The sequence below is a fragment of the Pseudomonas sp. Pse1 genome, assembly GCF_024519635.1.
Classification (GTDB): domain Bacteria; phylum Pseudomonadota; class Gammaproteobacteria; order Pseudomonadales; family Pseudomonadaceae; genus Aquipseudomonas.
Map to the genome: position 1 here is coordinate 1 of NZ_JALJRO010000015.1, position 115,343 is coordinate 115,343.

Sequence of the window (115,343 nt, forward strand, 5' to 3'; positions counted from 1 at the left end):
GTCAAGATTAAATTCCGAAACCCCTATCTGCGAATGCAGGTAGGGGTTTTGTTTTTGCGCGCGGGAAAGTTGCCGACTTCCTGCGCTACCACAACCACCTGATAATGCTAAGGTTCGGCCTTGGTTTTGGCATTTCATCAAGGAAGCATTCATGGCGGACGCCTCGCGACTCAGTACTGGTTTCATGGTGGTTCACGGCAATCGCCTGGACGAGCTGCGCAGCCTGGTGGTCAGTTGGATGCGGCGCTACCCGCTGGCTCCCCTGGAAAATGAAATTGCCCTGGTGCAGAGCAACGGCATTGCCCAATGGCTGAAGCTGGCCTTGGCTGAAGACCCAGAGGCCGACGACATGGGCGGCTGCGGCATTGCAGCAGCCATTGATGTGCAGTTGCCCGGCAGCTTCATGTGGCAACTGTATCGGCAAGTCCTGGGCCGCGATGAAATTCCTGCCAAGTCCCTGCTCGACAAGGCGCCGCTGACCTGGCGGCTGATGCGCCTGTTGCCGGAGTTGATCGATCAGCCGCACTTTGAGCCTTTGCAGCGCTTTCTGACCCACGACAGCGACCTGCGCAAGCGCTATCAACTGGCCGAGCGCCTGGCCGACCTGTTTGACCAATACCAGGTGTATCGCGCCGACTGGCTCGAAGACTGGGCCGCGGGCCGACATCAGTTGCGCAACGCCAGGGGCGAAAGTCATCCCCTGACCCCGGCCAACTGCTGGCAAGCCGAATTGTGGCGCGCACTGCTGCTGGATGTCGGCGAGCAGGGCATGGCGCAAAGTCGCGCTGGCGTGCATCAACGCTTCATGGAAACCATCACTCGTCTCGCTGTCGCGCCCGCTGGCTTGCCGTCCCGAGTGATCGTTTTCGGGATTTCCTCGCTACCGGCCCAAGCTCTCGAAGCCCTCGCCGGACTGGCGCGATTCAGTCAGGTGCTGCTCTGTGTACACAACCCTTGCCGTCACCATTGGGCGGACATCGTCGCCGATAAAGACCTGTTAAGGCACCAATACAAGCGGCAAGCGCGCAAGAACGGAATGCCGGTGGTGCTTGATCCGAACACCCTGCACCAACACGCCCACCCACTGCTCGCGGCGTGGGGTAAGCAGGGGCGCGATTACATCAACCTCCTCGACAGCTATGACGATCCCAACAGCTACCGCTCGGCGTTTCGCGATGGGCGCATCGACCTGTTCAGCGACAGTCAGCCATGGTCGATGCTCAACCAATTGCAGGACGACATCCTCGAACTGCGCCCCCTGAACGAAACCCGCGAGACCTGGCCTGCGGTCGACCTCGACAAGGACCCGTCGATCCGTTTTCACATTGCCCACAGTGCCCAGCGTGAAGTGGAAATCCTCCATGACCAGTTGCTCGCACGCTTCAGCGCCGATCCCCAGTTGCGCCCGCGTGATGTGATCGTCATGGTCCCGGATGTCGACAGCTATGCGCCGCACATTCGCGCCGTGTTCGGGCAACTGACCCGTGACGACCCGCGCTTTATCCCCTTTACCCTGACTGACCAGGGCCAGCGTGGCCGGGATCCTTTGCTGATTGCTGTCGAACACTTGCTCAAGCTGCCGGACAGCCGTTTCCCGGTCAGCGAGATTCTCGACCTGCTCGACGTCCCGGCATTGCGTGCGCGCTTCGGCATCGAAGAGCGGGACCTGCCGACCCTGCATCGCTGGATCGAAGGCGCCGGCATTCGTTGGGGCATGGATGCCGAGCAGCGTGCCGGCCTCGGTTTGCCGCAAGCGCTGGAACAGAACAGCTGGCGTTTCGGCTTGCGGCGCATGCTGCTCGGCTATGCGGTCGGCAGCGGACAGGCGTGCGACGGCATCGAACCCTACGACGAAATCGGCGGTCTCGATGCGGCGCTGATTGGCCCGCTTGTGGCGCTGCTCGATGCCCTGCAGATCGCCCACGATGAACTCACTCAAGCGGCCTCGCCTGAGCAGTGGGGCCTGCGCCTGCAAGCGTTGATGCAGGTGTTTTTCCTGGCGAGCAACGAGCACGATGATTATGTCCTGGCGCAGCTCGAACTATTGCGCGAAACCTGGCTGGAGACGTGCGAGGCGGTCGGGCTGTATGACGCACTGCCGCTGACCGTGGTCCGTGAAGCCTGGCTGGCCGGACTCGATCAGGGCCGTCTGTCTCAGCGGTTCCTCGCCGGGGCAGTGAACTTCTGCACCTTGATGCCGATGCGCGCGATCCCGTTCAAGCTAGTGTGTCTGCTGGGCATGAACGACGGCGATTACCCGCGTGCGCAACCGCCGCTGGACTTCGACCTGATGGGCAGCGACTACCGCCCCGGCGACCGTTCGCGCCGCGAAGACGACCGCTACCTGTTGCTCGAAGCCCTGCTCTCGGCGCGCGACCAGCTCTACATCAGTTGGGTCGGGCGCAGCATTCGCGACAACAGTGAGCGTCCGGCATCGGTGCTGATCGGGCAATTGCGCGACCACCTGGCCAATGGCTGGAAGCTGGCATATGAGACAGAAGGGCTGCTCGAGGCGATGACCCAGGAGCACCCGCTGCAACCCTTCAGCGCGCGCTATTTTCATCAAGGCGATCCGCTGTTCAGCTATGCCCGCGAGTGGCAGTTGCTGCATGAGCAACAGGATCACCCAGCCCCCTCGACCTTGCTCGACCCTTACGTTCAGGAAGAACCCCTGAGCCTTGGGCAACTGCAGGATTTCCTGCGCCACCCGGTCCGGCATTTTTTTAGCCAACGGCTCAAGGTGTTCTTCGAAGCCGCCCAAGCGCCCCTGGCTGACGAGGAACCCTTCGTCCTTGATGCGTTGCAACGCTACAGCCTGAGCGACAACCTGCTGGCGGCAGCCCTCAGCGATCTCGACCAGGTCGAGCCGGTGTTGCAGGCGCAGGCGCGACGTCTGCAAGACAGCGGTTTGCTGCCCATGGCCGGTTTCGGTGAGTGCCTGCAACGCGAGTTGATTGAGCCGCTGCCGGACCTGTTGCAGCGCTATCAGCAACTGCTGGTGCTGTGGCCGACCCCGCAAACCAGCGCATTGCCGGTCTCCCTGCAACTGCATGGCGTGAGCCTTGAAGGCTGGATCGGTGGACTGCATCAGCGCAGCGACGGTGGACTGCTGTCGGTGACTACCATTCCCAACAGCATCGGCTCGATCAAAAGCCGCAAGTGGCATCGCCTGATCCGTCCGTGGGTCAATCATTTGGTGGCCTGTGCCAGCGGCTTGTCACTGACCACCGGGCTGGTTGCCAGTGACGACACGCTATTGCTCGATCCGCTGGAGCAAGATGTCGCCGCGCAGATCCTCGGCGACCTGATGCAGGCTTGGCAGGCCGGCATGCGCCAACCCTTGCCGATCGCGGTCAAGACCGCCTTCGCCTGGCTCGGTCAGAGCGATCCGAACAAGGCCGAGGCTGCCGCGCGCAAGGCCTACGACGGCGACGGTCAGAACAGCGAAGGCGAGCGCCGCGAAAGCCCGGCATTGGCTCGCCAGTTCAGCGATTACAACGCGCTGATCGCCGATGAGACGTTCACCCTCTGGTGCGATGCCCTTTACCGCCCATTGCACGCAGCGCCCTGGCGCTCACTGACCGGCGAGGAATCGCACTGATGACCGCGACTCTACCCCTGGCCCTGGCGTTTCCGCTGCGTGGCAGCCAACTGATCGAAGCCAGTGCCGGCACCGGCAAAACCTTCACTATCTCTGCGCTGTACCTGCGTTTGGTGCTGGGTCATGGGGACGCCAGCAGCGGCTTTGGCCGTGAATTGCTGCCGCCACAGATCCTGGTGGTGACCTTCACTGACGCCGCCACCAAGGAACTGCGCGAGCGGATTCGCACCCGGCTGGCGGAGGCGGCGCGCTATTTCCGTGACGAGACGCCCGCCCCCGATAGCCTGATTGCCGACCTGCGCGACGAGTACGAAGCGCAGCACTGGCCTGGCTGCGCCAACCGGCTGGACATCGCCGCACAGTGGATGGATGAAGCCGCCGTTTCGACGATTCACAGTTGGTGCCAGCGTATGCTGCGCGAACATGCTTTCGACAGCGGCAGTCTGTTCACTCAATCGCTGGAGACCGATCACAGCGATTTGCTCGGCGAAGTGGTGCGTGATTACTGGCGCCTGTATTGCTACCCGATGCAGGGCGATGCGCTGAACTGGGTGCGCAGCCATTGGGGCGGCCCGGCTGCCTTATTGAGTCGCGTGCGCGGTTTGTTCGACAGTGAGCGCGACGGCGTCGCAGGACGCGACCCTGCGGAATTGATCGACGAATGCCTGCAGCAGCGCCGCGAGGCCCTGGTCTCCTTGAAGGCGCCCTGGACCGACTGGGCCCAGGAGTTGCGCGCGATCTGCCTGCAAGGCATCGCTGACAAGGCCGTCGACGGACGCAAGATGCAAGCGCGCTACTGCGAGCCCTGGTTCGAGAAAATTAGCGCCTGGGCCGCAGATGAAAGCCTCGAAGAATTGGACATCGGGACGGGTTTCACCCGTCTGACCCCTGACGGCATGGCCGAGGCCTGGAAAGGTCAAGCCCCGGACCATCCGGGGCTGGAAGCGATGGTCGGACTCAAGGCGCGCCTCGATGCGCTGCCGACCCCCGACGCGGCGGTGCTCAAGCATGCCGCGCAGTGGATCGGCGCGCGCTTCGAGGAAGAGAAACGCCGGCGTGCGGAAATGGGCTTTGACGACATGCTGCTGCGCCTGCGTGCGGCGTTGCAGGCCGAAGGCGGAGAGCGTCTGGCGAGCCTGATCCGCGAGCAGTTTCCGGTGGCGCTGATCGACGAGTTCCAGGACACCGACCCGGTGCAGTACCGAATCTTCGAGAGCATTTACCGTATCGAGGACAACAACCCCGAATGCGGGCTGTTCCTGATCGGCGATCCGAAGCAGGCGATCTACGCCTTTCGCGGTGCCGATATCTACACTTACCTGCGCGCCCGCCAGGCCACCAGCGGTCGACTGCACACCCTGGGAACCAACTTCCGTTCCAGCCACGGCATGGTCGAGGCGGTGAACCACGTGTTCCATAGCGCCGAAGTGCGTGAGCAGGGGCGTGGTGCGTTCCTGTTCCGCGAACCGGATGGCGTCAACCCGGTGCCCTTTGCCCCGGTGCAATCCCAGGGTCGCAAGGAGGTTCTGCAGATCAATGGCGCGGTCACACCGGCGCTGAACATCTGGCATCTGGCAAGTGAGCAAGCGCTGTCCGGCGCGGTCTATCGTCAACAACTGGCCGCGGCCTGTGCCAGTGAAATCACCGCGTTGCTCAACGCTGGTCAGCAGGGCCAAGCCGGTTTTGTCCGTGACACGCAAGCGCTCAAGGGCTTGCTGCCGGCAGACATCGCGATCCTGGTGCGCGACGGCAAGGAAGCTCAGGCGGTGCGCAGCGAGTTGTCGGCGCGTGGGGTGCGTAGTGTCTATCTGTCGGACAAGGATTCGGTGTTCGCCGCCCAGGAGGCCCATGACCTGCTGAGTTGGCTCAAGGCGTGCGCGGAGCCCGATGTCGAGCGACCATTACGCGCGGCCCTGGCGAGCATCACCTTGAACCTGTCGCTGGTTGAACTGGAACGCTTGAATCAGGACGAACTGGCCTGGGAATCCCGGGTCATGCAATTCCGTGAATATCGCAGCCTGTGGCGCAGCCAGGGTGTGCTGCCGATGTTGCGCCGCCTGCTGCATGACTTCCGCTTGCCCCAGACACTGATCGCGCGCAGCGATGGCGAGCGGGTGCTGACCAACCTGTTGCACCTCTCGGAGCTGCTGCAACAGGCCGCCGCCGAACTGGATGGCGAACAGGCGCTGATCCGTCATTTGTCCGAGCACCTGGCGTTGTCCGGGCAAGCCGGTGAAGAGCAGATCCTGCGTCTGGAAAGTGACGAGCAACTGGTCAAGGTGGTGACTATCCACAAGTCCAAGGGCCTCGAATACCCACTGGTATTCCTGCCGTTCATTTGTTCGGCCAAGCCGGTGGATGGCAGTCGCCTGCCGCTGCATTACCACGACGAACAGGGCAAGGCTCAGGTCAGCCTGAACCCGACGCCTGAGCTGATTGCCCTGGCCGACCATGAGCGCCTCGCCGAAGACCTGCGCCTGCTCTACGTGGCCTTGACCCGCGCCCAGCATGCCTGCTGGCTGGGTGTCGCCGACCTCAAGCGCGGCAACAGCAACAGCTCGGTGCTGCACCTGTCGGCGTTGGGCTATGTGCTCGGCGGCGGCCAGGTGTTGGCCGAGTCGGCGCAGTTGCAGCGCTGGCTGCTGGACCTGCAGCAAGGCTGCGCCGCCGTGCACCAGGAGCCGCTGCCCATCGCCACGGCCGAGCGCTACCAGCCGCCGCGCAACACCGCGCAGTTGCTGGCGCCTTTGCTGCCGACGCGGCGTGCTGCGGAAAACTGGTGGATTGCCTCCTATAGCGCACTGCGCATCAGCGACAGCCTGGCCCCGGGCAGTGACGAAGCACCGGAAAGCCCGCAGGCGCAGAAACTCTTCGATGACGAGCGACTCGACCCCGATGCGCCCCGTGAAATGCTTGCCAGCGGCGGCGATATCCACCGCTTTCCCCGGGGGCCGAACCCGGGGACCTTTCTTCACGGGCTACTGGAATGGGCAGGTGAGGAGCGCTTCAGTGCCGAGCCGAAGCTGATCGAGGATGCGATTGCCCGGCGCTGCAACCGTCGCGGCTGGCAGGGCTGGATCACCACCCTGAGCGACTGGCTGCAGCACCTGGTCCAGCTACCGCTGCCGGTGGGTTACGAGCAACCGCCAGTGGTGCTGGGGCAGTTGCGCGAGTACCGGGTCGAGATGGAATTCTGGTTCGCCAGCCACAAGGTCGATGTGCTCAAGCTCGATGAACTGGTGCGCCAGTACACCCACGCCGGCGTTGCCCGGGCGGGGGCCGAGTCGGTGCTACTCAATGGCATGTTCAAGGGGTTTATCGACTTGACCTTCGAGCACGCCGGTCGCTATTACGTGGCCGACTACAAATCAAACTGGCTGGGCGCCGATGATTCGGCGTACAGCGAGCAGGCCATGGAGCAGTCGATCCTCGACCATCGCTACGACCTGCAGTACGTCTTGTACCTGCTGGCCCTGCATCGTCAACTCAAGGCGCGGCTGGCCGACTACGACTACGACCGCCACGTCGGCGGTGCCCTGTACCTGTTCCTGCGCGGCACGCGCGCGGCGAGCCAGGGCGCCTATTTCGCTCGTCCGCCACGTGAGCTGATCGAACGCCTGGACCGGATGTTCCAGGGCCAACCAGAGCCCCGGGCCGAAGCCGCCTGGGTGCAGGGTGAACTGCTATGAAACGCTCCTTCGCTGACCTGTTACCCACGCCTTTGACCGACGACAGCCTGGCGCAGTTGGCACCGCTGAGCAGCGCCCGGGATTTGTTGCTGCTGCTCGAACGCTGGGTCGAGCGCGGCTGGCTGCGGGCGCTGGACAAGGCCTTCGTCGGCTTCCTCCACGAGCGTGCCCCCGACGGCGATCCGCTGGTGCTGCTGGCGGCGGCGTTGACCAGTCACCAACTGGGCCACGGTCACGTCTGTCTTGATCTGTTCGAAACCCTCAAGGAACCGGATTTCGCCCTGTCTCTGCCGCCGGAAGGCGATGCCCAGGCCGGCGCTCAGTTGCTGCCTTCGCAATTGCTCGAGGCGCTGGAAGGCGCGCACTGGTGCAAAGTCCTGGCGAGCAGCCCGCTGGTGGCGCTGGCCGTCGATGCCAGCGCCGAAGCCGCGCAACGGCCGCTGATCCTTTCCGGCAAGCGCCTGTACTTGCGGCGCTACTGGGCCTACGAACGACGCATCGATGATGCCTTGCGCCAGCGTCTCTCGGCCGCTGAGCCGACACCGCCTGACTTGGCCGAACGCCTCACCGGGCTGTTCGGCGCGGCGCGTGCCGGTGCGGCGATCGACTGGCAAAAGCTCGCCTGCGCCTTGGCCACCCGTGGTGCGTTCAGCATCATTACCGGCGGTCCGGGCACCGGCAAAACCACCACCGTAGTGCGTCTGCTGGCATTGCTCCAGGGGCCTGCCGTGGAAGCTGGCACACCGTTGCGCATTCGCCTCGCCGCACCCACGGGCAAGGCTGCCGCACGCCTGACTGAGTCCATCAGCCAACAAGTGCGCACCCTTCAGGTCGCCGCCGAAGTCAAAGACAAGATCCCCAGCGACGTGACCACGGTTCACCGACTGTTGGGCAGCCGTCCCGGCACCCGGCATTTCCGCCATCACGCCGGCAATCGCCTGCCGCTGGATGTGCTGGTGGTCGACGAAGCGTCGATGATCGACCTGGAAATGATGGCCAATCTGCTCGACGCCTTGCCCACCCATGCGCGGCTGGTGCTGTTGGGCGATAAGGACCAGTTGGCCTCGGTGGAAGCCGGTGCCGTGCTTGGCGATCTGTGCCGCGATGCCGAAGCCGGCTGGTACAGCCCGCAGACCCGTGCCTGGCTGGAGGCAGTCAGCCAGGAGTCATTGGCCGACAGCGGCTTGCAGCAAGACCAGGACGGCAGTCACCCACTGGCCCAGCAAGTGGTGATGCTGCGTCACTCTCGGCGGTTTGGCGAAGGCAGCGGCATCGGCCAACTGGCGCGCTGGGTCAATCAGCAGCAGGCCGACGAAGCGCGCAAGTTGCTCGCCGCGCGCAGCCACGCCGATCTGTATTCGCTGGCGCTCAAGGGAGAACAGGACCGAGCGCTGGAGCGCCTGCTGTTGGACGGTCATGGCGAGGGGCCGCAAGGTTACCGGCATTACCTCAGTCGCCTGCGCAGCCAACGGCCATCGCCCCAGGCAGCGGCCGATGATCCGTGCTGGGTCGACTGGGCGCGGGATGTGCTGCAGGCCTTCGACGCATTCCAGTTGTTATGCGCGGTGCGCAAGGGCCCCTGGGGCGTCGAGGGGCTCAACCAGCGGATTACCGCAGCGCTGCTCAAAGCCCGGCTGATCGACAGCGATCAGCAATGGTACGAAGGCCGCCCGGTACTGATGACCCGCAACGACTACGGCCTGGGCCTGATGAATGGCGACATCGGCATCGCCCTCAAATTGCCCGAACGTGACGCTGAGCAAGCGGGGCGGCAGGTGCTGCGGGTGGCCTTCGCGCGCAACGATGGCCAGGGCGGCGTGCGCTTCGTCCTGCCAAGCCGGCTCAACGATGTGGAAACCGTGTACGCGATGACGGTGCACAAGTCCCAGGGTTCGGAATTTACTCACACCGCATTGATCCTCCCGGATGCGCTGAACCCGGTGCTGACCAAGGAGTTGATCTACACCGGCATCACCCGGGCCAAGGACTGGTTCAGCTTGATCGAGCCCCGTGGCGGCGTGTTCGAGGAGGCGGTCAAGCGCAAGGTCAAGCGTTTGAGCGGGCTGATGCTGGAGCTTCACTAGGCAGCGGCGCCCGTGGGCTGGCCTCGCCGCTGTTTTGGCGCTGTGCTATCGTTGCGGCATCATTTCGCAACGATCAACGAGAATGCCTGAATGAAGCTGACTGTCTTGATGACAGCGTGCATGGTCAGCTGCAAGCGATGGCTGCTGGCAGGCATTCTCTGTTTGTTCAGCGTGGCGGCCTGCGCCGCCTCGTCCGCTCCAGTGAGCATGGCCGAGCAGCGCGCGCTGGCGGTCACCCAAGTGGTACTCGGTATCCTCAGCTACGCCCGCTGGCCGGTAGAGCCTGCGCAACTGCGCCTGTGCGTGATCGGCCCCACCGAATACACCGACGACCTGGTCAAGGGCACGATTCAGGCCACCGGGCGTCCGGTGGTGGTGCGGCGTTTTCTCACCAGCCATCCGGCAATCGCCACCGACTGCGAGGCGGTGTACATCGGCAAACTTTCCCAGCCAGAGCGCGAAACGTTGTTCGCCTCCCTGAGCGGGCGTCCGGTGTTGAGCATCAGTGAAGCGGACGACGCCTGTACGGTCGGCAGCCTGTTCTGCCTACGGGTCAGCGACGCCCATGTGGCGTTCGACGTCAATCTCGACTCGGTAGCGCGCAGCGGCGTGCGGATTCACCCGAGTGTCCTGCAACTCTCGCGTCGCAAAACGGCGGCGCCATGAGGCTATTCGACAAAGACGGGCGAGCTACCCTGCGTTCGGTCATTGGCCGCGGCAACCTGATGATTGCCTTGGTGGGCGTGACCATGACCAGCTTGAGCCTGACCCTGCTCGGCGTCCTGGCCTTGCGCGCCTACGCCGATCACAACCTGGAACTGATTGCCCGCTCGATCAATTACACCGTGGAAGCGGCGGTGGTGTTCAACGACAACGTGGCGGCGACCGAAGCGCTGGCGTTGATCGCTTCGACTGAAGAGGTGGCGGACGCCCAGGTGTTCGACAGACGAGGGCAGTTGCTGGCGCGCTGGCAGCGACCGGAAAACGGCTGGGTGTCACAGCTGGAAATGCAGTTGGCGCGAGCGGTGTTGGAAAAGCCCATGCGCTTGCCGATTGTCCACGAGGGCCATGAGGTCGGCAGCATTCTGGTGGTGGGCCACGGTGCCAGTCTGCTGCGCTTTCTGCTCAGCGGACTTGCCGGGATCATCGCCTGCGCCGCCCTCAGTGCCTGGGTTGCGCTGTACCTGGCGCGCCACCAGCTCAAGGGCATCACCGGTTCGTTGCGCCGACTCGCGCAGGTGGCGCATGCGGTGCGCAGCGAGCGGGCCTTCGACCAGCGTGTGCCGCCGGCGCGGATAGCCGAGCTGGACAGCCTGGGCAACGACTTCAATGCCCTGCTCGATGAGCTCGAATCGTGGCAGACCCACCTGCAAAGTGAAAACGAATCCCTCGCCCACCAGGCCAGCCACGACAGCCTGACCGGCCTGCCGAACCGGGCATTTTTCGAGGGCCGCTTGATGCGCTCGCTGCGCACCGCGAAGAAGTACGACGAGCGGCTGGCGGTGTTGTTTCTCGACAGCGATCGCTTCAAGGACATCAACGATCAATACGGTCATGCCGCTGGCGACGCGGTGCTGACAGCGGTCGCCACCCGAGTGCGCGCGCAATTGCGCGAAGAGGACCTGGTGGGTCGCCTCGGCGGAGACGAGTTTGCGGTGTTGCTGACGCCGCTGCACAAGGTCGAAGATGCCGAACGCATCGCCGACAAAATCATCGCCAGCATGCAGGCACCGGTGCAATTGGCCGACGGCCAGACGGTGCAGACCTCGCTGAGTGTGGGAATCGCGATCTTTCCGGATCACGGTGCCACACCCGGCTCCCTGTTGCATGCCGCCGATGCGGCGATGTACCAGGCCAAACGCCTCTCCCGAGGCGGGCAATACACGGCAACGTCGGAGCACCTTGCCGCACCTTTGAAAAACAGGAGCTAACCCCCCGTGTCCCCAGTTTCCCAGCGTTCCCTTCGATTGTTCATGTTCTCGCTGTTCATGGCGATGCTCGCCCTGAGCGGCTGCCAGACCGCCCCGCAAAAAGGCCTCAGCCCCGCACAGATCGCGGTGCTCAAGCAGCAGGGGTTCGAATTGACCGATGAAGGCTGGGAGTTTGGCTTGTCCGGCAAGGTGCTATTTGGCAGCGACGTCGACAGCCTGAATGCGCAGAGCAGCGCCATCGTCCAGCGCATCGGCAAAGCCCTGCTGGACGTCGGCATCGACCGAGTGCGGGTCGACGGCCACACCGACGCTTCGGGCAAGGAAGCCTACAACCAGCAACTCTCGGTGCGCCGCGCCAAGAGCGTGAGCACCGTCCTGCAGCAGGTCGGCATGCGTGAAGAAAACATCCAGCTGCGCGGATTCGGCAGCAGCGTCCCGGTCGCCACCAACAAAACTGCCACCGGCCGCAATGAAAACCGTCGAGTGGCGATCGTCGTCAGCAACGACTAATCGGCGAAGTGCATTTCCCGCGTCTGCCCCATCAACAGCGCCTGGTTCTGCTCGGTGACGCTGCGGATGTAATCCCAGAGCAGGGTGATGCGCTTGAGCTTCCTCAAGTCTTCCCGGCAGTACATCCAGAACTGCCGTGTGATGTTGATCTCCTCCGGCAGCACCGGTAGCAGGCGTGGGTCCTGAGCCGCGAGGAAGCAGGGCAGGATCGCCAGCGAGCGGCCTTGCTGGGCGGCAACGAACTGGGCGATGACGCTGGTGCTGCGCAGGTTGGCGCTGGCGCCGGGCAGGACGTTGGCCAGATAAAGCAGCTCAGAGCTGAAGGCCAGGTCGTCGACGTAGCTGATGAATTGATGCCGGGCCAGGTCGGCCGGGCGGCGGATCGGCGGGTGTTGGTCGAGGTAGTCCTGGGTCGCGTACAGCTGCAGGCGATAGTCGCAGAGTTTGCAGCACACGTACGGGCCGTGTTCCGGGCGTTCGAGGGCGATGACGATGTCGGCTTCGCGCTTGGACAGGCTGATGAAGTGCGGCAGCGGCAGGATGTCCACCGAGATCGCCGGGTAGGCGTCGACGAAGTGACTCAACTGCGGAGTGATAAAGAAGCTGCCGAAGCCTTCGGTGCAGCCCATGCGCACGTGCCCGGACAACGCCACGCCGGACCCCGAAACCTGCTCGCAGGCCATGTGCAGGGTACTTTCTATTGACTCGGCATAACCCAGCAGGCGCTGGCCCTCGGCGGTCAGCACGAAGCCGTTGGTCCGCGATTTCTCGAACAACAAGGTGCCCAAAGCGCCTTCCAGCGAACTGATGCGTCGCGACACCGTGGTGTAGTCCACCGCAAGGCGCTTGGCCGCGGTGCTGGCCTTGCGGGTGCGGGCCACTTCGAGGAAAAACTTCAGGTCGTCCCAGTTCAGGGAGCCCAGGGATGTGATGTTTTTTTGCATGTTGGACCGGCTTTTATGTGCGTTCTTATTAGAAGTTTGCACATCTATACTCCAAAAACAGTCCGCTCACCACTTGCGGTACACGCCTCATCTCAAGGCGACCTCTGCGCCTTGGCTCCCAGCATAAATATAAGTACCGGAGACCCACATGAACGCATCGCTCACGCCCAACGAAACCACCGTGCAAACGGCCAAATTGCTGATCGACGGTCAGTGGGTCGAGTCTCAAACCAGCGAATGGCACGACATCGTCAACCCGGCCACGCAGGAAGTGCTGGCCAAGGTTCCGTTCGCTACCGCCGATGAAGTCGACGCTGCAATCAACGCTGCCCAGCGCGCCTTCCAGACCTGGAAACTGACTCCGATTGGCGCACGGATGCGCATCATGCTCAAACTTCAGGCGCTGATTCGCGAGCACTCCAAGCGCATCGCCGTGGTCCTCAGTGCCGAGCAGGGCAAGACTATTGCCGACGCTGAAGGCGACATTTTCCGTGGCCTGGAAGTGGTTGAACACGCCTGCTCTATCGGCACCCTGCAAATGGGCGAATTCGCCGAAAACGTCGCCGGCGGCGTCGATACCTACACCCTGCGCCAGCCGATCGGCGTCTGCGCCGGCATCACCCCTTTCAACTTCCCGGCGATGATTCCGCTGTGGATGTTCCCGATGGCCATCGCTTGCGGCAACACCTTCGTGCTCAAACCGTCCGAGCAGGATCCGCTGTCGACCTTGCTGCTGGTGGAACTGGCGATTGAAGCCGGGGTTCCGGCCGGTGTGCTCAACGTGGTCCACGGCGGCAAGGACGTGGTGGATGCGCTGTGCACCCACAAGGACATCAAGGCGGTGTCGTTCGTTGGTTCGACCGCAGTCGGTACTCATGTCTACGATCTCGCTGGCAAACATGGCAAGCGCGTGCAGTCGATGATGGGCGCGAAGAACCACGCCGTGGTGCTGCCCGACGCCAACCGCGAGCAGGCGCTGAATGCCCTGGTCGGTGCCGGTTTTGGTGCGGCCGGCCAGCGTTGCATGGCGACCTCGGTGGTGGTGCTGGTGGGCGCGGCCAAGCAGTGGCTGCCCGACCTCAAGGCGCTGGCGCAGAAACTCACGGTCAATGCCGGCAGCGAGCCGGGGACCGATGTCGGCCCGGTGATTTCCAAGCGCGCCAAGGCGCGGATTCTCGAGCTGATCGAAAGCGGCATCAAGGAAGGCGCCAAGCTCGAACTCGACGGTCGCGACATCAGCGTGCCGGGCTACGAGCAAGGCAACTTTGTCGGCCCGACCCTGTTCTCCGGGGTGACCACCGACATGCAGATCTACACCCAGGAAATCTTCGGCCCGGTGCTGGTGGTGCTGGAAGTCGACACCCTCGATCAGGCGATTGCCCTGGTCAACGCCAACCCGTTTGGCAACGGCACCGGCCTGTTCACCCAGAGTGGTGCGGCGGCGCGTAAATTCCAGAGTGAAATCGACATCGGCCAGGTGGGTATCAACATCCCGATTCCGGTGCCGGTCCCGTTCTTCAGCTTCACCGGTTCCCGGGGTTCCAAACTCGGCGACCTCGGCCCGTATGGCAAGCAAGTGGTGCAGTTCTACACTCAGACCAAGACCGTCACCGCCCGCTGGTTTGACGACAACAGCGTCAACGACGGTGTGAACACCACCATTAACCTGCGTTAAGGAAGCCGAGATGAAGATCGCGTTTATTGGTCTGGGCAACATGGGCGCGCCGATGGCGCGCAACCTGATCAAGGCCGGCCACGCGCTGAACCTGGTCGACCTGAACAAGGCGGTGCTGGCGGAACTGGAGCAATTGGGCGGGCACATCAGCGGCTCGGCCAAGGAAGCCGCGCAGGGCGCCGAATTGGTGATCACCATGCTGCCGGCTGCGGCGCATGTGCGCAGCGTCTGGCTGGGTGAGAACGGTGTGCTGGCGGGAATCGGCGAGGGTGTGCCGGCAGTGGATTGCAGCACCATCGATCCGCAGACCGCGCGGGATGTCGCTGCGGCGGCGGCCGCGCAGGGTGTGAGCCTGGCGGATGCGCCAGTGTCCGGTGGCACCGGTGGCGCCGCTGCGGGCACCCTGACCTTCATGGTCGGGGCCACCCCGGAGTTGTTTGCCACCCTGCAGCCCGTGCTGGCGCAGATGGGCCGCAACATTGTGCATTGCGGTGCCGTCGGCACTGGGCAGATCGCCAAGATCTGCAACAACCTGCTGCTGGGAATCTCCATGGTCGGCGTCAGCGAAGCCATGGCCCTGGGCGATGCGCTGGGGATCGACACCGGTGTTTTGGCCGGGATCATCAACAGCTCCACCGGGCGTTGCTGGAGTTCGGACACCTACAACCCGTGGCCTGGCGTGATCGAAACCGCACCGGCCTCACGTGGTTACACCGGCGGTTTTTGTGCCGAGCTGATGCTCAAGGATCTTGGGCTGGCGACTGAAGCGGCGCGTCAGGCGCATCAACCGGTGGTGCTCGGCGCGGTGGCCCAGCAGTTGTACCAGGCGATGAGCTTGCGCGGTGAGGGTGGGCAGGATTTCTCGGCGATCGTTAACAGCTATCGCAAGCCGAAGTAAGCGGATCCAGGGTGGGATTGCAGGAGCTGGCAAGCCAGCTCCTGCAGGTTTTTTGCCGGTTCCGGTATCAAGCAAACACGAAATACTTGCGCACCGTCTCCACCACTTCCCAAGTTCCCTTCATGCCTGGCTCGACGACGAAGATGTCGCCCGCGCGCAGGTGGATCGGCGCCATGCCGTCCGGGGTGATCACGCAGTAACCTTCCTGGAAATGGCAGTACTCCCACTTCACATAATCGACGCGCCACTTACCCGGCGTGCAGATCCAGGTGCCCATGATCTTGCTGCCATCTTCGCTGGTGTAGGCGTTGAGGTTGACGGTGTGCGGGTCGCCTTCGAGCTTTTCCCATTTGCAGGCATCGAGCACGGGCAGGGGATGGGTATCGCGAAGGACGGTAATCGGGGCGGTCATGCGGACTCCGGGCGTTGGGCAGGAATGAACCTGCACCCTATAGCGCCCGACCCCGGATCAGTTGTCTGGGGTCGACACTCAGCTGTCCAGAAACGCGCTTGCGCTCAGATCCGCTCCAGTGGGCAATCGCTCTGCACCTGTGCCAGGCTGGCCTGCAGTTCGCTCAGTTGGCGGACCTGACGGGTCATCTGCGCGATGCTCGCACTCAGCTGCTTCTTCTTCTCGCTGATCGCCTGCTGGGCCAGATTCCACGGCATGGCCTGGCCGTGGTAGTCCTGGAACATTGCCTGCATTTCCTTGAGCTTGAAGCCCAGTTGCTGGGCGCACTTGATGAAGCTCAGCAGCTCGACGCTCTGTTGGTCGTAGATGCGGTATTTGCCTTGGCGCTGGGCGGGCGGCAGCAGGCCGATGTCTTCGTAGTGACGAATGCTCTTGATGGTGGTGCCCGAAAGCTTCGCCGCTTTACCGATGTACATGAAAAGTCCCTTTTTCGTGGTTGACGCGGCGGATTATCTCCGAGACTTACCCCGCAGCGATAGCCTGGGCTTGCTTGAGCCAGATTTCCCGTTGCCGTTCGGTGGAGCCGAGTATGGGGCCGAAAGTCAGGGTCTTGCGTGGCCGGATGCCGCAGAAGGCCAGGGTGGTCTTGCGCATCTGATGCAGGCCGGGCATGCGGTACACCCAGCGGTAGTACCAGGGCGGTGTGTCCATGGTCACCAGCAGGTCAGCGCTGCGCCCTCGCAGCAGCTGTTCCGGGAAGGCCTTGCCGGGGCGATACTTGAAGGCAAACCCGGGCAGGAACACCCGATCGAAAAAGCCCTTGAGCAGCGCCGGGATCGCGCCCCACCAGATCGGGTAGACGAACGTCAGGTGTTCGGCCCAGGTGATGTCCGCCTGGGCCTGCAGCAGATCGGCTTCCAGCGGCTGCACCTGGCGGTAGCCTTCGCGCAGGATCGGGTCGAAATCCAGTGAACCCAGGCGCAGTTCGCGCACCTGGTGCCCGGCATCTTTCGCGGCCTGCACGTAACGCTCGGTGAGCGCGCCGCAAAAACTGTCGTGGGAGGGGTGACCGAGAATCACCAGGATGCGTTTGCTCATGGAAGTATCACTCAAGGACAAAAATGAGGTCCCTGTAGGCGCTGGCTTGTTAGCGATGAAGTTGATGCGGTGTAGCCGACGGCCTCATCGCGAGCAGGCTCGCTCCTACAAATAACCAAAACCGGAGGATAAAGTCGGCCCCATGGGGGAGAGTCAAGGGGCTCTTTCGGTGATTGAAATTTCCATCGCTCAAACTCGGTTTTTTTAGCAGTAAGTGCGAAACATTTGACCGGCGGCGGAGTTTTTCGCAAGAAAGTTCAGGGGTTTCGCTCGTATCATTCACGCGTGAGCAGGCCGAGATCAATACAATGAAAACAACACCCTCCTGGTGGGACATCAGCCCACCCTTGAGTACCGCCACCCCCACGTGGCCGGGCGATACACCGTTTCAGGAAGAGCGCGTCTGGACCTATGGGCCGGAGTGTCCGGTCAACGTCGGGCGCATCACCCTGTCGCCGCACACCGGCGCCCATGTCGACGCGCCGTTGCACTACAGCCCGGATGGCGCGCCCATCGGCGAAGTGTCGCTGGACACCTACATGGGCCCGTGCCGGGTCCTGCATTGCCTGGACAGCGGTGCGCTGGTCGAGCCCGAGCAGCTCGCCGGACGTCTCGGGCAGGTGCCCGAACGGGTGCTGTTGCGCACCTATCGCCGGGCCCCGCTGGCGACCTGGGACAGCGACTTCACCGCCGTGGCCAAGACCACTGTCGATTTGCTGGCGGGCCTCGGAGTGCGGCTGATCGGCATCGACACGCCGTCCCTCGACCCCCAGACCTCGAAAACCATGGATGCCCATAACGCGATCGCCCGGCACGGCATGGCGATCCTCGAAGGCATCGTCCTCGATGACGTGCCTGAAGGTGACTACGAGCTGATCGCCTTGCCGCTGCGCTTTGCCAACCTTGACGCCAGCCCGGTCCGGGCCATTTTGCGTCCCCTGAATAAATTGACACCTGAGGAGGCCGCCCAATGAGCCAATGTCCGTATTCCGCCGGTAACCAGAACGACGAATGGCATAACGCCGAGCTGAATTTTTCCGACTCCATGAGTTATGGCGATTACCTGGACCTGGGGCGCATCCTCAGCGCCCAGCACCCGCTGTCGCCCGACCATAACGAAATGCTGTTCATCATCCAGCACCAGACGTCCGAGCTGTGGATGAAACTGATGCTGCACGAACTCAAGGCTGCCCGCGAACACGTGCGCCTCGGCGAGCTGCCGCCAGCGTTCAAGATGCTGGCGCGGGTGTCGCGGATTTTCGACCAGTTGGTGCATGCCTGGACCGTGCTGGCGACCATGACCCCGACCGAATACCACGCGATCCGCCCGTTCCTCGGCCAATCGTCGGGCTTCCAGTCGTTCCAGTACCGCGAGATTGAATTCATCCTCGGCAACAAGAGCGCGACCCTGCTGCGTCCCCACGCTCATCGTCCGGAACTGCTGGCAGAACTGCAGAAGTCGATCGCCACGCCATCGCTGTACGACGAGGCAATCCGCCTGATGATCAGCGCCGGCCTGGACATCGATCCACAGCGCCTGAGCGTCGATCCAACCCTACCGACTGCTCACGATGCCTCGGTCGAAGCGGCCTGGCGCGTGGTCTACAAGAATCCGACGCAGTACTGGGACCTGTACCAGTTGGCCGAGAAGTTCATCGACCTCGAAGACTCGTTTCGCCAGTGGCGTTTCCGCCATGTGACCACGGTCGAGCGGATCATCGGCTTCCAGCCTGGCACCGGCGGTACCGAAGGCGTGGGCTACCTGCGCAAGATGCTCGACACCGTGCTGTTCCCGGAACTGTGGCGCGTACGCTCCACGCTCTGAGTCAACAGGCATAAAAAAACCCCGGCATTCACTGAATGCCGGGGTTTTTTATGGGCTGAAGCTTACTGCGCGACCGATACATTCCCGGCGCGCGCCACCCGCAAGCGGTAGGCAACGTACAGGATCGCGATCCACACCGGGATCGCATACACCGAGGCGCTGATGCCCGGGATCATCAACATCACGCAGATGATCATGAACATGAACGCCAGGCACAGGTAGTTGGTGAAGGGCGACCAGAAGGCCTTGAAGCCCGGCACCACGCCTTTGGCCTGCATGGCCTTGCGGAATTTCAGGTGAGTCAGGCTGATCATCGCCCAGTTGATCATCAACGAGGCAACCACCAGCGCCATCAACAGTTCCAGTGCGCTATGCGGCGCCACGTAGTTGACCACCACGCAGAGCAGAGTCACCAGCGCCGACACGCACAGGGCACGGAACGGCACGCCGTTTTTGGTCAGTTTCATCAACGACTTCGGCGCATCGCCCTGGTCCGCCAGGCCGTACAGCATGCGGCTGTTGCAGTAGACGCCGCTGTTGTAGACCGACAGTGCAGCGGTCAGCACCACGAAGTTGAGGATCTGCGCTGCGGTGTCACTGCCGATCAGGGCAAAGATCTGCACGAACGGGCTGCTGCTGTAGGCATCGCCCGAGGCGCCGAGGGTCTGCAGCAGTTGGTCCCATGGGTACAACGACAGCAGCACGGTCAGGGCGCCGACGTAAAAGATCAGCACCCGGTAGACCACCTGGTTGATCGCCTTGGGAATCACTTTGCGTGGCTCGCTGGCTTCGGCCGCGGTGATACCCACCAGCTCCAGGCCACCGAAGGAGAACATGATGAAGGCCATTGCCATCAGCAGGCCGGTGGTGCCATTGGGGAAGAAACCGCCGTGGTCCCACAGGTTGCTCACCGAGGCTTGCGGGCCGCCGGTGCCGCTGAACAGCATGTAGCAGCCGAGGACGATCATGCCGATGATGGCCACGACCTTGATGATCGCGAACCAGAACTCCGCTTCGCCGAACACCTTCACGTTCATGGTGTTGATCAGGTTGACCAGCACGAAGAACACCGCCGCGCTGACCCAGGTCGGCACCTCGGGCCACCAGAACTGGATGTACTTGCCGACTGCCGTCAGCTCCGCCATGCCCACCAGCACGTACAGCACCCAGTAGTTCCAGCCGGACAGGAAGCCGGCAAAACCACCCCAGTAGTTATGGGCAAAGTGACTGAAGGACCCGGCGACCGGCTCCTCGACAATCATTTCGCCGAGCTGGCGCATGATCAGGAAGGCGATGAACCCGGCAATCGCGTAGCCGAGAATCATCGAGGGGCCTGCTGACTTGAGTACGCCAGCGGAACCCAGGAACAAGCCTGTCCCGATCGCACCACCCAAGGCGATCAGCTGAATGTGTCGATTTTTCAGCCCCCGCTTGAGTTCGCCCTGTTGCTGTATTTGTTCCGCCATCTGCTTACCTTCTAGTTGTTTTGGTCCGGCTGTGTTGCACCCCGACAGCTTATTCAATTGGCGCCCGTTTGTGGCCGTCAGACGTTGCTTTCGGTGAATTTTTCGTAATAAAGCTGCACGTTTTGCAGATTTTGCGCGATCAGCCAGCTCTTGATCGATTCGACCATCGGCGGTGGTCCGCACACATACATGTCGGCGGCGGCATCGCGCAGTTCGCTGGCCTCGAAGTGCTCAGTGAGGTAGCCGCGCTTGCCGCTCCATTCTGGCGTCGGCTCGCTGACCACCTCGGTGTAGCGAAACCCGGGAATGCGCTGGGCGTAGGCAAGGATGCGCGCGCGCTCGCACAGGTCGGCGGCATCGCGTACGCCGTAGTACAGGTGCACCGGTTGCTCGCAGCCGCGCTCGGTCATTTCGTCGAGCATGCCGAGCATCGCCGACAGCCCGGTACCGCCGGCCACCAGCAGCAGTGGGCGAGTGATGTGGCGTAGGTAAAACGCCCCGAGCGGTGCTTCCAGCTCGATCCGGTCACCGACCTGGCAGCGCTCGCGGATGTAGTTGCTCATCACCCCGTCGGGCAGCAGGCGAATCAGGAATTGCAGTTGGTTCGCCGCGCTGGGGCGGTTGGCGAAGGAGTACGAACGCTTGCTCTCGGTGCCGGGAATCAGCAGCCGGGCGTACTGCCCCGGGAGGAAGTCCAGCGCCGGGGTGTCTGTGCCAAGGTCCAGGTGCAGGATCGCCGTGCTCGCCGAGACCTGGGTGACCTGGGTCACCGTGCCGCTGAGTTGCGCCGGCCCGGCGGCGTTGCACAGGCTGGAAGCGAAATCGAAATAGAACGCCGCGTCGGATTTGACCCGGGTCTGGCAGGTGAGCATTTTGCGCTGCTGCAGGTCGAGGCTGGAGAGGGCTTCCTCGTCCACATAGTCCTGGCTGTAGTCGCCGGATTCGCAGCGACCCTGGCAGGTGCCGCACACGCCTTCGCGGCAGTCGAGGGGGATCTTGATGCCATTGCGCAGGGCGGCATCGAGCAGTATTTCGTTGGCCTGCACCGGAAAGAACAGCGTCTTGCCGTCGGCAAAGCTGAACGCAACCTTGTGGTTCATGCGCCGGTCTCCTCAGAGGTGGTAGAAATCGAGCACCGAGTTGATGGTGTCGTTGAGCAGCAGCACGTGCTTGCGGGCGATCAGCCAACTGCCGTCATGGGGCGTCAGGCGATAGGTGGCGGTGCCGTAGAACTGTTCGGAAGTGGCCAGGCGATAGAACAGCGTGTGCCAGTTCAAGCGCACTTCCAGCTCACCCTGGGGCAGTTCATTGATACGTACGTTGTTGATCAGGTGCAGGGTGCGCGGCAGCGGTGTGGCCGAGGCGGCCTTGCCGGTGCGCAGGCGGAACACCCGGTCTTCCAGGCCGGAACGGTTGGCGTAGTAGATCAGCGACATCTCGCGCTTGGGGTCCTGGGTATAGACGTGCTCCGAATCCCACTGCGGCAAGTGGAACTCGCTCTGCTCGGCGAACAGCTTGAGGTAGGCGTCCCAATCCTTGGCGTCGCACAGCTCGGATTTACGGTAGAAAAATTGCTCGATCTGGTACTGCAATTGCGCATTCATGGTTACACCTCACGGAGTTTCAGGGATTTCGCGTCCAGGCCGTCGAGCAGGAATTTCTGCCAGTTGGCGTGCTGGTTGACGTAAAGCCCCTCGTGGGTGAACTCGGTGCCGGTCATCGCCGGCTGAATGCCGATCGCCTCGCTGTTGGGCGTAGGGCCGGTTTCCCAGCGATGGCTGCCTCGGGAAATATCACTCCAGCGCTCCAGACGGGCCTGGAAACCGCGTTGGGCTTCGCGGAATTCCACCAGATCGTCCGGCGTGCCGAGCCCGGAGACGTTGAAGAAATCCTCGAACTGGCGGATGCGGTTTTCGCGGTCGGCGGCCGACTCGTTTTTCACCCCCAGGCACTGGCTGATGATTTCGGTCTTGTTCCACGCCACCGGGCGAATAATGCGCAGCTGCGAGCTGATCTGGTCGAGGAAGAACAGGCTCGGGTAGATGTTCAGGTTGCGCAGGCGATGCATCATCCACTCGGCTTTCTGCTGGCCGTATTCTTCGATCAGGCGCGGCATGATGGTCGCGTAGCCGGAGCGCACCGAGGGGTTGGGCATGTCGCTGAACAGCACACTGTGGCCGTTGTTGAAGGCGAACCAGCCGTCGTCGGTGTTGGCATCGCCGGCCCCCAGTTTGCTGTAGTCCAGGGTGCTGCCGTTGCTGGTGCCGTTGTCGCTGTTGACCTGCTGGCGGTGTTGCACGGTGGCCACGTAGTTATAGTGCACGGTGCTGACGTGGTAGCCATCGAGGCCGTTTTCGTTCTGCAGTTTCCAGTTGCCGTCGTAGGTGTAGGCCGACTTGCCGGGCAGCACTTCCAGTTCACCGGTGGGCGACTGGGCAACCATCATGTCGAAGAACACTTTCGAGTCGCCGAGGAAGTCTTCCAGGCTGTTGTCGCCATTGACGTCGAGGCTGATGAAGACGAAACCCTTGTAGCTCTCGATGCGAGCTTTTTTCAGGCCGCGAGTGGCCTTGTCGAAGCCTTCCGGGTATTCGCCCGGCGCCTTGACCTTGACCAGCCGGCCATCGCTTTTGTAGCACCAGGCGTGGAATGGGCAGGTGAAGGTCGACTGGTTGCCCTTGCCGACGCGGGTCAGGGTTGTGCCGCGATGCTGGCAGGCGTTGATCAGGGCGTTGAGCTGACCGTCACCGTCACGGGTGATGATCATCGGCTGGCGGCCGGCGCGCATGGTGATGAAGTCGTGGTTATTCGCCAGCTCGCTTTCGTGGCAGGCGTAGATCCAGTTCTTCTCGAAGATCAGTTCCATTTCCAGATCGAACAGCTGCGGTTCGGTGAAGATGTCCCGGGCAATGCGGAACACCCCTTCGGCCGGCCGAAAGTCCAGGCAGCCTTCGATAAATGATTTCCATTGCTCGACGTTTTTCTCGCCACTCATGGGTGTGTGCCCCTTGTTTTTGTTCAGGCTAATCGGTGCGCCCATTAGAGAGAGTGGGACGGGTGGGGGTCTATCCGCTTAGTCGGCGAAGGCAGTCCATAAAATTCACGGCTGCATTAGTGCGCATTTTTGGCGGGTAACAACGGGTGCATTTTCTGGGCGGCGAATACTCAATTTCCTGCGCCAGTTGATGAACGGGCGCACTGATGTCGCGCATTGATGTACTGTTTTGCCCAGTCTTGAATGCGCGGGTCGGCTTCTGGGCGTGGCGTTATCCACTTAGTCGGTGATTGCTATCCATCGGCTCAGCGCGCGCGTTCACTGGTCTGGAATTTGCTCTGTTCAAGCCAGAGGTGCGCCGTCAGAGCGCGCTGAAAAAATATTGCCGTGGGTGCGCCGTGATGAGTAGCAAAGCCGATCCGCAAAGTCGCGATATTCGTATCGATCACTATGACCTTGAAGGGGCCAGGACCTGGATGTCCGGTATCTGCGGCCCGCATCGCCTGGAAACCGCGACGCCAGAGCGGATTCGTTTTCACCACAGCGCAAACGTCTTCAAATCGATGGCCACCACCTTGGGCACCATCGAGTACGGCACCGACGTGACCGTCGATATCGAGGACGCCGAGCACTTCAGCAGCTACAGCCTCAGCCTGCCGTTGGTGGGGGAGCAGGAGCTGCGCAAGAACGGCGCCTTGCTCAGGTCCGATCGTGATCAGGGGGTAATCATTTCGCCCAACGAAAACCAGGTGCTGGCAATTTCCGGAGATTGCCGCAAGGTCCAGGTGGTGATCACCCGCGCGGCCATGAGCGAGTCACTCGAAGGCATTCTGCAACGCCCGCTGGACGCGCCGCTGCGCTTCGAGCCGTTGATGGATGCGGTGGACGGTGCCTCGGCGGCGTGGTGGCGGATGGCGCGCTATTTCATCGCCGAGCTGGAGCACAACAGCGCGCTGTTCGATCAGGTGACCTTCACCCGCGACATCGAAAGCTCGCTGATCAAGGGCCTGATCCTCGCCCAGCCGAACAACTACTCCGATGAGCTGCGCGAGGTGCTGGGGGTCAAGGTGCCGCACTACCTGGTGCGCGCCAAACAGTACATCCACGACAACGCCCGCGAAGCGCTGTGCCTGGAAGATATCGAAATGGCGGCGGGGGTTTCGCGCTTCAAACTGTTCGAGGCGTTCCGCAAATACTTCGCGCTGTCGCCAATGGCCTATCTGAAGAAACACCGCCTGAACGCGGTGCGCCAGGACCTGCTGGAACACGGCCAGGCGCGCAACATCTCGGAAATCGCGATGGCCTGGGGCTTCACCCACATGGGCCGGTTCTCTGCTGAATATCGCAAGTTGTTCGAAGAGTCGCCCAGCGCCACGGTGCAGCGCAACGAGTCAAGGCGGATGCGTTGAGTCCGATTCCAACTGAACCCGGGTTTGGGCCCCTGTAGGAGGGGGCTATTTGCGCACCACTAAATCCAGCAAATCATCACGCTCCTTGATCTTCTGCAGAACGATTTCCGAGCGGATATCGGTGACCCCCGCCGTGCGATTCAACTTGCCGACGATGAAGTCCGAGAAGTGCTTGAGGTTGCGCGCCTGGACCCGCAGCACATAGTTGCTGGCGCCCGTCACCACGTAGGCGGTGGCGACTTCCGGCCATGACTGGACCTTCTTGATAAAGGTCTCGTGCCAGTCATCCACATCCTGGCGCAGCGACACATGAACGATCGCCTCCAGCTCCACGCCGAGGCGCTCGGCGCTCAGTTCGGCGCGATAGCCAGTGATGATTCCCTCACTCTCCAGCAAGCGCAAACGGCGCAGGCAGGCCGAGGGCGACAGCGAAACCTTCTCCGCCAATTCCTGGTTACTGATGCGGCCGTCCTGCTGCAGAAAGTGCAGGATCCGCAGGTCTGTCGAGTCGAGTGTCATGGTTTGAATAAATCCGCGTTTTTGTCGGTGGAATTCGAATTTTCTTCGAGATAACTACTATACGGCCTCGCACTTTGCACGAAAATTCTCCAATGCTTCGTTCATTATTTGCTCATCGTGCTGATGCTTGAACGCCTGTGAATACGGCGTGCACCGGCCGCATGACATTTAAAGAACAGGACCGACAATGACCACAAGAAACGATTGCCTGGCGCTCGATGCACAGGACACCCTGGCTCCCCTGCGTGATCAGTTTGCGCTGCCCGAAGGCGTGATCTACCTCGACGGCAACTCCCTTGGCGCACGTCCGAAGGCGTCCCTTGAGCGCGCGCAGGCGGTGATCGCCGAGGAGTGGGGCAACGGTCTGATTCGCAGCTGGAACAGCGCTGGCTGGCGCGACCTGCCACAGCGTCTGGGCGATCGTCTGGCCAGCCTGATCGGTGCCGGTGACGACGAAGTGGTGGTCACCGACACCACCTCGATCAACCTGTTCAAGGTCCTCGGCGCGGCCCTGCGGGTACAGGCCGAGCGTGCGCCGCAGCGCAAGATCATCGTCAGCGAATCGAGTAACTTCCCCACCGACCTGTACATCGCCCAGGGTCTGATGGACCTGCTGCAGCAGGGCTACAGCCTGCGCCTGGTGGATGCGCCCGAAGAGCTGACCCAGGCCATCGACCAGGACGTCGCCGTGGTGATGCTGACCCACGTCAACTACAAGACCGGCTACATGCACGACATGCAGGCCATGACCCAATTGATCCACGAGTGCGGCGCGCTGACCATCTGGGACCTTGCCCACTCGGCCGGCGCGGTGCCGGTGGACCTGCGCGGGGCCGATGCCGACTACGCCATCGGCTGCACCTATAAGTACCTCAACGGTGGCCCAGGCTCGCAAGCATTCGCCTGGGTCTCGCCGAAGCTCTGCAATATGGTCGCGCAACCGTTGGCCGGCTGGTTTGGGCACACCCGTCAGTTCGCCATGGAGTCGGCCTACGAGCCAAGCCAGGGCATCGCTCGCTACCTGTGCGGCACCCAGCCGATCACCTCGCTGGCGATGGTCGAATGTGGCCTGGATATCTTCGCCCAGACCGACATGCAGAGCCTGCGTCGCAAGTCCCTGGCCCTGACCGATCTGTTCATCGAACTGGTCGAACAGCGCTGCGCCGCCCACGACCTGAAACTGGTGACCCCGCGTGAGCACGCCAAGCGTGGCAGCCATGTCAGCTTCGAGCATCCCGAAGGTTATGCGGTGATCCAGGCGCTGATCGCCCAGGGCGTGATCGGTGACTACCGCGAACCGCGGATCATGCGATTCGGCTTTACCCCGCTGTACACCAGCTTCACCGAGGTCTTCGATGCGGTGCAGATCCTCGGCGAAATCCTCGACCAGAAAACCTGGGCGCAGGCGCAATTCCAGGTTCGCCACAGCGTGACCTGACACCCCCGGGATGCCTCGATCCTGCTGCCGCTTTTGCCGGCAGCGGGATCTTGTCGTCTGAACAAAAGTTCTGTGCAAACACAATAATAAGGAGCACGCAGAATGAAATTGTCCCTTTGGCTCGCCTTGCCGCTCGCCATCAGCAGTAGCCTTGGTCAATGGGCGGTTGCCGCCGACAGCGGTTTCGTCGAAGACAGTAGCCTGACCCTGACCAACCGCAACTTCTATTTCTACCGCAACAACCTCAACAACCCCGGCGGCCAGAACTACCGGGAAGAGTGGGCCCACGGGATCATGCTCGACTACAGCTCCGGCTACACCCAGGGCAGCGTCGGGTTCGGCATCGACGCGTACGCGCAGTTGGGCCTCAAGCTCGACAGCGGCCGTGGGCGCACCGGCACCGGTTTGTTGCCGATCGACTCCGATGGCCGTCCCGAGGATGAGTACTCCGAGGCGGGCGGTGCAGTGAAAGCGCGTATCTCCCAGACCGAACTCAAGTACGGCAACCTGACCCCGCTCAACCCGGTGTTCGGCACCGGCAACGCGCGTCTGTTCACCCAGCATGCCAATGGCTTTCAACTGACCAGCCAGGAGCTGCAAGGGCTGCTGCTCGACAGCGGGCACTTCACCTCGGCCAGTGACAGCAACTCGAGCAACCACGACGGTGCGCTCAAGGCCCTGTACGCCGGAGTGGAAACCCGCAGCGTCGACTACCTCGGTGGTCGCTATGCACTGAGTGACCAGCTGAGCTTCAGCCTCTACGGTTCGGAGTTCAAGGACATCTGGCGGCAGTACTACGCCAACACCAACTACAGTTTCGCGCCCGGCGAAAACCAGTCGCTGAACGTTGATTTCAACCTGTACCGCACCGACGACACCGGGCAAAGCCTGGCCGGGAAAATCGATAACACCACCTGGTCGCTGGCCGCCGCCTACCAGCTTGGCGCCCAACGCCTGACCCTGGCCTACCAGCAGGTCGACGGTAATGAGCCGTTCGACTACCTGGGCTTCGATCGCCAGCCGGGTACGTCGATCTTCCTCGCCAACTCGATCCAGATTGTCGACTTCAACGCGCCCAACGAGCGTTCCTGGCAACTGCGTTATGACCTCGACATGGCCGCCTTCGGCGTGCCGGGGTTGAGCTTCATGTCGCGCTACGTCAACGGTGATCACATCGACGACAGCCACTACGATGGCGGGCCCAACGGCGCTTATGGGCGTTACGGCAGCGATGGCAAGCGCTGGGAGCGCGACATCGAGGCGCGTTATGTCGTGCAGTCCGGCAAGGCCAAGGACCTGTCAGTGCGGATCCGCCAGGCCAGCCTGCGCTCCAGCGCCCAGGTAGCCAGTGCCGACACCACCGACAACAACGAAGTACGGGTGATCATTGAATATCCATTGAATATTCTCTGACCCATGGCGGTATCGCCAGGGACTGGCTCTCTCCAAGAAAGACAAAATGCAGAGGCGTGAACGATGAGCGACAACCGCGGTTTCGAAACGATCTCCAACCGTGAGCAGGGCCTCAGGCGCCAGCTCACGTCGGGGCAGATGAGCATGATCGCCATTGGCGGGGCGATCGGTACCGGGCTGTTCATGGGCAGCGCCTACGCCATCGGCTATGCCGGGCCGAGCGTGCTGCTGAGCTATGCCATTGGCGCGATCATTACCCTATTGTTGATGGGCTGCCTGGCGGAAATGACCGTGGCCCATTCCACCTCCGGTTCGTTCGGTGCCTATGCCGAGTTTTACATCAGTCCGCTGGCCGGCTTCCTGGTGCGCTACGCCTATTGGGCGGCGATTGTGCTGGCGGTCGGCACTGAAGTGACGGCGGTGGCGATGTACATGAAGTACTGGTTCGCCAACGTGCCGGAATGGATCTGGATCGTCTCGTTCTCCAGCGTGCTGATCGTGCTCAACGCAATCAGCGTCAAGACCTTCGGCACCTTCGAATACTGGTTCTCGACCATCAAGATCGGCGCGATTGTCGGCTTCATCATTCTCGCGGTGTACGTGGTGTTCGGGTCCGGCAACCCGGAGTACGGGGTGCAGAATTACACCGCTCATGGAGGCTTTTTCCCCAACGGTCTGAGCGGCATGTGGGTGGCGGTGATCGTGTCGATCTTCAGCTACCTCAGCGTGGAAATGATCGCGGTCGCCGCCGGTGAGGCCGAGGATCCGGAGCGCGCGGTGAAGAAAGCCTTTCGCGCGACCATCGTGCGCCTGGTGGTGTTTTACCTGCTGACCCTGGCGCTGATGCTGGCGATCGTGCCGTGGATTCAGGCGGGCAAGGCGCAGAGTCCGTTCGTCACGGTGATGCAGACCATCGGTATTCCTGGGGCTACCGGGGTGATGAACTTCGTGATTTTGATCGCCGCCTTGTCGGCGATGAACAGCCAGCTCTACATCACCACACGCATGATGTTCAGCCTGTCACGCGGCGGTTACGCACCTAAGTCCATGGGCGTGCTGAGCAAGAGCGGCATCCCGCTCAACGCCTTGCTGCTGTCGAGTTCGGGGATCGCCCTGGCGACACTATTGAACCTGCTGTACCCGGAGAGCTCGTTCACCCTGATGATGGCGATCTCGATGTTCGGCGCGATCTTCACCTGGTTCATGATCTTCCTCACCCACTACTGCTTCCGCCGTTACCACCAGCGTCATGGCGAGAAAAAGCTGTCGTTCCGCATGCGCTTTTTTCCCTACACCACGTTGCTGGGCCTGGTGCTGATGGGGGCGGTGATGATCACCACCTACTTCACCGACGCGTTCAAGATGACCCTGGTGTTCGGCGTGCCGTTCCTGTTGATCCTGTCGCTGGTCTACGCGCTGTTTTTCCGTAAGGGCAAAGCCGGTGCAACGCTGGGGACGGTGCCTGACGAGGCGTGATCGGCTAACTCCCCTGCTGCGGCTGCAAGGCGTGCAGCAGGGCCTGGGCGTAGCGCGGCAGGGCGTCGAAGTCACGGGCGCACAGCAGTAAGGTGCGCTGGGCCCAGGGCTCCTGCAGGGCGAAAGATTTGAACGGCAGTGGCGCGGTGCAACGCTGCACCGCCGCCAGCGGCACAATTGCCAGCCCCGCGCCATGGGCGACCATGCGCAGCACCGCGTCGAAGCCTTCAGCGCGAATCCGTATCGGCATGCGCAACCCGGCATGCAACGCCTGCTCCTCCAGATAAATCGCCAGCGCGCTGTGGGCATTCAAGCCGACATAGTCGTGGCCCAGGCTCTGGCTGAAGGTCACGGATCGAGCCTCGGCCAGCGGGTGATCCTTGGCGCAGACCAGCACCAGCGGGTCGTCGCGAAACGCCCGGGTCTGCAAGCCCTGGGTATCCACCGCGTCAGAGACAACGCCCAGCTCGGCGGCCCCCTCGCGCAGGGCGTGGGTGATGCGTTGGCTTGGCAGCTCCTGCAGGTCGATGTCGAGGTTGGGGTGTGCGCGCAGGAAGTCGGCGAGCAGTTCCGGCAGGTATTCGCTGAGCGCCGTGGTGTTGCACAGCAGGCGCACCTGGCCTTTGACGCCCTTGGCGTACTCCGCCAGATCCTGCTGCAAGCGTTCGGCTTGCAACAGCATCAGTCGCGCATGCCGGGCCAGCGCCTTGCCGGCTGGGGTCGGGCTGACGCCACGGCGACCGCGTTCCAACAAAGTGATGCCCAGCGACGATTCCATCGCCCGAATCCGTGCACTGGCCGCAGCCAGCGAAAGATGGCTGCGTAGCGCACCGGCGGTGATATTGCCGGCTTCGAGGGTGTTCAGGTACAGCCGTAAATCTATCAAGTCGAAGTGCATGGAATGTTCCTGACTCTGTTAAAGCAAGAGGCAGGCTCAGTATATGGCGAATTTTCAGCGCACCAGCAACGTTCGACAATGGCGCTATGAATACTCTCCTGGCGTTTTATCAAGACCTCGGTCCAGCCCTGTCGTTGCTGGTGATTGGCACATTCCTGGTGGCGGGAATGATCAAAGGGGTGATCGGCCTCGGCCTGCCGACCATTGCCATGGGGTTGCTCGGCCTGGCTATGGCGCCGGTGCAGGCAGCAGCCTTGCTGATTATCCCGGCGACCCTGACCAACCTCTGGCAACTGGCATTCGGCGGCCACCTGCGGGCGCTGCTCGTAAGGCTGTGGCCAATGCTGCTGGCGATTTTTCTCGGCACCGGCGCCGGCACCCTGTGGCTGGGCATCGACGAAGGCCAATGGGTGGTGCGCGCATTGGGTGCGGCGCTGGTGTTGTATGCCGTGAGCGGGTTATTCCTGCCGACGTTGCGGGTCGGCAGTCGCAGCGAGCGCTGGCTGGGGCCGTTGTGCGGGATGCTGACGGGCGTCATCACCTCGGCCACCGGGGTTTTTGTGATCCCGGCGGTGCCGTACTTGCAGGCACTGGGATTGGGCAAGGATCAACTGGTGCAGGCGCTGGGCTTGTCGTTCACCGTGTCGACCCTGGCTCTCGCGGGCGGGCTGATGTGGCGCGGTGCCCTGAGCGGCGGTGAACTCGGCGCCTCGATGCTGGCGCTGATCCCCGCCGTGCTCGGCATGCTGCTGGGGCAATGGCTGCGTCAACGGATCAGCGCCGTGTTGTTCAAGCGGGTATTTTTCATCGGCCTTGGCCTGCTCGGCGGCCACTTGTTGATCAGCGGCTAGCGGACGACGGGCTGAGCATGTCGATGCGGCGGATCTCGAAGTCGCGCTCCAGGTAGTCCATGCGTTTGTCGAAGAACGCCTTCATGTGCGGCAGGTTCGAGTGCGTGTCGAGATGGGCCTGGGACTCCCAGATTTCATAGAAGATGAACAGGCTCGGGTCCTGCTGATCGCGCAGCATGTGGTACTCGATGCAGCCAGGCTCGGCGCGGCTGGGTTCGACGTAGGCGCGGAACAGTGCCTCGAACGCGTCGGATTGTTCCGGGCGGGTCTTGGCCTGCAGGATGAAGCCGTGTTGCTGAGTCATGGGATTTCCTCTGAAGGGGTGTGAGGAAATTCTACGGCAACAATAGGTGCGTCATTCGTGCGTATAGGTCAAATGTGATTTGCCGGTTCGTGGCTTTTTCAGCCGGACCGCCCTCGATATTCTGCTCGCCATCGAAACACACCTTCTTGATCCCGCGACTGATCCACAGCGCGGCGCATTCAATCCAGATGACGAGGCACTCCATGAAAAAAGTTCTGTTGCTCAACGGTGGCAAGAAATTCGCTCACTCCGACGGTCGCTACAACGCCACCCTGCACGACGCGGCGCTGGCGGTGCTGGATCGCGGCGGCATCGACGTCAAGGTCACTCATATCGACGAGGGTTACGACATCGCCGAAGAAGTGGCCAAGTTCCTCTGGGCCGATGTGATCATCTACCAGATGCCCGGCTGGTGGATGGGCGCGCCCTGGACCGTGAAAAAGTACATCGACGAAGTCTTCACCGAAGGCCACGGCAGCCTCTACGCCAGCGATGGCCGGACCCGTTCCGACGCCTCGCAGAAATACGGCAGTGGCGGCCTGATCCAGGGCAAGCAGTACCTGCTGTCGCTGACCTGGAACGCACCCCAGCAAGCCTTCGACGACCCAAGCGATTTCTTCGAAGCCCGTGGCGTCGACGCCGTGTACTTCCCGTTCCACAAAGCCAACCAGTTCCTCGGCATGACGGCCTTGCCGACCTTCCTCTGTGTCGACGTGATGAAACGTCCGAACATCGAAGGCGACGTGGCGCGTTACGAGCAACACCTCAAGACCGTGTTCAACCTGCCGGCCTGACCTGCGCCGCGCCGCGTATCGAGCTACTATCGACGCCTTGGCCCGGGCTTCAGTGCCGGGCGGGTTCGACAGCGAGGGCAGCGGTGAAAGCCAGATCCGATGAGTTGCAGATTTTCGTCTGCGTGATTGAGTGCGGTTCGATTTCTGCTGCCGCCGAGCAGGTCGGGCAAACGCCCTCGGCGGTCAGTCGCACGCTGTCGCGCCTGGAAGCCAAGCTCGACACCACCCTGATCAACCGCACCACGCGGCGCATGGACCTGACCGAGGAGGGCAAGTACTTCTTCGAACAGGCCAAGCGCATTCTCGATCAGATGGAAGAACTGGAAGAGCGTCTGACCTCGCGCCAGCAAACGCCTTCCGGACGGCTGCGGATCAACGCCGCGTCGCCGTTCATGCTGCACGCCATCGTGCCGCACATCGACGAATTCCGCCGGCTCTACCCGGACATCCAGCTCGAACTTAACAGCAACGACCTGATCATCGACCTGCTGGAACAAAGCACCGACATCGCCATTCGCATCGGCGCCCTGGCCGACTCGACCCTGCACGCCCGCCCGCTGGGCTGCAGTCCTTTGCACATCCTCGCCAGCTCGGCCTACCTGAAACAACACGGCACCCCGCACAGCGTCGCCGAACTGGCCGGGCACACGCTGCTCGGTTTCACCCAGACCGAAACCCTCAACCACTGGCCGCTGCGCCATGCGCACGGTGATCGCTGGGAAATCCAGCCGAGCCTCAGCGCTTCCAGCGGCGAAACCCTGCGCCAACTGGCACTGGAAGGCCAGGGCATCACCTGCCTGTCAGACTTCATGACCGCCGCCGACATCCAGTCCGGCCGCCTCATCCCACTGCTGGCCGAGGCCAACAGCGGCTACCGCCAGCCGATCAACGCGGTGTACTACCGCAACTCGCAATTGGCGCTGCGGATTCAGTGTTTTCTGGATTTTATTCAGGGGAAGTTGGTGGGGTATGCGGGTGGAGGGTGATGTTGAAAATTTTGTCCAAGTGAATTCAGACGAAGCCCCTTTGCCGCTGGGAGACTGACATGCAGTATCACACCCTGATCCGCAACGCCTCGATCATTGACGGCAGCAACCGCCCGGCGTACTCGGCTGACGTCGGCATTCTGAACGGGCGGATCGAGCGTATCGGCGACTTGTCGGCCGACCACGCCGATGAGGTGGTCGACGCTCGCGGCCGGGTGCTGGCGCCGGGTTTCATCGACGTGCACACCCATGACGACACGGTGGTGATCCGTCAGCCGCAGATGCTGCCCAAGCTCAGCCAAGGGGTGACCACAGTGATCGTCGGCAACTGCGGGATCAGCGCCTCGCCGGTGAAACTTCGCGGCGATCCGCCGGATCCGATGAACCTGCTCGGCACTTCGGCGGCGTTCGTCTATCCGCGCTTCAGCGACTACCGCGCGGCGGTCGAGGCGGCTCGGCCAACCCTGAATGTGGCGGCGTTGGTGGGGCACACGGCGCTGCGCAGCAATCATCTGGATGACCTGCAGCGCACCGCCAGCGCCGCTGAAATCAGTGCCATGCGCGAGCAGTTGCGCGAAAGCCTGGAAGCCGGTGCGCTGGGGCTGTCGACGGGGCTGGCCTATGCGAGTGCCTTTTCTGCATCCACAGATGAGGTGGTGCAACTGGCCACGGAGCTGGCGGCATTTGGTGCGGTCTACACCACCCATTTGCGCAGTGAGTTCGAGCCGGTGCTGGAGGCCATGGACGAGGCGTTTCATATCGGTCGCCAGGCCAAAAGCCCGGTAATTATTTCCCACCTCAAGTGTGCTGGCGCCGGCAACTGGGGGCGCAGTCCGCAGTTGTTAGCGGCGCTGGAGCAGGCGGCGCAGAGTCATCCGGTCGGCTGCGATTGCTATCCCTATGCCGCCAGTTCCTCGACCCTCGACCTCAAACAAGTCACCGATGCCCATCGCATCACCATCACCTGGTCCACACCCCATCCGCAGGTCAGCGGTCGCGACCTGATCGACATCGCTGCCGAGTGGGGCCTGTCCCTGGAGGATACGGCGCGGCGTCTGCAGCCGGCGGGCGCAGTGTATTACGGCATGGATGAGGCGGACGTGCGGCGGATCCTCGCGCACCCGCTGTCGATGGTTGGCTCCGATGGCCTGCCGGAGGACCCGTTCCCTCATCCACGGCTGTGGGGCGCCTTCCCCCGGGTGCTCGGGCACTTCAGTCGAGATCTCGGGTTGTTCCCGTTGCACACTGCGGTGCACAAGATGACCGGGTTGTCGGCGGCGCGTTTTGGCTTGAAGCAGCGCGGCGAAATTCGCCAGGGCTATTGGGCCGACCTGGTGCTGTTCAACCCGGCGACGGTGCGCGATGTCGCGGACTTCAGCGACCCGCAGCGTTCGGCCGACGGCATCGACGGGGTGTGGGTCAATGGGGTGCGCAGTTACGTCGACGGGCAGGCCAATGGTCAGCGACATGGGCGATTCCTGGCGCGAGAGGGCGACTTGCGCGCCGGCTTTAACGCCTGACACCTGATCGCACGGATTGTCTATGATGCTCTGCATTCAATCAGGGAGCATCACCATGGGTTTTGGAAAAATCACCCCGATCCTGCGGATCTTCGACGAGGCCAAGGCGCTGGAGTTCTACGTCGACTTTCTCGGCTTCAGTGTCGATTGGCAGCACCGATTCGAGGCCAATTACCCGCTTTATCTGCAGGTCTCGCGCGGCGGATGCGTGCTGCACCTCTCTGAGCACCACGGCGACGCCTCGCCGGGTGCGGCGCTGCGTATCGAGACCGATGCGCTGGACGCCTTTCACCAGGAACTGCTGGCGAAAAACTACCGCTACGCCCACCCCGGCATTGAAGACACGCCTTGGGATAGTCGGGAAATGAGCGTCAAGGATCCGTTTGGCAATCGGTTGGTGTTTGTCAGCACCTCGTAGGAGCGAGCCTGCTCGCGAAGACGGCATGTCAGGCGAACCCACTTTGGCAGTTTGAATACTTCCGCTGGCAAGCCCCAAGCGCGAATGGTCCGACGGCCTTTGTGGGTTGTGCTGGATCTCGGCCACGGATACTCTTTGTGGGTCGCTGCCAATTCAGCGACCGGTTTTGACAGACCGAACAGATCTTGGCATGCAAGTGCCGCTATTCGAACCGTAGGCACTTTTTTTGTGTCCGCTGTTCTGATTTATGGCGGCTGTGCGTGGGGCACATTCGTGTGCGCCGGGTTCCTTGATCCTCGGTCTGTCAACCCGCGCACAGCTGCCACCCATTCTTGTTTGACAGCAGGTAGTGGCAGCTCCATCTGATCAAGGAGCTTCGCCATGAAAAAGATCACCCCCGATCCACCTGAATCCCTCGTCACTTCTCCCTATGCCTCCGATGACGCCGGCAAACTCCACGCCGCTGCCGAACGCGCACTCGATCACTACCTGAAGCCGACAGCGATGCGGGGCTCGGTTGCGAACAAATGCCCATCGAGCATTTTTGCTGTCATGCCTGGGTTGGACCGAGAACGCCTGTTGGCCCATGCCTCGGAGACCTTGGCTTCAGTGAATGTGATGGCCACTGACTTGGCGTTCGAACTTGAAGGTTCGCGTCGACAGGTGGCGTTGGCGATAGCGCAGATGATTTCGTTGGGGCAGTTGCTGGTGAATCGAGTGCTGGATGATGTGGATCAGCCACGAAGCTAGATAGTGATAACGCGTTGTCGTTCTTTGCTGTGATGCGCCATCCGACAGGCCAGCATCTACAGGGATCTAAGGTGTCCGAGATATCTGCGACATGCCGCAGACCTGTGGGAGCGAGCCTGCTCGCGAAGGCGGGGTATCTGATGTAGCGCGGTGTTTGCATCGCTGGCAGGCCAGCTCCCACAGGGGGTTGCCATAAGTCTGTGGGAGCGCTCGCGATTACGTCAGCCACCCCACCACAATCTCAACCCTCATCCCCCTGCCGATGGGTCTGCCGAAACTCCCCCGGTGGCATGCCGCGGCGGCTTTTGAAGGTGCGGTGGAAGGAGCGGGGTTCGGTGAAGCCCAGGTATTGGGCGATGTCCTGGATCGGCAGGGTGCTGTTGAGCAGGTAGTGCTCGGCCAGTTCCTGGCGCAGGTCGTCGAGGATTTGCTGGTAGGTGGTGCCGGCCTGGTGCAGTTGGCGTTGCAGGGTGCGCACCGAGACGGCGAATTGTTCGGCGACCTGTTCCTTGCGCGGCAATCCTTCCTTGAGCAACTGGCGCAGGCAGCTTTTCACCCGCTGCTCCAGCGACGCGTCTTCCAGCGTCGCCATCAAGCCCAATGCATGTTCTTCCAGGGTGCGCAGCAATTGCGCATCGGCCTGGCGCAGCGGCAATTGCAGATAAGGCAGCGGCACGATCAGCGCCGAGTAAGGCTGATCAAACAACACCGGGCAATCGAAAAACGCCTCGTACTGCGCCAGCTCAGTGTTGGCCGGTAATGGATGTTCGAACCACACGGCGTCCGCTGACAGGTGAGTATCGGCAATCCAGCGCGCGTATTGCAGCCAGGAACCCAGCACGTTCTCCACCAGGTGGCGGCGGATGCGCGGGCGCTGGTGGCGGCAGCTCCAGATCAGGTGCACCTGTTGCCCCTGCAGTTCGGCACGGCTGACGCCCATGTCGCCCACCAGTTTCTCGAACGGCATGATCCGGTTCATTGCATCGCCCAGGGTCGCGCAGTTCATGGTGATGTAGCCCAGCACGCTCCAGGAGTTGGGCAAGACGAAGCGTGCCGAATTCAGCCCGAACAGTGGATCGCCGGAGTGCTCGCAGAAATAGTCGAGCAGACGCTCATGGGCTTCACCCGTTATGCGCAGGCTGTTGTCGCTCAATTGCTGCGCCTGCAACCCGGCTGCGGCCAACGCCGGCTCAATGGTCATCCCCAGGTGCTCGGCATGGCGCACGTATTTGAGCAGCGGCGGAACCGAGGTGAAGCCGAGGGATTGCATGATCGGGGTCCTTTGATCGGGGCAGGCGGGCACAGCGCAAGACCCTGAAAGGTAAATTGAAACCACAGCTAAAGTAAATGACTGGGAGCGGCGGCGCGGATTGACTCAATTGGCTACTCGAACTGGCCTGATGCGACCGTGACAGGTTTTGCCGGCTGGCTAGTATAGGCGCCAGAAATGTCACCTATAAGAACCGCAAAAGGACACACGCATGCGACGCTGGAACGGCTGGGGAGATGCAAGTACGGTGGTCGAACTGCCGGCGCAGGGCGCGGGATTTCTCGAGGCGCGGGTTGGCGCCGGTCGTGCGCTGCCCGACGCGACGCTCGAGTCGGCCCTGGCCCGCGTCCCGGCCTCGCGCTTGCCACAGCATTCGCTGTACAGCATCGAGCCCCAGGACCGCCTGATGCACGCCCGTGGCCAGAGCCTGCCGGACTGGCTGGCGCTGCGTGAAGGCGCGCCGGGAATCTATCCCGATGCGGTGGCTTTCCCGCAAACTGCCGAGCAAATCCGCAAGCTGCTGGCCCTCGCCGAAGAACGTGACCTGTGCCTGATTCCTTACGGCGGCGGCACCTCGGTGGCCGGGCACATCAACCCGCTGGACTCCGAGCGACCGGTGCTCACCGTTTCTCTGGCCCACATGAACCGTCTGCTTGACCTCGACGAGCAAAGCCTGCTGGCCACATTCGGCCCCGGCGCCTGCGGTCCGCAAGTGGAAAGCCAGCTGCGCGCCCGTGGCTACACCCTGGGACACTTCCCGCAGTCCTGGGAGTTGTCGACGTTGGGTGGCTGGGTCGCCAGCCGTTCCAGCGGCCAGCAGTCGCTGCGCTACGGGCGCATCGAGCAGATGTTCGCCGGCGGCACCCTGGAAACCTTCGCCGGCCCGCTGCAGATCCCGACGTTCCCGGCCTCGGCCGCCGGCCCTGATCTGCGTGAAGTGGTGCTCGGTTGCGAAGGGCGCTTCGGGATCATTTCCGAGGTCAAGGTGCGGGTCACGCCGCTGCCGGCCGATGAGCGTTTTTATGGGGTGTTCCTGCCCAATTGGGACCAGGCCCTGCAAGCTATCCGCCAGTTGGCCCAGGCCCGTGTGCCGCTGTCGATGCTGCGCCTGTCGAACGCCGTGGAGACCGAAACCCAGCTCGCCCTGGCCGGCCATCCACAGCAAATCGCCTGGCTGGAGAAGTACCTGGCACTGCGCGGTGCTGGCGCCGGCAAGTGCATGCTGACTTTCGGCGTGACCGGCAACCGCCGGCAGAACGCGCTGTCCCTGAGCCAGGCGCGCAAGCACCTGAAAGCCTTTGGCGGGGTGTTCACCGGCACTTTGCTGGGCAACAAGTGGGCGCAGAACCGCTTCCGTTTTCCCTACCTGCGCGAGAACCTGTGGAACGCCGGCTACGTGGTCGACACCCTGGAAACCGCCACCGACTGGAGCAACGTCGACAACCTGCTGACACGCATCGAAACCAGCCTGCGCGACGGTCTGGCGGCGCAAGGCGAGCGGGTGCACGTGTTCACCCACCTGTCTCACGTTTATGGCGAAGGCTCGAGCATCTACACCACCTACGTATTCCGCCCGGCCGCCGACTATCCGGCGACCCTGGCGCGCTGGCAGGCACTCAAGCACGCGGCCAGCCAGACCATCGTCGACAACCACGGCACCATCAGCCACCAGCACGGCGTCGGTAAGGACCACGCGCCATACCTGCTGCGGGAGAAAGGCGCGCTGGCGATGGACACCTTGCAGGCGCTGAGCCGGCACTTCGACCCGGCCGGGCGCCTCAACCCCGGCACGCTGTTGCAGGAGTGACGGCATGAGCCTGGATTGGAACGCCGCCTGGCGACAGCAGGTGCTGCCGACCCTGGCCGCCGAGACCTGGGACCTGATCGTCATCGGCGGCGGCATCAGCGGTGCCGGAATCCTTCGTGAAGCCGCCCGACGTGGCTGGCGCTGCCTGTTGCTGGAGCAGCGCGACTTCGCCTGGGGCACCTCCAGCCGCTCTTCGAAAATGGTCCACGGCGGCCTGCGCTACATCGCCAAGGGCCAATGGCGGCTGACCCGCGACTCGGTCCACGAGCGCCAGCGCCTGCTCGACGAAGCGCCGGGGCTGGTGGAGCCGATGAGTTTCATGATGCCGCACTACCGGGGCGGCTTTCCCGGCCCACGGCTGTTCGGCGGCCTGCTGACGGTCTACGACTACCTCGCAGGACGGCGCAGTCACCGCTTCCATGATGCGCAGCAACTGCGCTTTCTGGCGCCGGGTCTGAAAGACGAAGCGCTGCTCGGTGGCACCTGTTTTGTCGATGCGTTGACCGATGATGCGCGCTTGGTGATGCGCGTCCTCAGCGAAGCCAGGGCCGATGGCGCGGTGGTGCTCAATGGTCTGCGGGTCGAGCAATTGCTGCGCGAAGACGGCCGGGTCTGCGGGGTTCAGGTTCACGACATTGAGGGCGGCGAATCGCTGCAGTTGCGCTGTGGCGTACTCGCCGTGGCCACCGGCGCTTGGGCCGAGCGCCTGCGCCCGAGCGATGCTGTGCGCCAACTGCGCCCATTGCGCGGCAGTCATTTACTGCTGCCGGGCTGGCGTCTGCCAGTGGCGCAAGCCTTGACCTTTTTACACCGCCGCGACCGGCGCCCGGTGTTTGTCTTTCCCTGGGAAGGCGCCACGGTGGTTGGGACCACTGACCTCGATCATGAGACCGATTTGGACATCAGTGCGAGCATCAGCAGTGAAGAACTCGACTACTTGCTGGCCGCCTGCGCTCAGCAATTTCCTCATGCCAAGGTGGTCGCCGATGACGTGCTGTCGACCTGGTCGGGGGTGCGTCCGGTGGTCGGTTCGAGTGGCGCGCAACAAGGCCAGCCGTCCAACGAAACCCGTGAGCACGTGCTGTGGCAGGAGCCCGGGTGCGTGACCCTGGCGGGCGGCAAACTGACCACCTTTCGCCCGCAGGCCATCGAAGTACTCACGGCCTGCGCAGCGATGCTCGGGCGTGAACTCAGCGACGATGGCGCGCCGGTGTTTGCCGCTGTCGAGCCGCTGCCCATTGCCGGTTTGAGTGCCAGCCAATGGCGACGCCTGGCCGGACGGCATGGCCGCGACTTGCCGCGGGTGGCGCAGTTGATCGAGCAATTGGGCAGCGACAGCGTCGGCGCCACCGATACTTTATGGGTGGAACTGGCCCTGGCCTGTGACACTGAAATGGTTCTGCACCTGGACGACCTGCTGCTGCGGCGTACCCGTCTTGGGCTGCTGCTGGCCGAGGGCGGGGCGCAGTATCTGCCGGCGATCAGGCGCCTGTGCCAGCCACGGCTGGGCTGGGATGACTCGCGTTGGGACGAAGAAGAGCAGCGTTATCGGGCACTGTGGCAACGTCATCATGGCCTGCCGCAGACCACGCAATGAAGGCCCATCGAAGAGAGCTCCATGGATAACCACAAGAATAAGCGCTACCTGCTGGCCATCGACAACGGCACCCAGAGCGTGCGCGCATTGCTGTTCGATCTGCAGGGCAATCTATTGGGCAAGGGCAAGGTCGAACTGCAGGCCTACTACTCGACGCAACCGGGCTGGGCCGAGCAGGATCCGGAGTATTACTGGGCCAAACTCGGTGAGGCCTGCGAGTTGCTGTGGCAGCAGACCGGCATCGATCGTACGCAGATCGCCGGCGTCTCACTGACCACCCAGCGCGGCACGCTGATCAACGTCGATGCCCAGGGCAAACCGCTGCGCCCGGCGATTCTCTGGCTTGATCAGCGCCAGACCGAGGTCGAGGGCGGCATCAAGGGTCCCTGGGGCTGGCTGTTCAAACTGGTCGGCGCCCAAGCCACGGTGGACTACTTTCGAGCCCAGGCGGAGGCCAACTGGATTGCCCGGCATCAGCCCGACGTGTGGGCCGGCACCGACAAATTGCTGCTGCTCTCGGGCTTTCTCACCCATCGCCTGTGCGGGCGTTTTGTCGACTCGGTGGGCGCCTGCGTCGGCTACCTGCCGTTCGATTTCAAGCGCCTGCGCTGGGCCGCGCCGTCGGACTGGAAATGGCAGGCGCTGGCGGTGCGCGCCGAGCAATTGCCAACCCTGCTCAAGCCCGGCGAAACCCTCGGCCACATCAGCGCCGAGGCCAGCCGGCATACCGGGATTCCCGAAGGCGTGGCGCTGATTGCCGCCGGCGCCGACAAAGCCTGCGAGGTGCTCGGCGCCGGGGTGGTCGACGAGTCGACTGTGTGTCTGTCCTACGGCACCACAGCGACCATCACCACCACCCGCCAGCGCTACCTGGAAATCGTTCCGCTGATCCCGCCCTATCCGGCGGCGGTGCCCGATCAGTACAACTGCGAAGTGATGATCTATCGCGGCTACTGGATGGTCAGCTGGTTCAAGAACGAGTTCGGCCTGCGCGAGATGCAGCAGGCCAAAGAGCAAGGTATCGAGCCAGAGCAGTTGTTCGATGCGCTGGTCAACGCGGTGCCGCCGGGGTCCATGGGGCTGATGCTGCAACCCTACTGGTCGCCGGGGATTCGCGACCCCGGCGTCGAGGCCAAGGGCGCGATGATCGGTTTTGGCGACGTGCACACTCGCGCGCATATCTACCGGGCGATTCTCGAAGGCCTGGCCTATGCCTTGCGCCAGGGTAAGGAGCGCATCGAGCAGCGTTCCGGGCAGTCGATCCAGCGTCTACGGGTGGCCGGTGGCGGATCGCAAAGCGACGCGGCGATGCAACTGACGGCGGACATTTTCGGCCTGCCGGCGGAGCGTCCGCATGTCTATGAGGCGTCCGGCCTGGGCGCGGCGATCTGCTGTGCGGTGGGCCTGGGGCTGCATGCCGATTTCCCTTCGGCCATCGCCGCCATGACCCGGGTCGGCACGGTGTTTACTCCGCAACTGGAGGCGCAGCAGGTCTATCAGCGCCTGTATCAGGAGGTTTACCTGCGCATGTATCGCCAGCTCAAACCGCTGTACCAGAGCATTCGGCAGATCACCGGTTACCCGGCCTGAGGCGCTGAGTGACGCGCGTCGCTGGCGCTATTTGAGAGTTTTTATGGCGAGATTGGACAGTGTCAGGGGCGGGGTCGCTCTGTAGGCTCGCTCCTACAACACTTCCAATAAGAACCTCGAGCAATGAAGCTGACGTCACTCCTGTTGCTGCTCTGCGCCGTCGCCCCGACGGCCTGGGGTTGGTCCAACCACACGGTGGGCAGCTACCTGGCATTGCAGGCGTTGCCCGAGGTACAGGACGCGCCGCAGGTGGCCGTCGAACCGCTGGAAGCTTTCCTCGGCGCGCAATATCCGGCGATCGTCGAACTGCTCGAGCAACAGGAAGCCTTCGCCCGTGAGCATTTTGCCCAATACCCATCGCGCCCGGACAACCTGAAGTTACCGGCCGCACCGGCGGACAATCTGCGCAACGCCTTCCTCATGGCGCTGCGGATCAATCCACAGATTCACTTGGCGATGGTCATCCAACCGTTGCCTGGCCAAGACCTGTCACAACGCGAACACCTCAAGGCCGACCAGGTGATGGTCGCGCAAACCCTGTCGCCGTGGAATCGCCAGCGCTTCATCGCCCTGGCGGACGGCGAACCAGTCAGCGCCCTCGCGGTACTGGCCAGCGCCGCCGACGAGCCGGACTACGGACACGACATCAACCTGTTCAGCGACAACCCGGGGGCGGTCGCGGCGCTCTATGGCTTCGGCCCGCAGTCGTTTGGCGACGAGCGTTTTGAGTACAGCTCCCAGGCGCCGTTTCACATGGGCTTCTTCCACGAAAACCCGGTGGTGTATGCCGCCGCCGGATTTCTCGCGCGCAGTTGGCCGGACTGGCGCGCCTATCAATACATGGGCCTGGCGCGCCTGGCGTTCGCCACCGGTCATCCCTATTGGGGCTATCGCTTTCTCGGCTGGGGCCTGCACCACGTCCAGGACCTGACCCAGCCGTACCACGCCAAGCCGCTGCCCGGCGTCGAGTTGGCGAGCATGTTGCTGATGGAGGGTAAGGCCCTGGCCGGTTACGGCGACGACAAGCTGGCGGCGGTCGAGCGCGTCGCCACCCGGCACATGGAAGTCGAGAAATACCAGGCGGCCTGGCTGTATCGCTTGCTGCGAGGCGGGCAGCAGGTGCACCCGATGCTCCAGGCTTACGTCGACACCGCCGAGGATGGGGTCTATCCGCCGTACTCGGCGGACTACCTGCGCGAGGTGGTCAGCGCCCAGTCCGCTGCTGCGGGGGCGGGGTTCGACGAAGCCATCGGCCAATGGCTGGCCACGGCGCCGGCGACCAACAGTTTCAGCGCCGGCAATCAGGTGCAACGTGAAGACTACGACCATCCGTTGCTCAACCAGCAACTGTTCCAGTTGCTGGGGCATTTCGGTGCGCATAGCCGCAATTTTGTGCGGGCTGGGTTGGGTAAATGATGCCCCCCCTGTAGGAGCGAGCCTGCTCGCGAAGAAGGTCAACGATAACGCGGACATTCTGGATAAAACGCGGCGCTCTCAGGTTTTTCGCGAGCAGGCTCGCTCCTACAAGGGTGCGGCGTGAGCAGGTCTTTAGCGGCGCTATGTGGACAAAAAAACAACAAAATCAGGGAAGGGAGGAACACCGCATGAACATTCGACTACGCCAGTCTGGCGCAGCGATTTCCGGGGTAGGGCTGGTGGGGCTGTTGCAACTGTGCGCGGTCGATGGCGTGCAGGCGGCCGAGTTCAAGGTGCTGGACAATCAGGTCACCGGCTCGTTCGACAGCACGCTGTCCTATGGCCGTTTGTGGCGGGTGCAGGGTCGCGACAAAACCAACGATGACGTCAACACCAACGATGGCAATCGCAACTTCGACACCGGCCTGGTTTCCGAGGTGTACAAGATCACCTCGGAGCTGGAAGCCAACTACCAGAACTACGGCGTGTTCATGCGCGGCACTGCGTTCTACGACACCCAGTTGATGGACAAGCGCAACGATTATTACCGCAACAACAACCCGTCGCAGCCGAGCCAGAGCAACCCCCACGACGACCATTTCACCGAGCAGACCCGCGACATCGCCGGTAGCCGCATCGAGATGCTCGACGCCTATGTCTACGGCAACTGGGACGTGGCACAAATGCCGGTCACCGCGCGGCTGGGGCGTCAGGTGTTCAACTGGGGTGAGGGGATTTTCTATCGCGGCGGGGTCAACACCACCAACCCGGTGGACGCGGCCAAATACCGCTTGCCGGGCGCCGAGGTCAAGGAAGTACTGATGCCGGTGGAGGCGGTCAGTTTCAACATCGGCCTCACCGATAACCTGACCATGGAAAGTTTCTACCAGACCAACTGGAAAGAAACCCGCATCGACCCGGTCGGCACTTTTTACTCGCAGACCGATCTGTTCGCCGACGGTGGCAACACTGCCTACAACGACTTCACCGGCACCGCCCTCGACACTCCGGTACCGGGCTTCGGCAACGTGATTGACCTGTATGGTGCGCTGGGCAACAACCCGTTCCTCAAGCAGGCGCTGGGTACCACCGGCCTGTACGCCAACGGCGTGACGCCGGCGTTCGGCAACACCCTCAAGGTCGCCTCGGTGGGCAAGGACTACAACGCGCGCAACGACGGCCAGTTCGGTTTCGCCTTCCGCTACATCGCCGAGGAGCTCAACAGCACCGAATTCGGCCTGTACATGGTCAACTACCACGCCAAGGAACCGACCATCTCCGCTGACCTCGGCGGTTACCAGGGCGTCGACATTGACGCCCTGACCAACCTGTTGTCCGGCGTCGCTGGCAGTCAGGCCGGGGCCTTGGCCAACGGCCTGGTCACCGCCGACGTGATGGGCAACATCCAGGCGCACCGGCGCTATGCCGAAGACATCCGCATGTACGGTTTCAGCTTCAACACCACCCTCGGCCAGGCCTCGGTGTTCGGTGAAGTGGCGTATCGACCGAACCTGCCAATCGGAGTGGCTGCCACCAACGACTTGATCGGTGACTTGGCCAACGGCGCTGCCGCCGCGGCGTCCGGCAAGACCATCAACATCGGTGGGCAGATGGTCCAGCTCGACAGCCAGATCAACAACGCCGAGCGCGTCGAAGCCTTCAACACCTCGCTGGGCAGCATCTACAACTTCGGTCCGAGCCTGTCCTTCGACTCGATGTTCGGGGTCTTCGAGCTGGCCTCCGAGCACTTGCGTGGCAGCAGCCTGCAATACACCGCCTACGACGGCAGCCGCCGTTACTACGCGGGCACAGGTAACTACTCCTATGTGTCCGGTGGCGACCGTGGCGACCAGGTCAATCGCAACTCCTACAGCTACACCGCGATGTTCAACGGCACCTGGAACGACGTGTACGCCGGGGTCAACGTCTCGCCTTATGTGGTCTACAAGGACGACTTCAAGGGCAACAGCTACCAGGCCGGCAACAATATCGAAGGGCGCAAGGCCTACACCCTGGGGGTCAAGGCCAACTACCAGAACCGTATGGAAGCCGAGCTGCAATACACCGAATTCTACGGCGGCGGCCAGAACAACGGCATTCGCGACCGCGACAACATCGGCTTCAACCTCAAGTATTTCTTATAGGCCTCGAATCGCCCGAGCGCCGCTGTGCCCGGGCATTTGGCTCTATTTCGGAGAACCGCAATGCTGCATTCACCACGATTGATCAAGACCACCCTGGCGCTGGTCCTCAGCCTGGCGGCGGGTAGCGCACTGGCGGCGCTGACACCCCAGGAAGCCCAGCAATTGAAAACCAGCCTGACCCCGCTGGGTGCCGAGCGCGCGGGCAACGCCGCCGGGACCATTCCGGCCTGGGACGGCGGCATTACCCAGGCCCCGACGGGCTATGTCAAAGGCAAACATCACCTCGACCCGTTTCCTGGCGACAAGCCGCTGTTCACCATTACCAAGGCCAACCTGGAACAGTACAAGGGCCAGCTGACGGCGGGCCAGATCGCCCTGTTCAACAGCTACCCCGACAGCTTCCAGATGCCGATCTACACAAGTCGTCGCTCCGGTTCGGCGCCGCAATGGCTGTATGACAACACCCTGAAAAACGCCACCTCGGCGAAGCTGCTCGATGGCGGCAACGGTTTCTCCGACGCTTACGGTGGCGTGCCATTCCCAGTGCCAAAAAGCGGTGTCGAGGCCCTGTGGAACCACATCACCCGTTATCGCGGGATCTATGTGGTGCGACGTGCTTCCGAGGCACCGGTGCAGCGCAACGGCAGCTTCGCCCTGGTGACTTCGCAGCAGGAAGGGTTGTTCACCTACTACCGCCCAGGCGGCCAGTTCGGTGATCTGAAGAACATCCTGTTCTACTACCTGGCCTTCGTGAAAAGCCCGGCGCGCCTGGCCGGTGGCGCGGCGCTGGTGCATGAGACCCTGGATCAGATCAAGGACCCGCGCCAAGCCTGGGTCTACGATGCCGGTCAGCGTCGGGTGCGGCGTGCGCCGAACCTGGCCTACGACACGCCGATTGCTTCGTCCGATGGCCTGCGCACGGCGGACGACACCGACCTGTTCAACGGCTCGCCGGATCGCTATGACTGGAAACTGGTGGGCAAGAAGGAAGTCTACATTCCGTACAACAACTACAAGGTGTCCAGCCCCGAGGTGAAGTACGCCGAGCTGCTCACGCCTGGCCACCTCAATCCCAAGTACACCCGTTATGAGCTGCACCGGGTGTGGGTGGTCGAAGGCACGCTGAAGCCCGGGGCACGGCATATCTATTCCAAGCGCACCCTGTTCCTCGACGAGGACAGTTGGGGCGCTGCAGTGGTCGATCAGTACGACGGGCGCGGGGAGTTGTGGCGGGTGTCGATGGGCTACTTGAAGAACTTCTACGACCTGCCGACCACCTGGAGTGCGCTGGACGTGTTCCACGACCTGCAGGCCCGTCGTTACTACGTGCAGAACCTGGACAACGAAGAATCCGACACCGTGGACTTCGCCCAACCGGTGCCGGAAGACGCCTACTTCATGCCGTCGGCATTGCGCCAGCGCGGGACACGGTAGACCTGTGAACCTTGTGGGAGCTGGCCTGCCAGCGATGAAGTTGATGCGGTGTAGCTGATGGCCTCATCGCTAGCAGGCTAGCTCCTACAGGTTTTGTGATCGATCACTACCCCCTGTGGGAGCCGGCCTGCCGGCGATGGCGGTGTTTGCTACACCACCATCGTCCGCGTCAAACCCTGAAATGGCTGACCATCATTTGCAACTGATTCCCCAGCCGCGCCAACTCGATGCTGGAGGCGGCGGTTTCGTCGCTGGCGGCGGCGGTCTGTTCGGAGACGTCGCGGACGTTAACGATACTGCGGCTGATCTCTTCGGCCACAGCGCTTTGCTGCTCGGCGGCAGCGGCGATTTGCTGGTTCATCGACTGAATGTTCGACACCGTGCGGGTGATGTTCTCCAGGGATAGCCCGGCCTTGCGCGTCAGCTCGACGCTGCTGTCGGTCAGGCTACGGCTGTTGCCCATCACCGTCGCCACTTGCTGGGTGCCGTTCTGCAACGCGGCCACCAGGCCTTCGATTTCTTCGGTGGACTTCTGCGTGCGCTGCGCCAGGCCGCGTACTTCGTCGGCAACCACGGCGAACCCACGCCCGGCTTCACCGGCCCGCGCAGCTTCAATGGCGGCGTTCAGCGCCAGCAGGTTGGTCTGTTCGGCAACGGCTTTGATCACGTCCATCACGCTGCCGATCTTGTCACTTTCCTTCTGCAGCACGCTCATGGCTTCGGTGGAACGCGCCACTTCGTCGGCCAGGCGTTCGATCTGGGTGATTGCTTCGTTGACCACCCGATCGCCTTGACGGGCTTCGCCATCGGCGGCCGCAGCAGCTTGCGATGCTTGCTCGGCGTTACGTGCGACTTCCTGCACGGTGGCAGTCATTTCGTGCATCGCGGTGGCGACCTGATCGGTCTCGACCTTCTGGCTGTTGACTCCGGCACTGGTTTCTTCGGTCACCGCTGAAAGCTCTTCCGCGGCACTGGCGATCTGGGTAACGCCGTCGCGAATGCCGCTGATCAAGTCGCGCAAAGTCACGCCCATGCGTACGATGCCTTGCTGCAAGACACCCAACTCGTCGCGACGGGTGACGCGAATATTCTGCGTCAGGTCGCCACCGGCAATGCGTTCGACCACCGCCAGGGTTTCCTGCAGCGGGCGGGTGATCTGGCGGGTGATGAGCACGGCGGCGAGCACACCGACCAACAGCGCCAGCAGGGTGCTGATCAACTGCAGGGTGCGGGCCTGGGCGCTTTCGCTGTCGCGGCGATCCAGTTGAATCTGATACAGCGCATCGCTGCGGGTGACGATGTCGCTGCCTTGCACGGTCATTTCCTGGCGCGCGGTGATTGCTTCGCCGGTGGCCGCTTTATACGCCTGCACCGCGCTGCGGTAGCGGGTCAGCGCTTGCTCCAGCTGACGCAGGGCATCGGCGTGGCTGTCGAAGAAATGGCTGCTCAGCGACTTCAGGCTGGCCAGCGCGGCATCCAATTGTGCGGCGGCTTTTTGCTCGTTAGCCGGGTTGCTGTCGGCGATGTAGCCACGCACTTCATAACGGGCCAGCAGGAACTGTTCCTTGGCCTCGGAAATGGCCTGGAACTGCTCGAAGCGCTGATCGCTCAACGGCATCTGACGCACACGGGTGCTGAAATCGTTGATCAGGGTGGTAGCGCTTTCGGCGTTATCGGCCATGGCCTGGCGCGCACTGCTCGCGGTGCGGTAAGCATTGCGCATCTTGTTCAGCGACTGCTGGTAGGCGTCGATGACCACCGCCTGCTCCCTGAGCAGCTTGAGATTGTCCTGGCTTTTGAACGAGGCCAGGAGCGACTGCTGCTGGGCCTTGAAATCATCAAGGGACGCCTGCACGGTCTGCGCCACGGTTTCGTCGCCGTTGGCCAGCATGTATTGCAGGCGGGTGATGCGCAGCTTGGTCAGGCCGGCGTTGAGCTGGGTGATGTCGCTCATCCAGTTGCTGCGGTCGATCAGCCCGCCCAGGCTGGTCCAGCCGGTGAGGGCGAGGATGCAGGTCAGGGCGAGGACCAGGCCAAAACCCAGGCCCAGCTTGAGGTTGACGCTGATATTGGCGAACCAGCTATTCATAAACAATTCCTCCAGGAACGTTGCGCTTCTTGATCGTCGGTGGGCTGGAAGTTGTTGTTTTTCGTAGCCAGCAAGGGGGGTGTAGATCGCCTGTATCGGCAGCCTGGGCGATTGCTGAACCGGTTTTTGTCACGAGCCGCCAGACGGTTGGCGGGGGCGATCGCCCGTCACGTTTTTTTTCACATTCATTTCACCGGCCTTCAACCTGCCTGTCGTTATTGTCCGGCCACACTGGCGTTATAGGCGTTGGCTGTTCAACGTGGCGCAGCGATAGAGGCGATAAGGGCGTGGCATCAAGAATCGAAGCGGTCAATGTTCGGCCGAGTTTTGGGCTGGCGGACATCCGACGTTACAAAAACACCCTGATGACCCTGCTGCTGGCGCTGTGCGTGCTGGCGGCAACGGTCTATCTGACGCGCCCGGCTGCGGTAGTCAACTTGGGCCAGGGCAATCCATCGGGGCTGGCGCAGTTGCAGGCGGATTGGGCGGCGGGCGGGATGATCGTGCTGGTGCGGCATGTCGAGCGTTGTGACCACTCCAAGGCGCCCTGCCTGAATGCCGCCGACGGCATCACCGACCGCGCGCGCAGCGTGGCCGTGGGCCTGGGCGCGCAATTCGAACGCCTGGGGCTGGCCCATACCGATATTTACAACAGCCCGCTGCTGCGTGCCGTGCAAACCTCCAGCTACATGTTCAACTCGACCACCGCCAATCAGGACTGGTTGTTCAACTGCAAGGGCACGCTGTTGCGTGATGCCCTGGCGCACAAGGTCGCCGGACGCAATCTGGTGCTGGTGACCCATAGCGAATGCATGGCCGAGCTGGAAAAACAATTGAAGGTGCCGAATTCGACCTTCGGTTACGGCTCGGCGCTGTTCCTCTCCACGGCCAAGGGCAACACCCGGTCACAGTGGGTGGGCTACCTCGACGCCTCGGACTGGCGCGCCGTGTTCAATCCATCATCCACCCCTCTCAAATGAGAAACTCGATGCAGATCTTTGCGCGCCAGCGATTCTATTGGGTGAATTTCGGTGTACCGCTGCTGTGTGCGGCGGCGGTGTTCATGCTGTTCGACATGACCCGTATCGACATTGCGTTCAGCAACCTGTTGTTCGATCCGCTGAGCCAGACATTCCCCATCGACCACATCCGCATTTTCGAGCAGTTCACCCACAAGTGGGCGCGGATCGTGCCGAACTGGACCGCGGAAATTGCCCTGATCGGCGGGCTGTTGTCCTTCGTCTGGCCGCGCATCAAGCCGCACAAGCACCCGCGCCTGGGCAACTTTCTGGAGCGCAGCAAGGCTGGCCCGTTGCTGCGTTTCACCCATGAACATCGTCGCGACTTCTGGTTCGTGGTGTTTGCCTTCGCCCTCTGCACCGGGGTGATCCACTTCCTCAAGGCCCACACCAGCGTCTATTGCCCGATTGAAACCACTCTGTACGGCGGCCAACTTCCGCACATCGAGTGGTACAACAACTTCCAGTTGTTCCACGAAGCCGGCGAAGGCCGCTGCTGGCCCGGCGGCCACGCCTCGGGCGGCTTTACCATGCTCGCCCTCTACTTCGTCGCCCGCCGTCATCAATGGCGCTTCGCCAAGGCGATCCTCTGGGGCTCACTGCTGCTGGGCTTCATCTATGGCACCACGCGGGTTCTGCAAGGCTGGCACTACATGTCCCACACCTTCTGGGCGGGGATCTTCGTCTGGCTGTCGTGCCTGCTGACGGCGCTGGCGTTTTATGGTCGGGCGCGGCTGGATGTGCCGGTGCGTGAGTCTGCCGAACGTGAAGCTGCAGAGCTTTACTGCCCTACGAAGTAATACGCCTGACGCCCCACCCTCATCTGCTTTAACACTTTAAGCGGCGGCGCCGGTTCGCTATCACTGGCAATCAGCGCCACGTGAATCGGCGAAGCGGCGAGGAAGCGGTTGAGCTCGTCGTCAGTCTGCAAATCCTTGAGCAGGCTGTGGGTGTAGAACACCGTCGCCCCGGCCGTGCGTTCGTTGGCCTGAAACAGTGCCACCTCGTTACCTTTGGCTTGCAGTGTCTGGATCTGCTCGGTCAGTGGCAGGAACGACAGCTTGCGATCGGCCCGGGGCGCGGCCCATTGGGCGGCGGCCAGGTAGGCGAGGATGATCAGGCCGAGTAGACCGATGGCCAGATAACGACGCTGACGGGCGACTTTGCCGAGCAGCCCCGTACCCTGAGTGTGCTGGCGCAAGCGCTCATAGAGTACTGCGGCATATTCCGCGGCGATCACCGCCGCCGCAGGTGTCAGCGACATCAGGTACACCGTGCGCTTGCTCGACGCCAGCGACAGCATGACGAACTCGGCCAGCAGCCACAGGCTGAAGAACAGCAGGTAGCGGTTGCTCGCCAGGCTTTTGCGAAAGTGCCACAGCCCCAGGTACACCAAAATGTTCCACGGCAGGAAGGCTTCCGGCAGTTTTGCCAGGTAGTAATAGAAGGGCTCGTAGTGCCCGGCCTCGACGAACGAACCGCTGAAACGTCCGACGCTGTTGGTCAGCAACACTTCGGCCACCGCCGCCGAGCCGCCGCGCTGATAGAGCACCAATAGCCAGATCAGCAAGGGAATCAGCCCCAGCAGCGTCAACAGTCCAGGACGCAGCCAGTCACCGGGCTTGAGGCGTTTGTCGAGCAGGCTTGTACACAGCAGATAGGCAAAGATCACCACCCCCGGCATCGCCAGGCCAAGTACGCCTTTGCTCAAGGTTGCGATGGCGATACCGCCGACAAACAGCGCAGCATTGCCCAGTGTCGCCCGGCGATGCCCTTGAAAAAACGCCAGCAGCGCCATGCTCACACCCAGTGCCAGCAACGCGTCTTCACCGACGCTGCGCGAGTTGACCCAGTAACTGGCCATGGTCGCCAGCAGAATTGTGGCGGTCCAGGCGATCTCCCTGGGCCTGCCTAAGCGGCGCAACATGGCGTACAGCAGCATCACGCTGAACAGCCCGGCAAACGCTGAAGCCAGGCGCACCGCCCAAGGCGTGCCGCCGAACGCCCGAATGGCGCCGGCATCAAGCCACAGGCTCAGCGGTGGTTTTTCCAGGAAAGGTTGGCCGAACAGGCGTGGGGTCACCCAGTCATTGTCCAGGTGCATCTGCATGGCGATGCCGGCCACCCGTGCTTCGGTGGAGCCTTGCAGTTGGTGGTTGCCGAGGGCGAAGAAGAACAACAGGGCAGCGAGCAGAAACAGCAGCGGGGCAGGGCGCGTCATGTGCTTTGGGCTACCGGAGGCGAGTGCGGGAGGGCTGGAAGTATAGGGCGGCGAATCTGAACAAATAGTGAACGCCCTGTGACAGCTTGCGTTTCGTCGTCGGTATCAGGGCAGATGGTCGGCGGCGAAATCGGCTTCCGAACGCGCCAGCAAACGGCCCGTGCGACAGGCGTGCTGGAAACGCTCGAAATCCTGCTCGTTCTGGTCACTGTAGGCTTGGGCGTATTTGAACAGTGCGTCGGCGAGGGTGTCGCTTTTGCCGATGTAGCCGCTGATCAACGCGGCCTGCCCGGAGGCCTTGGCGTGGGCTCGGGCCAGTGCGCGGCCGCAGGTTCTTGCATAGGCGCAGAAGGTCTCGGCATCGAAGGTCTCCAGCTCCGCCGAGATTTTCATGTCGCGCAACTGGCGCAGGTAAAAGTGCCGACCGTGAGGGCCGCTGGTCCAACCGAGGAACAGGTCGCTGGCGGACTGCATCAAACGCTGCCCCTCCACCACCCGCTGCCCGTTGTGGCGCACCCGGGATTTGTTTTTGACGTAGTCGGCCAGCACCGAGCGCCGGGCCTCCTTGATTTGCAGAAACAGCGGACGCTCCTGATTGTCGGTCAGCAACGCCACCATGCAGCGGGTGCCGACACTGCCGACGCCGACCACTTTGAACGCCAGATCCTGCACCTCGAAACGCGCCAGCAACTCCCGGCGATCCCCGGCCAGCGTCCCGCGATAATCGCGCATCAGGGTGTCGTACAGCGGACGCCAATCGGCCAGGCGCAACCATTCATCCTCGGCATCGAGCAAAGTGGTGGTGTTATGCAGATGGAAAATCTCCGGCAGGTCATCGCGGATCAACAACCGGCCCTGGGCATCGCGCTCGCAGATCTTCGGTAGCAACTCGGCATGGGTGCGCCGCGCTGCCTTATCGACTGCACGCTGCACATGCTGCAGGGTGGTCTCCGACTGCGCCCGCTGCAGCAGGTCTTCGTAACTGATGGAGTCGTACCAGATCTCCAGCGCGCTTTGCTCGGCGCACGTCGCCATGCTGCGCTGATAGGCGCCAATCAACTCTCGACAGACCGTTTCCTCCACCGTTGCGCCATGACGCAAATCGCGAGCGGCAATCAGAAAACTCGCCACCAGCCGTTTCAAATCCCACTCCCAGGGCCCGGGATGCACCTCGTCGAAATCGTTGACGCTGAACAACAGATTGCGCTCCGGCGTGGCAAATCCGCCGAAATTCATCAAATGACAATCCCCACAAATAATCGAGCGCAACCCCATATCCGGCGTCTTCGACAAATCGTGGGCCTGCAACAACGCATTGCCGCGATAAAAGGTAAAAGGCGACACCAGCATCCGCCCATACCGCAAAGCCACCAACGACTGCACCCGCCCCTCACTCGACGCCTTGATCAACGGAATCGGATCGCGCTCGCTTTTTGCGTGCAGGGCCTGGGAACTGCGTGGGCAGTCTTTGCGTGCTTCCTTGCCTTGTTTCAGGCGATCTTTGAGGGTGGTCATGGCGGCCCTGCGTGGCGTGCTGGAGTGAGTGGAACGCTAGCAGGGATACGGGGGTTAGCCAGAGGGTGGCCGGTAGCGGCGAAAAGATTTTTCTCGCCCCATGTCGATTGGGGACTGTCCGTTCGCACCGGGTAACCGCAAGCGCGCTATCACCGAATCATCTCATTCTTATAGTGATGACCTGACCACCAATGGACAATCGACTGGCTGGCTTCCCGATACCTCAAGGGTCTCGATCAGGTGCCGGGCAGCCTGGCGACCGATCTCATAATATGGCAGTTGCACTGTGGTCAGCGGCGGGATGAACAGCTCGGCGATACCGATCATGTTGTCGTAGCCGAGCACGGCGACATCGTCGGGAATTTTCAGGCCACGGCCGAACAACAGCTGATAGGCACAAAAGGCAATGCGGTCGTTGCCGCAGATCAGAATGTCGAATTGCGGGCGACCGTCGATGAGGTGTCGGTCGAGGATGGCTGCGGTTTCACCATAGGCGTCATGATCGGAAAGGTCGTATTGCAGGAGTGCGTCAGGCGCCAGGCCGAATGCCTCACAGGCACGCTGCAGGCCTTTTTGTCGCAGGCCCCAGGCCAGGCTCTGTCTTGGAAGATTGATACACAGGGGACGCTTATAGCCGAGGCTCAACGCGTGGTGTACGGCCCGATACTGCCCCATTTCGTCGTCTGGCACATAACTGACCAACTGACTGTCATCCGCCATGCAATTGGCGAGTACCAGGGGTTTGCTCTTCAAACGCTCGGGAATGCACACCTGGCGAAACCCCATGGCGCTGAAGATCAACCCGTCGGGACGGTGCGACAACATCAGGTCGATGTTCTGGTCGGTGGGCGGGTTGCTCAACAGGTTGAGGATAAAGACGTTCCAGCCGGCTTGCTGTGCGGTCTGTTCGATGGACAGCAGCAGCTCGACCGCGAACGGTGTGGTCGCGGTGTCCAGCGCGAACACACCAATGGTTCGGGACTGGAGATTGTCGCCGCGCATTTTGCGCGCCGACAGGCTCGGCACGAATTGCAGTTCATCAATCGCTTGGCGCACCCGCTGCAGGGTTTCGGGGCTCAACTTTTCCGGATTATTGAGCGCTCGAGAAACGGTCATCAGAGACACGCCGGCCAGCTGTGCAACGTCTTTCACTGAAGTCATGCGAGGCGAAACCTGTCAGGTTGACGCAGAATCATGCCACATGCCCCGCGCTTCTCGCGACCCGAATGACGCGCCTCACAACCAGCCCGAGGCAAGAGGCCATGCCTTGGGAATGGAGACGCGCCCGCCACTTCCACTGGCAAGCAGCTTCACGCCCAGACTGTCTGGCCGCGGATAAAGGCGACTGCTGAGGGTGAAGTGCCCGTTTTCGTCGAACACCTCGATGGACGAGCGATCGAGGAACACATGCAGCTCCAGGCGCTCCTGTGCAGGGTCTATCGCCACGCTGCGCTGACCGCTGACTTGGGCACCCGAGCGGCTGCGGTCAAGCACCAGTCGATGCAGGGCCGCATCGTAGTAGAGCAGCGTCTCCTCTTGGCCGTCCTCACTGCAACGCAAGGCGACGCCCAAGTGCCCGGTGCAGTCGAGCAGATCCAGATGCACATGGATTTCGAGCATGTCGCCATTCACTTCCGGCACCCAGCGGGTTCCCGATTCATCCCACCACGGCGTACCCGGCAATGGCGCTTTGCGCAGAGCGGTGAGTTCTCGTGCCGGATACATGTAAAGACGATCGGCGCACAGTTCCAGTTCGCGCGGCAAACCGAGCATGCCACACCAGTGATGGGCCTGGCTCGGCATCGGGCTTTCCCACATGTCGAGCCACGCCCACACCAGGCGCCGACCGTCGGCGGCGATTAGGGTTTGCGCGGCATAGAAATCATGGCCGTTATCCAGCTCGATAAAAGGTCCGCCCGTGAAGTGCCATTCGCTGTCGAGTCGGCCCACTCGATAACCGGTCTGGTACTTATTGAGCCGGTCGAAACCTTCGGATTGCATGCCCTGGGGAGAGTACAGCAGCACATCGCGTCCGTTCAGTCGGAACAGATCCGGGCACTCCCACATATAGCCATCACCCTCGCTGCCGCTGGACACATAGTCGAGGAACTCCCAGGTATGCAGATCCGTGGAACGGTACAGCGGGAGCAACGGCACATCGCCCAGGCGGGCGCCGGCAATCAGGTACCAGGCGTCATTCTCCTGCCATACCTTGGGGTCACGAAAATGCATGATAGCGTCTTGCGGCGCGCGCTCGATAACGACGCCATGCTTGACGAACCGGATGCCGTCGCTGCTGGTGGCCAGGCACTGGACTTGACGGATGAAACGCTCGTCACCGACTTCCCCCAGCCAGGTGTGCCCGGTGTAGATCAGCGCCAGGGTATCGCCACAGACCACCGCGCTACCGGAAAAACAGCCGTCACGGTCGAAGTCATCGCCGGGTGCCAATGCAATGGGCAGATGCTGCCAATGGACCAGATCGGCACTCTTTGCATGCCCCCAATACATCGGGCCCCATTTCGCGTCGAACGGGTAATGCTGATAGAAAACGTGATATTCGCCACGAAAGTACACGACCCCGTTAGGGTCGTTCATCCAGCCCACTGGAGGGGCAATGTGATAACCGGGTCGATAATCGTGGATGACGCGAGACAGGCCGTCACGCAGCGCATGCTGCGCAAGCTCAAGGGCACCAGACATGGGAACACTCATGGGATTCAAGGACTCAGTCATAGGACGCCTGCTCTTACCGAGCGCAGAGGGGCGCCATCTGATGGGGTTTCAATCGTCTGTGGGTGGCGCTTCAAGGCCGTGCCGTCGGCGTCGAACAGGTGCAGATGGGCGATCTCCAGTTGCAGCTCGACCCGGTCGCCGACTTGCCATCCGGCGCTGACCTCGCAACGACAAACCAGCGGTTCGTCCTGCGCTGTCTTGAGGTGCACATAGGTTTCGCTGCCCAGGTATTCAACCCCGGTCACGGCAATGCCGCTGCTGCCCGTGGCCGCTTTGAGTGACATGTGCTCCGGGCGAATCCCCAGGCTCAGCGGCGTGCTCGGCGCCAGATTCGAGCTGTCGAAGGGCAGGGACGTGATGCCCCATACAAGGGTATCGACCAGGCTGTTTTCGCCGGGCGCCAGCAGGAGGGCGGGCAGAAAATTCATCGTGGGAGAACCCAGGAAGCCTGCGACAAAGCGGCTGGCCGGGCGCTCATAGAGTTCGCGCGGTGAGCCGACCTGTTCGACGCGACCACCATTGAGCACGACAATTTTGTCGGCCAGGGTCATCGCTTCAACCTGATCGTGGGTGACATAGATCATGGTCGAGCCCAGCCGATCATGCAGCCGGGCGATTTCGTTGCGCATCTGTACGCGCAAGGATGCATCCAGGTTGGAGAGCGGCTCATCGAACAACAAAATGTCCGGTTCCCGCGCCATGGCCCTGCCCATGGCCACGCGCTGACGTTGTCCTCCAGACAGCTCCCTTGGCTTGCGTTGCAGCAGTTTGTCCAATTGCAGGATTTGCGCAGTTTTCAGCACGCGTTCGCGCAGGCTGCTCTTTTCCGTCTTGGCCAGTTTGAGACCAAAACTGATGTTGTCGTAGACGCTCATGTGCGGGTACAGCGCATAAGACTGAAACACCATGCCGACGCCACGTTCGCGTGGCTCCAGGTCGTTGACCCGCCGCCCGTCGATCAGCAGGTCGCCGCCGCAGATCGAATCCAGGCCGGCGATCAGTCGCAGCAGGGTCGACTTTCCGCAGCCCGAAGGACCGACGAACACCACGAATTCACCCGCCGCGATTTCGAGGCTGACGTCGCGCAGAATCCGCGCGCCGCCCAATTGTTTGTTCACGTTGTCTAGCTTCAATTTGATCACGATGCTGTTCCTTGTCTTTGTTGGGCATCAACCCTTTAACGCGCCGGCAGTGAGACCGGAAACGATTCGGCGCTGGAAGATCAACACCAGAATCACCAGTGGGACGGTGACCAGCACCGAGGCGGCCATCAACAACCCCCAAGGCAACTCGTGGGGGCTGCCGCCGGAAATCAGGGCAATGGCGACCGGCACTGTGCGTTGCGTGTCGGTGAGGGTGAAGGTCAGGGCAAACAGGAACTCGTTCCACGCGGCGATGAACGCCAATAAGCCAGTGGTGACCAGTGCGGGCCAGAGCAGCGGCAACAGCACCCGGGTCAACGTGACCCAGGGGGACGCGCCATCCATGATTGCCGCTTCCTCCAGTTCGTGGGGCAGTTGTCCCATGAACGTAGTCAGTACCCAGACGGTGAAGGGCAGGGTGAAAATCGTGTAGCTCAGGATCAATGCCCAGGACGTGTTGTACAGGCCCAGCGCGCGAATCACCTCGAATAGCCCCGACAGCACCGCGACCTGGGGAAACATCGACACGCCCAGGACCATCATCAAGACCACGCCGCGGCCACGGAACTTCACCCGGCCCAAGGCATAGGCGGCGGTCAGGCTGAGGAATAGCGCCAGCATCACCACGGACAGAGCAACCACCAGCGAGTTACCGATTGCCTGCAGGAACGAGGCTTGATGCAGCACTGCAGCGTAATTGGAGAAGTCGGGGTTTTTGATCCAGTAGCTCACCTCGAACAAGGCGCTGGACGGCTTCAGCGACGTCACGATGGCGTAGTAGAAAGGGAAGACCGCATACAGCAGCAATACCCCGATCAGGCACCAGAAACCGAGGCGCAACAGTGCTTTTTTCAGTAGACGCGGGCTCATGAGCGCACCTCCAATTGACGACGTCCGAGGTAGAGGTAAAGCAGGGCGATGACCGCAACCACCAGGAACAGCAGCGTCGAGGCCGCGCTGCCGTAGCCGACGTCCTGAAACTCCACCAGATGCTGGCGGGCGTAGACCGACATACTCATGGTGCTCGATGAGTTCGAGGTCAGCACGTAGATAACGTCGAATACCCGCAGCGAGTCGAGGATGCGGAAGATCGCCGCCACCAGCAGGGCGGGCATCAGCAGGGGAAGCGTGACACGCCAGAACACCCTCAGCGGGTGAATGCCATCGACCCTGGCGGCCTCGTAGCAATCGCTCGGTAACATCTGCAAGGCCGCCAGCATCAGCAGCGTGACAAAAGGTACGGTCTTCCAGACATCGACGATAATCACCGCCCACATCGACAGATCCGCATCGGCCGTCCAGGCCAGGGGCGCATCAATCAGGCCGAGGCTGAGCATCATGTGATTGATGATGCCGAACTGGTCGTTCAGCATCCATGACCAGATTTTCGCCGAGACAATGGTTGGAATTGCCCAGGGAATCAGAATCAACGCACGCACCAGAGAGCGTCCGGTGAACTTGACGTTGAGCAGCAACGCCACCAGCAATCCCAGGACGATTTCCAGGCCCACCGACACCACGGTGAAATGCAAGGTGTTGCGCACCGCGTTCCACCATTGAGGATCAACCAGGATGCCCGACCAGGAGGAACCGTTGTGGAACAGGTAATTGCTCAAGCCGACGAAGGATCCGCCATCGGTGTCCGCCAGGTTGGCGTCGGTCAGGCTGAACCAGAATGTGCGCAGTAGCGGCCAGGCTGCCACCAGGGCCAGACACAGCAGCATGGGTGTCAGAAACAACCAGGCAGCGCGCACTCGGCGACGTTGTACGGGCGTTTCCCGGGTGAGCAGGAGCTCGTCACCGGGGGCATGGGTAGCGGAGACAGACATGGTGGTTTCCTTCCTTTGACTTACCAGTTCCGGCGTTTGATGCGTGTGAGTTCGCTTTCCAGGTCGGCCAGCGCCTGATCAACAGGCAGCTCGCCCGCCAGCACGCCATGCACTCGATCGAAGAACGCATTGGAGACCCGTGGATAGCGATCGGCAGTGACTGAGGCGGGGCGCATGACTCCAGCGTTGAGAATGCTGTGCAGTTGGCTGTAGTAAGGCATTGCCGCGAGCAATTCGGGGTCCTGGTAGAGCGACTCGACAACCGGGTTATAGGCGCCTATCAGGGCACGACGTTTTTGCTCTTGGGCACTGCTCAGGTAGCTCACCAGCTCGGCGGCAAGTTTTGGCTGGGCGCTGTAACGCGATACCGCCAAGCCCCAGCCACCGAGGGTTGATGCATGGCTGCCAGCATCGCCGCCGCGGGGCAGGGGCGCGACGCCGACCTTGTCTTTTACGGCGCTGTCCTGGCTTTGCACCAAGGCCCAGACATACGGCCAGTTACGCATGAACAGCGCATTTCCCGACTGGAATACGCCACGGCCTTCTTCCTCGGTGTAATTGAGCACGCCCCGTGGGGAGATGTCGCCGACCCAGCTTTTCGCCAGGGTCAGCGCCGTTCTCGAGGCCTGACTGTTGACCACGATATCGCCTCGTGAATTGACCAGCCCGCCTTCCGGTTGGCTGCTGATCCACTCCAGCGCATTGCAGGTCAGGCCTTCGTAGGCGCGCCCTTGAAAGATGTAACCCCACGCATTGGGGTTCCCGGCCGTGCGCTCGGCCTGTTGAATACTCCTGGCGGTAGCGGTCATTTCCTCCCACGTCTGGGGAACCGGCAGGTTGTACTTCTCGAGCAAGTCCTTGCGGTAATACAGCAAACCCGAGTCGGTAAACCACGGCATCGTCACCAGCCGTCCGTTCACCGTGGCGTTATCCACCTGTGCCTGGAAATAGCCTTGGGTTGCATTGGCTGGCAGCACCTCGCGCAGATCCATCAGGTGTTTGGCGAGCATCCCAGGCCAGACCATATCGATTTGAATGATGTCGATGTCGGCGGACTGCGCACTGAGGATCTGCTGGTAGAACGACAACCTCTCGGTCGCCGAATTCGGCGTGGAAACCACCTCGACATGGTGACCGGTCTGTTTTGACCATGCCTCGACAGCCTCCTTGCACAGTTGCAATTCCGCACCCACCGCACCGCAGGAGATCGTCAGATCGGCTGCGTTCGAGAGGGAGGGAAGCCCGGCACAGAGGGTGAGCAGTGCTGCTGGAAAGAGAGATTTGAGCAGTTTCATAAAGGCCCCTTTATTTTTGTTTTTATAAAAGTTAACGTTAACATCGCCAAATGTAGCAGCGTATTTGCGATGAGGCATCCTTTTTTTCGTGGTTTCTGACAAATCGTCATTCGCGAAAAAAGGCCAGTCGCGGCAGCAACAACAATAAAAACAACACAGGAAATCCACATGCAGAAAGCATCAAGCTGGCTACTCGCAGGTGTGCTTGGCACCTCGGCGGCAACCTCCCAGGCCGCGACGCTGGAACAACGCATGGCCGCGTTTGAAGCCCGTGCCAGTGCAGCGGAACAACGCGCTGCCGCCGCCGAGCAGCAAACCCAGGCACTTGCCAGAGAATTGCAACAGATCAAACTGGCCACTCCCGCCTTGCAGCCCGCAGCGTCGACGGCTGCAGCCAGTTCGGCGCCGGCCCTGGACACCCGAGTGGCAAAACTCGAAGCCCGTCAGCAAAGCCTGGAAAAACAGGGCAGCAGCGGACATCTCACCGACGGCTTCAGCTTCAAGGGCTATGCCCGTTCCGGATTGCTGGTCAACGATGGGCTCGGTGGTGGTCGTGGCGGCCCTTACACAACCCCTGCCGGTTCAGTCGGTGGTGCCGTCGGACGACTTGGCAACGAAGACGACACGTACATGCGCATAGACCTGTCGAAAGAGACCTATGCGCAAAACGGCACCCGTGCCAAATTCACCGTGTCCATCGCCGATGGCGTGGAGAGTTCCAACGACTGGACGGCCGACGAGAGCAACCTCAACGTGCGTCAGGTATTCACTGAACTCGATCATCTCGCCGCCTTCAAGGGCAACTCCGTGTTCGAGAACTCCACCTTGTGGGCAGGCAAACGATTCGACCGGGATAACTTCGATATCCACTGGCTGGACTCGGACGTCGTCTTCCTGGCCGGCACCGGCGGTGGCATCTACGATGTGCAGATGAACCCGGACTGGCGTTCGAATTACTCCCTGGTCGGGCGTAACTACGGCGATTTCAGTGAGGGCGGTGTCGATGCCGATGTGGAAAGCTACATCCTGACTTCCAACCAGTTCTTCGACAGGGGGCAGTGGCAGTGGATGTTCAATGCCATTGGTGCAAAGAAAAACGACATTTCCATCCGCAGCAATGAAGCGGGTCTGTCGCCTGCGGATTCCGGTTTGCAGAGCATGCTGGTCAATCACCAGAAAGACTTTTTCGGCCGGCAAGGCTTCTTCAAGACGGCGCTGCTCTATGGGCAAGGCCTGGGGGCAGAGGTCAAGAACATCGGCTCGGATGGCGAACTGATCGACGACGCCCGCGCTCTGCGATTGGCGGTTTACGGCGAGACACCGATCGCGCCGGGCTGGCGCATCGGCCCCAGCCTGTTGGCCGAGCAAAGCAAGGACCGGTACGTCAAGGGTGACGATTACCGCTGGATGACCCTGAACGTACGGTTGGCCAATGAAATCAACCGCAATTTCGAGATGGCCTACGAAGTGAGCTGGCAAACCATGGACCTCGACCCCAAGGGCTACCTGCAACGTAATGCGGTCGACGGTGACTTCTGGAAATTCACCATCGCCCCGACATTCAAGCCGGATGTTGGCGACCTGCTCACACGTCCCGAACTGCGCGTGTTCGCAAGCCTCATGGACTGGTCTTCGGACCTGGACAGATACAGCACCTCTGACTCCTTCGGCAGGTCGGACTTCAGTGCTGGAGGCGTGTGGCAGTACGGCATACAGATGGAAACCTGGTTTTAATACTTGAACGCGTCCGGCCAACACCAAGACGCCAAGGCGTATTGAGTCAGTGATTACCGGTCGAAGCTGATTAGCCAGCAGTTACCTACGAAAAAGTATTGAGGAAATGACGATGGTATTGCCGCGCGCATTAGTATTTGGCGAAGCTCTGACCGACCTTGTCCAAGGCACTCCTGGACAGTGGAAGGGCTACCCAGGTGGTGCTCCATGGAACGTTGCACGAGCGCTAAGTCGCTTGGGTGTTGGCTGCGCTTTTGCTGGGTCGGTGAGCATGGACTCACTGGGTGACGAGATAGTTTTGCAGTCGGAAGCGGCAGCGTTGGATATGAGGTTTATCCAACGGGTAGACCGAACTCCTTTGGTCGCCATCGTTCCATCAAGCAGCCCTCCAAAATACTTTTTTGCTGGAGATGCCGATCTGTTTTTTGATCCCGATCTAATGCCCGAGGGATGGATCAACCAAGCAGAGCTGTGTCATTTCAGCTGCATCAGTTTGGCTCGACAGCCACTCGCAGACAGGCTGGTTAACATTGCTCAGCAGGCAAAAGAAGCGGGTAAACGGATTAGTTATGATCCGAACTGGCGCAATTTAATGGATGGCCATTATCGGGAGCATACCTTCCCTACGATGACGACCCTTGCTGACATGATTAAGCTTTCCGACGAAGACCTTCGGCACATTTATCCAGGGCTGACCGAACACCAGGCAATGGATGAGCTTCGCGCTCTCAACCCTCAGGCGCATATCTTGTTTACCCGAGGGGAGCACGGGATGATTCTCCACACCCCGGACAGCCAACTCGAGCAGCCGGCTATTGCCGTGAAAGTGCAAGACACGGTGGGAGCAGGAGACGCTTGTATGGCGGGTTGGTTGGCGGCGGACTTGCTGGGGATCTCAGACTTGAGCGCGCGCCTGCGATTTTCAGCGGCTTGCGCCTCCATCTCTTGCCGCTATCCCGGAGCCCATGCTCCAGCGCTAACTGAGGTGGAAGGTTTGCTGCGGGTGATAGCAGGTACCTGATCATGGTTGATGGTGCCGGGGAATTGTCTGGGTATGCGGGAATTCAAAAGCCCCTGGCAGCGCTGAGATCCGTGTATTTACTGGATTTGAGGCACAAAAAAAGACGTCCGTGGACGTCTTTTTTGGATCATTTGGTGGAGCCGGGGGGATTTGAACCCCCGTCCGCCAGTACTCCGCTGTCGGTACTACATGCGTAGCCGTGTCTATTAAGTTAACCCTCAGCGACCCGACGGGCAGGGTGCTTTGGGCGAGTTGTGTAAGTTTTAGCCGCTTCGTCCACAACGTACTGCACGGCGATTCTGTTCTATATGACAATCACTTTGGGTTTACAGACATCCCCTGGTGATTGCTGGACCCGAAGGTACCAGAAGCTCAGGATCTAAGGCTGCTTACGCAGCGATAGCGAATTCCTGGCCGTAGTTTTCGTCATTGGCAACTATAAGAAGTTGCAACAGTGGATTTACGAGTTCTGTTACCAACTCGGCATGCACCTAAAGTTTCGCAACCAGCGTCGAATCCAAAACGGCCCCGAGCCTGCTGCTCTGCGAAACATTTTGAGCAGCAAGCCTGCGTAGTGTACGCCAACGCGGGGGATAAGGCCAACCCGAAGGTTGGCCTGCGCATGCATCAGCCTTTGCTAGGTTCGCGGAGCTGGATTTTTTCCAGCATGCCGGTGGAGATGGCGATGCAGTCCTTGTCGTTGCCGGCAGCCTGGGCTGCTTTGGCTTTGTCCAATGCAGCTTTGACGTTGTCGAGGGAGTTTTCACCGACAGCCATCCCGGCGTCGACGGTATTCTGGAGTTTCTGGATGTTGGTGGCGCACAGATCTTCCGCAGCAAACACCGGTGAGGCCAACAGTGCCGCGGTGATGAACATTCCAGCCAATGCAGAGTGCTTCATGGGTATCTCCTTGTGCATGAGGGCTCGGTGCGGCCGGTCGATGGGGCTGCTGGCCGAGGGGGGCTTTAAGCTCTTTGGCAGGGCTTAGCTAAATGACTATAGCCGGGCGTAGGAATTCGGTTTTTTTTTGCTTGGTTGATGGGGGGAGGGGTGGGCTTGCTGGCGAAGGGCGTCAACGGAGGCGCGTTATCGTTGACGTTTTTCGCTGGCAAGCCAGCTCCTACAAGGGGCGGGGTTGGGTTACGCGGTCTACGAGGTAGACCAGGCTGTGGTAGTCGATGCCGCCGTGTTGGGTCAGGCCGATTTCGCAGGTGCGGCTGGTGGAGATGCCTTCGCTGCAGTACTGCACGGCGTCCTTCAGGCTGCGCAGGGAGTGGGCGTTGAGTTCCGGGGTGGTGAAGCCTTTGTCGCCGGCGAAGCCGCAGCAGTGGATGCCTTCGGGGATGACGACGTTGTTGCTGCAGCGTCGGGCGAGGTCGATCAGTGCCTGGCTTTCGCCCAGGTGCTGGGTGCTGCAGGTCACGTGCACGGCGATCGGCGCGTCCTGTGGGGTGAAGTCCAGGCGCTGCATCAGGTGGGTGCGGATGAAGCGCACCGGGTCGTACATATCGAGACGGACTTCGCCCAGGTCCTGGACCAAGCGCAGGGTGCAGGGGCTGGTGTCGCAATAGATCGGATCAAGCCCGCCGCGACTGGCGTGCAGCAGCGCGCCGAGCAGTTCCTGGCGCTTGTGTTCGGCCTGTTCGGCGTAGCCTTTGGAGGCGAACGGCTGGCCGCAGCACAGGCTGTCGAGGTTATCCGGGAGGACTACCTGATAGCCGGCTTTTTCCAGCAGGCCACGGGTTTTGTCGTACAGCGACATCTGCTCCTTATCACCCGCCGCCGGGCCCATGGCGCGTGAGACGCAGGCCGGCAGGTAGACCACCCGGGGGCGCTGGTCGTTGATCGTCGGGCTGAAACGGATGGCCCGTTCCGGCTGCGGCATGGCGTTGGTCCACTGCGGGATTTGTCCCTTGGATAGCTTGTTCAGGCTCGCCGTCAGCTTGCTCAGGCGCGGCGCACCCAGGAGCATGCGCGCACCGTTGGCGACGTGCAATGTGAAGCGCGCGCCTTGCAGGGCGGTGGCGAAATTGCTCTCAATCCAGTTGGCGGTTTTCTGATGGGTAGCGGTGCGCGCCCGCAGTTTTTTCACCAGCTCGCCGGTGTTGATGCCTACCGGGCAGCGTTGCGCACAGAGGCCGGTGGCGGCGCAGGTGTCGAGGCCCTGGAATTCGTAGGCCTGTTCCAGCTCTTGGGTGTTGATGCCGGCGCGCTTTTTCGCCTGGATGTCGCGCCAGATCACGATGCGCTGACGCGGGCTCAGGGTCAGTCCTTTGGACGGGCAGACCGGCTCGCAGAAGCCACATTCAATGCACTTGTCGACGATCTCGTCGGCGGCCGGCAGAGGTTTCAGGTGCTTGAGGTGGATCTGCGGATCCTCGCTGAGGACCACGTCCGGGTTGAGAATACCGTTGGGGTCGAGCAGGCGCTTGAGCTGCCACATCAACTGGTAGGCATCGCTGCCCCATTCCAGTTCGACGAAGGGCGCCATGTTGCGCCCGGTGCCGTGTTCGGCTTTCAGCGAACCACCGAACTCCACGGCCACCAGTTGCGCGACGTCGTCCATGAACGCCTGGTAGCGTGCGACTTCTTCCGGGTTGTTGAAGCCTTGGGTGAAGACGAAGTGCAGATTGCCTTCCAGAGCATGTCCGAACAGGATCGCTTCGTCGTAATGGTGTTTGTCGAACAGCTCGATCAGGCGGTTCACGCCGATGGCCAGTTGCTCTACCGGGAAGGTCACGTCTTCGATGATCACTGTGGTGCCGGTCTTGCGCACCGCGCCAACGGCCGGGAAGGTGTCTTTGCGGATCGCCCAGAGCCGCGCGTTTTCCGCCGGGTCTTCGCTGAAGTCGACTTGCTTCTCCACCGGGAATGCCGCCAACGAGGCCATGATCTGCGCCAGTTGTTCGTGCAACAGCGCAGAAGAGGCGGCGCGGGATTCGATCAGCAGCGCGCAGGCGTTGTTCGACAGCTCGCGGACGAAGGCCGGCATCCCGGGTTTGTCCTGCACTGAGCGCAGGCTGCGGCGGTCGAGCAATTCGACGGCGGAAACCGGTTGGTTTTTCAGCACGGAAACGGCGTTGCAGCAGGTTTCCACATCCGGGAAAACGATCAGCGCCGACGCCTTGTTCGGGTGGTCGAGCACGGTGTCGTAGGTCACCGCGCTGATGAAGCCCAGGGTGCCTTCGGAGCCGACCAGCAGATGGCTCAAGATATCCACAGGCTCGTCGTAATCCACCAGGGCGTTGAGTGACAGGCCGGTGGTATTTTTCAGACGGTATTTGTGGCGAATTTTTGCAGCGAGATCGGTGTTGGCGCGGGTCTCGCGGCCCAGTGTTGCCAGGCGTTCGAGCAGGTCGGCGTGGCTGGCGCGGAAGGCGGCGACGCTGCTGGGATCTTCGGTGTCGAGACGGCTGCCATCGGCCAGCACTAGGCGAATCCCTGCCAGGGTGTGATAGGTGTTTTGCGCGGTGCCGCAGCACATGCCGCTGGCGTTGTTGGCGACGATGCCGCCGATCTTGCAGGCATTGATCGACGCCGGATCCGGGCCGATCTTGCGCCCGAACGGCGCCAGCCAAGCGTTGGCCTGGGCGCCAATGACGCCGGGCTGCAGGCGAATCTGCGTGCCTTGGTGGCGAATCTCGCGGCCGTTCCAGTTATCGCCGAGTACGATCAGCACCGAGTCGCTGATGGCCTGGCCGGAAAGGCTGGTGCCGGCGGCGCGGAAGGTCACGGGGACGCGGTCGCGCTGGGCCAGGTGCAGCAGGGCGACCACTTCGTCTTCGGATTCGACGCGGATCACCAGCTGCGGGATCAGCCGGTAGAAGCTGGCATCGGTGCCAAAGGCCAGGGTTGAGAGCGGGTCGTCGAAGCGTCGCTCCTGGGGAATCAGTTGCTGCGCATCTCGCAGGAAAGCCGCTGGTAATGTCATTGGTCCTCCAGGATCAGCACCACCAGGTCTTTCGGGCCATGGGCGCCGTAAGCCAGGACTTGTTCGATGTCAGCGGTTTTCGACGGGCCGGACACCAGCAAGGCGTTGGTCGGCATGCCCTGGGCCCAGTTGAACTCCTGCTGCACCTGATAGAAGTTGTCGCGGATTTCGCTGGCCTTGAGCAGGGCGAAATGCACCGGAGGCACCAGGCTCATCAGGCGCGGTTCTTCGCGAGTCGGCCAGATAATCAGGCTACCGGTGGCGGCGATGGCGCCGAGGGTAGTGGTGAGGCTGGCCGGGGTGTCGTTGAACAGTTCGGCTTTCCATTCTTCCACGGGACGGTCGTAGGCTTTCAGTGTCGGCAGTGCAGGTTGGTTCGCCCAATGTTGTACGACACGTTGTCCATGGGCCGTACTCGGTGCGATCAACAGGCTGGGAATCTGCCGATCCAGCAGCAATTGCCCGAGCAGTTGTGGCCAATTGGCGCCTGAGGTCAGGTGGATTTCGGTGTGCACCGCTTCCATAAGCTTGCGCAGCTGTGGGATGCGTTGCTCAGCGGTGTAGGTGTAAGGCTCGGTCACCAGCGCTTCGTCGAAATTGTCGACGACCGGCGTAGTCCCGCTGAGGCTGTTGCGCAGCTTGGCGAGGATGTTTTGTTTGGCACTCATCAACGATCTCCCTGTTTGGCCAAATGCTCGCGGGCCATGTCGTGCAGCGAGCGAGCGGCCGGTTTCGGCGCGCTGTGGTTTTGCGTCCAGGGGCCGACATTGTTCGGCGCGAGGGCGCGCAGGCGGGTGGCGAGCACGGTGAACAGGCGATACAGCTTCGGCGAGCTGTTGAGCCGCGCCCAGGCGTTCCAGATCAGGCGTTCCTTGCGCGAATATTTGCTGCCCTGGCCGCGCATCACTTGGTGCGGGCTGTCCGGGGCCTTGACGTTTTCTTCGCGCAGGCGCCGCAGCAGAGCCGGTATCGGAATTTTTACCGGGCACACTTCGCCGCAGGCGCCGCATAGCGACGAGGCGCTCGGATGGTCCGGGACTTTTGCCAGGCCGACCATGTGCGGGGTGATGATCTTACCGATCGGTCCCGGGTAGACCTCGCCATAGGCGTGACCGCCGATGCGGGTGTAGACCGGGCAGTGGTTCATGCAGGCGCCGCAGCGGATGCAGTTGAGGGTCTGGCGCAGTTCGCTGTCGGCAAACGCCTGGCTGCGGCCGTTGTCCAGCAGCACCAGGTGCACTTCTTGCGGGCCGTCGAGTTCCTCGGCCTTGCGCGGGCCGGAGATCATGTTGACGTAAGTAGTGATCGGCTGGCCGAGGGCCGAGCGGGTCAGCAACGACAGCAGCGGCACCACGTCACGCAGGTTTTCCACGACTTTTTCAATGCCGGTGACCGCGATGTGGACCGGCGGCACGGTGGTCGACATGCGGCCGTTGCCTTCGTTTTCCACCAGCAGCAGGGTGCCGGTTTCGGCCACCGCGAAGTTGACGCCGGAGACGCCGATGTCGGCTTCGAAGAATTTCTGCCGCAAGACTTTGCGACCGATCTGAATGAGTTGGTCAACGTCCTTGGTGTATTCCACGCCAAGTTTGTCGTGGAACAAGGACGCGACCTGACCGGCATTCTTGTGGATCGCCGGCATAATAATGTGTGAAGGCTTCTCGTGGTCGAGCTGGACGATGAACTCGCCCATGTCCGATTCCAGGCATTCAATGCCCTGTTCAGCGAGGACATGGTTCATTTCCATCTCTTCGCTGACCATCGATTTGCCCTTGATCACTTGCCGCGCCTCGTGAGCGCGGATGATCGAAAGGACGATGCCATTGGCCTCGTCCACCGTTTCCGCCCAGTGCACGGTCACACCGTTGCGGGTCAGGTTCTGTTCCAGTTGCTCGAGCAGGTCGGGCAATTTGGAGAGCGCGCGGGCTCTTACTGCATTGCCCAGGACGCGCAGGTGTTCTCTTTCATGGGCATCGCTGAACGACGTTGCCCGCTTGGTCATCAGTGAATCCATGGCACTGCGAAAGTTATTGCGCAGTTGCTGGTCACCCAGGGCGGTATGGGCCCGGGTGCGAAAATCTTCCTCAACGGCGACCGTCGGGATCAAGGTCGAGGCGCTCATCGGGCACCTCCGGTACGTTGCCAGATGAAACTGGCCAGGTGTTGGCCGCGCAACGCTTGCTGCTGTTTTTCCAAGGCGCCATTGATATTCATCAGGCAGCCGCAATCGGCACTCAGCACCTGGTGTGCGCCGGATTCCCTCAGGGCGCGGGTCTTATCGGCGACCATCGCTCCGGAAATGTCTGGCATACGGACGCTGAAAGTCCCACCGAAGCCACAGCATTCGCTTTCATGGCTGTGTTCGACTCGCTCCACGTTGCCCAGTTGCGCCAATAACTCGCGACCGTGCAGGTGGGTGTTCATTTCCCGGCGCGCCGAGCACGAGGTGTGCAGGGCCACCTTGACCGGCTCACCGCTGTCCTTGAGCTGCACCTTGCAGACAAACAGCAGGAATTCCGCCAGTTCATAGGTCCGGGCCGCCAGGGCCTGGACTTGTTGCAATGTCTGCGGCTCGTCCTTGAACAAGTCGGCGTAATGTTCGCGCAGCATGCCGGCGCAGGAACCGGACGGCACCACCACCGGGTAGTCCCCGGCAAACAACGCCAGTTGCGAGCGCGCCACGGTCCTCGCCTGCTCGGTGTAACCCGAGGTGTAGGCCGGTTGGCCGCAGCAGCTTTGCCCTTGCGGGTACTCCACGCGAATGCCTTCGCGTTCCAGCAGGTGAATCGCGTCCATCCCGGCTTCGGGATAGAACAGGTCGACCACGCAGGTGCCGAACAGGTAGACCCTCTGCGGTTTTTCGCTGGGGTACTGACGCGGTTCGCGCAGGGGCGGGGCGACACGGGTCGCATTGGGCACGGCGTTGTAGAAAAGCTCGCTCATCAGGCGTGTCTCCGGGTGGTCCCGGTTATCCGTCGGCGGCGGTTGCTGACACTAAAGCAACAAGCTTTCAGCAACCTTGCAGACCGGGTGGTGAGTCGCAGACGCCGGGAACGTGGCCCGGCGTCGGTTCTTTCGTGTTGCGTGCTGCTTAGTGCACCAGCATGCCAGTGAACCAGTAAGCCTGGGCCAGGGTGATCAGGCCGACAATGGTTGCAAAGAATAGGCTGTGCTTGAGGGTGAAGCGGAACAGATCCGATTCCTTGCCCACCAGACCGGTCGCGGCGCAGGCCACGGCGATCGATTGTGGCGAGATCATTTTGCCGGTCACGCCACCGCTGGTGTTGGCGGCGACCAGCAAGGTGTCGTTGACGCCGATCTGGTGCGCGGTGGTGGCTTGCAGCGAGCTGAACAGGGCGTTGGACGAGGTGTCCGAGCCGGTCAGGAACACGCCCAGCCAGCCAAGGAATGGCGAGAAGAACGGAAAGGCCGCACCGGTGCCGGCCAGTACCAGGGCCATGGTCGAAGACATGCCCGAGTAGTTGGTGACGAAGGCGAAGGCCAGCACCATGCCGATCGACAGGATTGGCCAGCGCAGTTCGTAGAAGGTCTCTTTCAAAGTGGTAAGACCAGTTTTGATGTTGATCTTCAGGACCAGCATCGAGATCAGCGCGGAGAAGAAAATCGCCGTGCCGGTGGCCGAGATCGGGTCCAATTTGAATACGGCCGGGATCGCGGTCGGGTTGGTGACGATTGGCGCGACCTTGATCACCATTTGATCGAGGTGCGGGATCGCAAAGTTGAACACCCAGCTGTACATCGAGCCGCCGGCGGCGAACATCGCCTTGAACGGCTTGAGGGTCCAGATGGTCACCAGCACGGTGAGGATCAGGAATGGCGACCAGGCCTTGATGATTTCACCCAGGCTGTAGGGCGAAACCAGGGTCGCGCGTTTCAGGCCGAAACCACCGGCACTGGCGGTGACCAGGGCATCCGAGGTCACACCGGCGATCTGTGCGCCAGCGGTACGCTGTGGCTGCCAAACTTTCAGGAACAGAGTCAGGGAGATCAGGCTGGCCAGGGCCGAGGTGATGTCCGGCAGTTCAGGGCCGATGAAGTTCGAGGTGAAATACTGGGTGATGGCAAAGCTCAGGCCGGCCACCAGGGCTGCAGGCCAGGTTTCACGCACGCCGCGCAGGCCGTCCATCATGAACACCAGCCAGAACGGTACGAACAGCGACAGCAACGGCAGTTGGCGGCCGGTCATGGCGCCGATCTTGAAGGCGTCGATGCCGGTGACCTGGCCCGCGACGATGATCGGGATGCCCAGCGCGCCGAACGCGACTGGCGCGGTGTTGGCAATCAGGCACAGGCCGGCGGCGTACAGCGGGTTGAAGCCCAGGCCCACCAGCAACGCGGCGGTGATCGCGACCGGCGCGCCGAAGCCGGCGGCACCTTCCAGGAATGCACCGAAGCAGAAGCCGATCAGCAGGACTTGCAGGCGCTGGTCGTCGGTAATCGACAGCACCGAGCTGCGGATCACTTCAAACTGGCCGCTTTTGACCGTCAATTTGTACAGGAACACGGCGGCGACGATGATCCAGGCGATCGGCCAAAGTCCGTAGGCAAATCCATAGCCCGCGGCGGCGAAGGCCATGTCGACCGGCATCTGGAAGGCGAAGATCGCAACCAGGATCGACAGCGCCAGGGTAATGCTCCCGGCGACGTGACCCTTGAGGCGGAACACGGCCAAGGCCAGGAAGAAAAATACGATGGGGATGACGGCTGCGAGAGCGGACAAGCCGAGACTGCCGAGCGGGCTGTAGAGCTGTTGCCAGATTTGCATATGGGGTGGCCCCTAATTGTTGTTGGTCAGGCACTGCATAGCGGTCTTGGATAATTGGTAAGACCAATTTACAATCGCTGTGGGCTAGGTTAAAAGCCTTGTGGGCGGTGTGTCAATTTGCCGCCCTAAAACTTTTGTCGAATGAGCGGTGCAGAGATCATCTGATCCGCTCGATCAATTGCGTCCTGATAGGTGCTGGCGCGGCGCCAATGGGCCAGAATAGAGAGCCCGGCGAGGTGTCGGGATGGTGGAGAACGAGTGATGGGTTTTGATCAGGTGCGGCAGCGCCGTTTGTCCGACGATATTGTCGAGCAGCTTGAAGGCATGATCCTTGAGGGCACGCTGAAGTCCGGCGAGCGCTTGCCGGCAGAGCGCGCCCTGGCCGAGCAGTTCGGTGTGTCACGGCCGTCTTTGCGCGAGGCGATCCAGAAATTGACCGCCAAAGGGCTTCTGGTCAGTCGTCAGGGCGGCGGTAACTATGTGGTCGAATCCCTCGGATCGACCTTCAGCGATCCGCTGCTGCACTTGCTGGAAAGCAATCCCGAAGCGCAGCGCGATCTGCTGGAGTTCCGGCACACCCTGGAAGCGTCCTGTGCCTATTACGCGGCATTGCGCGCCACGGATGTCGATCGCGAGCGTCTAAGCGCGGCATTCAATGAGCTGCAGGATTGCTACACCCGCCACGATGAAGTGAGTCGTGCAGAAGAGGGCGCGGCGGACGCGAAGTTTCACCTGGCAATTGCCGAGGCCAGTCATAACGCGGTATTGCTGCACACCATTCGCGGGCTGTTCGATCTGCTCAAGCGCAACGTGGTGACCAACATCGGCGGCATGTACAAGCAGCGCACGGAAACCCGCGACATGCTGATTACCCAGCACCGGGAACTGTATCAGGCGATTATCGAAGGGCGCGCCGAGCAGGCACGCGAGGTTTCTAGCCGACATATCCTGTATGTGCAGGAAGTACTGGAAGAGGTGCGTCAGGAAGTACAGCGCATGGCTCGGGCGGAGCGGCGCAAGGGGATTTAGGCATTGTTGACGAAGGTTCCCACGCCTGGGTGGGAGCCTTCGTCAGCGGGCAAGTCAGTCTTCCTTGCCTTTGTTGCGGACTGCGCGCTGCAGTTCGCGACCGGCGTCGCGTTCGCGCTCGGTGTCACGCTTGTCGTATTCCTTCTTGCCCTTGCCCAGGGCGATCTCGCACTTGACCATGTGCTTGCTCCAGTACCAGGACAGGCAGACGCAGGCATAGCCTTTCTGCTGTACGGCAGCGGAGAGTTTTTCCAGCTCGCGCCGGTTGAGCAGCAGTTTGCGGGTGCGCACCGGGTCGGCAATGACGTGGGTGCTGGCGGTGGTCAACGGCGTGATGTGACTGCCGAGCAGCCAGGCCTCGCCATCTTTGAGCAGCACGTAACTGTCGACCAGTTGCAGCTTGCTCGCCCGCAGACTTTTTACTTCCCAGCCGGCCAGGACCAGACCAGCCTCGAACCGATGTTCGATGAAGTAATCGTGTCGCGCCTTTTTATTCTGCGCGATGGTCCCTGTTGGGTGTTTCTTCTGTTTAGCCATAGGGGCGGCATTATAGGCAGTTGCGCGTCAGTCGGCTACGGGGTTGCTGCGTGCTTGAGCGCTTTGGTTGAATCCCGGACAATGCGCGCACTTTTTTCTGGGTTGGACGTGGTAACGATGTCGTCAGACAAGGTTTCAGTCCACGGCAGTTGGGCCAGTCGCTGGGTATTTATCTTCGCGGCGACCGGTTCAGCCGTGGGCCTGGGGAGCATCTGGAAATTCCCCTATATGGTCGGCGTCTACGGCGGCGGTGCGTTTGTCCTGGTGTTTCTGGCGTGTATTGCGCTGATCGGCTTGCCGGTGATGCTCGCCGAAACCCTGATTGGCCGGCGCGCCCGTCAGGCTCCGGCGAATGCCTTGAAGGTCCTGGCGCTGGAGGCCGGGCATTCGGCTAAATGGTCCTGGGGTGCCTTTGCCGGGATGATCACGGCATTGCTGATTCTGTCTTTCTATAGTGTGGTCGGCGGCTGGTCGCTGGACTACATCATCAGCATGGGGAGTGGTCGGTTTCAGGGGGTGGCGGCCGATCAGGTCGGTGCCTGGTTCGAACGAGTGATTGCCGATCCCTGGCGCCTGACGCTGTGGCATACCTTGTTCATGCTGCTGTCGGCAGCGGTGATCGCCAAAGGCGTGGTGGCGGGGCTGGAGCGCAGCTTGCGGATCATGATGCCGTTGTTGTTCGTGATGTTGCTGGTGCTGCTGGGCTACAGCATGACCACCGGGCACTTCATGGAGGGCGTGCATTTCATGTTCGACTTTGACTCGGCCAAGGTCCTCGGCGGGTTGTTGCCGGCCATGGGCCATGCGTTCTTTTCTTTGAGCGTGGGTGTCGGTTCCATCATGATTTATGGCGCTTACATGCCTAAGGATTCATCGATTTCCGGCACTGTGGTCGGCGTTGCTTTGCTGGACACCTTCGTTTCGTTGCTGGCGGGTCTGGCATTGTTTCCAATTGTGTTTGCGGGCGGTTTGAACCCCAGCGAAGGGCCTGGCCTGATGTTTGTCAGCCTGCCTTTTGCCTTTGGTAATGTGGCCTTCGGCCAGTTGATGGGCGTAGTGTTTTTCGTGTTGGTGGCGATTGCCGCCTGGAGTTCGGCGATTTCCTTGCTTGAGCCGATGGTGGCGTATCTGGTCGAACGGACCCGTGTCAGCCGGGGTTGGGTGACGTTCTGGCTGGCCTTCAGCTGCTGGTTCGTTGGCTTGGGCACGGTGTTTTCCTTCAATATCTGGAAGCAGGCCAGGTTTTTTGTGAACGATGGTGCCGGGTTTCACCTCTATCAATGGGGGGCGAACAGCGGGCTGGACTTCTTTGGCGTGATCGATTTCTTCACCTCGCGGATCATGTTGCCGCTCGGTGGTTTGTGTTTTGTGGTGTTTGCGGGTTGGGTGATGAACCGGGAAGCGGTGCGCGACGAGCTGTCGATTCGCAGCCCAGTACTGTTCGGCCTGACCTTGTTTTTGATGCGCTATGTGGCGCCCCTCGGCATTCTCGTAGTGTTTGCCGCCCAGTTTTGGAAGTGACGCTGACATGACGACACACATTCAACGTTCGGCCCTGTTGCCGTATCCGGCTCAAGCGCTTTACGACCTGGTCAACGACGTGGCGCGCTATCCGGAATTCCTGCCCTGGTGTTCCGATGCCAAGGTCATTGAAAGCTCAGCCGAGCACATGCGCGCCAGCGTCGGAGTGGCCAAGGGCGGGTTGAGCCAGCATTTCGTCACGCGCAACACTCTGGTGCCGGGGCATTCGATCGAGATGAATCTCGAGGAAGGGCCATTCACTCAGTTGCATGGCGTCTGGGTGTTCAAGCCGTTGGGCGAGAAGGCCTGCAAGATCAGCCTGGACCTGACCTTTGATTACGCCGGGCCGATTATTCGCGCGACCCTGGGGCCATTGTTCAACCAGGCGGCCAATACCCTGGTCGATGCGTTCTGCCAGCGCGCCAAGCAACTGCATGTCTGAGTCAATGATCGAGGTCGAGGTGGTGCATGCCGCCGTTGCTCGTCAGGTGCTGCTAAAGGTACTTGTGCCCAAGGGGGCCACTGTTCGTGGGGCCTTGTTGCGTTCAGGGATCGCCGAGCAGTTCCCGGAACTCGATCTGACGAACTGCGCTATCGGGATCTTTGCCAAGGCTGTGGCGGATCCGGATAGCTATGAGGTTCAGGCCGGTGATCGCATCGAAATTTACCGCCCCTTGTTGGCCGACCCCAAGGAAGTTCGGCGGTTGCGCGCGGCGAAGGCGGCCCAGGCCAAAGCCCGGGAGCAGTAGTTTTCTCGGAGCGCAGACAAGAAAAAGCCCGGCGTGCCGGGCTTTTTCTTGTGTCGCAAAAAATTATTGCGTGGTGTCCAGCGGTTCTGGTGTTGGCACCGGAACGGTCTCTACGCCGTCGACGTCTTTCTGGATCTGGTCCAGCAGCGAACCCGGCTTGACCGGTTTCTCCGGCTTCGGCGGCTCGACGTTTTCCACTGGCGCGGAGACAGGCGTGGCGCTGTCCTTGCCCATCAGCGCTTCGTCACGGCTTACACCGGGCATGAAATCGCCCGACAGGCCGATCAGTTGGTCGTCAGGGCTGAAGGTTACGCTGATGCGTTCCTGCTGGCGTTCACCGCCACCTGGCTGCAAGCTGTACAGGTAATCCCAGCGATTGGCATGGAATGTGTCGGTCAGCAGAGGGTTACCCATGATAAACCGTACTTGCCGACGGGTCATTCCGGGGCGTAACTGGTCTATCATGTCCTGCGTGACGACATTGCCCTGTTGGATGTCGATTTTGTAAACCCCGGGGAATGAACAACCGGCGAGTGCGAGCAGTCCCACGAAGGTGAAACTGGTTAGCAAGAGCTTGGTGTTTTGCATCGGTGGGCGACTTCCACTATCTTGGCTGGGACAACGTAAACGCCGATCATACCCGCATTAAGAGAAGCTGCGAAGCAGCATCGCGAGAAAGCTGACCATGGTTGAAAATAGCGAACTACGCAAAGCCGGCCTCAAAGTGACCCTGCCACGGGTCAAGATTCTGCAAATGCTGGACTCCGCCGAGCAGCGTCACATGAGCGCCGAGGACGTCTACAAGGCCCTTATGGAAGCTGGCGAGGATGTCGGTCTGGCCACGGTATACCGTGTCCTGACCCAATTCGAAGCGGCTGGTCTGGTGGTCCGTCATAACTTCGATGGCGGCCATGCAGTCTTCGAATTGGCTGACGGCGGTCACCACGACCATATGGTCAACGTGGATTCCGGTGAAGTGATCGAATTCTTCGACGAAGAAATCGAAAAACTTCAGAAGGCGATCGTCGAAAAGCATGGCTTCGAGTTGGTGGATCACAACTTGGTGCTGTACGTACGTACTAAAAAGTAAGCATGTCGCGCGGATCCAGGTCCGCGAAACGAACGAAGGCGACCCAAGGGTCGCCTTCGTGCTGTCTGCTGCCTTTTAAGCTTTTGCAGTGACGACCATTTTCTTCGCGTGCGCCAGGGATTCCTTGGTCAGGTCGATCCCGCCCAGCATTCGTGCCACCTCTTCTATACGTTCGTTCTTGCTCAGTTTGGACACCGCGGTGCGAGTCGCTTCCTCATCGCGGACCTTGTGCACAAACAGATGCTGATGCCCTTGGGAGGCCACTTGCGGCAAGTGGGTGACGGTCAGTACCTGGCCGCGCTCGCCCAAGCGACGCAAGAGTTGGCCGACAATCTCCGCTGTTGGCCCACCGATGCCCACATCCACCTCATCGAAGACCAGGGTTGGAATGCGTGAGGTTTGCGCGGTGATCACCTGAATAGCCAGGCTGATACGTGACAACTCGCCACCGGAAGCCACTTTGGCCAGCGCCTTGAGCGGTTGGCCGGGGTTGGCGCTGACCAGCAGTTCTACCTGTTCCAGGCCGTTGGGCAATAGCTCGGCGCTGGTGTTGGGGCGCAATTCGATGGTGAAGCGTCCGCCTGGCATGCCCAGGCGCTGGATTTCCTGCTCGACGGCGTGGGCCAGGCCGGTAGAGGCCTGGTGTCGCAAGTCGCTCAGTTCGCGGGCTTTTTCCTGGTAATGACGGGCGAACGCCCCCAGTTCTTCGCTGAGGCGCTCGATGGATTCGTCGTTGGCATTCAGAGTTTCGATCTCGTCCAGCAGTCGTTGCTGCAACTCGGCAACCTCGGTGGGCTGGATCCGGTGTTTGCGCGCCAAGGTATAGATAGTGTCCAGGCGCTCCTCGAGTTGCTGCAGGCGCGCAGGGTCGGCGTCGAAGTGGTCGAGGAAGCGATTCAGTTCGCCGACGGCTTCTTCGACCTGGATCTGTGCGCTGGTCAGCAGATTGGTAGCCTCGCCCAGAGCATTCGACGAGCCATTGACGCTGGACAGGCGATTGAGGCTGGCGGTCAGGGCATTCAGGACGTTGCCCGAATCGCTCTCGCTGCACTGCTCGACGACCTGGCGGCAAATACCCAGCAGGGTTTCGGCGTTGGTCAGGTTCTTATGCTCTTGCTCAAGCTGTTCCAGTTCGTTATCGCCGAGGGCGAGGTTTTCCAGCTCTTCGAGCTGATAGCTAAGCAATTGGTGGCGGGCGCGCTGCTCGTCACCGGAGTTGGACAGGCGCTCCAGCTCCTGGCGGGTCTGCCGCCAGCGCTGGGCGGCCAGTTGCACCTGGCGGGCGAGGTCGGTGGCGCCGGCATATTCATCCAGCAGTCGGCGATGAGTCTCGGTCTTCAGCAGTGACTGGTGTTCATGCTGGCTGTGAATGTCGATCAGCAGTTCGCCGAGGGCCTTGAGATCACCCAGCGGGCAGGTGGTGCCATTGATGTAGCCGCGCGAACGGCCCTCGGCGGTAATCACCCGGCGCAGGATGCACGGGCCGTCGCTGTCGAGGTCGCGGTCGGCCAGCCAGGCGCGGGCTTCGGGGATGTCTACCAGATCGAAGGTGGCGAGGATGTCGGCCTTTTCGGCACCTGGACGAACCACGCCGCTGTCGGCGCGATCGCCCAGGGTCAGGCCCAGGGCGTCAAGCATGATCGACTTGCCGGCGCCGGTTTCCCCTGTGATCACGCTCATCCCGCGATCGAGTTCGAGATCGAGATGTTCAACGATGGCGTAGTTGTGTACGGACAGGTGCACCAGCATAAAGGCCGCTCCCAAGCGAAATGTCTGGTTATTTATACAGTAGTTTATTTGCGCCTGACAATGCCCGCGTTTAGCTCGATTTGCTTGGTTCCGAGGTTTTTTTAAAACCTGTCCCGGGCAAAACAGGTCTTTTTATGTGGGTAATGCAATTGCTCGCATAGCGAGCCCTTGAACCGGCGAATTGCGACCCCATATACCGGGGCAGAAGCGCGAGTCGAGATCGCGCACGATTTTGAAAGGAGAAATCTATGGCTGACGAACAGACTCTGGATACGCAAAACCCAGACGCCAATCAGGCTTCCCAAGCATCGGGTGAAGACCTGGTGGCTCGTGTACAAGTGCTCGAAGAGCAACTGGCTGGCGCTCAGGATCAAGCTTTGCGTGTTGCGGCTGATCTGCAGAACGTCCGCCGTCGCGCCGAGCAGGATGTAGAAAAAGCGCACAAATTCGCCCTGGAAAAATTTGCTGGCGACCTGCTGCCGATCATCGACAGCCTGGAGCGCGGCCTGGAGTTGTCCAACCCGGACGACGAAAGCATTCGCCCAATGCGCGAAGGGATCGAACTGACCCTGAAAATGTTCCAGGACACCCTGAAGCGTTATCAGTTGGAAGCGATCGATCCTGAAGGTGAGCCCTTCAATGCCGAGCACCATCAGGCGATGGCCATGCAGGAAAGCGCCGACATGGAACCCAACAGCGTGCTGAAGGTGTTCCAGAAGGGCTATGTGCTCAACGGCCGCCTGCTGCGCCCGGCCATGGTTGTGGTCAGCAAGGCGCCTGCGCCGGTTTCGCCTTCGATTGACGAGCAGGCTTGAAATCCGCCGCAAGGCCCCCATTTATAAGTCAAGCGTTTAAGTATTACCGCAGTTAGCCACCACTGCTGCGGCAACCAAATCCAAAGTTTCGGGAGAGTGAACATGGGCAAAATTATCGGTATCGACCTGGGGACCACCAACTCCTGCGTCTCCATTCTTGAAAACGGCAACGTCAAAGTTATCGAAAACGCCGAAGGCGCGCGCACCACGCCATCGATCGTGGCTTACGCCAACGACGGCGAAATCCTGGTTGGCCAGTCGGCCAAGCGTCAGGCAGTGACCAATCCGCACAACACCCTGTACGCGGTGAAGCGTCTGATCGGTCGTCGCTTCGAAGAAGAAGTGGTACAGAAAGACATCCAGATGGTCCCTTACAAGATCGTCAAGGCAGACAATGCCGACGCCTGGGTTGAAGTGAACGGCCAGAAAATGTCGCCGCCACAGATCTCGGCTGAAATCCTGAAGAAAATGAAGAAAACCGCCGAAGACTACCTCGGCGAAGCAGTGACTGAAGCGGTGATCACCGTTCCTGCTTACTTCAACGACAGCCAGCGCCAGGCGACCAAAGACGCCGGCCGTATTGCTGGTCTGGACGTGAAACGTATCATCAACGAACCTACCGCCGCTGCTCTGGCTTACGGTATGGACAAGGCCAAGGGCGATCACACCGTGATCGTTTATGACCTGGGTGGCGGTACCTTCGACGTTTCGGTGATCGAAATCGCCGAAGTTGATGGCGAGCACCAGTTCGAAGTATTGGCGACCAACGGTGACACGTTCCTCGGCGGTGAAGACTTCGACATTCGTCTGATCGACTACCTCGTTGACGAATTCAAGAAAGAAAGCGGCATGAACCTCAAAGGTGACCCGCTGGCGATGCAGCGCCTGAAAGAAGCCGCTGAAAAAGCCAAGATCGAGCTGTCTTCGAGCCTGCAGACCGACGTCAACCTGCCGTACATCACTGCAGATGCGACCGGTCCTAAGCACTTGAACGTGAAAATCTCCCGCGCCAAGCTGGAAGCGCTGGTGGAAGACCTGGTTCAACGCACCATCGAGCCTTGCCGCATCGCTCTGAAAGACTCGGGTATCGACGTTGGCGCGATCAACGACGTGATCCTGGTCGGTGGCCAGACTCGTATGCCGCTGGTACAGAAAGCGGTGACTGATTTCTTCGGTAAAGAAGCACGTAAAGACGTGAACCCGGACGAAGCAGTGGCCATGGGTGCTGCTATCCAGGGCGCGGTACTGGCTGGTGACGTGAAAGACGTCCTGCTGCTCGACGTCAGCCCGCTGACCCTGGGTATCGAAACCATGGGCGGCGTGATGACTGCACTGATCGAGAAAAACACCACGATTCCTACCAAGAAATCGCAAGTGTTCTCGACTGCCGATGACAACCAGGGCGCTGTGACCATTCATGTGCTGCAAGGCGAGCGTAAGCAAGCGGCGCAGAACAAGTCTCTGGGCAAGTTCGACCTGGCCGAGATTCCACCTGCACCACGTGGCGTGCCACAAATTGAAGTGACCTTCGACATCGACGCCAACGGCATTCTGCACGTAGGCGCCAAGGACAAGGCCACCGGCAAGACCCAGTCGATCGTGATCAAGGCTAACTCCGGTCTGTCCGAGGAAGAAATTCAGCAAATGATTCGCGATGCTGAAACCAACGCCGACGAAGACCGCAAGTTCGAAGAGCTGGCATCCGCCCGTAACCAGGGTGACGCGCTGGTCCACTCGACTCGCAAAATGATCGCCGATGCTGGCGACAAAGTGAGTGCTGAAGAGAAGACTGCAATCGAAGCCGCAGTGGTTGCCCTGGAAGCCGCCGTCAAAGGCGACGACAAGGCTGCCATCGAAGCCAAGGTTGAAGAGCTTTCGAAAGTCTCCGCTCCAGTGGCGCAGAAGATGTACGCCGAGCAGGCTCAGCCAGCTGAAGGCGCAGCCGCGCAAGGTGAGTCGGCCCAGAAGGCGGATGACGTTGTCGATGCTGAGTTCGAAGAAGTAAAAGACCAGAAGTAAGTTGTTGGTCGGCCGGTTGACTGCCTTTGTGCGGTGACTGGTAGGATGTCGCCGCGCGGGAGCTTGCTCCCGCGTTGGCGTGTCTGGAGTAGAGGAATTTTTACAGCATGCGACGATGTTCGGGTGCTGGCGGTGCGCTCGGGGATGCTCCTGCTTCCCGGCTCATGAGTACCGCATCTGCAGGGCGCTGATCCTGCAGCCATCAAAGACCAGGATCGTTGAATTGACGTGAGTTGGGTCCGGGCCTGTATTGGGGCTCAACGAGTTTGGCAAGGCTCAGGAGGGGTTTGCCGAACGTCCTTAAGAGTGCAAAGACTTATGGCAAAGCGTGACTATTACGAAGTGTTGGGTGTTGAGCGTGGCACAAGCGAAGCAGACCTGAAGAAGGCCTACCGCCGCCTGGCGATGAAGCACCACCCGGACCGTAATCCTGACGATAAAGCGTCGGAAGAACTGTTCAAGGAGGCCAACGAGGCCTACGAAGTGTTGTCCGATTCCAGCAAGCGCGCGGCGTATGACCAGTATGGTCATGCCGGTGTCGATCCAAGCATGGGCGGCGGCGGTGCCGGCTTTGGCGGGCAGAACTTCTCCGACATCTTCGGTGATGTGTTCAGTGATTTCTTCGGCGGTGGTCGCGGCGGTTCCCGTGGCGGCGCCCAGCGCGGCAGCGACCTGCGCTACACCCTGGAGCTGAACCTGGAAGAAGCGGTGCGCGGCACCACTGTGAATATCCGTGTGCCGACGCTGGTCAACTGCAGCCCTTGCGACGGTTCCGGCGCGAAGAAGGGCTCCTCGCCAGTGACCTGCCCAACCTGTGGCGGCATCGGTCAGGTGCGCATGCAGCAAGGCTTCTTCTCGGTGCAGCAGACCTGCCCGCGTTGCCATGGCCAGGGCAAGATCATTTCCGACCCGTGCAACTCCTGCAACGGCGAAGGGCGTGTCGAAGAGTACAAGACCCTGTCGGTGAAAGTGCCGGCTGGCGTCGATACCGGCGACCGCATTCGCTTGTCGGGCGAAGGCGAGGCGGGCACTCAGGGTGGGCCGACTGGCGACCTGTATGTGGTGATCAACGTGCGTGAGCATGCGATCTTCCAGCGTGACGGTAAGCACCTGTTCTGCGAAGTGCCGATCAGCTTCGTCGACGCGGCATTGGGTGGCGAGCTGGAGATTCCGACCCTCGATGGTCGGGTCAAGCTGAAGATCCCTGAAGGCACCCAGACCGGCAAGCAGTTCCGCGTTCGCGGCAAAGGCGTTGCGCCGGTGCGTGGCGGCGGTGCGGGCGATTTGATGTGCCGCGTTGCGGTGGAGACTCCGGTCAACCTGAGCCGTCGTCAGCGCGAATTGCTGGAAGAGTTCCGCAGCTCGCTGGCGGACGACAATAGCCACTCGCCGAAAACCACTGGCTGGTTCGAAGGCGTGAAGCGTTTCTTCGGCGACCTGTAAGGAAACTGGTATGCGACGTATAGCTGTGATGGGCGCCGCCGGGCGCATGGGCAAGATTCTGGTGGAGGCGGTGCAGCAGCGCGCGCCGCTGACCGGCCTGACCGCGGCCATCGTGCGCCCCGGCAGCACCTTGATTGGCGTCGATGCCGGTGAGCTGGCATCGCTGGGTCGCATCGGGGTGCCGCTGGTGGGTAACCTGGAGGCGGTGGCGGATGAATTCGATGTGTTGATCGATTTTACCTTGCCGGAAGTCATGCTGAAAAACCTCGCGTTCTGCCGCAAGGCGGGCAAGGCCATGGTCATCGGCACTACTGGGCTGGACGTGGCGCAGAAGCAGTTGCTGGCAGAGGCTGGCAAGGACATCCCGATCGTCTTCGCGGCCAACTTCAGTGTCGGTGTCAACCTGTCGCTGAAGCTGCTCGACATGGCGGCGCGGGTTCTGGGGGATGAGGCTGATGTGGAAATCATCGAGGCTCATCACCGGCACAAGATCGATGCGCCGTCGGGTACCGCGTTGCGCATGGGTGAGGTGATTGCCGATGCCCTGGGTCGTGATCTGCAAGAGGTCGCGGTCTATGGTCGCGAAGGGCACACCGGCGCACGTGATCGCCAAACCATCGGCTTTGCCACGGTTCGCGGTGGTGATGTGGTGGGCGATCATACGGTGCTGTTCGCCTGTGAGGGCGAGCGCCTGGAAGTGACGCACAAAGCGTCGAGTCGCATGACCTTCGCCAAGGGTGCAGTGCGTGCAGCCCTGTGGCTGGATGCGCGCGAACCAGGCCTGTATGACATGCAAGACGTGCTCGAATTGCGTTAAGATGCGCCCGAAATCGGGCTTGAACTGCAGGTTCGGGCCCGGTTTTACTTCGCCAAGCGACGACCTGTCGCATTCTCAGGCCTTTCAGGCTCATTGGCGGTAGACCGAAAAGCCCTTTTTCTGTAAGCTACAGCTTTAGTGTGTCCACTAAAAGCGCGCAGAATAATTCAGTGAAAAAAGCGGGGTGACGTGTCCATACGTCACTCCGCTTTTTTACAACCTGCGATCGCCCCTTCAGGCTTTATTTACGGGAGGTCTTCTTGACTAAGCCAGCCATACTCGCCCTTGCTGATGGCAGCATTTTTCGTGGCGAAGCCATTGGAGCCGACGGCCAGACCGTTGGAGAGGTGGTGTTCAACACCGCCATGACCGGCTATCAGGAAATCCTTACCGATCCTTCCTACGCCCAGCAAATCGTTACCCTGACTTACCCGCACATCGGCAACACCGGCACCACGCCGGAAGACGCCGAGTCCAACCGTGTATGGTCTGCCGGCCTGGTCATTCGTGACTTGCCACTGGTTGCGAGCAACTGGCGTAACACGATGTCCCTGTCCGACTACCTGAAAGCCAACAACGTGGTGGCTATCGCCGGTATCGACACCCGCCGTCTGACGCGCATCCTGCGTGAGAAAGGCGCGCAGAACGGCTGCATCATGGCCGGTGACAACATTTCCGAAGAAGCGGCGATTGCAGCGGCCCGTGGCTTCCCTGGCTTGAAGGGCATGGACCTGGCGAAAGTCGTCAGCACCAAAGAGCAATACGAATGGCGCTCGACTGTCTGGGATCTGAAGACCGACAGCCACGCGACCATCGATGCCAGCGAACTGCCGTACCACGTCGTGGCCTACGACTACGGCGTCAAGGTCAACATCCTGCGCATGCTGGTCGAGCGCGGTTGCCGCGTGACTGTGGTGCCGGCGCAAACCCCTGCTGCCGACGTGCTGGCCCTTAATCCGGATGGCGTGTTCCTGTCCAACGGCCCGGGTGACCCTGAGCCTTGCGACTACGCGATCCAGGCGATCAAGGAAGTGCTCGAGACCGAGATTCCGGTATTCGGCATCTGCCTGGGTCACCAATTGCTGGCCCTGGCGTCTGGCGCCAAGACCCTGAAAATGGGCCACGGCCACCACGGTGCCAACCACCCGGTGCAGGACCTGGATTCCGGTGTGGTGATGATCACCAGCCAGAACCACGGTTTCGCTGTGGATGAAGAAACCCTGCCGGCCAACGTGCGAGCGATCCACAAATCGCTGTTCGACGGCACCCTGCAAGGTATCGAGCGTACCGACAAGAGCGCCTTCAGCTTCCAGGGTCACCCTGAAGCCAGCCCTGGCCCGAACGACGTGGCGCCGCTGTTCGATCGCTTCATCAACGAGATGGCCAAGCGACGCTGATCGCTGGCCTTGATGGAATGAAGCTTGAGGGCGGTCCCGACAACGGCGGCCCCCTCAAGTCAAAGATTGAACAAGACGGCTTGCCGACTGACCTGCGGATTTGAGTGACAAACCCATGCCAAAACGTACAGACATTAAAAGCATCCTGATTCTCGGCGCTGGCCCGATCGTGATCGGCCAGGCCTGCGAATTCGACTACTCCGGCGCCCAGGCTTGCAAAGCCCTGCGCGAAGAGGGTTACCGCGTCATCCTGGTGAACTCCAACCCGGCCACCATCATGACCGACCCGGCCATGGCCGACGCCACCTACATCGAACCGATCAAATGGCAGACCGTTGCCAAGATCATCGAGAAAGAGCGTCCGGACGCACTGCTGCCGACCATGGGTGGTCAGACCGCTCTGAACTGCGCCCTGGACCTGGAGCGCGAAGGCGTCCTGGAGAAGTTCGGCGTAGAGATGATCGGTGCCAATGCCGACACCATCGACAAGGCTGAAGACCGTTCGCGTTTCGACAAGGCGATGAAATCCATCGGCCTGGCGTGCCCGCGTTCCGGTATCGCCCACAGCATGGAAGAAGCCAATGCGGTCCTCGAGACCCTGGGCTTCCCGTGCATCATCCGTCCGTCCTTCACCATGGGCGGCACCGGTGGTGGTATCGCCTACAACCGTGAAGAATTCGAAGAAATCTGCTCCCGCGGCCTCGACCTGTCGCCGACCAAAGAGCTGCTGATCGACGAATCGCTGATCGGCTGGAAAGAATATGAGATGGAAGTTGTCCGCGACAAAAAGGACAACTGCATCATCGTCTGCTCGATCGAAAACTTCGACCCGATGGGCGTGCACACCGGTGACTCGATCACCGTGGCTCCGGCACAGACCCTGACCGACAAGGAATACCAGATCCTGCGTAACGCCTCGTTGGCGGTATTGCGCGAGATCGGCGTTGAGACTGGCGGTTCCAACGTGCAGTTCGGTATCTGCCCGGACACCGGCCGCATGGTCGTGATCGAGATGAACCCGCGTGTATCGCGTTCCTCGGCCCTGGCTTCGAAAGCCACCGGCTTCCCGATCGCCAAGGTCGCGGCCAAGCTGGCCGTGGGTTATACCCTTGATGAGCTGTCGAACGACATCACCGGCGGCAAGACCCCGGCGTCCTTCGAGCCGTCGATCGACTACGTCGTGACCAAGCTGCCACGTTTCGCCTTCGAGAAATTCGCCAAGGCTGACGCGCGCCTGACCACCCAGATGAAGTCGGTGGGCGAAGTCATGGCCATCGGCCGGACCTTCCAGGAATCCCTGCAGAAAGCCCTGCGTGGCCTGGAAGTGGGTGTTTGCGGCCTGGATGAGAAGCTCGATCTGAAAAACCCGGAAAGCATGAGCGTGCTCAAGCGCGAACTGACCGTGCCGGGCGCCGAGCGTATCTGGTACGTGGCGGATGCCTTCCGTGCCGGCATGACGGTCGAGCAGATCTTCGGCATGAACATGATCGACCCTTGGTTCCTGGTGCAGATCGAAGACCTGATCAAGGAAGAAGAGAAGGTCAAGACCCTGGGTCTGTCGGCCATCGATCGCGACCTGATGTTCCGTCTCAAGCGCAAAGGCTTCTCCGACATGCGTCTGGCCAAGTTGCTGGGTGTAACCGAGAAGAGCCTGCGTGCTCACCGTCACAAGCTGGAAATCTTCCCGGTCTACAAGCGCGTCGACACCTGCGCGGCCGAGTTCGCCACCGACACCGCCTACCTGTACTCGACCTACGAGGAAGAGTGCGAAGCAGCGCCGTCGGGTCGCGACAAGATCATGATCCTGGGTGGCGGTCCTAACCGTATCGGCCAGGGTATCGAGTTCGACTACTGCTGCGTGCACGCGGCACTGGCGCTGCGCGATGACGGTTACGAGACCATCATGGTCAACTGCAACCCGGAAACCGTCTCCACCGACTACGACACCTCCGATCGCCTGTACTTCGAACCAGTGACCCTGGAAGACGTGCTGGAAATCGTCCGCGTCGAGAAGCCGAAAGGCGTGATCGTCCAGTACGGCGGCCAGACCCCGCTGAAACTGGCGCGTGCCCTGGAAGCCGCTGGCGTGCCGATCATCGGTACCAGCCCTGACGCGATCGACCGTGCCGAAGACCGTGAGCGCTTCCAGCAGATGGTTCAGCGCCTGAACTTGCGTCAGCCGCCAAATGCCACCGTGCGCAGCGAAGACGAAGCGATTCGTGCCGCCAGCAAGATCGGTTACCCGCTGGTGGTCCGTCCGTCCTATGTACTGGGCGGCCGTGCGATGGAAATCGTTTACGAAGAGGAAGAGCTCAAGCGCTATCTGCGTGAAGCAGTGCAAGTGTCCAACGACAGCCCGGTGCTGCTGGACCACTTCCTCAACTGCGCCATCGAAATGGACGTCGATGCGGTCTGCGACGGCAAAGATGTTGTGATCGGCGCGATCATGCAGCACATCGAGCAGGCCGGTGTTCACTCCGGTGACTCCGCATGCTCGCTGCCGCCATACTCGCTGCCTGCACACATCCAGGACGAGATGCGCGAACAGGTCAAGAAAATGGCCCTGGAACTGGGTGTGATCGGCCTGATGAACGTGCAGTTGGCGCTGCAAGGCGACGACATCTACGTCATCGAAGTCAATCCGCGCGCTTCCCGTACTGTGCCGTTCGTGTCCAAGTGCATCGGTGTTTCCCTGGCAATGATCGCGGCTCGCGTCATGGCCGGTAAGACCTTGAAGGAAATCGGCTTCACCAAGGAAATCATCCCGAACTTCTACAGCGTGAAAGAGGCGGTGTTCCCGTTCGCCAAATTCCCTGGCGTTGACCCGATCCTCGGCCCAGAGATGAAGTCGACCGGTGAAGTGATGGGCGTGGGCGACACCTTCGGTGAAGCATTCGCCAAGGCCCAGATGGGCGCCAGCGAAGTGCTGCCGACCGGCGGTACTGCGTTTATCAGCGTTCGCGATGATGACAAGCCGCTGGTTGCCGGTGTTGCGCGTGACCTGATCAGCCTCGGCTTCGAAGTGGTTGCGACCGCGGGTACTGCCAAGCTGATCGAAGCTGCCGGCCTGAAAGTCCGTCGTGTAAACAAGGTGACCGAAGGTCGTCCGCACGTGGTCGACATGATCAAGAATGACGAAGTCACCCTGATCATCAACACCACCGAAGGCCGTCAGTCGATCGCTGACTCCTATTCCATTCGTCGCAACGCCTTGCAGCATAAGATCTACTGCACCACCACCATTGCTGCTGGCGAAGCGATCTGCGAAGCACTGAAGTTCGGTCCCGAGAAGACCGTGCGTCGCTTGCAGGATCTGCATGCAGGATTGAAGGCATGATCAAATACCCAATGACCGTCCAGGGCGCCAAAGCCCTGGAAGAGGAGCACGCCCATCTGACCAAGGTCGTTCGTCCGAAGCTGAGCCAGGACATCGGAACGGCCCGCGAGTTGGGCGACTTGAAGGAAAACGCCGAATACCACGCTGCTCGCGAGCAGCAGGGTATGGTCGAGGCGCGGATTCGTGACATTGAAGGCCGGATTCAGAATCAGGTCATTATCGACGTCACGACCATTCCTCACACCGGCAAAGTGATCTTCGGCACCACCGTCGAAATCGCCAACGTCGAGACTGATGAAAGCGTCACTTACCACATCGTGGGTGAGGATGAAGCTGACTTCAAACTCGGCAAGATTTCCGTCGGCTCCCCCCTGGCCCGTGCTTTGATCGGCAAGGAAGAGGGTGATGTGGTTGCGGTGAAAACGCCAAGTGGCGTTATCGAGTACGAGATTGTTGAAGTCCGCCATATCTGAAGGCTGGCGCTCGCTTCGTGCGGGCGCGATGCTTTGGCAACTGGCCCAGATGTTGTGGGTCGGTGGCCTGTGGCTGTTGCATATCGGTCTGCTGCCGGTGCTGGGTCGAATTGGCCTGGCGCCGCTGCTGATCGACGAAATCTCAAGCATGCTGAGTGCGCTGCTGGTTGGATTTTCAGCGGCGTGCGTGATTTCTCAGGTCTTGGTGCTGGTTCAGGCCAAGGGCCTTGTCAGTCTATGGCGCGATATTCGCGGGCAACTGCTGTTGATGGCGCTGTACGCAAGCACGATGTATTTCGTGGTGCGTATCCAGTGGCCCGAGGCGCAGCAGTGGGCACTGTTCAGCTATCTGGTGCTGGGTTTTTCCGGTTTGCTGCTGGTATTGCAGCCGGTCCCGGGATGGGGTGGCAGGGTGCGCGAAGCACACCCTTGACCCGTTTCATTACTTGAAGCGGTGGACGTTCGACAGTTGCTTGTTTACGCTGAAGTTCTTGCGATAAATCAGCGCCATCTTGCCGATGACTTGGACCAGGTCCGCTTTGCCGACCTTGCACAGTTCTGCAATGGTGGCCAGGCGCGATTCGCGGTCGAGGATGTTGAGCTTGATTTTGATCAGCTCGTGATCCGCCAAGGCGCGTTCAAGTTCGGCTAATACACCTTCAGTCAAACCGTTGTCTGCCACAATCAGAACTGGTTTCAGATGGTGGCCAATGGATTTGTACTGTTTCTTCTGCTCTGGAGTGAGCGGCATAATCTGACCCTTTCGTCTGGATTCTGTAAAATGGCGGCCATTTTACCCGAGGGCTCGTTGATCCGCCCAACTAATCACGACCCTAATCATCGAGGTGCCCAGTGGCGCGTTCCAAGACCAGCCTTGGTTGGCTGAAAAGACATGTCAATGATCCCTATGTGAAGCAGGCACAGAAGGATGGTTACCGCTCGCGTGCGAGCTACAAGCTTCTTGAAGTCCAGGAGAAATACAAACTGATCCGTCCGGGGATGAGTGTTGTCGACCTGGGTGCTGCTCCTGGTGGCTGGTCGCAGGTCACCAGTCGGCTGATCGGCGGTCAGGGCCGTTTGATCGCTTCGGACATCCTGGAAATGGACAGCATCCCGGACGTCACCTTCATCCAGGGGGACTTCACCGAGGACGCAGTACTCGCGCGCATCCTGGAAGCCGTCGGTAATTCGCAAGTGGACCTTGTGATTTCCGATATGGCCCCCAATATGAGTGGTACGCCTGAAGTGGATATGCCCAAAGCCATGTTTCTTTGTGAGCTGGCGCTTGATCTGGCGGAGCGGATCCTCAAGCCGGGCGGCAATTTTGTGATCAAGATTTTTCAGGGTGAGGGGTTCGACGTTTACCTGAAGGACGCCCGCAAGAAGTTCGACAAGATCCAAATGATCAAGCCGGACTCTTCCCGTGGCAGTTCCCGTGAGCAATACATGCTGGCCTGGGGCTTTCGCGGCGCAGGCGAGTAAAGCGAGTTTTTTTGGCGGGGCGATAGGATTTTCGTATTTCGCCTCGTGTGCATAAGCGAATATTGTGTAGGAAGAGTTTCACAAAGGGTTACAGACGGCGCCTGCCAGAGCTGTACGTAATGTAGTAAGTTAGGCCGGTGAATATCATGCGAAGCGCGCGCCAGTTGCGGAGCTTGCTTCAGAGGGTAGTTAATTGAACGATATGGCAAAGAATCTTATCCTGTGGTTGATCATCGCAGCTGTCCTCGTGACAGTGATGAACAACTTCTCCAGCCCTAACGAGCCGCAGACCCTCAACTACTCCGACTTCATCCAGCAAGTCAAGGATGGCAAGGTCGAGCGCGTAGCGGTTGATGGCTACGTCATTACAGGCAAGCGCACGGATGGCGACAGCTTCAAGACCATTCGTCCGGCGATCCAGGACAACGGCCTGATCGGTGATCTCGTGGATAACCACGTTGTCGTCGAAGGCAAGCAACCTGAGCAGCAAAGCATCTGGACTCAATTGCTGGTAGCCAGTTTCCCGATCCTGGTGATCATCGCCGTGTTCATGTTCTTCATGCGCCAGATGCAGGGCGGCGCAGGGGGCAAGGGCGGGCCGATGAGCTTTGGCAAGAGCAAGGCACGCCTGCTTTCCGAAGATCAGGTGAAAACCACCTTGGCTGACGTTGCTGGTTGCGACGAAGCCAAGGAAGAAGTCGGTGAACTGGTCGAGTTCCTGCGCGATCCGGGCAAGTTCCAGCGCCTGGGTGGTCGCATTCCTCGTGGTGTGCTTATGGTCGGCCCGCCAGGTACTGGTAAAACCCTGTTGGCCAAGGCGATTGCCGGCGAGGCCAAAGTGCCTTTCTTCACCATCTCCGGTTCCGACTTCGTCGAAATGTTCGTCGGTGTCGGTGCCAGCCGTGTTCGTGACATGTTCGAGCAGGCGAAAAAACACGCTCCTTGCATCATCTTCATCGATGAGATCGATGCCGTCGGTCGTCACCGTGGTGCTGGCATGGGCGGTGGTCACGACGAGCGTGAACAGACCCTCAACCAGTTGCTGGTAGAGATGGATGGTTTCGAAATGAATGACGGCATCATCGTCATCGCCGCGACCAACCGTCCGGACGTTCTGGACCCTGCGCTGCTGCGTCCTGGTCGTTTCGACCGTCAGGTGGTCGTAGGCCTGCCGGATATTCGTGGTCGCGAACAAATCCTCAAGGTTCACATGCGCAAAGTGCCAATGGGTGACGACGTGGCTCCGGCCGTGATCGCTCGTGGTACGCCTGGTTTCTCCGGTGCCGACCTGGCCAACCTGGTCAACGAAGCGTCGCTGTTCGCTGCCCGTGCCGGCAAGCGCATTGTCGAGATGAAGGAATTCGAACTGGCCAAGGACAAGATCATGATGGGCGCCGAGCGCAAATCCATGGTCATGTCCGAGAAAGAAAAACAGAACACTGCCTATCACGAAGCGGGTCACGCGATCGTTGGTCGAGTGGTGCCTGAGCACGACCCGGTCTACAAGGTGTCGATCATTCCGCGTGGCCGTGCGCTGGGTGTGACGATGTTCCTGCCTGAGGAAGATCGCTACAGCCTTTCCAAGCGTGCACTGATCAGCCAGATCTGCTCGCTGTACGGCGGCCGAATTGCCGAAGAGATGACCCTGGGCTTCGATGGCGTCACTACCGGTGCTTCGAACGACATCATGCGCGCCAGCCAGATTGCGCGGAATATGGTGACCAAGTGGGGTCTTTCGGAAAAACTCGGACCGCTGATGTACGCCGAGGAGGAAGGCGAGGTGTTCCTGGGTCGTGGCGGCGGCGGTCAACACGCCAGCTTCTCCGGCGAAACGGCCAAGCTGATCGACTCCGAAGTGCGCAGCATCATTGACCAGTGCTATGGCACGGCCAAGCAGATCCTGACGGATAATCGCGACAAGCTGGATGCAATGGCTGATGCGCTGATGAAATACGAAACCATCGATGCCGAGCAAATCGAAGACATCATGGCAGGTCGTCCGCCACGCGAGCCGCGTGACTGGTCGGGCGGCACGGGTACTTCCGGTACTCCGCCAGTGGTACAGGATGAACGTCCGCAAACCCCTATCGGTGGCCCGGCTGCCGACGTTTAAGGCTTGAAATGAACTCTGTTCAGTCCTCGACCCGGTTGCCTTGCGGCAACCGGGTTCTTGATTTGGCCCATGCACATGTCATGGGTATTCTCAATGTCACTCCCGATTCCTTCTCCGATGGTGGTCGTTTCAGTCAGCTCGATGCAGCTTTGAAGCACGCCGAGGCGATGGTGTCTGCTGGCGCTACCCTGATTGATGTGGGGGGCGAGTCGACCCGGCCAGGTGCTCGCGCGGTCTCGCCGCTGGAGGAGCTGGAGCGCGTTGCGCCCATCGTCGAGCGGATCCATCGTGAACTTGATGTGATTATTTCGGTCGATACCTCCACTCCGGCGGTCATGCGCGAAACGGCGCGGCTCGGTGCGGGTTTGATCAATGACGTGCGCTCCCTGCGCCGCGACGGCGCGCTGGATGCTGCAGCGGCCACTGGCCTGCCGGTGTGCCTGATGCACATGCTCGGCGAGCCGGGAGATATGCAGGACAATCCCCACTATGCTGATGTAACGCGCGAGGTTGGCGAGTTTCTCGCTGAGCGCGTTGCGCAGTGTGCTGTCGTGGGTATTCCTGCGGAGCGGATAATCCTCGATCCGGGGTTTGGCTTCGCGAAAACCCTGCAACACAACTTGAGCCTGTTCAAGCATATGGAAGACCTGCATCAGCTTGGTCGTCCGCTGCTGGTCGGGGTATCGCGCAAAAGCATGATCGGCCATGCGCTCAATCGCCCTGTTGGCGAGCGGTTGCATGGCGGCCTGGCACTCGCCGCGCTGGCGTTGACCAAGGGTGCGCGCATTTTGCGGGTGCATGACGTGGCCGAAACAGTGGACGTGGTACGGATGATCGCAGCAGTAGAATCAGCCGAATAAGAATGATGGAGCACTTATGACTAAGAAATATTTTGGCACCGACGGCATTCGCGGTCGGGTCGGTACATACCCAATCACTCCTGACTTCATGCTCAAGCTCGGCTGGGCTGCTGGCATGGCGTTTCGCAAGATGGGTGCCTGCAAGGTGCTGGTCGGCAAGGACACGCGTATCTCCGGCTACATGTTTGAGTCGGCACTGGAAGCGGGTCTGACGTCCGCAGGCGCAGATGTGATGTTGCTGGGGCCGATGCCTACACCCGCCATCGCCTATTTGACGCGTACCTTTCATGCGGAGGCGGGCATTGTTATTAGTGCTTCGCATAATCCCCATGACGACAATGGCATCAAGTTCTTTTCCGGCCAGGGCACCAAGCTGCCGGACGAGATCGAGTTGATGATCGAAGAGCTGTTGGATACGCCGATGACGGTGGTTGAGTCGAGCAAGATCGGCAAGGTATCGCGGATCAACGATGCGTCGGGTCGCTACATCGAATTCTGTAAGAGCAGCGTGCCCACCGGCACCAGCTTTGCCGGTTTGAAAATCGTTATCGACTGCGCCCATGGCGCCGTCTACAAGGTCGCCCCCAGCGTCTTTCGCGAGCTCGGTGCCGACGTTGTCGTGCTTTCTGCGCAGCCCAATGGCCTGAACATCAATGACAATTGTGGTTCGACCCACATGGGGCAACTGCAAGCCGCCGTTTTGGCTGAGCAGGCCGATCTGGGTATCGCCTTCGATGGCGATGGTGATCGGGTTTTGATGGTTGATCACACCGGCGCGATTGTCGATGGTGACGAGTTGCTGTTCATCATCGCTCGTGATTTGCACGAACGTGGCCGTTTGCAGGGCGGCGTAGTGGGTACCCTGATGAGCAACCTGGGCCTGGAACTGGCGCTCGAAGAGCTGAAAATTCCTTTTGTGCGAGCCAACGTGGGCGATCGCTACGTGATTGCCGAGTTGCTGGAGCGTGACTGGAAGGTCGGTGGCGAAAATTCGGGGCATATCGTTTGCTTCAATCACACCACCACCGGTGATGCGATCATTGCCGCGCTGCAAGTGTTGATGGCCTTGAAAGATCACGATCAGGGACTGGCTCAGGCGCGTCAGGCATTGCGCAAGTGCCCTCAAGTCCTGATCAATGTGCGTTTCGCGGGCGGCGTCAATCCCGTGGAGCATGCGTCCGTCAAGGAAGCCTGCGAGCGTGTTACCGCCGCGATGGCAGGGCGTGGTCGGGTGTTGTTGCGCAAGTCCGGAACAGAGCCGTTGGTGCGAGTAATGGTCGAAGGCGAGGACGAAACTGTCGTTCGTGGCTACGCCGAAGAGCTGGCAAAACTGGTTGCTGAAGTTTCTGTCTGATTTCGGCTTGCCAGCGCTGATGTGGTTGGGTAACATCTGCGCCCACTTTGACCGACGAGGTACAGCATGCGTCGCCCTATGGTAGCTGGTAACTGGAAGATGCACGGTACCCGCGCCAGCGTCGCTGAGCTGATCGACGGCCTAAGTGACTTGGCCTTGCCGAGCGGTGTTGATGTAGCGGTATTCCCGCCTTTGTTGCATATCAGCCAAGTGGTTGATGGCCTGAAAGGCAAGTCGATTTCAATCGGCGCGCAGAATTCTGCGGTGGAATCCGGACAAGGCGCACTGACCGGTGAGGTCTCGCCAACTCAGTTGGTGGATGCAGGTTGCTCCCTGGTGCTTGTTGGGCACTCCGAGCGCCGCCAGATAATGGGCGAGCAGGACGAAGTGCTGATTCGCAAGTTTGCAGCGGCACAGGCAAGTGGTTTGATTCCGGTGTTGTGCATAGGGGAAACCCTGGAGCAGCGCGAAGCCGGCAAGACCCTTGAGGTTGTCTCGCAGCAGTTGGGCAGCATCATCGACGAGTTGGGTGTTGGTGTGTTTGCAAGCGCAGTAATTGCTTACGAGCCGGTCTGGGCCATTGGTACCGGGCTGACTGCTTCACCGCAACAAGCGCAGGATGTGCATGCAGCCATTCGCGCGCAGTTGGCGGCAGAGAATTCTGAAGTGGCACAAGGTGTGCGACTTCTATACGGCGGCAGCGTGAAGGCGGCCAATGCGGTCGAACTGTTCGGCATGCCGGATATCGATGGGGGGCTCATTGGTGGGGCTTCCCTGAATGCAGATGAGTTCGGTGCGATTTGTCGCGCCGCGGGAAACTGAGAAAATGCTGGAAACAGTCGTAGTCGTTTTTCATCTGCTGGGTGCATTGGGCGTAGTAGCTCTGGTATTGCTGCAGCAGGGTAAGGGTGCGGACGCTGGCGCGTCTTTCGGAGCAGGTGCTTCAAATACTGTGTTCGGAAGCCAAGGTTCCTCTACCTTTCTTAGTAAGTTTACTGCTATACTTGCCGCAGGTTTTTTCATAACCAGCTTAGGGTTAGGTTACTTTGCTAAAGAGAAAGCTCACCAGCTGACTCAAGTAGGTTTGCCAAACCCAGCGGTTCTGGAAGTTCCAGTGCAAAAACCGGCTTCTGATGATGTACCGGTGCTTGAAGAGCAAAAGTCGGCAACTAATGCGACTGACGTACCTCCAGCTCAAGAGCAAAAGTAAGAAGGGTTTCAAACGTAGTATTGCCGAGGTGGTGGAATTGGTAGACACGCAACCTTGAGGTGGTTGTGCCCATAGGGTGTAGGGGTTCGAGTCCCCTTCTCGGTACCAATTAGTCAGGAGAGCCCGCTGTTGCGGGCTTTCTTGCAGGTGGAAGGTTACATTGACCCTGTAGGGGATCGGTCGTATACTTCCGCCCCAGCTTTGTCGCGGGGTGGAGCAGTCTGGTAGCTCGTCGGGCTCATAACCCGAAGGTCGTCGGTTCAAATCCGGCCCCCGCAACCAGTTTCAGGAGCCCCTTTTAAGGGGCTTTTTGTTAGCTGGACACTTTCAACGCCGCTATTCGGCGGCGTTTCAAGGATGGGCATTACGCCCATTTTTTTATTTTCATGGCATGCACATACATGCACTAGGGGGTTCAGGTGTCGAGCAAGCTAGAAGAGTTGCAGGCCTTGCTGGCCCCGGTGGTCGTGGCCCTAGGCTATGAATGCTGGGGTATCGAGTTTTCGGCTCAGGGTCGTCACTCGATGTTGCGCGTTTATATCGATAAAGAAGGCGGAGTGCTGGTGGACGATTGCGCCATTGTCAGCCGTCAGATCAGCGGCGTCCTGGACGTAGAAGATCCAATCTCCGTTGAATACACCCTTGAAGTTTCCTCGCCTGGCATGGAACGCCCGCTGTTCACTCTTGAGCAGTTTGCAAAATTTGCCGGTGAACAAGTGAAGATCAAGCTGCGCTCGCCTTTTGAAGGTCGACGCAACTTTCAGGGCCTTCTGCGCGCTGTAGAAGAGCAGGACGTCGTGGTGCAGGTAGATGACCATGAGTTCCTGTTGCCGATCGAGATGATCGACAAGGCCAACATTATTCCCAGTTTTGACTGAGACGTGCCAGAAACTGCGGATCCCGCGGATCCAATGGCTTGCGAAAGGCGAGGCGTACGATGAGCAAAGAAGTACTGCTGGTTGTTGAGTCGGTATCCAACGAAAAGGGTGTACCGGCAAACGTGATTTTTGAAGCGCTCGAGCTGGCTCTGGCCACTGCTACGAAGAAGCGTTTCGAGGACGAAGTCGATCTGCGTGTGGAAATCAATCGCCACACCGGTGCTTACGAGACATTCCGTCGCTGGACGGTGGTCGAGGAAGACGATCTTGACGATCCTGCCATTGAAACCTGGCCAAGCAAGGTTGCCGAGACGCACCCTGGCGCCAAGGTCGGTGATGTCGTCGAGGAAAAAATCGAATCGATCGAGTTCGGTCGTATCGCTGCACAGACTGCCAAGCAAGTCATCGTGCAGAAAGTTCGCGAGGCTGAGCGTGCCCAGGTGGTTGACGCTTACCGCGAGCGCCTGGGGGAAATCATCTCCGGCACTGTAAAAAAGGTCACCCGCGATAACGTGATCGTCGATCTGGGTAACAACGCCGAGGCGTTGCTGGCTCGTGAAGACATCATTTCTCGCGAAACTTTCCGAGTTGGCGTGCGTTTGCGTGCGCTGCTCAAGGAAATCCGCACCGAGAACCGCGGCCCGCAGTTGATCCTGTCGCGTACCGCACCGGAAATGCTGATCGAGCTGTTCCGCATCGAAGTGCCGGAAATTGCCGAAGGCCTGATCGAAGTAATGGCTGCGTCCCGCGATCCGGGTTCGCGTGCCAAGATCGCCGTCCGCTCCAAGGACAAGCGCATCGACCCGCAAGGTGCCTGCATTGGTATGCGCGGTTCGCGCGTTCAGGCGGTATCCGGTGAGTTGGGCGGTGAGCGTGTGGATATCGTTCTTTGGGACGATAACCCGGCGCAGTTCGTGATCAACGCCATGTCCCCGGCCGAGGTTGCGGCAATTATCGTTGACGAAGATGCCCATGCCATGGACATCGCCGTTGGCGCAGACAATCTGGCTCAGGCCATCGGTCGTGGTGGTCAGAACGTGCGTCTGGCGAGCCAGTTGACTGGCTGGACCCTGAACGTGATGACCGAATCGGACATCCAGGCCAAGCAGCAAGCAGAAACCGGCGACATCCTGCGCAACTTCATCGACGAGCTGGAAGTCGACGAAGATCTGGCCCAGGTGCTGGTTGATGAAGGCTTCACCAGCCTGGAAGAGATTGCCTACGTACCGTTGGAAGAAATGCTCAACATCGATGGCTTTGACGAAGAAACCGTCAACGAGCTTCGCGCTCGTGCCAAGGATCGCTTGTTGACTAAAGCCATCGCTACTGAGGAAAAGCTGGCAGACGCCCATCCGGCCGAAGACCTGCTCTCGCTTGAGGGTATGGACAAGGATTTGGCGATGGAACTGGCGGTGCGCGGCGTAGTTACCCGCGAAGACCTGGCCGAGCAGTCTATTGACGACCTGCTCGACATCGACGGCATTGACGATGATCGTGCCGGCAAGTTGATCATGGCCGCCCGAGCCCATTGGTTCGAGTAATAGGCGCGGCCTGAGGAGAGAAGTGCATGACGCAAGTCACGGTGAAACAACTGGCCTTTGAGGTCAAAACACCGGTAGAGCGCCTGCTGCAGCAGATGCGTGAGGCAGGTCTGCCGCACACCGCCGCCGATGAACATGTGACCGACAGTGAGAAGCAGTCCCTGCTGACTCACTTGAAAAGCAGCCACAAGGCGAAAGTGGAAGAACCGCGCAAAATCACGTTGCAGCGTAAAACCACCAGCACCCTGCGTGTTGCTGGCAGCAAAAGCATCAGCGTTGAAGTTCGCAAGAAGAAAGTCTTCGTACAGCGCAGCCCGGAAGAAATTGAAGCCGAGCGCAAGCGTGAGCTGGACGAACGCCGCGCGGTAGAAAATGCTGCTCGTCAGAAGGCTGAAGAAGAAGCCAAGCTGCGCGCCGAAGAAGAAGCGCGTCGCCAGCCTGCTGCTGCGCAAGCTGCTCCGGCGGCGGCTGTTGCCGCTCCGGCGCCAGTGGCCGAGCCAGTGCGTGAAGCACCGGTGGCTGCTGCACCGGCTCCTGACGCACGCAAGCGTGACGAACAGCGCCGTCCGGACAAACCGCGCGCAGACGATAACAATCGTCGTAGCGGCGGTGGCGATGGCGAGCGCAAAAACGCTCCGCATCGTGCTTCGGTCAAAGAGAAAGCGCCAGCGCCACGTGTTGCGCCACGCACTACCGACGAAGAAAGCGATGGCTTCCGTCGTGGTGGTCGCGGCAAGGCCAAGCTGAAGAAGCGCAACGCTCACGGTTTCCAGAGCCCAACCGGCCCTGTCGTGCGTGAAGTGAAGATCGGCGAAACCATCACTGTTGGCGACCTCGCTCAACAGATGTCGGTCAAGGCTGCTGAAATCATCAAGTTCATGTTCAAACTGGGTACTCCAGCGACCATCAACCAGGTACTGGATCAGGAAACTGCCCAACTGGTTGCCGAGGAGCTGGGCCACAAAGTGACCCTGGTCAGCGACACCGCCCTGGAAGATTCCCTGGCTGAGTCCCTGAAGTTTGAAGGTGAGGCGGTTTCCCGTGCACCAGTCGTGACCGTAATGGGCCACGTTGACCATGGTAAAACCTCCCTGCTCGACTACATCCGTCGTGCCAAGGTTGCTGCTGGCGAAGCCGGTGGCATTACCCAGCACATCGGTGCATACCACGTTGAAACCGACCGTGGCATGGTGACGTTCCTCGATACCCCGGGTCACGCCGCGTTTACCGCAATGCGTGCCCGTGGTGCCAAGGCGACCGACATCGTGATCCTGGTGGTTGCGGCGGACGACGGCGTAATGCCGCAGACCATCGAAGCCGTCCAGCACGCAGTAGCGGCTGGTGTGCCACTGGTGGTTGCAGTGAACAAGATCGACAAGCCGGGTGCAGACCTCGATCGCATCCGTAGCGAACTGTCGGTTCACGGCGTGACCTCGGAAGAGTGGGGCGGCGACACTCCATTCGTACCGGTTTCGGCGAAGATGGGTACTGGCGTCGACGAACTGCTCGAAGCCGTTCTGCTGCAAGCCGAAGTTCTGGAACTGACCGCAACTCCGTCGGCTCCTGGCCGTGGCGTTGTGGTTGAGTCCCGCCTGGACAAGGGCCGTGGTCCGGTTGCAACCGTACTGGTTCAAGACGGTACTCTGCGCCAGGGCGACATGGTGCTGGTCGGTTCGAACTACGGCCGCGTGCGTGCCATGCTCGACGAGAACGGCAAGCCAATCAAGGAAGCCGGTCCGGCTATCCCGGTCGAGATCCTCGGCCTGGACGGTACCCCGGACGCTGGCGACGAGATGAGCGTGGTTGCCGACGAGAAGAAAGCCCGTGAAGTGGCTCTGTTCCGTCAAGGCAAGTTCCGCGAAGTCAAACTGGCTCGCGCTCACGCCGGCAAGCTGGAAAACATCTTCGAGAACATGGGCCAGGAAGAGAAGAAGACGCTTAACATCGTCCTCAAATCCGACGTCCGTGGTTCGTTGGAAGCTCTGCAAGGCGCTCTGAACGGCCTGGGCAACGACGAAGTGCAAGTGCGCGTTGTCGGTGGCGGTGTCGGTGGTATCACCGAGTCCGACGCCAACCTGGCACTGGCTTCCAACGCGGTACTGTTCGGCTTCAACGTGCGTGCCGATGCTGGCGCACGCAAGATCGTCGAGCAGGAAGGTCTGGATATGCGTTACTACAACGTGATCTACGACATCATCGAAGACGTCAAGAAAGCCCTGACCGGTATGCTCGGCAGCGACGTTCGCGAGAACATCCTGGGCGTGGCCGAAGTGCGTGACGTGTTCCGTTCGCCGAAGTTTGGCGCGATCGCCGGTTGCATGGTGATCGAAGGTGTTGTTCACCGTAACCGTCCAATCCGTGTACTGCGCGACGACATCGTTATCTTCGAAGGCGAGCTGGAATCCCTGCGCCGCTTCAAGGATGACGCTTCCGAAGTACGTGCCGGCATGGAATGCGGTATCGGCGTGAAGAGCTACAACGACGTCAAAGTCGGTGACAAGATCGAAGTCTTCGAGAAGGTTCAGGTTGCTCGCAGCCTCTAACTCGCGCACTTCAAGAGCCGCGATGGGCAGCCGCATGCAAATGCACGGCGCATCGCCCGGCCTCTAAACGCAACGCCCGGTCTGGCATTTGTCAGGCCGGGCGTTTGCCGCTTTCAGACCACACGGGTTTCACCGTGAGGCAGTAACAGGTAACAAGACATGGCAAAAGAATACAGCCGTACCCAACGTATCGGCGATCAGATGCAGCGTGAGCTCGCTCAACTGATCCGTCGCGAAGTCAAAGACCCGCGCGTCGGCCTGGTCACCATTACCGCTGTTGAAGTCAGCCGTGACGTCGGTCACGCAAAGATCTTCATCACTGTGATGGGGCAGGACGGTGCAGAAGAAATCGGCCAGAGCATCAAGGTGCTGAACTCCGCCGCCGGTTTCCTGCGCATGCAGTTGGCGCGCGAAATGAAGCTGCGCAGTGTGCCGCAATTGCATTTCCACTACGACGAAAGCGTCGTGCGTGGCGCGCACCTGTCGGCATTGATCGAGCGTGCTGTGGCTGAAGACAGCCAGCATTCGGTTGCGGCAGAAGCCGAAGACACCAAGGAGTAATCGGTGGCTCAGGTCAAGCGTATCCGTCGTAACGTCAGCGGCATCATCCTGCTCGACAAGCCGCTGGGGTTCACCTCCAATGCGGCCTTGCAGAAAGTCCGCTGGCTGCTCAATGCTGAAAAGGCCGGTCACACCGGCAGCCTCGATCCATTGGCGACTGGCGTTCTGCCGTTGTGCTTTGGTGAGGCCACCAAGTTCTCGCAATACCTGCTCGATTCCGACAAGGGCTATGAAACCCTCGCGCAATTGGGCAAGACCACCACCACGGCCGATGCCGAGGGTGAGGTTTTGCAGGAGCGTCCGGTGACCGTTGGTCGCACCGATATCGAAGCGGTTTTGCCCGGTTTTCGTGGGCAAATCAGTCAGATACCGCCGATGTACTCGGCGCTCAAGCGTGATGGCCAGCCGTTGTACAAGCTTGCACGTGCAGGTGAAGTGGTGGAGCGCGAACCGCGATCTGTTACTATTGCGCGCTTGGAATTGCTGGCCTTTGAAGGCGACACTGCGCGTTTTGCCGTGGATTGCAGCAAAGGCACCTATATCCGTACCCTGGTGGAAGATATTGGTGAGCAGCTCGGTTGTGGCGCCTACGTTGCAGAACTGCGACGTACCCAAGCCGGTCCATTCAGCCTGGCCCAGACGGTCACGCTGGAAGAGTTGGAAGCGGTACATGCCGAAGGCGGCAACGAAGCGGTTGATCGCTTCCTGATGCCATCGGACAGCGGCCTGCTGGATTGGCCTCTGCTGCAGTTTTCCGAGGCAAGCTCGTTCTACTGGCTCAATGGCCAGCCGGTACGTGCCCCGGACGCGCCGAAATTTGGCATGGTACGCGTACAGGATCACAATGGTCGCTTCATCGGAATCGGTGAAGTGAGCGAAGACGGGCGCATCGCGCCGCGTCGACTGATTCGGTCGGAATGACCGAAAACCGGTCTGTGTAACAGCAGGCTGGCGAGTGTGGCTGTTAACAGGCACGGTCAACACTCATTTATAGATACAGGGATTTGTCCCTGGCCTGTTGAAACTGTTTTTCTGAAACAGTTTCCTGATAAAAGGATTGCCTCATGGCTCTCGACGTTCAAGAAAAAGCTCAAATCGTAGCTGACTACCAGCAAGCCGTTGGTGACACTGGTTCTCCAGAAGTGCAAGTTGCACTGCTGACCCACAACATCAACAAGCTGCAAGGTCACTTCAAGGCCAACGGTAAAGATCACCACTCCCGTCGTGGTCTGATCCGCATGGTAAACCAGCGTCGTAAGCTGCTGGACTACCTGAAAGGCAAGGACGTGAGCCGTTACAGCGCTCTGATCGCTCGCCTGGGTCTGCGTCGCTAATCAGCGATTGCGCTAGAGGTTGGTTGTCTGTCTTGCGTCAGTGGGTTTCCCACGGGCGCAGGGCAGGCTCCCAGCCTCAAGTTTTATCTGGACACACGTTTTACCAGGACAATACAGGCCGGGCCGATTCCCGGGGTTGCCCAAGAATTTCGCAAGAAACCAGTTCCCCCAAGAGCCACAAAGAAGGTAGGACACCGTGAACCCGGTAATCAAAAAATTCCAGTTCGGTCAGTCGACCGTTACCCTCGAGACTGGCCGTATCGCCCGTCAGGCCTCCGGCGCAGTATTGGTCACCGTTGACGACGACGTCAGCGTATTGGTGACCGTGGTTGGCGCCAAGCAAGCCGATCCAGGCAAGGGCTTCTTCCCTCTGTCTGTTCACTACCAGGAAAAAACCTACGCCGCCGGCAAGATCCCTGGCGGTTTCTTCAAGCGTGAAGGCCGTCCTTCCGAGAAAGAAACCCTGACTTCCCGACTGATCGACCGTCCGATCCGTCCGCTGTTCCCGGAAGGCTTCATGAACGAAGTGCAGGTTGTCTGCACCGTCGTTTCCACCAGCAAGAAGACCGATCCGGACATCGCTGCGATGATCGGTACCTCGGCTGCCCTGGCTATCTCCGGTATTCCTTTCGATGGCCCGATCGGCGCTGCCCGCGTTGCCTTCCACGAAAGCACCGGCTACCTGCTGAACCCGACTTACGAGCAACAGAAAGCTTCGAGCCTGGACATGGTCGTTGCCGGTACCTCGGAAGCGGTACTGATGGTTGAATCGGAAGCCAAAGAGCTGACCGAAGACCAGATGCTGGGCGCGGTACTGTTCGCCCACGACGAGTTCCAGGTGGTGATCAACGCCGTCAAGGAACTGGCAGCCGAAGCGGCCAAGCCAACCTGGACCTGGGCTCCACAACCGGAAGCCACCGAACTGCTGGGCGCTATCCGTGCCGAGTTCGGCGAAGCGATCTCCCAGGCCTACACCATCACCATCAAGGCCGACCGCTATGCGCGTCTGGGCGAGCTGCGTGACCAGGTCGTTGCCAAGCTGTCCGGCGAAGAAGGCCAGCCTTCTTCCAGCGAAGTCAAAGCGGCTTTCGGTGAAATTGAATACCGCACCGTTCGCGAAAACATCGTTAACGGCAAGCCACGTATCGACGGTCGCGACACCCGCACCGTGCGTCCGCTGAACATCGAAGTCGGCGTTCTGCCAAAGACCCACGGTTCGGCACTGTTCACCCGTGGCGAAACCCAGGCACTGGTTGTTGCAACCCTGGGCACCGCCCGTGACGCGCAACTGCTGGACACCCTGGAAGGCGAGAAAAAAGACCCGTTCATGCTGCACTACAACTTCCCTCCGTTCTCGGTGGGCGAGTGTGGTCGCATGGGTGGCGCTGGTCGTCGCGAAATCGGTCACGGCCGTCTGGCCCGTCGTTCGGTTCAGGCCATGTTGCCTGCCGCTGACGTGTTCCCGTACACCATTCGTGTGGTGTCGGAAATCACCGAATCCAACGGTTCCAGCTCGATGGCTTCCGTTTGCGGTGCTTCCCTGGCCCTGATGGACGCCGGTGTGCCGATGAAGGCGCCGGTTGCCGGTATCGCCATGGGTCTGGTTAAAGAAGGCGAGAAATTCGCAGTCCTGACCGACATCCTGGGTGACGAAGACCACCTGGGCGACATGGACTTCAAAGTAGCCGGTACCTCGAAAGGTGTGACCGCGCTGCAGATGGACATCAAGATCAAGGGCATCACCGAAGAGATCATGGAAATCGCTCTGGGCCAAGCCCTGGAAGCGCGCCTGAACATCCTCGGCCAGATGAACCAGATCATTGGCCAGTCGCGTACCGAGCTGTCGGAAAACGCTCCGACCATGATCGCGATGAAGATCGATACCGACAAAATCCGTGATGTTATCGGTAAAGGCGGCGCGACCATTCGTGCGATCTGTGAAGAAACCAAGGCTTCGATCGACATCGAAGACGACGGTTCGATCAAGATTTTCGGTGAAACCAAGGAAGCGGCTGAAGCGGCACGTCAGCGCGTACTGGGCATCACCGCTGAAGCCGAGATCGGCAAGATCTACGTCGGCAAGGTTGAGCGCATCGTCGACTTCGGCGCGTTCGTCAACATCCTGCCAGGTAAGGACGGTCTGGTTCACATCTCGATGCTGAGCGACGCTCGCGTTGAGAAAGTGACCGACATCCTGAAAGAAGGCCAGGAAGTGGAAGTGCTGGTACTGGACGTGGACAACCGCGGTCGTATCAAGCTGTCCATCAAGGACGTAGCAGCAGCCAAGGCGTCGGGCGTTTAATCACCCCCAACGTTTGAGCGCTACAACCTTGTAAGAAATGCCCCGCACCGAAAGCTGCGGGGTATTTTTTTGCCTGCAGGAAAATCACACCTCGGGGAAGTTGCCTGGCCTCAAGGTCAGTGCTAGGTTTAGCCCACCGCCCGTGTAGCTCAGCCGGTAGAGCAGCGCACTCGTAACGCGAAGGTCGCAGGTTCGATTCCTGTCTCGGGCACCAGGCACCACTTGTTTTCAAATGATCCCGAATGGTTCTGAAGGCCAGGTAAGCCAGATAGCACGCGGTTTATTTGCGTCAGAGAGATCCTTGATGATCCACATCCATCTTCCATTCCCCAGATCAACGAGAACGTCATGACCGACAAGACATTGACCCAAGAAGCCAGGCACGAGAAAGCACTCAAGCAGTACGCACTGGAAACGCCTGATTTGATTGAAGAGATCAAGGACTTGAGTCCTGACGATCAGAAAGACCAGATCCAGTGGGCGTTCGAGGATGAGGCCGAAGCTCAGGGCTTGCAGCCGTGGGAGCTGACCCTCAAGTACACCTCGACGCCAGAGGAATTCGAAGCGCAGCGTCTTGTATTGCACAAGGAGGCGGCAGAAGTGCTGGGTGTCGAGTGGGATGAGTACTGCGAGATGAATAATCTTGTAGTTTAGAAGCAGTTGCGAGCGGCAAGTCAGCAGCAAAGCTGCTTCGAACTTGCCGCTTGTAGCTGTTCTCAGATCGCCAGGCGCATCGAAAGATCGACTGCTTTAACATCCTTGGTCATCGCGCCAATTGAGATGTAGTCCACACCGGTCTCGGCAATCGGCCGCAAGGTGCTTTCATTGACACCGCCGCTGGCTTCCAGCTTGGCCTTGCCCGCGTTCAGGCGCACGGCTTCGCGCATGTCATCCAGGCTCAGTTCATCAAGCATGATGATGTCGGCACCCGCCGCCAGGGCTTCCTTGAGCTCCGACAGATTCTCCACTTCCACTTCCACCGGCTTGCCTGGGGCGATCTTGTGCGCGGCGGCGATGGCTTGGGCGATACCGCCGCAAGCCGCGATGTGGTTTTCCTTGATCAGAAACGCGTCGTACAAGCCAATACGGTGGTTGTGGCAGCCGCCGCAGGTCACCGCGTATTTTTGCGCCAGACGCAGTCCCGGCAGGGTCTTGCGGGTGTCGAGCAGTTTGACCTGGGTATCGGCGACGAAGTCGGCCAGGTATTGCGCGCGGGTAGCAACACCAGAGAGCAGTTGTATGAAGTTCAGCGCGCACCGCTCGCCCGTCAGTAGCGAGCGGGCCGGACCTTCGAGGTGAAACAGCACTTGATTGGGATTCACTCGCTCACCGTCGCGCACCTGCCAATGGACGGCAACCCGCGGATCGAGCTGGCGAAACACCGCGTCGACCCAGGCAGTACCGCAGATGACTGCGGCGTCACGGGTGATGATGGTGGCCTTGGCCAGGCGCTCGGCGGGGATCAACTGGGCGGTGATGTCGCCGCTGCCGATGTCTTCCAGCAACGCACGGCGCACGTTGGCTTCGATTTCGGCGGTCAGGTCGGCGAGGCGTAGATTCGGCATAACGTGCTCCACAAACAAAGTGGCCCGATTATAGGGCAAGTGATCGCAACCGGGGGGGCGATCGCGGCATACTGAACGCTGTCAAAGCCGTTGTCGAAGGAACCCGTATGCAGTTGGACCGCGTGAGCGGTTGGTTTGATGGTGTGCATCATTGCCCGTCGCCCAACTTCAATGCCCGCCCCTCAGGTGAAGTCTCCCTGCTGGTGATCCACAACATCAGCCTGCCCCCGGCGCAATTCGCCACGGGCAAGGTGCAGGAGTTTTTCCAGAATCGCCTGGATGTCACCGAACATCCCTACTTTGCAGGGATCGCCGACCTGCGCGTTTCTGCACACTTTCTCATCGAACGTGACGGCGCGATCACGCAGTTTGTCTCTTGTCTTGATCGCGCCTGGCATGCCGGCGTTTCGCGGTTTGACGAGCGTGAAGGGTGTAATGATTTTTCCCTGGGCATCGAGCTGGAGGGCACTGATGATTTGCCGTTCAGCGACGCCCAGTATCAGGCTCTGACGGATCTGACCCGGCAGTTGCAGGCGGCGTTCAGTGCCATTACCACCGAACGTATCCAGGGCCACAGCGATATCGCGCCTGGACGCAAGACTGACCCGGGACCGGCATTCGACTGGACGCGTTATCGCGCCGCGCTGAAGCAAGGAGAAGCACAATGAGTTTTGTGGTGTTGTTGCTGGCCGTATGGATCGAGAAATTCTCGGCGCTGCGCCATCGGCTGCAGCGTGACGGTGGTTGGCTGCGTGAGCTGGGCAAGCTGGAGAGCAGTCCCCGGCTGGCCAATCGTCCGTGGCTGGTGCTGGTGCTGACGATTTTGATACCGGTGGCCTTGCTCGGCTTGTTGCTGGTGGTGCTGGATCCAGTGGCCTATGGCTTGCTGGCCTTGCCTGTGCATTTACTGGTGGTGATCTACAGCCTGGGTCGCGGCGACCTGCTCGGCGAACTGGGACCCTTTCGTGATGCCTGGCGCCGTGAAGACCTGCAAGCAGCGGCGCATGTCGCCGAGCGTGACCTGGGTATCTGCGCCGACAGTGGGGAGCAGTTGCTGCAGCAGGTGCAGAGCCATTTGTTGTGGCAGGCCTATCAGAGCTTTTTCGCGGTGATTTTCTGGTATTTCCTGCTCGGGCCGGTGGCAGCGCTGAGCTACCGCTTGCTGGCCCTCGCCGCCGAGCACAGCCGCAATCCGGCGGTCGCCGAGCGCGCAGCCCAACTGCGGCATGCCTTCGACTGGTTGCCGGTGCGGCTGTTGGCGGCAAGTTTTGCCCTGGTTGGCAACTTCGTCGCGGTCAGCCGGGTCATGCTCCATGAACTGTTGAACTGGAATATCAGTGCCGCACAATTGATCGACAAGGCCGGCAAGGTTGCCGGCGAGATACCGGCGCCGGTGGCGGGGCCGGAGGGCATCAACAGTCTGGATCAGTTGTGGGAGCTGCTGCTGCGCGCAGCTATTGTCTGGTACGCCGGCTTTGCCCTGTGGACCGTATTGCTCTGAAACGTTTTTAGTCCCCCTTTAAGTCAGCGAGACGCCCCATTCGGCGTCTCGCGCCGACCGTTAACCTTAAGTTACAAACCCTCCCGCCGATTTAAGTTATACAGAGGCAGCGCGCCGTAGTGGCTATCTGCTTGCTCTGTGCTGCCTGCTCATAAAAATAAGAAACGCAAAGGGGGACTTCTTTTGAAGAGTTTGCTCTATCCCGCCGTGGCCCTGATGAATCGCTTGAGCTTCGGCATGAAGTTCAGCCTGATCAGTGTGCTGTTCCTGGTGCCCATGCTGGTGACCAACTTCTACCTGGTACGCGATTCCTATCATGAGTTCCGGGGCACCCAGGTTGAATTGCACAGCCTGGACCTGCTCGGGAGCGGCCTGGCCCTGCGCCACGACCTGGAAACCCTGAACAATCTGGTGCAGATCAACACCACCCTGGGGCAATCCGGCAAAGCCGGGGCGATCGAGACCACGATCTACACCCTTGAGCAGACCATTCTCAATCGCCTGCAAAACCTTACGGCGATCAGCAGCGACCTGGAGCAGGTCCGCGTCTTCGAGAGCAAGCGCGACGACATGCTCGCTGCGTTCAAGGCGCAGCAGGCGGAAACCTCTCTGCAAAGCAAAAGCGCGTTGATCGGCAAGCTGCTCGGCAATGCGCAGATCTTCGGGCAACTGATTGCCAGCCAGGCGGGTCTCAGTCGCGATAATCAAGGTGATATCCGGCAGTTGAGCGAACTGCTGACTGCCGTCACTCCGCGCATTACCCAGACCATCGGTGAAGGGCGGGCAATGGGTGCCTATTCCCTGGGCCAGGGCTTCCTCAATTCCGCGTCGTCGACTCGGTTCGATGAACTGCTGGCGCAGCTTGAGAAGCTCCAGGCTGAGTATGGGCTCAAGGTTCAGGATGCGCTGGGTGCCAGCACCGCCTCACGCCAGGCACTCGAGTCTGCGGCCAATGCCAGCCACGCCACGCTCAAACAAGCCAGTGAGCTGTTTGAGGAGCAGGTGGTGATGGCCGATACACTCGATGCGCCCTGGCAGGGCTTCTACGATCAAGTGACCGGGCTGATGGAAAAGACTTATCAGCTCAATGAGGCGACCTTGAAGTATCTTTCCGTGCAGTTGCAGCAGCGCCTGGAGCAGAACCGCACGCACATGGTCCTGCAGGTCGGGGCGTTGTCCGTGGTGTTCGTGCTGATTTTCTACCTGTACGGCGGTTTCTACGCATCCACCCGCACCACCCTCAAACGCCTGGGGGGCGTCATGGACAAGGTCGCTGGCGGTGACATGACGGTGACCTTCAACGCCCACAGCCGCGATGAGCTGGGTGAGTTGGGCAATGTGTTCAATGGCACCGTGGCGAAGATTCATGACCTGATCGAGCTGGTGGGTAAAACCGTCAACGAGGTCGAGCGCCAGGCCGGGCAAGTGCAGAACGTATCGGCCCAGAGCAACCAGGCGGTGGCCGGCCAGCGCTCGCAAATCGAGCAAGTGGCGACGGCCATGAACCAGATGTCGGCCACCGCGCAAGAGGTCGCCCGCAGTGCTGCAGCGGCGGTGAGCAGTGCTCAGAGTGTCAACGATGAAACCATCAGCGGGCGTGTGCTGGTCGAATCCCAGCAAGGCAGCATCGCCCAACTGGCCCAGGAAATCGACGCCTCGGTGCAGGTGATCAATCAGTTGGCCAGCGACAGCCAGTCCATCAGCCGCGTGCTGGAGGTGATCAAGAGCATTGCCGAGCAGACCAATCTGCTCGCCCTCAATGCGGCCATCGAGGCGGCGCGTGCCGGTGAGCAGGGTCGCGGTTTTGCGGTGGTGGCCGATGAGGTGCGGACCCTGGCCAAGCGCACTCAGCAGTCGACCGAAGAAATCGAGCAAATGATCGGCAAGCTGCACGGTGGCGTAGGCGCGGCGGTGAAAGCCATGGGCATCAGTCATCAAATGGCCAGTGGCACGGTCGGCCAGTCGGAAAAAGTCCAGAAAGCCTTGGAAAACATCCTCGGCGCGGTGGGCATGATCGTCGATCAGAACCAGCAAATTGCCGCTGCCGTCGAGCAGCAGACCGCCGTCGCTCATGACATCGACCGGAACATCGTCGAGATCAATCACGCCGGTGAGCGCACCGCCGAAGGCGCGCACCAGACTGAGGATGCCAGCCGCGCTTTGTCGGCCCAGGTAGTGCAATTGAAGCAGTTGATTGGTGCGTTTCGGGTATGAGCCAATGAAGAGGCTGTAGTACAGGTTACTTGTACGAGTGGTCCCGATCCTGTTTTACGGCAGGATCGGGATTGTCGTCTTCAATGAAAGGACGTTCACCGTTCTACTGACTGCCCATCGATGTGCAAAACTCTGAAGGACATGGCCATGACAGCTGCATTTCTGGGTATCAAGGGGCGTTGCGCCCACTGCCAGTTCACCCTGGAACTCAAGACATGGGAGCTCAACGCCATGGCCATCAATGAGAGCTTTGCCTGCAGTCACTGTCAGAAATCTCTGCGCCTCAGTTGTCCGACCCAGATAAGGCGACTCAAGGCGCTCGACTCGCTGGCGATGCTGCGCGCGAGCCTGCGGGTGATGATCGCCACGGCGTTATTGGTGGCCCTGGTCATGGAGTGGGTGGGGATGCTGACGGGTATCGAGCAACTGAATTTTTCGCTGATCGCCGTGTTGATCTACTTCGCGGTCATGCTCATTGCCCGGCGGCGCCAGCACCTGACCTTGATCCTGCAAGCTGCCAAGGCTCACACCGACACCTTTACCAGTTGAACAACTGACAGGCGTTGGCGGTACTGGCGGCGGCCAGCTGCTCCGGGCTGATGCCCATGATCGCGGCCAGGGCGGCGCAAATTGCCGGCAGGTGGGCAGGGCTGTTGCGTTGCCCGGGGTACATGGCCGGCGCCATGTCGGGTGAATCGGTTTCCAGCACCACCGCGTCCAGCGGCAAACCGGCGATTACCTTATGCATGCGCAAGGCTTGCGGCCAGGTGGCGGCACCGCCCAGGCCCAGCTTGAAGCCGAGCTTGATGTACTCCAGTGCTTCCTCCCGGCTGCCGGCGAAGGCGTGGATGATCCCGCCGCGTTGCAGCTTGAAGCGTTTCAAGGTGGCAATGACCTGAGCATGACTGCGCCGTACGTGCAGCAGCGCCGGTAGCTGGAAGTCGCAGGCCAGTTGCAGTTGCGCTTCGAACAGCGTTTGCTGGCGCTGGCGATCCAGTGTCGGCAAGTAGTAGTCCAGGCCGAACTCGCCTACCGCACAGAGTTGCCGATGCCCGGCCAGGCGGCTCAACCAGTCAGCCAGTTGCCGCAGATCGTCGGGCTGGTGTTCGTCGAGGTAGACCGGGTGCAGGCCGAAGGCAGCGTGCAGGTCTGGATCACGTTGCACCAGGTCCCAGACCCGCTGCCAGTTGCGTTGATAGACCCCTAGCACCACCATGCGCCGCACCCCCAGGGCGCGGCTTTGAGCGAGCAGCGCCTGGCGGTCGTCATCGAAGTCGGCGAAATCCAGATGGGTGTGGCTGTCGATCAGCTCCACGGCTCAGTCCCGGTGTATGCGCTGCTTGAACGTCCGGCCGATGGCTTGCACGCCCGGCTGGTAATGATCGTTTTCGACAGCGGCGAGGGCCAGTTGCAGGGCTTTGTCTGCGATCAGTTGGTGCTGTTGCGCCATGGCGTTGACCGGCAGCGGCAGGAAGTCCAGCAACTGCGTATCACCGAAAGTGCCCAAGCGCAGCGGGCGGTTTTTCAGCGGGTAATCGTGCAGCGCATCGAACACCCCCTGCAGCAGCACGTAGGAGGTGGTGACCAGCGCATCCGGTAAATGTCCCAGGCGTTGCAGCAGCTCTTCCATCATCTGACGGCCGCCTTCGCGGCTGAACGATTCGCCATGTTCGATCATGACCTGGCCCTTGAAGTCGACCAGTGCCTGCTGGAAGCCGGCGGCGCGATCCTGGCTGATGCTCAGCTCGGGGCGTGCGCCCAACAGCACGATCTGCCGCGGTTCAGGTTGCAACAGGCTGCGGGTGAGTTGCAGGCTGGCTTCCCGGTCGTCGCTGATCACCGAGCAGAAGTGTTCAGGCTCCATGACCCGGTCGATGGCAATGATCGGCAAGCCCTTGGCCTGCAGCTGACGATAGCTGTCGTCGCTGGCCGGCAGGCAACTGGCGACGAACAAGGCATCGCAGCGTCGGGCACGGAACAGCTTGAGCAACTGGCGTTCGCTGTCCGGGGCGTCATCGGAGCTGGCGATCAGCAATTGATAGCCACGGGCCCGGGCGCCTTGCTCCAGCAACTTGGCAATGCGCGCGTAACTGGGGTTTTCCAGGTCGGGCAGAATAAAGCCCAGAGTGCGGGTGTGCCGGCTGCGGAGTCCGGCTGCCTGGGGATTGGGCGTGAAACCATGCTGCTCGACGACGGCGCGTACGCGTTCGACCGTGGCATTACTGATGCGCTGCTGTTCGGCCTTGCCATTGATGACGTAGCTGGCGGTGGTCACGGACACACCGGCCAACTGGGCGATATCACTGAGTTTCAACTCGGGAATTCCTTGTTTTTTCGAGCTTGCCCCGACATTTTCGTCAATCCTACCTGAATAAGGCAGCAGACCAATGTCGCACGCATCCGACCGATTGGGCTTCAGGCTTGAGAGATTATCGAGTAACGTGCGCACTTCGCTAGATTAAACGTTTCAGCAAGCGTATTTTCTACAGTATTCGCCCTTTTGTCGGTGCTGCCGCGAAACCGCCAAAGGATGCCTCGAAAAACTGTTCGCATTAAAGCCTAAGCTGATTCATTCAAAACAATACCTGGTGCCCCGGCACCAAAAAGGAGAAAGCATGCTCGAGCTCACTATAGAGCAGATATCCATGGGCCAGAGCGCTGTGGATAAAGCCGCTGCATTGCACCTGCTGGCCGACAAACTGGTCGCCGACGGCCTGGTGGCCGAGGGTTACCTCGCGGGTTTGCAGGCGCGTGAAGCCCAGGGCTCGACGTTTCTCGGCCAGGGCATCGCCATCCCCCACGGCACCCCCGACACCCGCGAGCTGGTGCACACCACCGGCGTGCGCTTGCTGCAGTTCCCTGAAGGGGTGGACTGGGGCGACGGGCACATCGTCTACCTGGCCATCGGCATTGCGGCCAAATCCGATGAACACCTGCGCCTCCTGCAATTGCTCACTCGTGCCCTGGGTGAAACCGATCTGGGCCAGGCCTTGCGCCGGGCCAGCAGTGCCGAAGCCTTGCTCAAACTACTGCAGGGCGCACCCCAGGAGTTGGCGCTGGATGCGCAGATGATCGGCCTGGGCGTGTCCGCTGACGATTTCGAGGAACTGGTGTGGCGTGGCGCCCGCTTGCTGCGCCAGGCCGATTGCGTCAGTAACGGGTTCTCGGCGGTGCTGCAGCAGGTCGAAGCGCTGCCCCTGGGCGATGGCTTGTGGTGGTTGCACAGCGAGCAGACGGTCAAGCGCCCCGGTTTGGCATTTGTCACGCCGGACAAACCGATCCGCTACCTGGGCCAGCCGTTGAGCGGACTGTTCTGCCTGGCCAGCCTGGGAGAAGCTCATCAAGCCTTGCTCGAACGCCTGTGCGCGCTGCTGATCGAAGGCCGTGGCCACGAACTGGGGCGCGCCACCAGCCGCCGTGCAGTGCTGGAAGTCCTCGGCGGTGAGCTGCCTGCCGACTGGCCCAGCGCGCGAATCGCCCTGGCAAACGCCCATGGTTTGCACGCCCGGCCGGCGAAAATCCTCGCGCAGTTAGCGAAGAGTTTTGAGGGTGAAATTCGCCTGCGCATCGTTGATGGCCAGGACAGTGCAGTCTCGGCCAAAAGCCTGAGCAAATTGTTGAGCCTGGGCGCCCGTCGTGGCCAGGTGCTGGAATTGATCGCCGAGCCGAGCATTGCCACCGATGCGCTGCCGGCTCTGTTAGCCGCCATTGAAGAGGGGCTGGGCGAGGAAGTCGAACCGCTGCCGGCATTCAACGAGCGGCGCGAGGTCCTGGCCGACATTGCCGAGGTGCTCATTGCACCGGCATCCGGCAGCCAGATTCCGGCCATCGCAGCGGCTCCAGGCATTGCTATTGGCCCGGCGCATATCCAGGTCCAGCAGGCGATTGATTATCCGTTGCGCGGTGAATCCACCCCCCATGAGCGTGAGCGTCTGCACGGTGCATTGGCCGAAGTACGCAGCGACATCGAAGGGTTGATCCAGCGCAGCAAGGCCAAGGCGATTCGGGAGATTTTTATCACCCACCAGGAGATGCTCGACGACCCGGAGCTGACTGACGAAGTCGACACCCGCCTCAAGCAGGGCGAAAGCGCCGAGGCGGCATGGATGGCCGTCATCGATGCCGCAGCGCGGCAGCAGGAGTCTTTGCAGGACGCCTTGCTCGCCGAACGTGCGGCGGATTTGCGGGATATCGGTCGTCGGGTGCTGGCGCAACTGTGCGGGATCCAGACCCCGAGTGAGCCGGACCAGCCGTACATCCTGGTGATGGATGAAGTCGGCCCTTCCGACGTGGCTCGCCTCGACCCGACGCGGGTGGCCGGCATTCTCACCGCCCGCGGTGGCGCCACAGCCCATAGCGCCATTGTCGCCCGGGCCCTGGGGATTCCGGCGCTTGTGGGCGCCGGTGCCGCGGTGTTGCTGTTGGCCCC

At 60.8% G+C, this 115,343-nt stretch carries 96 protein-coding genes, 3 tRNA genes, 1 other RNA gene and 2 pseudogenes (1 of these 102 running past the window's edge); 66 read left to right on the forward strand and 36 right to left on the reverse strand.

What is annotated here, in order from left to right:
- Positions 1-151: 151 nt before the first annotated feature.
- The 6 genes from recC (at position 152) to NR126_RS20335 (ending at position 11,815) form a co-directional block, all read left to right on the forward strand.
- Entirely contained in the window at positions 152-3,601 is a 3,450-nt protein-coding gene (gene recC / locus NR126_RS20310) for an exodeoxyribonuclease V subunit gamma (RefSeq protein WP_027619275.1), read from the forward strand.
- Positions 3,601-7,290 carry an exodeoxyribonuclease V subunit beta gene (gene recB / locus NR126_RS20315; RefSeq protein ID WP_256830965.1) on the forward strand — a complete coding sequence of 1,230 codons (3,690 nt, stop codon included), beginning with the start codon at positions 3,601-3,603 and terminating at the stop codon, positions 7,288-7,290. The genes recC and recB overlap by 1 nt, the downstream gene beginning before the upstream one ends.
- A complete protein-coding gene (gene recD, locus NR126_RS20320) occupies positions 7,287-9,374 on the forward strand; it encodes an exodeoxyribonuclease V subunit alpha (RefSeq protein ID WP_105754888.1) in 2,088 nt (695 codons plus the stop codon). Before recB ends, recD begins: the two co-directional genes overlap by 4 nt.
- Positions 9,375-9,464: 90 nt before the next feature.
- Positions 9,465-10,040 (forward strand): YfiR family protein, encoded by a 576-nt coding sequence (locus NR126_RS20325; RefSeq protein ID WP_256830966.1) that lies wholly within the window; start codon positions 9,465-9,467, stop codon positions 10,038-10,040.
- A complete protein-coding gene (locus NR126_RS20330) occupies positions 10,037-11,305 on the forward strand; it encodes a diguanylate cyclase domain-containing protein (protein WP_027619279.1) in 1,269 nt (422 codons plus the stop codon). The genes NR126_RS20325 and NR126_RS20330 overlap by 4 nt, the downstream gene beginning before the upstream one ends.
- Before the next feature lie 42 nt (positions 11,306-11,347).
- Positions 11,348-11,815: an OmpA family protein gene (locus tag NR126_RS20335; RefSeq protein WP_051550548.1), complete on the forward strand. Its 468-nt coding sequence runs from the start codon at positions 11,348-11,350 to the stop codon at positions 11,813-11,815.
- On the opposite strand, the gene NR126_RS20340 is transcribed toward NR126_RS20335, so the two are convergent.
- The gene (locus tag NR126_RS20340) at positions 11,812-12,759 is read right to left on the reverse strand and encodes a LysR family transcriptional regulator (RefSeq protein ID WP_027619281.1); all 948 of its coding nucleotides are present in this window, start codon (positions 12,757-12,759) and stop codon (positions 11,812-11,814) included. The two genes, NR126_RS20335 and NR126_RS20340, sit on opposite strands and share 4 nt — an antisense overlap.
- Positions 12,760-12,907: 148 nt before the next feature.
- On the opposite strand from NR126_RS20340, the gene NR126_RS20345 reads away from it, so the two are divergent.
- On the forward strand, positions 12,908-14,434 hold the full coding sequence (locus NR126_RS20345; protein ID WP_256830970.1) for a CoA-acylating methylmalonate-semialdehyde dehydrogenase: 1,527 nt from the start codon (positions 12,908-12,910) through the stop codon (positions 14,432-14,434).
- Positions 14,435-14,444: 10 nt separating this feature from the next.
- A complete protein-coding gene (gene mmsB, locus NR126_RS20350) occupies positions 14,445-15,332 on the forward strand; it encodes a 3-hydroxyisobutyrate dehydrogenase (RefSeq protein ID WP_256830971.1) in 888 nt (295 codons plus the stop codon).
- A gap of 67 nt (positions 15,333-15,399) precedes the next feature.
- Here the strand turns inward: mmsB and NR126_RS20355 are convergent, their stop codons facing one another.
- The 3 genes from NR126_RS20355 to NR126_RS20365 all read right to left on the reverse strand — a co-directional run bounded on the left by NR126_RS20355 (position 15,400) and on the right by NR126_RS20365 (position 16,842).
- Positions 15,400-15,744 (reverse strand): cupin domain-containing protein, encoded by a 345-nt coding sequence (locus NR126_RS20355; RefSeq protein WP_003177747.1) that lies wholly within the window; start codon positions 15,742-15,744, stop codon positions 15,400-15,402.
- A gap of 104 nt (positions 15,745-15,848) precedes the next feature.
- Complete coding sequence (locus NR126_RS20360; protein WP_027619284.1) at positions 15,849-16,220, reverse strand: MerR family transcriptional regulator; 372 nt, start codon at positions 16,218-16,220, stop codon at positions 15,849-15,851.
- 46 nt (positions 16,221-16,266) lie between these two features.
- Positions 16,267-16,842, reverse strand: coding sequence for an NAD(P)H-dependent oxidoreductase (locus NR126_RS20365; RefSeq protein WP_256830972.1), 576 nt, complete (start codon positions 16,840-16,842; stop codon positions 16,267-16,269).
- 308 nt (positions 16,843-17,150) lie between these two features.
- On the opposite strand from NR126_RS20365, the gene kynB reads away from it, so the two are divergent.
- Both kynB and kynA read left to right on the forward strand, forming a co-directional pair.
- Positions 17,151-17,816, forward strand: coding sequence for an arylformamidase (kynB, locus tag NR126_RS20370; RefSeq protein ID WP_105754884.1), 666 nt, complete (start codon positions 17,151-17,153; stop codon positions 17,814-17,816).
- Positions 17,813-18,667 (forward strand): tryptophan 2,3-dioxygenase, encoded by an 855-nt coding sequence (gene kynA, locus NR126_RS20375; RefSeq protein WP_027619287.1) that lies wholly within the window; start codon positions 17,813-17,815, stop codon positions 18,665-18,667. The genes kynB and kynA overlap by 4 nt, the downstream gene beginning before the upstream one ends.
- Before the next feature lie 62 nt (positions 18,668-18,729).
- Here kynA and NR126_RS20380 read toward each other — a convergent pair whose 3' ends face one another.
- From NR126_RS20380 to antA, 4 genes are all read right to left on the reverse strand, one after another.
- Positions 18,730-20,133 (reverse strand): amino acid permease, encoded by a 1,404-nt coding sequence (locus tag NR126_RS20380; protein ID WP_027619288.1) that lies wholly within the window; start codon positions 20,131-20,133, stop codon positions 18,730-18,732.
- Between the two features lie 77 nt (positions 20,134-20,210).
- Entirely contained in the window at positions 20,211-21,233 is a 1,023-nt protein-coding gene (antC, locus tag NR126_RS20385) for an anthranilate 1,2-dioxygenase electron transfer component AntC (protein ID WP_256830978.1), read from the reverse strand.
- Positions 21,234-21,245: 12 nt separating this feature from the next.
- Positions 21,246-21,737 carry an anthranilate 1,2-dioxygenase small subunit gene (antB, locus tag NR126_RS20390; RefSeq protein WP_027619290.1) on the reverse strand — a complete coding sequence of 164 codons (492 nt, stop codon included), beginning with the start codon at positions 21,735-21,737 and terminating at the stop codon, positions 21,246-21,248.
- 2 nt (positions 21,738-21,739) lie between these two features.
- Positions 21,740-23,128 (reverse strand): anthranilate 1,2-dioxygenase large subunit, encoded by a 1,389-nt coding sequence (gene antA / locus NR126_RS20395; protein ID WP_105754882.1) that lies wholly within the window; start codon positions 23,126-23,128, stop codon positions 21,740-21,742.
- Positions 23,129-23,529: 401 nt separating this feature from the next.
- Here antA and NR126_RS20400 point away from each other — a divergent pair, with 401 nt between their 5' ends.
- Positions 23,530-24,537, forward strand: a complete 1,008-nt coding sequence (locus tag NR126_RS20400; protein WP_027619292.1) for an AraC family transcriptional regulator — start codon at positions 23,530-23,532, stop codon at positions 24,535-24,537.
- 45 nt (positions 24,538-24,582) lie between these two features.
- Here the strand turns inward: NR126_RS20400 and NR126_RS20405 are convergent, their stop codons facing one another.
- The gene (locus NR126_RS20405; protein ID WP_027619293.1) at positions 24,583-25,056 is read right to left on the reverse strand and encodes an Lrp/AsnC family transcriptional regulator; all 474 of its coding nucleotides are present in this window, start codon (positions 25,054-25,056) and stop codon (positions 24,583-24,585) included.
- Positions 25,057-25,243: 187 nt separating this feature from the next.
- Between NR126_RS20405 and kynU the strand changes: the two genes are divergently transcribed.
- The 3 genes from kynU to NR126_RS20420 all read left to right on the forward strand — a co-directional run bounded on the left by kynU (position 25,244) and on the right by NR126_RS20420 (position 29,383).
- Positions 25,244-26,494, forward strand: coding sequence for a kynureninase (kynU, locus tag NR126_RS20410; RefSeq protein ID WP_256830979.1), 1,251 nt, complete (start codon positions 25,244-25,246; stop codon positions 26,492-26,494).
- A gap of 102 nt (positions 26,495-26,596) precedes the next feature.
- Entirely contained in the window at positions 26,597-27,907 is a 1,311-nt protein-coding gene (locus NR126_RS20415; protein ID WP_105754881.1) for an OprD family porin, read from the forward strand.
- A 63-nt stretch (positions 27,908-27,970) separates the two neighbouring features.
- The gene (locus tag NR126_RS20420; RefSeq protein ID WP_027619296.1) at positions 27,971-29,383 is read left to right on the forward strand and encodes an amino acid permease; all 1,413 of its coding nucleotides are present in this window, start codon (positions 27,971-27,973) and stop codon (positions 29,381-29,383) included.
- A gap of 4 nt (positions 29,384-29,387) precedes the next feature.
- On the opposite strand, the gene NR126_RS20425 is transcribed toward NR126_RS20420, so the two are convergent.
- Entirely contained in the window at positions 29,388-30,281 is an 894-nt protein-coding gene (locus NR126_RS20425; RefSeq protein WP_256830980.1) for a LysR substrate-binding domain-containing protein, read from the reverse strand.
- 86 nt (positions 30,282-30,367) lie between these two features.
- Between NR126_RS20425 and NR126_RS20430 the strand changes: the two genes are divergently transcribed.
- Positions 30,368-31,132 carry a sulfite exporter TauE/SafE family protein gene (locus NR126_RS20430; RefSeq protein WP_027619298.1) on the forward strand — a complete coding sequence of 255 codons (765 nt, stop codon included), beginning with the start codon at positions 30,368-30,370 and terminating at the stop codon, positions 31,130-31,132.
- Here NR126_RS20430 and NR126_RS20435 read toward each other — a convergent pair.
- Positions 31,122-31,436 carry a putative quinol monooxygenase gene (locus NR126_RS20435; protein WP_027619299.1) on the reverse strand — a complete coding sequence of 105 codons (315 nt, stop codon included), beginning with the start codon at positions 31,434-31,436 and terminating at the stop codon, positions 31,122-31,124. The two genes, NR126_RS20430 and NR126_RS20435, sit on opposite strands and share 11 nt — an antisense overlap.
- A 203-nt stretch (positions 31,437-31,639) precedes the next feature.
- Between NR126_RS20435 and NR126_RS20440 the strand changes: the two genes are divergently transcribed.
- The 5 genes from NR126_RS20440 (at position 31,640) to NR126_RS20460 (ending at position 35,904) form a co-directional block, all read left to right on the forward strand.
- On the forward strand, positions 31,640-32,230 hold the full coding sequence (locus NR126_RS20440; protein ID WP_027619300.1) for an NAD(P)H-dependent oxidoreductase: 591 nt from the start codon (positions 31,640-31,642) through the stop codon (positions 32,228-32,230).
- A gap of 83 nt (positions 32,231-32,313) precedes the next feature.
- The gene (locus NR126_RS20445) at positions 32,314-33,216 is read left to right on the forward strand and encodes a LysR family transcriptional regulator (protein WP_027619301.1); all 903 of its coding nucleotides are present in this window, start codon (positions 32,314-32,316) and stop codon (positions 33,214-33,216) included.
- A gap of 59 nt (positions 33,217-33,275) precedes the next feature.
- Positions 33,276-34,736, forward strand: coding sequence for an amidohydrolase family protein (locus tag NR126_RS20450; protein ID WP_027619302.1), 1,461 nt, complete (start codon positions 33,276-33,278; stop codon positions 34,734-34,736).
- A 55-nt stretch (positions 34,737-34,791) separates the two neighbouring features.
- The gene (locus tag NR126_RS20455) at positions 34,792-35,154 is read left to right on the forward strand and encodes a glyoxalase superfamily protein (RefSeq protein ID WP_027619303.1); all 363 of its coding nucleotides are present in this window, start codon (positions 34,792-34,794) and stop codon (positions 35,152-35,154) included.
- A 381-nt stretch (positions 35,155-35,535) separates the two neighbouring features.
- Complete coding sequence (locus NR126_RS20460; RefSeq protein WP_027619304.1) at positions 35,536-35,904, forward strand: DUF6124 family protein; 369 nt, start codon at positions 35,536-35,538, stop codon at positions 35,902-35,904.
- Positions 35,905-36,145: 241 nt separating this feature from the next.
- Here the strand turns inward: NR126_RS20460 and NR126_RS20465 are convergent, their stop codons facing one another.
- The gene (locus NR126_RS20465) at positions 36,146-37,174 is read right to left on the reverse strand and encodes an AraC family transcriptional regulator (RefSeq protein WP_256830981.1); all 1,029 of its coding nucleotides are present in this window, start codon (positions 37,172-37,174) and stop codon (positions 36,146-36,148) included.
- A gap of 211 nt (positions 37,175-37,385) precedes the next feature.
- Here NR126_RS20465 and NR126_RS20470 point away from each other — a divergent pair, with 211 nt between their 5' ends.
- The 6 genes from NR126_RS20470 (at position 37,386) to NR126_RS20495 (ending at position 47,162) form a co-directional block, all read left to right on the forward strand.
- A complete protein-coding gene (locus NR126_RS20470; protein ID WP_256830982.1) occupies positions 37,386-38,981 on the forward strand; it encodes an FAD-binding oxidoreductase in 1,596 nt (531 codons plus the stop codon).
- 4 nt (positions 38,982-38,985) lie between these two features.
- On the forward strand, positions 38,986-40,578 hold the full coding sequence (locus tag NR126_RS20475) for a glycerol-3-phosphate dehydrogenase/oxidase (protein WP_256830983.1): 1,593 nt from the start codon (positions 38,986-38,988) through the stop codon (positions 40,576-40,578).
- 21 nt (positions 40,579-40,599) lie between these two features.
- Positions 40,600-42,168, forward strand: a complete 1,569-nt coding sequence (locus NR126_RS20480) for an FGGY-family carbohydrate kinase (RefSeq protein WP_256830984.1) — start codon at positions 40,600-40,602, stop codon at positions 42,166-42,168.
- 123 nt (positions 42,169-42,291) lie between these two features.
- A complete protein-coding gene (locus tag NR126_RS20485; protein ID WP_256830985.1) occupies positions 42,292-43,584 on the forward strand; it encodes a phospholipase in 1,293 nt (430 codons plus the stop codon).
- A 188-nt stretch (positions 43,585-43,772) separates the two neighbouring features.
- Positions 43,773-45,728, forward strand: coding sequence for a DUF1302 domain-containing protein (locus NR126_RS20490; RefSeq protein ID WP_027619310.1), 1,956 nt, complete (start codon positions 43,773-43,775; stop codon positions 45,726-45,728).
- Between the two features lie 60 nt (positions 45,729-45,788).
- Positions 45,789-47,162: a DUF1329 domain-containing protein gene (locus NR126_RS20495; RefSeq protein WP_256830986.1), complete on the forward strand. Its 1,374-nt coding sequence runs from the start codon at positions 45,789-45,791 to the stop codon at positions 47,160-47,162.
- 169 nt (positions 47,163-47,331) lie between these two features.
- On the opposite strand, the gene NR126_RS29020 is transcribed toward NR126_RS20495, so the two are convergent.
- Positions 47,332-48,195: a methyl-accepting chemotaxis protein gene (locus tag NR126_RS29020; protein WP_371321443.1), complete on the reverse strand. Its 864-nt coding sequence runs from the start codon at positions 48,193-48,195 to the stop codon at positions 47,332-47,334.
- A 42-nt stretch (positions 48,196-48,237) separates the two neighbouring features.
- Positions 48,238-49,251: pseudogene (locus NR126_RS29025) on the reverse strand (methyl-accepting chemotaxis protein); the annotation flags it as partial.
- Positions 49,252-49,538: 287 nt separating this feature from the next.
- Between NR126_RS29025 and NR126_RS20505 the strand changes: the two are divergent.
- Positions 49,539-50,231: a histidine phosphatase family protein gene (locus NR126_RS20505; protein WP_372826984.1), complete on the forward strand. Its 693-nt coding sequence runs from the start codon at positions 49,539-49,541 to the stop codon at positions 50,229-50,231.
- An 8-nt stretch (positions 50,232-50,239) separates the two neighbouring features.
- Positions 50,240-51,070, forward strand: coding sequence for a phosphatase PAP2 family protein (locus NR126_RS20510; protein ID WP_105754869.1), 831 nt, complete (start codon positions 50,240-50,242; stop codon positions 51,068-51,070).
- Here NR126_RS20510 and NR126_RS20515 read toward each other — a convergent pair.
- From NR126_RS20515 to NR126_RS20550, 8 genes are all read right to left on the reverse strand, one after another.
- Positions 51,052-52,491 carry a glycosyltransferase family 39 protein gene (locus NR126_RS20515; RefSeq protein ID WP_256830988.1) on the reverse strand — a complete coding sequence of 480 codons (1,440 nt, stop codon included), beginning with the start codon at positions 52,489-52,491 and terminating at the stop codon, positions 51,052-51,054. The two genes, NR126_RS20510 and NR126_RS20515, sit on opposite strands and share 19 nt — an antisense overlap.
- A gap of 105 nt (positions 52,492-52,596) precedes the next feature.
- Positions 52,597-54,006 carry a DUF2252 domain-containing protein gene (locus NR126_RS20520; RefSeq protein WP_256830989.1) on the reverse strand — a complete coding sequence of 470 codons (1,410 nt, stop codon included), beginning with the start codon at positions 54,004-54,006 and terminating at the stop codon, positions 52,597-52,599.
- Positions 54,007-54,174: 168 nt separating this feature from the next.
- Complete coding sequence (locus tag NR126_RS20525) at positions 54,175-55,167, reverse strand: LacI family DNA-binding transcriptional regulator (RefSeq protein WP_105754864.1); 993 nt, start codon at positions 55,165-55,167, stop codon at positions 54,175-54,177.
- A 75-nt stretch (positions 55,168-55,242) separates the two neighbouring features.
- Positions 55,243-56,742: a sucrose-6-phosphate hydrolase gene (locus NR126_RS20530; protein ID WP_105754863.1), complete on the reverse strand. Its 1,500-nt coding sequence runs from the start codon at positions 56,740-56,742 to the stop codon at positions 55,243-55,245.
- Positions 56,739-57,884: a sn-glycerol-3-phosphate ABC transporter ATP-binding protein UgpC gene (locus NR126_RS20535; RefSeq protein ID WP_256830990.1), complete on the reverse strand. Its 1,146-nt coding sequence runs from the start codon at positions 57,882-57,884 to the stop codon at positions 56,739-56,741. The genes NR126_RS20530 and NR126_RS20535 overlap by 4 nt, the downstream gene beginning before the upstream one ends.
- 27 nt (positions 57,885-57,911) lie before the next feature.
- A complete protein-coding gene (locus NR126_RS20540) occupies positions 57,912-58,754 on the reverse strand; it encodes a carbohydrate ABC transporter permease (protein ID WP_105754861.1) in 843 nt (280 codons plus the stop codon).
- A complete protein-coding gene (locus NR126_RS20545; protein WP_027619324.1) occupies positions 58,751-59,713 on the reverse strand; it encodes a carbohydrate ABC transporter permease in 963 nt (320 codons plus the stop codon). The genes NR126_RS20540 and NR126_RS20545 overlap by 4 nt, the downstream gene beginning before the upstream one ends.
- Before the next feature lie 20 nt (positions 59,714-59,733).
- Positions 59,734-61,008 (reverse strand): ABC transporter substrate-binding protein, encoded by a 1,275-nt coding sequence (locus NR126_RS20550; RefSeq protein ID WP_103394067.1) that lies wholly within the window; start codon positions 61,006-61,008, stop codon positions 59,734-59,736.
- 168 nt (positions 61,009-61,176) lie between these two features.
- Here NR126_RS20550 and NR126_RS20555 point away from each other — a divergent pair, with 168 nt between their 5' ends.
- Positions 61,177-62,742 carry a carbohydrate porin gene (locus tag NR126_RS20555; RefSeq protein WP_105754859.1) on the forward strand — a complete coding sequence of 522 codons (1,566 nt, stop codon included), beginning with the start codon at positions 61,177-61,179 and terminating at the stop codon, positions 62,740-62,742.
- 112 nt (positions 62,743-62,854) lie between these two features.
- Positions 62,855-63,763: a carbohydrate kinase gene (locus NR126_RS20560; protein ID WP_027619327.1), complete on the forward strand. Its 909-nt coding sequence runs from the start codon at positions 62,855-62,857 to the stop codon at positions 63,761-63,763.
- A 132-nt stretch (positions 63,764-63,895) separates the two neighbouring features.
- Here the strand turns inward: NR126_RS20560 and ssrA are convergent.
- The 7 genes from ssrA to NR126_RS20595 form a co-directional block, all read right to left on the reverse strand.
- Positions 63,896-64,293, reverse strand: a transfer-messenger RNA (tmRNA) gene (gene ssrA / locus NR126_RS20565).
- 97 nt (positions 64,294-64,390) lie between these two features.
- On the reverse strand, positions 64,391-64,663 hold the full coding sequence (locus NR126_RS20570) for a hypothetical protein (RefSeq protein ID WP_105754842.1): 273 nt from the start codon (positions 64,661-64,663) through the stop codon (positions 64,391-64,393).
- Between the two features lie 220 nt (positions 64,664-64,883).
- Positions 64,884-67,694 (reverse strand): FAD-binding and (Fe-S)-binding domain-containing protein, encoded by a 2,811-nt coding sequence (locus tag NR126_RS20575; protein ID WP_105754841.1) that lies wholly within the window; start codon positions 67,692-67,694, stop codon positions 64,884-64,886.
- Positions 67,691-68,362, reverse strand: a complete 672-nt coding sequence (locus NR126_RS20580) for a lactate utilization protein (protein ID WP_027619330.1) — start codon at positions 68,360-68,362, stop codon at positions 67,691-67,693. The genes NR126_RS20575 and NR126_RS20580 overlap by 4 nt, the downstream gene beginning before the upstream one ends.
- Positions 68,362-69,816: a LutB/LldF family L-lactate oxidation iron-sulfur protein gene (locus NR126_RS20585; RefSeq protein ID WP_256830992.1), complete on the reverse strand. Its 1,455-nt coding sequence runs from the start codon at positions 69,814-69,816 to the stop codon at positions 68,362-68,364. Before NR126_RS20585 ends, NR126_RS20580 begins: the two co-directional genes overlap by 1 nt.
- Positions 69,813-70,637, reverse strand: a complete 825-nt coding sequence (locus NR126_RS20590; protein WP_027619332.1) for a (Fe-S)-binding protein — start codon at positions 70,635-70,637, stop codon at positions 69,813-69,815. Before NR126_RS20590 ends, NR126_RS20585 begins: the two co-directional genes overlap by 4 nt.
- 148 nt (positions 70,638-70,785) lie before the next feature.
- A complete protein-coding gene (locus NR126_RS20595) occupies positions 70,786-72,480 on the reverse strand; it encodes a lactate permease LctP family transporter (RefSeq protein ID WP_256830995.1) in 1,695 nt (564 codons plus the stop codon).
- Positions 72,481-72,741: 261 nt separating this feature from the next.
- Here NR126_RS20595 and NR126_RS20600 point away from each other — a divergent pair, with 261 nt between their 5' ends.
- Positions 72,742-73,509 carry an FCD domain-containing protein gene (locus NR126_RS20600; RefSeq protein ID WP_027619334.1) on the forward strand — a complete coding sequence of 256 codons (768 nt, stop codon included), beginning with the start codon at positions 72,742-72,744 and terminating at the stop codon, positions 73,507-73,509.
- Between the two features lie 54 nt (positions 73,510-73,563).
- On the opposite strand, the gene smpB is transcribed toward NR126_RS20600, so the two are convergent.
- Complete coding sequence (gene smpB / locus NR126_RS20605; RefSeq protein ID WP_027619335.1) at positions 73,564-74,046, reverse strand: SsrA-binding protein SmpB; 483 nt, start codon at positions 74,044-74,046, stop codon at positions 73,564-73,566.
- A gap of 117 nt (positions 74,047-74,163) precedes the next feature.
- On the opposite strand from smpB, the gene NR126_RS20610 reads away from it, so the two are divergent.
- Genes NR126_RS20610 through NR126_RS20620 form a run of 3 tightly spaced genes read left to right on the forward strand, consistent with a single transcriptional unit; the run spans position 74,164 to position 76,316 of the window.
- Positions 74,164-75,567, forward strand: a complete 1,404-nt coding sequence (locus NR126_RS20610; RefSeq protein ID WP_256830999.1) for a sodium-dependent transporter — start codon at positions 74,164-74,166, stop codon at positions 75,565-75,567.
- A gap of 7 nt (positions 75,568-75,574) precedes the next feature.
- Positions 75,575-76,009, forward strand: coding sequence for a type II toxin-antitoxin system RatA family toxin (locus NR126_RS20615; protein ID WP_027619337.1), 435 nt, complete (start codon positions 75,575-75,577; stop codon positions 76,007-76,009).
- The gene (locus tag NR126_RS20620) at positions 76,002-76,316 is read left to right on the forward strand and encodes an RnfH family protein (protein ID WP_027619338.1); all 315 of its coding nucleotides are present in this window, start codon (positions 76,002-76,004) and stop codon (positions 76,314-76,316) included. The genes NR126_RS20615 and NR126_RS20620 overlap by 8 nt, the downstream gene beginning before the upstream one ends.
- 63 nt (positions 76,317-76,379) lie before the next feature.
- Here the strand turns inward: NR126_RS20620 and NR126_RS20625 are convergent, their stop codons facing one another.
- On the reverse strand, positions 76,380-76,904 hold the full coding sequence (locus NR126_RS20625) for an outer membrane protein assembly factor BamE (protein WP_027619339.1): 525 nt from the start codon (positions 76,902-76,904) through the stop codon (positions 76,380-76,382).
- Positions 76,905-77,001: 97 nt separating this feature from the next.
- Here NR126_RS20625 and fur point away from each other — a divergent pair, with 97 nt between their 5' ends.
- On the forward strand, positions 77,002-77,406 hold the full coding sequence (gene fur / locus NR126_RS20630) for a ferric iron uptake transcriptional regulator (RefSeq protein WP_007920840.1): 405 nt from the start codon (positions 77,002-77,004) through the stop codon (positions 77,404-77,406).
- Positions 77,407-77,481: 75 nt separating this feature from the next.
- Here the strand turns inward: fur and recN are convergent, their stop codons facing one another.
- The gene (recN, locus tag NR126_RS20635) at positions 77,482-79,155 is read right to left on the reverse strand and encodes a DNA repair protein RecN (protein ID WP_256831000.1); all 1,674 of its coding nucleotides are present in this window, start codon (positions 79,153-79,155) and stop codon (positions 77,482-77,484) included.
- 248 nt (positions 79,156-79,403) lie between these two features.
- On the opposite strand from recN, the gene grpE reads away from it, so the two are divergent.
- From grpE to NR126_RS20675, 8 genes are all read left to right on the forward strand, one after another.
- Entirely contained in the window at positions 79,404-79,970 is a 567-nt protein-coding gene (gene grpE, locus NR126_RS20640; RefSeq protein ID WP_027619341.1) for a nucleotide exchange factor GrpE, read from the forward strand.
- 102 nt (positions 79,971-80,072) lie between these two features.
- Complete coding sequence (gene dnaK / locus NR126_RS20645; protein ID WP_027619342.1) at positions 80,073-81,989, forward strand: molecular chaperone DnaK; 1,917 nt, start codon at positions 80,073-80,075, stop codon at positions 81,987-81,989.
- A gap of 318 nt (positions 81,990-82,307) precedes the next feature.
- The gene (dnaJ, locus tag NR126_RS20650; RefSeq protein ID WP_027619343.1) at positions 82,308-83,432 is read left to right on the forward strand and encodes a molecular chaperone DnaJ; all 1,125 of its coding nucleotides are present in this window, start codon (positions 82,308-82,310) and stop codon (positions 83,430-83,432) included.
- 10 nt (positions 83,433-83,442) lie between these two features.
- Positions 83,443-84,249: a 4-hydroxy-tetrahydrodipicolinate reductase gene (gene dapB / locus NR126_RS20655; RefSeq protein ID WP_027619344.1), complete on the forward strand. Its 807-nt coding sequence runs from the start codon at positions 83,443-83,445 to the stop codon at positions 84,247-84,249.
- A gap of 260 nt (positions 84,250-84,509) precedes the next feature.
- Positions 84,510-85,646, forward strand: coding sequence for a glutamine-hydrolyzing carbamoyl-phosphate synthase small subunit (gene carA, locus NR126_RS20660; protein WP_027619345.1), 1,137 nt, complete (start codon positions 84,510-84,512; stop codon positions 85,644-85,646).
- Positions 85,647-85,761: 115 nt separating this feature from the next.
- Complete coding sequence (gene carB, locus NR126_RS20665) at positions 85,762-88,983, forward strand: carbamoyl-phosphate synthase large subunit (protein WP_256831004.1); 3,222 nt, start codon at positions 85,762-85,764, stop codon at positions 88,981-88,983.
- Entirely contained in the window at positions 88,980-89,456 is a 477-nt protein-coding gene (greA, locus tag NR126_RS20670; RefSeq protein ID WP_003221530.1) for a transcription elongation factor GreA, read from the forward strand. Before carB ends, greA begins: the two co-directional genes overlap by 4 nt.
- A gap of 28 nt (positions 89,457-89,484) precedes the next feature.
- Positions 89,485-89,889, forward strand: a complete 405-nt coding sequence (locus tag NR126_RS20675) for a hypothetical protein (protein ID WP_027619347.1) — start codon at positions 89,485-89,487, stop codon at positions 89,887-89,889.
- Positions 89,890-89,898: 9 nt separating this feature from the next.
- On the opposite strand, the gene NR126_RS20680 is transcribed toward NR126_RS20675, so the two are convergent.
- Complete coding sequence (locus tag NR126_RS20680; RefSeq protein ID WP_027619348.1) at positions 89,899-90,207, reverse strand: YhbY family RNA-binding protein; 309 nt, start codon at positions 90,205-90,207, stop codon at positions 89,899-89,901.
- Positions 90,208-90,308: 101 nt separating this feature from the next.
- On the opposite strand from NR126_RS20680, the gene rlmE reads away from it, so the two are divergent.
- The 17 genes from rlmE to NR126_RS20765 all read left to right on the forward strand — a co-directional run bounded on the left by rlmE (position 90,309) and on the right by NR126_RS20765 (position 106,288).
- Positions 90,309-90,938, forward strand: coding sequence for a 23S rRNA (uridine(2552)-2'-O)-methyltransferase RlmE (gene rlmE, locus NR126_RS20685; RefSeq protein ID WP_027619349.1), 630 nt, complete (start codon positions 90,309-90,311; stop codon positions 90,936-90,938).
- Between the two features lie 202 nt (positions 90,939-91,140).
- A complete protein-coding gene (ftsH, locus tag NR126_RS20690) occupies positions 91,141-93,051 on the forward strand; it encodes an ATP-dependent zinc metalloprotease FtsH (protein WP_033866247.1) in 1,911 nt (636 codons plus the stop codon).
- 8 nt (positions 93,052-93,059) lie between these two features.
- Positions 93,060-93,911, forward strand: coding sequence for a dihydropteroate synthase (gene folP, locus NR126_RS20695; protein WP_027619351.1), 852 nt, complete (start codon positions 93,060-93,062; stop codon positions 93,909-93,911).
- Between the two features lie 16 nt (positions 93,912-93,927).
- The gene (gene glmM, locus NR126_RS20700) at positions 93,928-95,265 is read left to right on the forward strand and encodes a phosphoglucosamine mutase (protein ID WP_027619352.1); all 1,338 of its coding nucleotides are present in this window, start codon (positions 93,928-93,930) and stop codon (positions 95,263-95,265) included.
- 66 nt (positions 95,266-95,331) lie between these two features.
- Positions 95,332-96,087: a triose-phosphate isomerase gene (gene tpiA, locus NR126_RS20705; protein WP_256831007.1), complete on the forward strand. Its 756-nt coding sequence runs from the start codon at positions 95,332-95,334 to the stop codon at positions 96,085-96,087.
- 4 nt (positions 96,088-96,091) lie between these two features.
- Positions 96,092-96,475, forward strand: a complete 384-nt coding sequence (secG, locus tag NR126_RS20710; protein ID WP_081786369.1) for a preprotein translocase subunit SecG — start codon at positions 96,092-96,094, stop codon at positions 96,473-96,475.
- A gap of 22 nt (positions 96,476-96,497) precedes the next feature.
- Positions 96,498-96,583 (forward strand) — tRNA-Leu (locus tag NR126_RS20715).
- A 97-nt stretch (positions 96,584-96,680) separates the two neighbouring features.
- A tRNA-Met gene (locus tag NR126_RS20720) sits at positions 96,681-96,757 on the forward strand.
- A gap of 137 nt (positions 96,758-96,894) precedes the next feature.
- Complete coding sequence (gene rimP / locus NR126_RS20725) at positions 96,895-97,353, forward strand: ribosome maturation factor RimP (protein ID WP_027619354.1); 459 nt, start codon at positions 96,895-96,897, stop codon at positions 97,351-97,353.
- A gap of 59 nt (positions 97,354-97,412) precedes the next feature.
- Positions 97,413-98,894, forward strand: a complete 1,482-nt coding sequence (gene nusA, locus NR126_RS20730) for a transcription termination factor NusA (RefSeq protein ID WP_027619355.1) — start codon at positions 97,413-97,415, stop codon at positions 98,892-98,894.
- A gap of 26 nt (positions 98,895-98,920) precedes the next feature.
- Positions 98,921-101,437 (forward strand): translation initiation factor IF-2, encoded by a 2,517-nt coding sequence (gene infB / locus NR126_RS20735; RefSeq protein WP_027619356.1) that lies wholly within the window; start codon positions 98,921-98,923, stop codon positions 101,435-101,437.
- Positions 101,438-101,596: 159 nt separating this feature from the next.
- Entirely contained in the window at positions 101,597-101,998 is a 402-nt protein-coding gene (gene rbfA / locus NR126_RS20740; RefSeq protein ID WP_027619357.1) for a 30S ribosome-binding factor RbfA, read from the forward strand.
- A gap of 3 nt (positions 101,999-102,001) precedes the next feature.
- Positions 102,002-102,919 (forward strand): tRNA pseudouridine(55) synthase TruB, encoded by a 918-nt coding sequence (gene truB, locus NR126_RS20745; protein WP_027619358.1) that lies wholly within the window; start codon positions 102,002-102,004, stop codon positions 102,917-102,919.
- Positions 102,920-103,062: 143 nt separating this feature from the next.
- Positions 103,063-103,332, forward strand: coding sequence for a 30S ribosomal protein S15 (rpsO, locus tag NR126_RS20750; RefSeq protein ID WP_003197723.1), 270 nt, complete (start codon positions 103,063-103,065; stop codon positions 103,330-103,332).
- Between the two features lie 196 nt (positions 103,333-103,528).
- Positions 103,529-105,634: a polyribonucleotide nucleotidyltransferase gene (pnp, locus tag NR126_RS20755; protein WP_027619359.1), complete on the forward strand. Its 2,106-nt coding sequence runs from the start codon at positions 103,529-103,531 to the stop codon at positions 105,632-105,634.
- 138 nt (positions 105,635-105,772) lie between these two features.
- Positions 105,773-105,848: transfer RNA gene (locus tag NR126_RS20760), tRNA-Thr, on the forward strand.
- A 134-nt stretch (positions 105,849-105,982) separates the two neighbouring features.
- Positions 105,983-106,288 carry a DUF6388 family protein gene (locus NR126_RS20765; protein WP_027619360.1) on the forward strand — a complete coding sequence of 102 codons (306 nt, stop codon included), beginning with the start codon at positions 105,983-105,985 and terminating at the stop codon, positions 106,286-106,288.
- Between the two features lie 62 nt (positions 106,289-106,350).
- On the opposite strand, the gene nadC is transcribed toward NR126_RS20765, so the two are convergent.
- Positions 106,351-107,199: a carboxylating nicotinate-nucleotide diphosphorylase gene (nadC, locus tag NR126_RS20770; protein ID WP_027619361.1), complete on the reverse strand. Its 849-nt coding sequence runs from the start codon at positions 107,197-107,199 to the stop codon at positions 106,351-106,353.
- A 107-nt stretch (positions 107,200-107,306) separates the two neighbouring features.
- On the opposite strand from nadC, the gene ampD reads away from it, so the two are divergent.
- From ampD to NR126_RS20790, 5 genes and pseudogenes are all read left to right on the forward strand, one after another.
- Positions 107,307-107,867, forward strand: a complete 561-nt coding sequence (gene ampD, locus NR126_RS20775; RefSeq protein ID WP_256831008.1) for a 1,6-anhydro-N-acetylmuramyl-L-alanine amidase AmpD — start codon at positions 107,307-107,309, stop codon at positions 107,865-107,867.
- Positions 107,864-108,700, forward strand: a complete 837-nt coding sequence (gene ampE / locus NR126_RS20780) for a regulatory signaling modulator protein AmpE (RefSeq protein ID WP_105754835.1) — start codon at positions 107,864-107,866, stop codon at positions 108,698-108,700. Before ampD ends, ampE begins: the two co-directional genes overlap by 4 nt.
- 1,152 nt (positions 108,701-109,852) lie before the next feature.
- Positions 109,853-110,056: pseudogene (locus NR126_RS29030) on the forward strand (HAMP domain-containing protein); the annotation flags it as partial.
- A 153-nt stretch (positions 110,057-110,209) separates the two neighbouring features.
- Complete coding sequence (locus NR126_RS29035) at positions 110,210-110,914, forward strand: methyl-accepting chemotaxis protein (protein WP_372827015.1); 705 nt, start codon at positions 110,210-110,212, stop codon at positions 110,912-110,914.
- Positions 110,915-111,061: 147 nt separating this feature from the next.
- Positions 111,062-111,463 (forward strand): hypothetical protein, encoded by a 402-nt coding sequence (locus NR126_RS20790; RefSeq protein ID WP_256831010.1) that lies wholly within the window; start codon positions 111,062-111,064, stop codon positions 111,461-111,463.
- Here NR126_RS20790 and NR126_RS20795 read toward each other — a convergent pair.
- Together NR126_RS20795 and cra are read right to left on the reverse strand one after the other, a co-directional pair.
- Complete coding sequence (locus NR126_RS20795) at positions 111,453-112,229, reverse strand: TatD family hydrolase (protein WP_256831011.1); 777 nt, start codon at positions 112,227-112,229, stop codon at positions 111,453-111,455. The genes NR126_RS20790 and NR126_RS20795 overlap by 11 nt on opposite strands.
- Before the next feature lie 3 nt (positions 112,230-112,232).
- Positions 112,233-113,228 carry a catabolite repressor/activator gene (cra, locus tag NR126_RS20800; RefSeq protein WP_027619367.1) on the reverse strand — a complete coding sequence of 332 codons (996 nt, stop codon included), beginning with the start codon at positions 113,226-113,228 and terminating at the stop codon, positions 112,233-112,235.
- Between the two features lie 301 nt (positions 113,229-113,529).
- On the opposite strand from cra, the gene ptsP reads away from it, so the two are divergent.
- Positions 113,530-115,343: the 5' portion of a phosphoenolpyruvate--protein phosphotransferase gene (ptsP, locus tag NR126_RS20805; protein ID WP_256831012.1), read on the forward strand. 1,048 nt of this gene lie beyond the right edge of the window; only the first 1,814 of its 2,862 coding nucleotides appear in the window; it begins with the start codon at positions 113,530-113,532; its stop codon lies beyond the right edge, outside the window.

What these genes read in the sequence shown, in the direction of transcription:
- smpB (WP_027619335.1), bottom strand. Translation starts at nt 74,046, where the DNA reads ATGGCTAAACAGAAGAAACACCCAACAGGGACCATCGCGCAGAATAAA.
- carB (WP_256831004.1), top strand. Translation starts at nt 85,762, where the DNA reads ATGCCAAAACGTACAGACATTAAAAGCATCCTGATTCTCGGCGCTGGC.
- NR126_RS20515 (WP_256830988.1), bottom strand. Translation starts at nt 52,491, where the DNA reads ATGACGCGCCCTGCCCCGCTGCTGTTTCTGCTCGCTGCCCTGTTGTTC.
- antA (WP_105754882.1), bottom strand. Translation starts at nt 23,128, where the DNA reads ATGAGTGGCGAGAAAAACGTCGAGCAATGGAAATCATTTATCGAAGGC.
- antB (WP_027619290.1), bottom strand. Translation starts at nt 21,737, where the DNA reads ATGAATGCGCAATTGCAGTACCAGATCGAGCAATTTTTCTACCGTAAA.
- NR126_RS20325 (WP_256830966.1), top strand. Translation starts at nt 9,465, where the DNA reads ATGAAGCTGACTGTCTTGATGACAGCGTGCATGGTCAGCTGCAAGCGA.
- NR126_RS20470 (WP_256830982.1), top strand. Translation starts at nt 37,386, where the DNA reads ATGCGACGCTGGAACGGCTGGGGAGATGCAAGTACGGTGGTCGAACTG.
- NR126_RS20585 (WP_256830992.1), bottom strand. Translation starts at nt 69,816, where the DNA reads ATGAGCGCCTCGACCTTGATCCCGACGGTCGCCGTTGAGGAAGATTTT.
- ftsH (WP_033866247.1), top strand. Translation starts at nt 91,141, where the DNA reads ATGGCAAAGAATCTTATCCTGTGGTTGATCATCGCAGCTGTCCTCGTG.
- antC (WP_256830978.1), bottom strand. Translation starts at nt 21,233, where the DNA reads ATGAACCACAAGGTTGCGTTCAGCTTTGCCGACGGCAAGACGCTGTTC.
- NR126_RS20475 (WP_256830983.1), top strand. Translation starts at nt 38,986, where the DNA reads ATGAGCCTGGATTGGAACGCCGCCTGGCGACAGCAGGTGCTGCCGACC.
- NR126_RS20460 (WP_027619304.1), top strand. Translation starts at nt 35,536, where the DNA reads ATGAAAAAGATCACCCCCGATCCACCTGAATCCCTCGTCACTTCTCCC.
- NR126_RS20615 (WP_027619337.1), top strand. Translation starts at nt 75,575, where the DNA reads ATGACGACACACATTCAACGTTCGGCCCTGTTGCCGTATCCGGCTCAA.
- NR126_RS20400 (WP_027619292.1), top strand. Translation starts at nt 23,530, where the DNA reads ATGAGTAGCAAAGCCGATCCGCAAAGTCGCGATATTCGTATCGATCAC.
- NR126_RS20510 (WP_105754869.1), top strand. Translation starts at nt 50,240, where the DNA reads ATGCAGATCTTTGCGCGCCAGCGATTCTATTGGGTGAATTTCGGTGTA.
- rpsO (WP_003197723.1), top strand. Translation starts at nt 103,063, where the DNA reads ATGGCTCTCGACGTTCAAGAAAAAGCTCAAATCGTAGCTGACTACCAG.
- NR126_RS20480 (WP_256830984.1), top strand. Translation starts at nt 40,600, where the DNA reads ATGGATAACCACAAGAATAAGCGCTACCTGCTGGCCATCGACAACGGC.
- kynU (WP_256830979.1), top strand. Translation starts at nt 25,244, where the DNA reads ATGACCACAAGAAACGATTGCCTGGCGCTCGATGCACAGGACACCCTG.
- tpiA (WP_256831007.1), top strand. Translation starts at nt 95,332, where the DNA reads ATGCGTCGCCCTATGGTAGCTGGTAACTGGAAGATGCACGGTACCCGC.
- grpE (WP_027619341.1), top strand. Translation starts at nt 79,404, where the DNA reads ATGGCTGACGAACAGACTCTGGATACGCAAAACCCAGACGCCAATCAG.
- recD (WP_105754888.1), top strand. Translation starts at nt 7,287, where the DNA reads ATGAAACGCTCCTTCGCTGACCTGTTACCCACGCCTTTGACCGACGAC.
- NR126_RS20595 (WP_256830995.1), bottom strand. Translation starts at nt 72,480, where the DNA reads ATGCAAATCTGGCAACAGCTCTACAGCCCGCTCGGCAGTCTCGGCTTG.
- folP (WP_027619351.1), top strand. Translation starts at nt 93,060, where the DNA reads ATGAACTCTGTTCAGTCCTCGACCCGGTTGCCTTGCGGCAACCGGGTT.
- infB (WP_027619356.1), top strand. Translation starts at nt 98,921, where the DNA reads ATGACGCAAGTCACGGTGAAACAACTGGCCTTTGAGGTCAAAACACCG.
- NR126_RS20530 (WP_105754863.1), bottom strand. Translation starts at nt 56,742, where the DNA reads ATGACTGAGTCCTTGAATCCCATGAGTGTTCCCATGTCTGGTGCCCTT.
- NR126_RS20345 (WP_256830970.1), top strand. Translation starts at nt 12,908, where the DNA reads ATGAACGCATCGCTCACGCCCAACGAAACCACCGTGCAAACGGCCAAA.
- NR126_RS20570 (WP_105754842.1), bottom strand. Translation starts at nt 64,663, where the DNA reads ATGAAGCACTCTGCATTGGCTGGAATGTTCATCACCGCGGCACTGTTG.
- NR126_RS20485 (WP_256830985.1), top strand. Translation starts at nt 42,292, where the DNA reads ATGAAGCTGACGTCACTCCTGTTGCTGCTCTGCGCCGTCGCCCCGACG.
- NR126_RS20465 (WP_256830981.1), bottom strand. Translation starts at nt 37,174, where the DNA reads ATGCAATCCCTCGGCTTCACCTCGGTTCCGCCGCTGCTCAAATACGTG.
- NR126_RS20360 (WP_027619284.1), bottom strand. Translation starts at nt 16,220, where the DNA reads ATGTACATCGGTAAAGCGGCGAAGCTTTCGGGCACCACCATCAAGAGC.
- NR126_RS20790 (WP_256831010.1), top strand. Translation starts at nt 111,062, where the DNA reads ATGACAGCTGCATTTCTGGGTATCAAGGGGCGTTGCGCCCACTGCCAG.
- NR126_RS20495 (WP_256830986.1), top strand. Translation starts at nt 45,789, where the DNA reads ATGCTGCATTCACCACGATTGATCAAGACCACCCTGGCGCTGGTCCTC.
- NR126_RS20455 (WP_027619303.1), top strand. Translation starts at nt 34,792, where the DNA reads ATGGGTTTTGGAAAAATCACCCCGATCCTGCGGATCTTCGACGAGGCC.
- ampD (WP_256831008.1), top strand. Translation starts at nt 107,307, where the DNA reads ATGCAGTTGGACCGCGTGAGCGGTTGGTTTGATGGTGTGCATCATTGC.
- NR126_RS20620 (WP_027619338.1), top strand. Translation starts at nt 76,002, where the DNA reads ATGTCTGAGTCAATGATCGAGGTCGAGGTGGTGCATGCCGCCGTTGCT.
- NR126_RS20405 (WP_027619293.1), bottom strand. Translation starts at nt 25,056, where the DNA reads ATGACACTCGACTCGACAGACCTGCGGATCCTGCACTTTCTGCAGCAG.
- NR126_RS20575 (WP_105754841.1), bottom strand. Translation starts at nt 67,694, where the DNA reads ATGACATTACCAGCGGCTTTCCTGCGAGATGCGCAGCAACTGATTCCC.
- ampE (WP_105754835.1), top strand. Translation starts at nt 107,864, where the DNA reads ATGAGTTTTGTGGTGTTGTTGCTGGCCGTATGGATCGAGAAATTCTCG.
- NR126_RS20555 (WP_105754859.1), top strand. Translation starts at nt 61,177, where the DNA reads ATGCAGAAAGCATCAAGCTGGCTACTCGCAGGTGTGCTTGGCACCTCG.
- dnaJ (WP_027619343.1), top strand. Translation starts at nt 82,308, where the DNA reads ATGGCAAAGCGTGACTATTACGAAGTGTTGGGTGTTGAGCGTGGCACA.
- NR126_RS20765 (WP_027619360.1), top strand. Translation starts at nt 105,983, where the DNA reads ATGACCGACAAGACATTGACCCAAGAAGCCAGGCACGAGAAAGCACTC.
- mmsB (WP_256830971.1), top strand. Translation starts at nt 14,445, where the DNA reads ATGAAGATCGCGTTTATTGGTCTGGGCAACATGGGCGCGCCGATGGCG.
- glmM (WP_027619352.1), top strand. Translation starts at nt 93,928, where the DNA reads ATGACTAAGAAATATTTTGGCACCGACGGCATTCGCGGTCGGGTCGGT.
- NR126_RS20680 (WP_027619348.1), bottom strand. Translation starts at nt 90,207, where the DNA reads ATGCCGCTCACTCCAGAGCAGAAGAAACAGTACAAATCCATTGGCCAC.
- NR126_RS20425 (WP_256830980.1), bottom strand. Translation starts at nt 30,281, where the DNA reads ATGCACTTCGACTTGATAGATTTACGGCTGTACCTGAACACCCTCGAA.
- NR126_RS20330 (WP_027619279.1), top strand. Translation starts at nt 10,037, where the DNA reads ATGAGGCTATTCGACAAAGACGGGCGAGCTACCCTGCGTTCGGTCATT.
- NR126_RS20520 (WP_256830989.1), bottom strand. Translation starts at nt 54,006, where the DNA reads ATGACCACCCTCAAAGATCGCCTGAAACAAGGCAAGGAAGCACGCAAA.
- NR126_RS20340 (WP_027619281.1), bottom strand. Translation starts at nt 12,759, where the DNA reads ATGCAAAAAAACATCACATCCCTGGGCTCCCTGAACTGGGACGACCTG.
- NR126_RS20420 (WP_027619296.1), top strand. Translation starts at nt 27,971, where the DNA reads ATGAGCGACAACCGCGGTTTCGAAACGATCTCCAACCGTGAGCAGGGC.
- NR126_RS20440 (WP_027619300.1), top strand. Translation starts at nt 31,640, where the DNA reads ATGAAAAAAGTTCTGTTGCTCAACGGTGGCAAGAAATTCGCTCACTCC.
- NR126_RS20430 (WP_027619298.1), top strand. Translation starts at nt 30,368, where the DNA reads ATGAATACTCTCCTGGCGTTTTATCAAGACCTCGGTCCAGCCCTGTCG.
- NR126_RS20610 (WP_256830999.1), top strand. Translation starts at nt 74,164, where the DNA reads ATGTCGTCAGACAAGGTTTCAGTCCACGGCAGTTGGGCCAGTCGCTGG.
- NR126_RS20600 (WP_027619334.1), top strand. Translation starts at nt 72,742, where the DNA reads ATGGGTTTTGATCAGGTGCGGCAGCGCCGTTTGTCCGACGATATTGTC.
- recC (WP_027619275.1), top strand. Translation starts at nt 152, where the DNA reads ATGGCGGACGCCTCGCGACTCAGTACTGGTTTCATGGTGGTTCACGGC.
- recN (WP_256831000.1), bottom strand. Translation starts at nt 79,155, where the DNA reads ATGCTGGTGCACCTGTCCGTACACAACTACGCCATCGTTGAACATCTC.
- nusA (WP_027619355.1), top strand. Translation starts at nt 97,413, where the DNA reads ATGAGCAAAGAAGTACTGCTGGTTGTTGAGTCGGTATCCAACGAAAAG.
- NR126_RS20365 (WP_256830972.1), bottom strand. Translation starts at nt 16,842, where the DNA reads ATGAGCAAACGCATCCTGGTGATTCTCGGTCACCCCTCCCACGACAGT.
- NR126_RS20380 (WP_027619288.1), bottom strand. Translation starts at nt 20,133, where the DNA reads ATGGCGGAACAAATACAGCAACAGGGCGAACTCAAGCGGGGGCTGAAA.
- NR126_RS20545 (WP_027619324.1), bottom strand. Translation starts at nt 59,713, where the DNA reads ATGTCTGTCTCCGCTACCCATGCCCCCGGTGACGAGCTCCTGCTCACC.
- rbfA (WP_027619357.1), top strand. Translation starts at nt 101,597, where the DNA reads ATGGCAAAAGAATACAGCCGTACCCAACGTATCGGCGATCAGATGCAG.
- NR126_RS29035 (WP_372827015.1), top strand. Translation starts at nt 110,210, where the DNA reads ATGTCGGCCACCGCGCAAGAGGTCGCCCGCAGTGCTGCAGCGGCGGTG.
- dnaK (WP_027619342.1), top strand. Translation starts at nt 80,073, where the DNA reads ATGGGCAAAATTATCGGTATCGACCTGGGGACCACCAACTCCTGCGTC.
- secG (WP_081786369.1), top strand. Translation starts at nt 96,092, where the DNA reads ATGCTGGAAACAGTCGTAGTCGTTTTTCATCTGCTGGGTGCATTGGGC.
- fur (WP_007920840.1), top strand. Translation starts at nt 77,002, where the DNA reads ATGGTTGAAAATAGCGAACTACGCAAAGCCGGCCTCAAAGTGACCCTG.
- NR126_RS20540 (WP_105754861.1), bottom strand. Translation starts at nt 58,754, where the DNA reads ATGAGCCCGCGTCTACTGAAAAAAGCACTGTTGCGCCTCGGTTTCTGG.
- NR126_RS20355 (WP_003177747.1), bottom strand. Translation starts at nt 15,744, where the DNA reads ATGACCGCCCCGATTACCGTCCTTCGCGATACCCATCCCCTGCCCGTG.
- dapB (WP_027619344.1), top strand. Translation starts at nt 83,443, where the DNA reads ATGCGACGTATAGCTGTGATGGGCGCCGCCGGGCGCATGGGCAAGATT.
- NR126_RS20590 (WP_027619332.1), bottom strand. Translation starts at nt 70,637, where the DNA reads ATGAGCGAGCTTTTCTACAACGCCGTGCCCAATGCGACCCGTGTCGCC.
- NR126_RS29020 (WP_371321443.1), bottom strand. Translation starts at nt 48,195, where the DNA reads ATGGGCGTGACTTTGCGCGACTTGATCAGCGGCATTCGCGACGGCGTT.
- NR126_RS20560 (WP_027619327.1), top strand. Translation starts at nt 62,855, where the DNA reads ATGGTATTGCCGCGCGCATTAGTATTTGGCGAAGCTCTGACCGACCTT.
- NR126_RS20435 (WP_027619299.1), bottom strand. Translation starts at nt 31,436, where the DNA reads ATGACTCAGCAACACGGCTTCATCCTGCAGGCCAAGACCCGCCCGGAA.
- recB (WP_256830965.1), top strand. Translation starts at nt 3,601, where the DNA reads ATGACCGCGACTCTACCCCTGGCCCTGGCGTTTCCGCTGCGTGGCAGC.
- NR126_RS20625 (WP_027619339.1), bottom strand. Translation starts at nt 76,904, where the DNA reads ATGCAAAACACCAAGCTCTTGCTAACCAGTTTCACCTTCGTGGGACTG.
- NR126_RS20550 (WP_103394067.1), bottom strand. Translation starts at nt 61,008, where the DNA reads ATGAAACTGCTCAAATCTCTCTTTCCAGCAGCACTGCTCACCCTCTGT.
- greA (WP_003221530.1), top strand. Translation starts at nt 88,980, where the DNA reads ATGATCAAATACCCAATGACCGTCCAGGGCGCCAAAGCCCTGGAAGAG.
- NR126_RS20490 (WP_027619310.1), top strand. Translation starts at nt 43,773, where the DNA reads ATGAACATTCGACTACGCCAGTCTGGCGCAGCGATTTCCGGGGTAGGG.
- kynB (WP_105754884.1), top strand. Translation starts at nt 17,151, where the DNA reads ATGAAAACAACACCCTCCTGGTGGGACATCAGCCCACCCTTGAGTACC.
- NR126_RS20580 (WP_027619330.1), bottom strand. Translation starts at nt 68,362, where the DNA reads ATGAGTGCCAAACAAAACATCCTCGCCAAGCTGCGCAACAGCCTCAGC.
- kynA (WP_027619287.1), top strand. Translation starts at nt 17,813, where the DNA reads ATGAGCCAATGTCCGTATTCCGCCGGTAACCAGAACGACGAATGGCAT.
- NR126_RS20450 (WP_027619302.1), top strand. Translation starts at nt 33,276, where the DNA reads ATGCAGTATCACACCCTGATCCGCAACGCCTCGATCATTGACGGCAGC.
- NR126_RS20525 (WP_105754864.1), bottom strand. Translation starts at nt 55,167, where the DNA reads ATGACTTCAGTGAAAGACGTTGCACAGCTGGCCGGCGTGTCTCTGATG.
- NR126_RS20675 (WP_027619347.1), top strand. Translation starts at nt 89,485, where the DNA reads ATGCTTTGGCAACTGGCCCAGATGTTGTGGGTCGGTGGCCTGTGGCTG.
- nadC (WP_027619361.1), bottom strand. Translation starts at nt 107,199, where the DNA reads ATGCCGAATCTACGCCTCGCCGACCTGACCGCCGAAATCGAAGCCAAC.
- NR126_RS20415 (WP_105754881.1), top strand. Translation starts at nt 26,597, where the DNA reads ATGAAATTGTCCCTTTGGCTCGCCTTGCCGCTCGCCATCAGCAGTAGC.
- NR126_RS20335 (WP_051550548.1), top strand. Translation starts at nt 11,348, where the DNA reads ATGTTCTCGCTGTTCATGGCGATGCTCGCCCTGAGCGGCTGCCAGACC.